This is a genomic window from Pseudomonas sp. OV546 (assembly GCF_900116845.1).
GTDB classification, from domain to species: Bacteria; Pseudomonadota; Gammaproteobacteria; order Pseudomonadales; family Pseudomonadaceae; genus Aquipseudomonas; species Aquipseudomonas petroselini.
Window position 1 is genome coordinate 57,672 of record NZ_FPCE01000009.1, and the last position, 115,343, is coordinate 173,014.

Genomic DNA, 115,343 nt, shown 5'->3' on the forward strand with positions numbered 1-115,343 from the left:
ACATCGCGCGCTTTCGCGAAGCCGACCCCGATCAGGTGGTGCGTGCCGCGCAGCAGGCCGGCGTGCATGAACTGATCCTGCGCTTGCCGCAGGGCTACGACACGGTACTGGGCGACAACGGCGGCGGCCTGTCCGGCGGCCAGAAACAACGGGTAGCTCTGGCACGCGCGCTGTATGGCGGGCCACGCCTGATCGTGCTGGATGAGCCCAATTCCAACCTCGATACGGTCGGTGAAGCCGCCTTGGCCAGCGCCATCGTGCAGATGAAAGCCCAGGGCAGCAGCGTGGTGCTGGTGACCCACCGTTCTTCGGCGTTGGCCCAGGCCGACAAGCTGTTGGTGCTCAACGATGGGCATTTGCAAGCCTTCGGGCCCAGCCAAGACGTGCTGCGCGCGTTGTCCGGTCAGCAGGAAGCGCCGAAGGAGAAACCCGGCGTGAGTTTCAGTCGTCAGTATCAAGCCGGAAGGAATCCAGGCGCATGAGCAGCATCACTGTTGAACCCCGCTTCAAAGAGCGCGACGCCACGTTTTTTACGCGCATGGGCTGGCTGCTGACGCTGGTCGGTGCCGGCGGGTTTTTCCTGTGGGCCAGCCTGGCGCCGCTGGACCAGGGCATTCCGGTACAAGGCACGGTCGTGGTGTCGGGCAAGCGCAAGGCGGTGCAAACTTTAAGCCCCGGCGTGGTCAGCCGGATTCTGGTGAAGGAGGGCGAGCATGTGAAACAGGGCCAGCCGCTGTTTCGCCTCGACAAGACCCAGCACCAGGCCGACGTGCAGTCCCTGCAAGCCCAGTACCGCATGGCCTGGGCCAGCGTGGCGCGCTGGCAGAGCGAGCGTGACAACCACGCCAGCATCCGCTTTCCCGCTGAGCTGAGCGCCAATCCCGACCCGGCCCTGGCGTTGGTGCTGGAAGGCCAGCGCCAACTGTTCAGCAGCCGTCGCGAAGCCTTTGCCCGTGAGCAAGCCGGCATCCGTGCCAACATCGACGGTGCCTCCGCGCAATTGGGCGGCATGCGACGTGCGCGCAGCGATCTGACCGCCCAGGCCCAATCCCTGCGCGACCAACTGAGCAACCTGCAACCCTTGGCCGACAACGGCTACATCCCGCGCAACCGGTTGATGGAGTACCAGCGGCAGTTGTCCCAGGTGCAACAGGACCTGGCGCAGAACAGCGGTGAAAGTGGCCGCGTCGAGCAGGGCATTCTTGAGTCGCGGCTGAAATTGCAGCAGCACAGTGAGGAGTACCAGAAGGAAGTGCGCAGCCAGTTGGCCGACGCGCAACTGCGCAGCCTGACCCTGGAGCAGCAGCTCACCTCGGCCGGGTTTGACCTGCAACACAGCGAGATCAACGCCCCGGCCGATGGCATTGCAGTGAACCTCAGCGTGCACACCGAGGGCGCGGTGGTGCGCGCCGGTGAAACCCTGCTGGAAATCGTGCCCCAGGGCACGCGCCTGGAAGTCGAAGGGCATTTGCCGGTGCACCTGGTGGACAAGGTCGGCACGCACCTGCCGGTCGATATCCTCTTCACCGCCTTCAACCAGAGCCGCACACCCCGCGTGCCGGGGGAGGTCAGCCTGATTTCCGCCGATCAGATGCTCGATGAAAAAACCGGCGCGCCCTATTACGTGCTGCGCACGACGGTCAGCGACGCCGCGCTGGAAAAACTCCACGGCCTGGTGATCAAGCCGGGCATGCCTGCCGAGATGTTCGTGCGCACCGGCGAGCGCTCCTTGCTCAATTACCTGTTCAAGCCGCTGCTCGACCGCGCCGGCTCGGCGTTGACCGAGGAATGAACATGAAGCACGTGTTTATCGCCTTGCTGTTGACCTGCGCCAATGCCCAGGCCGCCATGGGCCCGTTCGATGTGTACGAACAGGCCTTGCGTAACGACCCGGTATTCCTCGGCGCCCTCAAGGAACGCGACGCCGGCCTGGAAAACCGCGCCATCGGCCGCGCCGGCCTGCTGCCCAAGCTGTCCTACAACTACAACAAGGGCCGCAACAACTCCCAGGCCACTCTGCCGGACGGACGTGGCGGTAACTATCACGACGACCGCAACTACAACAGTTACGGCTCGACCTTCAGCCTGCAACAGCCGTTGTTTGATTACGAGGCCTACGCCAACTACCGCAAAGGCGTGGCCCAGGCGCTGTTCGCCGATGAAAGCTTTCGTGACAAGAGCCAGGCGCTGCTGGTGCGCGTGCTGACCTATTACACCCAAGCGTTGTTTGCCCAGGACCAGATCGACATCGCCCGTGCGAAGAAGAAGGCGTTCGAGCAACAGTTCCAGCAGAACCGGCATTTGTTCCAGCAAGGCGAGGGCACCCGCACGGACATTCTGGAAGCCGAATCGCGCTACGAACTGGCCACGGCCGAAGAAATCCAGGCGCTGGATGAGCAGGACGCGTCCTTGCGGGAGCTGGGCGCCTTGATTGGCGTACAGAGCGTCAACATCGACGACCTGGCGCCGCTGAACCAGGGCTTTGCCGCGTTCGCCCTGACCCCGGCCAACTACGACACCTGGCATGAACTGGCGATCAGCAACAACCCCACGCTGGCCTCCCAGCGCCAGGCCCTGGAAGTCGCGCGCTATGAAGTGGAGCGCAACCGCGCCGGGCATCTGCCCAAGGTCACCGCGTATGCCAGCTCGCGCCAGCAGGAGTCCGACAGCGGCAACACTTACAACCAGCGCTACGACACCAACACCATCGGCGTCGAAGTCAGCCTGCCGCTGTATGCCGGTGGCGGCATCTCGGCGTCCACCCGCCAGGCCAGCCGCGCCATGGAGCAGGCCGAGTACGAGCTGGAGGGCAAGACCCGCGAAACCCTGATCGAGCTGCGTCGGCAGTTCAGCGCCTGCCTGTCGGGGGTGAGCAAGTTGCGCGCGTATCAGAAGGCCCTGGCGTCGGCCGAAGCGCTGGTGGTGTCGACCAAGCAGAGCATCCTGGGCGGTGAGCGGGTCAACCTTGATGCGCTGAACGCCGAGCAGCAGCTCTACAGCACCCGGCGCGACCTGGCCCAGGCGCGCTACGACTACCTGATGGCCTGGACCAAATTGCATTACTACGCCGGCAACTTGCGTGACACCGACCTGGCCAAGGTGGATGAGGCGTTTAGACGTTGATTTTTGGGTGTTAAACAACAATAAGAGAGGACTGGCATGGGTATATTTGACTATAAAAACCTCGGCACCGAGGGCTCCAAGGCGTTGTTCGCGGATGCGATGGCGATCACGTTGTACACCTATCACAACCTGGATAACGGCTTTGCCGTGGGTTACCAACACAATGGCCTGGGGTTGGGCCTACCGGCCACGCTGGTCGGTGCATTGCTCGGCAGCACTGATTCCCAGGGCGTTATCCCCGGCTTACCGTGGAATCCGGATTCAGAGAAAGCCGCCCTGGACGCGGTGCAAAAGGCCGGCTGGACGCCGATCAGCGCCAGCACCCTGGGCTACGGCGGCAAGGTCGATGCACGAGGCACGTTCTTCGGCGAGAAGGCAGGCTACACCACGGCCCAGGTCGAGGTGCTGGGCAAGTACGATGACGCCGGCAAACTCCTGGAAATCGGCATCGGCTTTCGCGGCACCTCGGGGCCGCGGGAAACCCTGATCAGCGACTCCATCGGCGACCTGGTCAGCGATCTGCTGGCGGCGCTGGGGCCCAAGGATTACGCGAAGAATTACGCCGGCGAAGCCTTTGGCGGCTTGCTCAAGAACGTCGCCGACTACGCCAGCGCCCATGGCCTGAGTGGCAAGGACGTGCTGGTCAGCGGGCATAGCCTTGGGGGCCTCGCGGTCAACAGCCTGGCGGACCTGAGCGGTAACAAGTGGGGCGGCTTCTACAAGGACGCCCACTACGTGGCCTACGCGTCGCCGACCCAGAGTGCCGGCGACAAGGTGCTCAATATCGGCTACGAGAACGACCCGGTATTCCGTGCGCTGGATGGCTCGTCCTTCAACCTGTCGTCCCTGGGCGTGCACGACAAACCCCATGAGTCGACCACCGATAACATCGTCAGCTTCAACGACCACTACGCCTCGACGCTGTGGAACGTGCTGCCGTTTTCCATCGCCAACCTGCCGACCTGGCTCTCGCACCTGCCCACCGGGTATGGCGATGGCATGACACGGATTCTCGAGTCAGGGTTCTACGAGCAGATGAGCCGCGACTCCACCGTGATTGTCGCCAACCTGTCAGACCCGGCGCGGGCCAACACCTGGGTGCAGGACCTCAACCGCAATGCCGAGCCGCACAAAGGCAATACCTTCATCATCGGCAGTGACGGCGACGACCTGATCCAAGGAGGGAAGGGCGTGGATTTTATCGAGGGCGGGAAGGGCAACGACACCCTCCGTGATAACAGCGGGCATAACACTTTTCTGTTCAGCGGACATTTCGGGCAAGACCGGGTGATTGGCTATCAATCGACGGACAAGCTGGTGTTCAAGGATCTGCAGGGGAGTGTGGATTACCGGGAGCACGGAGGCGATACGGTGATCAGTGTGGGGGGCGATTCGGTGACGTTGGTCGGGGTGAGTGGAGGGTTGGGCGAGGTGGTGATCGGCTAGGACTGAAATGCAGTTGAAAAAGGTGGGAGGGGGCTTGCTCCCGATTGCGGTGGAGCAGCCAACGCATTTATCGACGGGTACACCGCCATCGGGGGCAAGCCCCCTCCCACATTTGATAGGTTTCGGCTTTGGGAATCAGTCTTCCTTGCGCACGGTGGCGACGTCGTCGGCCTTCACCCGTACACGTTTGCCGGCGATATCGGTGAATTCGTAAAAACCGTCGGCGGTCTTGGTTTTTGGGGTGTCCTTGGTCAAATACTGCGTGCCATTTTGCATCGTCACTACGGTTTGCGTCGCGCAACCGGCCAATACCAGAAAAGTGAGTGCAACCAGCGGCAGACCCAAATTCTTCATGTTCATAACCCTTACCTTAACCGTGAAAGTCCCACGCCAGAGGCCGTGGGCGACAAATGTTACGCCATCGACTTCAGCATCTGATCACTTTTATGTAAAAAGTTGCAGGCGCCATTTATCTATTACCGATTGCAACCGGGCCTTTGCGACGGCACTCTGTATGCATAACCAGTATTTGATCGCTGCACGCCATGGCCAATCCCCTCGAAGAACCGCTCTATTACCTGCATAACTTCCGCCAAGTCCTGCATTGGCTGGGGCAACGCTATGCGGATCTGCTCGACCCGGACGAAGAGCATTTCATTCAGCAATTTGACAGGTTGCCGCAAGCGTCCCAGGCCTTATTGGTGCGCATGGTGATGCGCAAGGGCGTGCATTTTCGTGCGGGCAAGCTCAACTATGTGGAGATCGGTTGCACCCAGGCCGCTGCCGGGCCATTGCTGGAGCTGGGCTGGGTTGACGACGAATGCCTGCTGGCCTTTGACGCGTTGTTCGCCTTGCTGCAAAAAGGCGAGATTCTCGCTGCATTCAAGCCTTGGATCGAACAACCCAAAGCCAAGAAAACCGATTGGCTGGAAGGGTTGTCGGCGCATTTCACCGACAATCGCTGCTTTGCCCACTGGTGCCCCGACCTTGCCGACACGTTGTACAGCCTCACCGTGATGGACCTGTGCGATCGTCTGCGCCTGATGTTCTTCGGCAACCTGCATCAGGACTGGTCCGAGTTCGTGCTGGCTGACCTGGGCATCTACACCTACGAAAAAGTCGAGTTCTGCGCCGAATCCCGTGGCTTGCGCAGCCGTGATGACGTGCAGGGTTTTCTGTTCCTGCACCAGTGCCAGCAGGCGTTTGAAACCGGTGCGGCGCTGGAGGAGGTATTGGCCCAGGTCGCCACATTGAACACCGACAATCCCTGGCTGGAAAAACGGCGGGCCAAGCTGTTGTTCCAAGTGGGTCAATATTGCGAGCGCACTGCCGAATTGGCGCTGGCGGAACAGATTTATTGCGCCTGCGCCTACCCCGGCGCCCGCTCACGCTTGATCCGTGTGCTGGAGCGCCAGGAGCACTACGTGCAAGCCATGGCCCTGGCGAACGCCGCCCAACAGGCCCCGGAAAGCGCCGCCGAGCAGCAGCACTTGCTGCGTGTGGTGCCACGCCTGCGGCGCAAACTGGGCGAGCCGGCCTTGCCCAAGGTCAAGCCACGGCCGGTCACGCGCTTGGACTTGGCGCTCGCGCTACCGGACCCGCTGATGTCGGTGGAGTATTGCGTGCAGGCTCACCTCAGCGAGCCCGATGGGCCGGTGCACTATGTTGAAAACGGCCTGATCAACTCGCTGTTCGGCCTGTTGTGCTGGGACGTGATCTTTGCGCCGCTGCCGGGTTCGTTTTTCCACCCGTTCCAGCGTGGGCCGGCGGATCTGCACAGTGAAGACTTCCACCTGCGGCGCGCGCCGCTGTTCGCCGCGTGTTTCGAACAATTGCAGGACGAGCGCTACAAAACCACCATCCGCCAACGCTACAGCGAAAAATGGGGGATCCAGTCGCCCTTCGTGTTCTGGAACCTGCTCAGCGCAGAACTGCTGGAGCAGGCCCTGGCCTGCCTGCCCGCCGAACACCTGCGCTACTGGTTTGAACGGCTGCTACTGGACATCCGCGCCAACCGCGCCGGCATGCCGGACCTGATCCAGTTCTGGCCCGCGCAGAAGACCTACCGCATGATCGAGGTCAAGGGCCCCGGCGATCGCCTGCAAGACAACCAGCTGCGCTGGCTGGAGTTCTGCGGTGAATACCAGATGCCGGTGACGGTCTGCTATGTGCGCTGGGCAGCGTCCGCTTGAGTTACAACGTTGCCGTGCGTGCACTGTGTGAGTTCACCGCCAAGGTCGGTGACCTGGACCTGCGCTTCACGCCGTCGCCCAGCGCCCAGGAAGGCATTGTCGGCCACCGCACCGTCGCCTCGCGGCGCAGCCCGCACTACCAGAATGAAGTGGCGCTCGAAGGTGAGTACCAGCAACTCAAGGTGCGGGGCAGGGCGGACGGCTACGACCCGGACGCCAACCGCCTGGAAGAAGTGAAAACCTATCGCGGCGACCTCGACGCCCAACCCGCCAACCACCGGCAACTGCATTGGGCCCAGGTCAAAGTGTACGGCTGGTTGATGTGCCAGAAACTCGGCCTCTCGCAGATCGACCTGGCGCTGGTGTACTTCGACATCGTCGGCGAGGGCGAGACGGTGCTCAACCAACACTTCCACGCCAGCGAACTGGAGCCGTTCTTCAACCAGCAATGCGCGCTGTTCCTCGGTTGGGCCCAGCAGGAAATGGCGCACCGCGAAGCGCGCAACAGGGCCGCGCAGGCCCTGGCGTTTCCCCATGCCGGTTTTCGTCCTGGCCAGCGCTCGCTTGCTGAATCGGTGTACAAGGCCGTCAGTACCGGCCGCTGCCTGATGGCCCAGGCGCCTACCGGCATCGGCAAGACCATCGGCACGATTTTCCCGTTGCTCAAGGCCCTGGCGCCGCAGCAACTGGACACGCTGTTCTTCCTCACCGCCAAGACCCCCGGCCGCAAGCTCGCCCTGGACGCCGCCCACGTGCTGCACACCAGCAGCCCCGAGCTGCAATTGCGCGTCCTGGAACTGGTGGCGCGGGACAAAGCCTGCGAGCACCTGGACAATGCCTGTCACGGCGACGCCTGCCCCTTGGCCAAGGGTTTCTACGATCGCTTGCCCGCCGCGCGCATCGCCGCGTCCAAGGTGCGCCTGCTGGACCAGCGCAACCTGCGCGACGTGGCCCTGGCCCATGACATCTGTCCCTATTACCTGAGCCAGGAAATGGCGCGCTGGGCCGACCTGGTGGTCGCTGACTACAACTACTACTTCGATTTTGGCGCCATGCTGTTCGGCCTGGCCCAGCTCAACCAGTGGCGCGCGGCAGTGCTGGTGGACGAGGCGCACAACCTGGTGGAACGGGCCCGCTCGATGTACAGCGCGAGCCTCGACCAATACCACCTCAAGACCCTGCGCGACGTCGCGCCCGAGCCCTTGAAAAAACCCTTGCAGCGCCTCAACCGTGAGTGGAACGCACTGCACAAGGACCAGATCGCGCCGTACCAGGCTTATGCCGCCCGCCCGGAAAAACTGTTGCAGGCCCTGAGCCTGTGCGCCAGCAGCATGGGCGAGTATTTCAATGAGCATCCCGAATCGCTCAGCGGCGACCTGCAAGCCTTCTATTTCGAGGTGCTGCAATTTGCCAAAGTCGCCGAGCTGTTCAACGAACACTTCATTTTCGACATCAGCAAACGCCAGCTCAGCGGCAAACGCAGCAGCTCAACCCTGTGCCTGCGCAACGTGGTGCCCGCCGAGTTCATCCGCCCGCGCTTGACCGCGGCCCGCAGCAGCGTGCTGTTTTCCGCGACCCTGAGCCCCCGTCATTACTACGCGGATTTGCTCGGTTTGCCGGCGGACACGGCCTGGGTCGATGTGGAGTCGCCGTTCAAGGCTGAGCAATTGCAGGTGCGCATCGTCGATGCGGTCTCCACGCGTTTCGTGCATCGCCACGCCTCTTTGGAACCTATCGTTGAACTGATCGCCCGCCAATACACCGGGCAGCCTGGCAACTACCTGGCGTTCTTCTCAAGCTTCGATTACCTGCAGCAGGTGGCGCAGTTGCTGGCCGAGCGACACCCGCAGATCACACTCTGGCAACAGTCACGCGGCATGGCCGAGGCCGAGCGCCAGGCGTTCCTCGACCAATTCACCGAACACAGCCAGGGTGTCGGCTTTGCCGTGCTCGGCGGCGCCTTTGGTGAAGGCATCGACCTGCCCGGCGCCCGTTTGATCGGCGCCTTCATCGCCACCCTCGGGTTGCCCCAACTCAACCCGGTCAATGAACAGATGAAACTGCGCATGGGCGCGATCTTCGGTTCAGGCTACGACTACACCTACCTGTACCCCGGCCTTCAGAAAGTGGTGCAGGCAGCGGGCAGGGTCATCCGCAGCCAGCAGGACCGTGGCGTGGTGATGTTGATCGATGACCGCTTCGGCGAAGCGCGGGTACGGCAGTTGTTACCGCGTTGGTGGGCGGTTGCATGAGGCATTCCCGCGATCAATGATGCTGGTGGCGTTGAAAACAATGCCGCACGCTGGGGAAAACCTCGAAAAGGCCATACCAATGAGCGAGCAACTCATCTGCGTCAACGGTATTGAGTTAAGCGTCCACATCGCCGGTCCCGAAGACGGCAAGCCGATCTGGCTGCTTCACGGTTTCCCGGAGTGCTGGCACTCCTGGCGCGAGCAGATTCCCGCGCTGGCGGCCGCGGGCTATCGGGTGTTTGCCCCTGAGATGCGCGGCTACGGCCAGTCAGGTTCGCCGGCCGAGATCGCCGATTATGATCTGCTGACGCTGTGTGGCGATATCCAGCAGGCCATGGACCATTTTGGCCATGCGCAGGTGGTCATGGTCGGCCATGACTGGGGCGCGGTCGTGGCCTGGCACCTGGCGTTGCTCGAACCTGAACGGATCACGCGCTTGATCACGCTGTCGGTGCCGTTTGCCGGGCGCGCACGGCGGCCGGTGATTGAAATCATGCGCGAGCTGTACGCCGACCGCTTCAACTACATCCTGTATTTCCAGGAACCGGGCGTCGCCGAGCAGGAGTTGAACGCCGATATCGAGCGTACCTTGCGCCTGTTCATGCAGGATCAGGATGTGTTTCTGCAAAGCAAACCTGCGAATGCCACGTTGCTTGAGGGTGTTCCGGCACCCGGCGCCTTGCCGCACTGGTGTTCCCAGGCGGATCTGGACGTCTACGTGCACACCTTCGCCGAGCATGGGTTTCGCGGCCCGTTGAACTGGTACCGCAACTTCGAACGCAACTGGCAACGCACCGAAAGCCTGGCCGGCAGGCAGGTGCTGCAACCCACGCTGTTCCTGATCGGCGACCGCGACCCGGTCGGGGTCTTCGAGGCCCACACGCTCAAGCGAATGCCTGAGTCAGTGCCTCACCTTGAGCAGCATGTGCTGCTCAACTGTGGCCACTGGATCCAGAACGAACAAGGGCAGCAGGTCAACGCACTGATGCTCGGGTTTCTAGGGAAAGCGGGGGCTGCTTAGACCACTTCCAGGTATGAGCTGTGTATCGCCCGTGCCAGCTCGCGCACCGTGTCGATGAATTCCGTGAGACGGCTATGCAAACCATCCTCCAGAATCTCATCAATCCCGGTATACCTGAGCCGCGCCTCGAACTCCGCCGCCAACCGCTGCGCCGTGCGCCCATAACTGCCGGGCAGATCCGCCAGGATATGGCTCAATTCCTCGATACACGCATGCAACGAACGCGGCACATCACTGCGCAGCAACAGCAGCTCCGACACCGACCGCGCATTCAATGCATTCGGGTACAGCTCGGTATACGCCTCAAACGACGACAATGCGCGGAGCAGGGCGCTCCACTGGTAATAACCGCGTGCCGACAAGTCGCTGACTTCTTCCGACTCTTCGCCAAACATCTCGTAACGCGCATCCAGTAGGCGCAGGGTGTTGTCCGCGCGCTCGACAAAAGTGCCCAAGCGGATAAACCGATAGGCGTCGTTGCGCATGATTGTCCCGGAGGTCGCCCCACGGAACAGGTGTGAACGCTGCTTGACCCAGTCACAAAAGTGGCTGATGCCATGCCGCGCCAGGCCGCCGGCGGCGATGCTGCGCATCTCCAGCCAGGTAGCGTTGAGGTTTTCCCACATGTCGGCGGTGATGCGCCCGCGTACCGCGTGGGCATTGCCACGTGCAGCGCGCAGGCAGTTGTAGATGCTGGCGGGGTTTTCTTCGTCGAGGGCGAAGAAATGCAACATACGTTCGGCGTCCAGCTGTTTATGACGCTCAAGGTAGCTGTCCAGGGTGCCGCTGCTGAGCAACGACATGGCCAGTTCATCCAGGCCATCGCTGCGCCCGGCCTGGGGCATCAACGACAGCGAGTAACTGACTTCCAGCATGCGCGCCAGGTTCTCGGCACGCTCCAGGTAACGGGACATCCAGTACAGATCTGCGGCGGTTCTACTCAACATACTCAGCCCTCCACCACCCAGGTGTCCTTGGTTCCGCCGCCTTGCGACGAGTTGACGATCAACGAGCCTTCCTTCAGCGCCACGCGGGTGAGACCGCCGGGCACCAGGCGGGTTTCCTTGCCCGAGAGCACAAACGGCCGCAGGTCGATATGCCGTGGGGCGATGCCGTTTTCGACAAAGGTCGGGCAGGTGGACAGGCTCAAGGTCGGTTGGGCGATGTAAGCGTGAGGACGGGCCTTGATGCGCTGGCGGAAGTCCTCGATCTCGGCGGCGGTGGAGGCCGGGCCGACCAGCATGCCGTAGCCGCCGGAGCCCTGGGTTTCCTTGACCACCAGTTCCGGCAAGTGGGCCAGGACGTGAGACAGCTCATCGGGTTTGCGGCACTGGAAAGTGGGTACGTTCTGTAGCACCGGTTCTTCATCCAGGTAGAAACGGATCATTTCCGGCACATAGGGGTAGATCGACTTGTCGTCGGCGACGCCGGTGCCGATGGCATTGGCCAGCACCACATTGCCGGCGCAATAGGCGGCGACCAGGCCGGGCACGCCGAGCATCGATTCGGGGTTGAAGGCCTTGGGGTCAAGGAAGGCGTCGTCGATACGCCGGTAAATCACGTCCACCGGCTTGGGGCCATCGGTGGTGCGCATGAACACCTTGAGGTCGTGCACGAACAGGTCGGCGCCTTCCACCAGCTCCACGCCCATTTCCCGTGCCAGGAACGCATGCTCGAAGAACGCGCTGTTGAAGCGCCCCGGCGTCAGCACCACCACATTGGGGTTGTCCAGGCGGCTTGAGCTTTTAAGGGTCTTGAGCAGCAGGTTGGGGTAGTGGTCCACCGGCGCAATGCGCTGTTTGGCAAACACCTCGGGGAACAGGCGCATCATCATCTTGCGGTCTTCGAGCATGTAGCTCACGCCGCTGGGGGTGCGCAGGTTGTCTTCCAGCACGTAGTAGGTGCCGTCGCCGTCGCGCACCAGGTCCACCCCGGAGATATGCGAGTAGATGTCGCGGTGAAGGTCCAGGCCGACCATCGCCTTCTGGTAGCCCTCGTTGCCCAGCACCTGCTCCGCCGGAATGATCCCGGCCTTGATGATGCGCTGGTCGTGGTAGATGTCGGCGAGGAACATGTTCAGCGCGTTGACGCGCTGGATGCAGCCGCGTTCGATCACGCTCCATTCACTGGCGGGGATGCTGCGCGGGATGATGTCGAAGGGGATCAGGCGCTCGGTGTCTTGTTCGTCGCCATACAGGGTGAAGGTGATCCCGGCGCGGTGAAACAGCAAATCGGCTTCACGGCGACGCTGGGCCAGCAGTTCCGGCGGCGTATTCGCCAGCCAGCGGGAGAAATCCTGATAGTGCGCGCGGCACGCGCCGTTCGCGTCATTCATTTCATCGAAGAAAGATAGAGCCATTCCAGTACCTTGTCAGTGCCGAGGAGAGCTTGGGTGGCACTGCCGCTTAAAAAACCGCATATTTTTATGAGCCCGTGGCCGATGGTGCCAATGGGCCTGGTCCTTACTTTCTTGTGGGGTCGGCTCTGGGTCGGGGGGTAACGAATGCTCCTTTATTCGGGCAGATGAATGGTTTAAGCAATGCCTGTGCCGAAACGCCCAAATTCTGTGTAGTGAGCGGGCTTGCCCCGCGCTGGAGTGCGTAGCGCTCCTGTTTGTTGAGGGCCGCTACGCTGCCCAGCGCGGGGCAAGCCCGCTCACTACAAGAGCCCTGTCTTCCATGGGGCACGCAGTGCTCCGGATTGGTGCGCGAACAAACTTGAACTTCACCTACCCCCGATTCTTCTAATAGGACTCGAACCTGTGTGGAGCACTGTCGTGCCCAGAATCATTCCTTCTCCCAATACGCCGGAAGCGGCGCTGGCCGACCACAGCGAACACAACGCGAAAATCTTCGGCTCACCCAAGGATCGCCTCGATTTCTACCGGCGCGAAATCCAGTACGAAACCACCATTTTGGCCAACCGCACCGACGCCTACCTCACCGCGCAGTCGTTCCTGGTCATCGCCTTTGTGTCCGGCATGGGCAACCTCAACCCGGAATGGGGCAAGCTGTTCACCCTGGTGGTGCCGGTGTTCCTGGTCGCGCTGGGCATTCTCAGCTCCCTTAACGCCTGGCCAGGCATTCGGGCCGCGTACGAGATCATCGACCACTGGCACTACAAGCAAAGCGAACTGCTGCGCAGCGAGCCGGTGATGGGCTTGGCCTACGATGAGTCGCCGCTGTTTTCCGAAATGGAGTCGTCCCACAAGGGCTATCGCAAGTCGTTGCTGTTCTCCATGCGTGCGCCCTGGCTGTTCATGGTGTTCTGGCTGGTGCTGGGGATTTATGCGTTCTATATCCAGGTCGACAATCCGATCCGGTGAGCAATCGGACGGAACTTCGCCGGTCGGCGTAGCGCCTTACCTTCAGGCCCTGCAGATTTCCCTCCGGCCTACCAAGAGGTGACCCATGAGCACGAATAAAGACCCCCAACTCGATAACCGTAATGATCCGGCCATCGACGGCGGCGAACCGGCGCCGGGGACCGCTGCCGACGCGCCCAAGGACCCGGTTCCGGCCAAAGACCCCAAAGCCAAGGAAAACGACTACAGTCCAGACTTCAAGCCCGAGCGCGAGCCTAAGCCTGAAACCGATGCTGATATCGACACCCAAGGCGGTTAGAGGAGACGGTCATGTCAAAAGAACTCGACGAAGAACTCAACGATCCGGGCAATGAAGACCCGGGTTCGTTGATGGACGATGCAGAAGTGCCGCTCAACGATCTGGATGAAGCGGCAAATGTGGGCAATAGCGAGGATCAAGACTGAGGTTTCACCTGGGCACGTCGTTCATACCACGCCAGCATCGGCTGGGTACTCAGGCCATGAACGACGATGCTCAAGGCGATGACGGACAGGGTCAGGTTCACGGCCACCGCGCTGCTGGTGCCGATCAACCCATGATTGAGCGCGTAGAACAGGTAGTAAATGCTGCCGATCCCACGAATCCCGAACCAGCCCATCAGGCCGCGCTGCCTGAGGTCGACCAGACGCCCCCAGGGCATCGCCAGCACGCCTATCGGGCGAATCACACAGAATAATAACGCCGCCACCGGCAACGCGCGCCAATCCCAATGGCTCACCAGCACGATCCCCAGCACCGTCACAAGGAACACCTCCATCGAACGCTCCACCAGGCTGCCGAATGAGAGCATGTCGCCCATCATCACGCCGGCGGCGATCTGGGTCTCTTTCAATTCGCTGACGTCGCCCTGCAGCGCGTGCTCGGGCTCGACTTCCAGGTGACCCACCACCGGCAGCGCAAGGTGCTCGGAGGGTGTCTGCGAACTGCCGGTTGAGCGAAATTCCGCCTGGCGCAGACCAAGCCCTGCCGCGAACACCGACAGGAAGCCATAACCGCCCACCGCTTCGGCCACTACGTAGGCCAGCGCGATCAAGGCGAGCGTCAGGTAGTCATTGGGCGAGAGCGTGCTGTCACTGTGGGTGATGCGCAACCACAGCGTCACCCGGCCAATGCCGCGGCCCATCCAATAGCCGATCAACAAACCGGCCGGTACCGCCCAAACCAGGTTCTTCAGCACCCAACCGCCCAGCCAGTCACCGTCAAAACCGCCGTGCTGCATGAACAGCAGGGCGAAGATCACAAACGGGAAGGCGGTGCCGTCGTTCAAGCCTGCTTCACCGGACAGCCCGAAGCGCAGCGCGTCATAATCCTGGGCGTTATTGACCTGCACCAGTCCCGCCAGCACCGGATCGGTCGGGGCCAGGATCGCCCCCACCAGCAGCGACACGCCCCACGACATTGCAAACAGGTAGTGCAGCGCCAGGCAGAGGCCGAGGATGGTCAGCAGCATCACCGGCCCGGCCATGCCAAATGCGATGCGCCAGAGCCGGTGTTTGAGCGGCAGACGCAGCTTTAAACCGCTGACGAACAGCGAAAACAGCACCGCGACTTCGGTCAGGTGCTCCATCCAGCGCGCGGAATGCTTGATATCCAGGTGCAACAGGTCGACGCCCAGCGGGCCGATCCCTACGCCCAGGAGCAGGCACACCGCCGAGGTCGTGACCGGCATCCAGCGCAGGTAAGAGGAGGTGAGGGCAAGCGTGAGCAATACGGCGCCCAGTACGGCCATCCATAGAATAAAAGTCATCGGACATCTACCGGGCCGTGGTCTGTCCTGGTTTGAGAGCAAGCGTCGCGTGCAGGTTCAATGTGATTGCGCCCACGCCGATTTCACGGCCCCTCTAAGCGCTCCAGCAACAGGCGCTCCAAGGTTTCCACCGGCAACGGCCGGCTGAACAGGTACCCCTGGATCTGATCGCAGCCGGCCTCTTTCAAAAACGCCAACTGCGCCTGGGTTTCCACGCCTTCGGCCACCACCCGCAGGTTGAGACTGTGGGCCAGTTCAATGATGGTGCGGGTGATCGCCGCATCCTGCGGGTTGCTGGTGACTTCGCGGATAAACGCGATGTCGATCTTCAGCGTGTCGATGGGAAACCGCCGCAGGTACGCCAGGCTCGAGTAGCCGGTGCCGAAGTCGTCGATGGAGATTTTCACGCCCATGGTGTGCAAGCGTTGCAGGCTGGCGATGGTGTGCTGGGTGTTTTCCATCAACGACCCTTCCGTCAGTTCCACTTCCAACCAGTGCGGCTCGACCTGGTTTTGCTTGAGCAGGCGCGCGATATCGGCAATCAGGTCGCCTTCGATCAACTGATGACCGGAGACGTTGACCGACACCTCCACCGGGCCAATCGGCCCTTGTTGCCACTCGGCGATCTGTCGGCACACCTGTTCGATCACCCAGCGCCCCACCGGCACGATCAAGCCCAGGCTTTCCAGGATGGGCACGAACACGGCCGGCGACACGGCGCCATAGTCCGGCCGTTCCCAGCGCAGCAACGCCTCGAGGGCGCACAAGCGGCCGCTGGCGAGCTCGACCTTGGGCTGGTAATGCAGGGTGAATTCATGGTGTTCGACGGCCTGGCGCAAGGCATTTTCCAAGTCTTGCCGGGCCAGGTCATGCACGTTCATGCCGGTAGGGCGTTGCGCCAGCTCGCGTGAATGGCTCACCCAGTCGCCGCGCGTCTTGAGCCGTAGCAGGTTACGTACCCGCAACCAGAGCTCGACACGCTCCACGGGTTTGCTGATGAATTCCTCGGCGCCGGCCTCCAGTCCGTTGACCCGTGCACTCGGTTCGCTGAGGGCCGACAACATGATGATCGGAATACCTGCCGTGGTTTCATCACCTTTCAACTGGCTGGCGACTTCGTAGCCGTCCATGCCTGGCATCATGATGTCCAGCAGGATCAGGTCCGGTGGCTGTTGCGCCACCAATTGCAGGGCTTCTTCGCCGCTGCCCGCCGTGAGGGTCTGGTAGCCCTCGTGTTGCAGCAAGGTTTCCAGGAGCTTGCGAACCTGAGGTTCATCATCAACGATCAACAGCGTCGCGGGTTGGCTGGCCATGGAGAGGACTCATATGAGGGGTTTGGTGTGCTGTTGCAGCAAGGTGTCGATCACCTGGTACAGCTCTTTGTAACGCAGCGGCTTGATGATGTAGGCGTCACAGCCGGCCAGCCGGGTTTTTTCACGGTCTTCTTTCATCGCCATGGCCGTCAGGGCGATCACCGGGATATGTGCGGTAAGCGGGTCACCCTTGAGCAGCGCGGTGGCGGCCAGGCCGTCCATGCCCGGCAACTGGATGTCCATCAGGATCAGCGCCGGTTGCTGTTCGCGGGCCAGGGTCAGGCCGGTTTCGGCATCGGGCGCCCACAGCACGGCGTGACCTGCATTCACGAGCAATAAGCGCGCCAGGCGCATATTGGCCTCATTGTCTTCAACGATCAGGATGTTGGCCATGCTGCCTCCGGGGCGCGGTGCAGCGGTAGCCAGGCCACAAAGCGTGCGCCACAGCCTTCGCGGCTGGCCACGGCGACGCTGCCGCCATGCAGGTCCGTCAATTGCTTGACCATCGCCAGCCCCAGGCCGGTGCCTTCGAATTTGCGCGCCAGGCTACTGTCGATCTGGCTGAATGCCTTGAACAACTTGCCCATGTCGTCCTCGGCAATCCCGATGCCCGTGTCGCTGACGCTCAACTCGAGGAACTGTTGGTGGGGGCTATCGGGCAAGGCAAAGCTGTACACCGGCCATTCGCCTGAAATCTGCCCGACCTGTTCGCGGGGCACCTGGCGCACCGTCAGCGTCACTGAGCTGCCGTGCTCGCTGAACTTTACGGCGTTGGCCAGCAGGTTGTAGACGATCTGTTTGGTCTTGCGCAGGTCCAACGCCAGGCAACCGAGGTCTTCGGGGCTTTCGAGTTTCAACTGGATGCGGTGCAGCGCGGCTTTTTCCCGCACGATCAGCAGGCTGTTGGCCAATAACCCCGCCAGCTCGACGGCTTCCAGCTCCAGCTCCATCATCCCGGCCTCGACCTTGGACAGGTCGAGGATGTCATTGATCAGCGACAGCAGGTGCTGGCCGCTGGTGAAAATGTCGCCGATGTATTCGCGTTGGGTGTCGCTCATTTCGCCGACTAGGCCATCCTTGAGCGCTTCGGAAAAACCGATCACCGCATTCAACGGCGTGCGCAGTTCATGGGACATGGTGGCGAGGAACTCGGACTTCATGTGGCTGGCGTGTTCCAGCTCCAGGTTCTTCTCTTCCAGCGCCCGCTCGAAGCCTTTGCGCTCGGCTTCTTCCTGCTTGCGCGCGGTGTTGTCGGTGCCGATCAACAGGTAGCCGATGATGGTGTCGTAGCGGTTGCGCAGGGCGGTCACCGAGACCATGGCCGACAGGCGACTGCCGTCCTTGCGGATATAGGTCAGCTCATAGATGTCTTCGATGCCACGCGAGGCCTTGAACACCAACGCTTCGAAACCCGGCGTGATCGGCGTGTCCAGCTCAAGGCTGAGGGCGGCGGCGCGGGTGATCAGTTCGACGGGGTCGGAGATGTCGGCAGGGGTGATGCGGTTGACCACATCGGCGGCGGCATAGCCGAGCATGCGTTCGGCGCCGACGTTGAAGATCTGGATGACGCCTTTCTCGTCGGTGGCGATGCTGGAAAAGTACGCGCTGTTGAAGATCGCGTCCTGCAGGGCGCCGGTCTTGAGCAGGGTTTTCTGCCGTTTGAACTCGACGATTTTTTCGGCCCGCGATTGGGGTTCGGGCGAGGTGCCAACAGCTGGTTTGTCCACTGCGTTGTTGTCCGTGCAGATAAGGCCCGGACGCGTCGTTGACACGGCCGCAGAGCATGCTCACAGAAAATCGCAGCAACGCGATGAGGAGGAGATGAGGTCCTTGGACGATAGCAGATACCGCACCCCGCGCGGTACGGATACACTCAAACGGATGTATGCCGACAAAGGGCTCGGGGCGCCCGCTCAGTGCTGTTCACCACGTCACGCTACTGGCGACCTGGGTACTTTTACCCAGATAAATGGCGCTGTGGAACCCTGAGGCACGGTTCAGCTCGCGGAGCGGGGCATTGGCTGTCGCGTCGACGGCATGCATTCGTTTGAATGCATTGGCGCGCGCTGTCGTCCTCAAGTGACGCATCAACGTGCCCCCCACAGTCGGTCATGACTGCGGGATTTCCAGCGTTGCTCTCAGCCCTCCGGCCGCCAGGTTTTCCAGGCGTACCTGGCCGCCGAGGCGCTGGGCGATGGTGTGTACGATGGTCAGGCCTAGGCCGGCGCCTTCGGCGTTGCCCCGGCTGTAAAACAGCTCGAAGAGGCGGTCACGCTCACTTTCTTCAATGCCGGGCCCTTGGTCATCCACAGTCAGCACGAAACGCTGTGGGACCTGGCACAACCTCACCGTAATGACCCCGTGTTCCGGAGAGAAATTCGCGGCATTGGTCACCAGGTTGGTCAGGGCGATGTTGATTGCGCCGGCATCGGTCGTCACGCGGTACGGCGCATCGTCCACGTCGAACACCAGCTCAAGGCCTTTGCTCAGCAGCCAGGGTGTCAGCTGGATCAGCGTTTCACGCACTGTCGTTGCCAGGTCGATGGTTTGTACGGATGGCTGTGTGGCGCTGGGTTCAAGGCGCGCCATGGTCAGCAATTGGTTGACCAGGCGGGTGGTGCGGTCGACGCCGGTGATCAGAAAAGCCAGGGACTCGCGGCGTTCGGTGTCTGTGCCGGCTTCCAGTAGGTTTTGCGCGTGCACCCGCAATACCGCCAGGGGCGTACGCATTTCGTGGGCGGCGTCGGCGATAAAGCGGCGCTCACGGCCGAGCATCTCCTGGATCTGCGCCAGCATGCGGTTCAATGCCGCCTGCATGGGCTCCAGCTCCGTGGGCAAGGGGGTCAGTTGCATCGGTTCCAGTGAGCCAGAGTGCCGCGCACGCAACGTGGCAGCCATATCGGCCAGCGGCTTGAGCCCCCAACCGATGGCCAGCCAGACCATCGCGGCCAGGATCAGACTACCCAGCACATTGGGCCACAGGGTATGCCGCACGATGCGTTGCACCAGGTCGGACCGTACATCGTCGCGTTCGCCCACCCAGATGCGCAGGCCATTGTCCTTGTCCTTGAGCACGAAGCCGCGCCATTGCCGACCATTGAGGTCGTTGATGTTGCTGTACCCCGGCTGTGCGGGCGGCTTCGAGAAGGAAGGGGCGCTGGCGGTAAACACCAGCAACTCACCCTGCGGGTTCCACACCTGAAAGGCGATTTTACTTTCATAAGGGTGCCCATCCACCTTGGGCATGGCTTCGCCCAAGGCTTTATTGAAGGCGCGATACAGGTCTGCCTGGTCTTTGCTGGCCAGCGGCATGCTCATGACGCCTTGGAGCAGCCGCGCGTTTTGCGCCAGTTGTGCGTCGTAGACTTCGGCAATTTCGTGATTGCTGTCATGCAGGTTCAGCACGCTGATCACCAGCAGCCCGGTGAGCAGCAGGCCAATAATAAGGGTCAGGGTTCGTCGCCGGATCGAAGTCATCGACGCTCCTCGACCAGGTAGCCCACACCTCGGACGGTGCGAATCAGTTCGCTGGAGAACTTCTTGCGCAGGTGATGGATGTGCACCTCCAGGGTGTTGCTTTCGGCTTCTTCGTTCCAGCCGTAGAGCAATTGCATCAACTGGTCACGGGTCATGACGCGGCCGGGCGGCGATAGCAGCTCGTGCAGCAGTTGATATTCCTTGGGGGTGAGAAGCACGGGGACACCGTGATAACTGACCTGCTGCGTGCTCGGGTCCAGGCAGATACCCGCGTGCTCGATTACCACCCGGGCACGCCCGGCGCTGCGGCGCAACAAGGCGCGCAGACGCGCCTTGAGTTCAGCCAGGTCGAACGGTTTGACCAAGTAGTCATCGGCGCCGGCATCGAGCCCGGCGATGCGGTCTTCGGTGGCGTCGCGCGCCGTGAGGATCAGCACCGGCACGGTCGCGCCACTGTCGCGCAGGCGACGCAGCACTTCCAGTCCGTCCATGCGTGGCAGGCCAAGGTCAAGCACCACGGCGTCAAAAGTTTCGCTGAGCAGGGCATGCAAGGCACTGTTGCCGTCTTGCAGCCAGTCGACGGTATACCCCTCACGCGCCAGTGCCTGGTGAATGCCTCCCCCCAATGCGTCGTCATCCTCGATCAGTAATAGGCGCACGCGGACTCCTGGTCAGTTGAGTTTTTTATGGATGTCGGCCAGTAGGCTTTCGATCTCTTTGCGCCGCCCGGCATCGGCGGTTTCCCGACCGGGTCGTGGCGCGGCCAGCAGGGCTTTTTGCAAAGCCTCACGCGCTTCGCCATAACGCTTTTGCCGGTACAGGTGGTCTCCCCAAAAGTACAGACTATCAATGCCCGCCGGGTTGAGTTGCAAGGCCTGTTTCAGTAACTGTTGCGCCTTGTCGGCATCGCCGAAGCCGATTGGCCAGCCGGGTACGCGGTCGTACAACGCCGCCAGGCTGGTGTAGGCGGAGCCTTGCAGTGCCTTCGGGTCCAGGGCGAGGGCTGTTTCCAGATCGACCTTGGCCCGCTTGACCTTGCTCAACGCACCGAGCCCGCCTTGGGCACCGGCCCAACTGCTGGTGACAATCCCCGACCAGATCCACGCCTCGGCGGTCTGTGGGCGGGCCTGGGTGAAAGCCGTCGTCTGGGCGGCCAGTTGTTCGAACGCTTGGGTACGTTGTTCCTCCGGCAGGTTGTATTGGATCTGTGCCCAGCGTGCCTGGATATCGTTCAGGCGCTGCTGGTCGGCGGTGTCCAGCGCCCAGGTGAAGGGGCTCAAGGCACAGAGCAGCAGCGCGGCAAGCAGTCGTTTCATGGTTTCAGGTCCTTTTTCACGGGTTTATCGATCAAGCGACGTACCAGCGGCAGCTGTTTACGTAACCCTCGGTCGACCAGGTTCGGCCACAGGCTGTTGAGGCGCACAAAGAAGCGCTCCGGCCAGCCCAGGTACAGGTCGCGACGTTCGTTGGCAATCGCCTGGATGACCGCGTGCGCCACCGTGTTCGGGTCGTCGACATTGGCCTTGAGCGCATCGTTCAAGGCCTGTGCCGCCGGGCTGTTCATCGGGGTGCGGGTCGCACGTGGCGCCACGTACAGCACGCCGACACGGGTGTCGGCCAGTTCCCGGCGCAAGGCTTCGGAAAAACCGCGCAAGGCGAACTTGGTGGCGCAGTAGGTGGCGTAGCCGGGGTAACCGATGGAGCCATAGGTCGAGCCGACATTCACGACCATGGCGCTCGGCGCTTGCTTGAGCAGCGGCAGCAGCAGCTTGGTCAGGCAGATGGGCGCGGTAATGTTGAGTGCCAGCATGCCGTTGATTTCGTTGTCGTCCAGCTGTTCCAGCATGGCAAAGTGGTTGATACCGGCGGCGTTGATCAGCAGGTTCACCCCCCCGATGGCTTCGGCGGCGGCCAGCACCTTACGGCGGTCAGCGAGGAAGGTCAGGTCGGCACCGACCCAGCACAGCTGCTGGGGGTAGCGCTCAAGCAAGCCCTCCAGCGGCACCCGATGACGGGCCACGGCCAGCACCCGCGCGCCGCTGGCGCACAGGGCGGTGGCAATTGCCAGGCCGATGCCACCGCTGGCGCCGGTCAACACCACGCGCGCATCAGACAGGCGCATCGGAAGCCTCCCCGAGGCGCGGCAGACTACGGAACATGTCGGTGTACAGGGCGTAGACCACCTTGGATGCGCGGATCACCGCGGCTTGGTCGTCGGGGTCTTCCAGGCTGTTCATCAAGCGTCGGTAGGTTTCCATGTGGCCGATGTCCAGGGCTCCGTGGGAGTTCAGGTAACTGAACGCCGTGTCAGGCAGATGCAAACGCTCACGGATACTGCCGGCCGCATGGGTGGCCAGGGCGATGCTGGTGCCTTCCAGCACATTGACCATGCCGAACAGGCCGACCGGGTTGTCACGGGCGATCAGGTCATAGAGGTAACTGACCATCAGCTCGATGGGCAAGCCAGGGCGCCCGTCACGCACGGCGTCCTGGTCACCGCCACAGGCGGCGATGTCATTGAGCACCCATTGTTCATGGCCATATTCATCCTCGATGTACTCACAGACGGCCTTGCGCAACCACTCCAGGCGCGACGGCAGGCGCGCACCGCAGGCCATCATCAACGGCACGGTATGCCGGACGTGGTAGTAAGCCTGAGTCAGGAACGCGCGATAGCTTTCCAGGCTGACCTTGCCCTCCAGGGCCTCCCGAATAATCGGCAAATTGAACAGTGCCTGGCGTTCCTGCTGGGTGGCTTCTTGAAGCGTGTCGAAAAAATTCACGATGAGGTTTCCTCGTTGAGTCGCGGGGCAAGTTGGGCTTGATACCGGGCGACGATAGCGTCGCGCCGTGGTCGACCATTGGCGGTGAGCAGGCCATTGGTTGCGGTAAAGGGTTCTGCCAGGCGTGTCCAGCGATGTACCTGGGCGTAGTCGGGCAAGCCGACGTTGGCCTGCGCCACGGCGGCGGCCAGTTGGCTGTCGCTGCAGTCGGCGCGATGAGGCCAGAGCAAGGCGTGGTTCTCCGGCAGCGCTTCGCCATAGACGAACGCCTGGGCGATGACGCCGTCCTGCGTCAACTCGGCCTCGACCCAATCGGGGTTGACGTTGCGTCCGTAGCTGGTGACGAATTGATGCTTCTTGCGGCCCTTGAGGTAAAGAAACCCGTCCGCGTCGAAGTCACCGAGATCGCCGGTGGGCCACCATTGTTCGGGCTGACCGGGCTGGCCCAGGTAGCCGAGCAGTGTCGAGCCCTTGATCAGCACCTCATCGTCTTCGGCCAAGCGAATTTCAACATGGGGCAACGGCCGCCCGACACTGCCTGGACGCTGCGCCCCGGGGGCGTTCAGGCATACCACAGAGGCACATTCCGAGAGCCCGTAACCTTCGTAGACCGGCATGCCCAGCCGGTGTGCGCGTTGCAGCAAGGCCTTGGACACACGGGCACCGCCGACGGCGGCAAATCGCAGGCCCTGGGGGCTGAATGCCTTTTGCTCGGCGGCGATCACCAGCATCAACAGCAATTGCGGAACCAGGATCAGGCTGTGGGGCTGGCGCGTCGCCAGGCACCCGAGCAACTGTGCGGCGTCTACCGCGCTGGCGCCCTGGATGCCCAGGCTCTTCTGGCTGGGCACACTCAGCGTGGCGCCGGCATACAGCGCCGCGTAGCAGCCGAGGTTTTCCAGCAAAATCGCAATGGGCAACAGCGCCAGGTGATGGCGCGGATCGGTGATGTGGCTCGCCTGGTGCAACTCGCGGGCGACCCGAAGCAGGCTGTCGGCGCTCAGGCAGACCCCCTTGGGCGTTCCGGTGGTGCCGGACGTGAACGTCACCTTGGCAGTGCCCGAAGGCATGGAAGGTCGGCCTTCAAAGCCGCGGCACCAGAAGTCGCCGGATTGACGGTAACCGCCGGCCAGCAATTCTGCCTCCAGGTAAGGCTCGGCGATCACCCGTTCGGCGTGACTCTGTTCAAGGCAGTGGATGCGCTGGGCCGGACTGAAGAACGGCGGGAGAGTCAGGCAAGTCAACCCTTCGAACAACACCGCCAGGTCCCACAGCATCGCGTCCACGCCGTTGTCCAGGGCCAGGGCCACGACCTTGACGCCCTCATCGCGCAGGCGCTCCTGTCGATACGCCACTTCGGCGAACAATGAGGTGTAGTCCATTTTCATTGCGTCACCCCACAGAGCGATGGCGCCATCGTTGCGTTCGGCATGGCCGCGCAGTACGGCGTGGAAGCGACAGGTTTCAGGCGACATGGCTGGTGTCCTCGATCGTGGTAGGCAACCCCAGGCGCGCGAACAGGCCCATGTTGCGCAAATGGACGAATCCGGCGCGGATATTGCCGACATGCACCCAGGGTTGGCTTTCGTAGTAACTGCCCCAGTGGTGGCGATCATCGCCCAGGCGCTGCGGGTCGGCCGCGCAGAGGGTGACGGGCTTTAAGCCGAGGCGGTGGAAGCTGTTGACCAGGCCGATATTGCCGGTGAACGCCACCCACTCCAGGCCCCCCATGGCGAGCAGCCAGGTAATGGCGATGATGCTCAGGCGCGCACTGCCGGTATCGCTGGCCGCGAGGTTGCCGACTTCGGCAATGGCGCTGCGCTCTACCGGGTGTTCGGCGGCGGCGCTGATCAGCGGCTCGACCGCATGGTCCAGATAACGCTCCAGGAACAACGGCTCAGCGCTCGCCAGGCGTACGCCGGCGACGGCACACAGGTCACCGCTGGCCTGGCTGACGCCGAATAGCTGCGGCATGAAATGGCGGATATCGGCCCCGTGGGCGATGCGAAAACGCTGTTGGATAAACGCTTCGAAGTCAGGGCGCTGAGGGTCTTGGGGCAGGGCGCGAGCCAGGCGCAACGGTGCGCTGTCGGCCTGGCCAAACAGCAGCGGTAATGGCGTGTTCCAATCGATATCGGGCATTGGCGTTACGCCTCCCCAGTGAAGTTGGGAGGAGTATCAAAGGCATTTCTTAACGAAGTCTGAAGGTGGCGAAAATGTGGCGAAAATGACCGTTCTATCGATCTTCAGATTGCCTTAAGACTTGTCGGGCAGGGTGGCGCCGACTCTTCCCGGCCACGTAAGGCCGCCCTCCTGCACAAGGTGTGTTTCCCATGAGCGACCCCCTGATCACGCAACGCTACGCAAGGCTATCGATGACGCTGCACTGGTTGATGCTGGCGCTGTTCGTCGGCGTCTATGGCTGCATTGAAATCAAAGGCCTACTGCCTCGCGGCCATGCGCTCAAGGGCGTGCTCCTGGGCGGGCACGCACTGTTCGGCATCGGAATTTTCCTGCTGGTCTGGCTGCGCCTGTGGGCGCGCCTGGCGCCGCGGCCACCGATTGTGCCGCGCCCACCTGCCTGGCAGACGGGCGTATCGCACTTGATGCACATGGCGTTGTACGGCCTGATGATCGTTACGCCGCTACTGGCCTGGTTGATGCTCAACGCCGCCGGCAAACCGCTGCCTTATCTGGAGTTCCCATTGCCCTCGCTGGTGGCGCCTGACCCGGATCTGGCCAAGCAGTTCAAACACTGGCATGAGTGGCTGGGCAGTGCCGGTTACTGGTTGATCGGCCTGCACGCGGTAGCGGGGCTGTTCCACCATTACTGGGTACGGGACAACACCTTGCTGCGCATGTTGCCAAAACGTTAGAAATGCCGAAATAGCTAAAAAAGCGCTTGATGAAACGTTTCATCTTGCGACAAACGGCGCAAGCAAGCGCTTGCGTAAGCAAATGTATCTGATTAGAGTCGGTGGCAATCGGCTCTGATCCAAGGAGCGCGAATACAAAAATAATAAAATCCAGGAGCTCATAGATGAGCCTTGAACCCTTGCTTGAGATGCAGGGCATCAGCAAAACCTTCAACGGTTTGCGCGTGCTCAAGAATGTCGGCCTGAAGGTCTACCCCGGCGAAATCCACGCCTTGATGGGGGAGAACGGCGCCGGCAAGTCCACCCTGATGAAAATCCTCTCCGGCGCCTACCAAGCCGACCCTGGCGGTGAAATCCGCATTGGCGGTCAAACCATTCCCACCTTCGACCCTGCCACCGCCAAAGCCCTCGGCATCGCCGTGATCTACCAGGAACTGAGCCTGTGCCCCAACCTGAGCGTGGCCGAGAACATCTACCTGGGCCGCGAACTGCGGCGCGGTTGGACCATCGACCGCAAGGGCATGGAGGCCGGTTGCATCGAAGTGCTGCAACGCTTGGGCGCGGAGTTCACCCCGGCAACGCGGGTCAGCAGCCTGTCGATCGCCGAACGCCAACTGGTGGAAATCGCCCGCGCCTTGCACGCCCACGCCAAGATCCTGGTCATGGACGAACCGACCACGCCGTTGTCTTCCCGTGAGACCGACCGCCTGTTCGCGCTGATCAAACAGCTGCGCAGCCAGGGGTTGGCGATCATCTATATCAGCCACCGCATGGCCGAGATCTATGAGTTGTCGGACCGTGTGTCGGTGCTGCGCGACGGCCAATACATCGGCGAACTGACCCGCGAGGCGCTGTCGGCCGAAGTGCTGGTGAAAATGATGGTGGGGCGCGACCTGTCCGGCTTCTACAAGAAGGAACACGCGGCGTACAACCCCGGCAACGTGGTGATGCGTGTGCGCGACATGGCCGACGGCAAGCGTGTGCGCAACTGCAGTTTCGACCTGCATGCCGGGGAAGTGCTGGGCATTGCCGGCTTGGTCGGGGCAGGGCGCACCGAGCTGGCGCGCCTGATCTTCGCGGCCGACCCGCGCACCTCCGGCACGCTGGAAGTGGTCGGCAAGACCGTCACGCAACTGCGCACCCCGGCGGATGCCATTCGCGCAGGCGTCGTTTACCTCACCGAAGACCGCAAGGCCCAAGGCCTGTTCCTGGACATGAGCGTGGCCGACAACATTAACGTCTGCGCCTGCGTGCCGGATGCCCATGCCGGCGTACTGGATCGCGGGCATGCCGCGCAGCGCGCCACGGACGCGATCAAGTCGCTGTCGATCCGCGTGGCGTCGGGCAAGGTCAATGTCGGCGCCTTGTCCGGCGGCAATCAACAAAAGGTGCTGCTGGCGCGACTGCTGGAGGTCAAGCCGCATGTGCTGATCCTCGACGAGCCCACGCGCGGCGTGGACATCGGCTCCAAGTCCGAAATCTACCGCATCATCAATCAACTGGCCCAGGCCGGCGTTGGCATCGTGGTGATCTCCAGCGAACTGCCGGAAATCATCGGCACCTGCGACCGCGTGCTGATCATGCGCGAAGGCCAGTTGGTGGCTGAAGTCGGCGGCGCGTCAGGCCAGGTTATTTCCCAGGAACGTATTATTGACCTCGCCACCGGTGGCGATCAGGTGGTAGCCAATGGCTGAATTGAATGTTGCAACAATCGGTAAAGCTGAGCGCGCACGCGAACTGATGCGCACAGTGGGTATGTTGCCGGTGCTGATCCTGTTGCTGGTGGGCTTTGCCTTGGCCAGTGAGAACTTCCTGACGGTGCAGAACCTGTCGATCATTACCCAGCAGGCCTCGGTGAACGTGGTGCTGGCGGCGGGCATGACCTTTGTGATCCTCACGGCGGGGATCGATCTGTCGGTGGGCGCGATCCTGGCGGCGTCGGCTGTGGTGGCGTTGCAAGCGTCAATGTCGCCGCAGTTCGGCATGTTCGGGATCGCCGCCGGTATCGGCTTCGGGCTGCTACTCGGGTTGGTCAACGGCGGGTTGATCGCCTTCATGCGCTTGCCGCCGTTTATCGTCACCCTCGGTGCGTTGACCGCCATGCGCGGCCTGGCTCGCCTGCTAGCGGACGACAAGACCGTCTTCAACCCGGACCTGCCGTTTGCCTTTATCGGCAATGATTCGATCCTCGGTGTGCCCTGGCTGGTGGTGATCGCCGTGGCGGTGGTGGCGCTGTCGTGGTTCATCCTGCGCCGCACGGTGATGGGCGTGCAGATCTATTCGGTGGGCGGCAACCCTGAAGCGGCGCGGTTGTCGGGGATCAAGGTGTGGAAGGTGCTGCTGTTTGTCTACGCCATGTCCGGCGCCTTGGCCGGGCTGGGCGCGGTGATGAGCGCGTCGCGCCTGTTCGCCGCCAACGGCCTGCAACTGGGGCAATCCTATGAGCTGGATGCGATCGCCGCGGTGATCCTCGGCGGCACCAGCTTTACCGGCGGCGTCGGCACCATCGGCGGCACGCTGATCGGTGCGCTGATCATCGCGGTACTCACCAACGGTTTGGTGTTGCTGGGCGTCTCGGACATCTGGCAGTACATCATCAAGGGCATCGTGATCATTGGCGCCGTGGCGCTGGATCGTTATCGCCAGTCCGGTGCGCGGACCTGATTTCACTCATACAACAATCACAAGAGAGACCCGCATGAACCTTAAACGCATGTTTCCCGTCATTGCCTTGGCTGCCCTGATGTCCCACGTCGTCGAGGCCCGAGAGTTGAAAGCGCTCGGCATCAGCATGGGCTCACTGGGCAACCCGTATTTCGTGACCCTGGCCGACGGCGCGACCGCCAGGGCCAAGGAATTGAACCCCAACGTCAAGGTCACCTCGGTGTCCGCCGACTATGACCTGAGCAAACAGTTTTCGCAGATCGATAACTTCATCTCCTCCAAGGTCGACCTGATCCTGATCAACGCCGTCGACCCGTCCGCAATGGCCTCGGCGATCAAGAAAGCCCGCGACGCCGGCATCGTCGTGGTCGCCGTGGACGTGGACGCCAAGGGCGTGAACGCCACCGTGCAGACCGACAACGTCGAAGCCGGCAAGCTGGCCTGCCAGTACCTGGTGGACAAGCTGGCCGGCAAGGGCAATGTGATTATCCAGAACGGCCCGCAAGTCACCGCCGTGACTGACCGGGTCAAAGGCTGCAAGTCCGCACTGGCGGCCGCGCCGGAGATCAAGGTGCTGTCCGATGACCAGGACGGCAAGGGTTCCCGCGAAGGCGGCCTGAACGTGATGCAGGGCTATCTCACGCGCTTCCCGAAAATCGACGGACTGTTCGCGATCAACGACCCGCAAGCCATCGGCAGCGACCTGGCGGCCAAGCAGCTCAAGCGCAGCGGCATCATCATCACCTCGGTGGACGGTGCGCCGGATATCGAGAACGCGCTGAAGACCGACACGCAGATCCAGGCATCGGCCAGCCAGGACCCCTGGGCCATGGCGCAAACCGCAGTGAACGTGGGCAATGACATTCTCAACGACAAAGCCCCTGCCGAAGCGATTACCCTGCTCACGCCAAAACTGATTACCCGCGACAACGTCGCTACCTACAGTGGTTGGTCGAGCAAACATTGATCCAGTGAGAGGAACTGCACCGTGGTGACCATGGATGACGTGGCAAGCCGGGCAGGGGTGTCGACGTCGACCGTGTCACACGTGTTGAACGGCACCCGCAAAGTCAGCCCGGCCACGGTGCAGGCGGTGCAGCACGCGATCCAGGCGTTGGGGTACATCCCCAACACCCTGGCGCGCTCGCTGGCCCGCTCCAGTACCAACACCATCGGCGTGGCGATTTCTGCACTGTCCAACCATTACTTCAGCGAAACCGTGCACGCGATTGAAACCGAGTGCGCCAAGCACGGCTTCATGATGCTGTTTGTCGATACCCACGACGACCCGGAGCAGGAATTGCGGGTGGTCACGGCGCTGCATCATCGGCGGGTCGACGGGATTGTGCTGGCGCCGTCAAACGGCTCCAAGGCCCTGGCGTACCTGCGAGCCAACGAGATTCCCGCGGTGCTGGTGGACCGCATGATGAGCGAGCACTTCGACCAGGTCGGGGTGGAGAATGCCCAGCCGACCCAGGCCCTGGTTGAGCACCTGATTGCCCATGGTCACCGTCGGATCGGCTTTATCGCCGGACGCGAGGGGTTCAGCACCACCGACGAGCGCGTTGCCGGGTATCGGGCTGCGCTGCAGGCGACGGGGCTGGCGTTTGATCCGCAACTGCTGGTCAACGGCGGCTCCAATACTGAGCCCGCCCGCCAAGCCACGGTGCAGCTGCTCGCCTTGGCGCCACCGCCCACGGCGATCATGGCCGGTAACAACCTGATGACGCTCGGCGCCATGCAGGCCCTGCGTGACGCGCAGATCGACGTGCCGTCACAGATGGCCCTGGTGGGCTTTGATGATTTCGACTGGGCGGATTTTTTCGTGCCGCGCCTGACCTTGATCGCTCAGCCGGTCCAGGCACTTGGCGCCCAGGCGGTAAACCTGCTGTTGCAACGCATGGCGTGTCCCACCGCACCGCCCCACAGCGTGCGCCTGGCGCCGACCTTGCAATGGCGTAATTCATGTGGCTGTGATTGATTGGAAGACCTGCATATGAGCCGTCCTGTTTCCCTCGGCATTGACCTCGGCACCTCGGAACTCAAGGCCATCCTGATGGACCTCGAGGGGCAGGTGCTGGCCCACGCCGGCGTGCGCCTGAGTGTGTCGCGGCGCCATAGCGGCTGGTCCGAGCAGGCGCCGGAAGACTGGTGGCAGGCGTGTTTACAGGCGCTGACCGAGTTGCGTGGGCATGCGGCGTTTGCCCACGTGGCCTGTATCGGCCTGTCCGGGCAGATGCACGGCGCGGTATTGCTGGGGGCTGACAACCGCGTGTTGTACCCGGCGATCCTGTGGGATGACTCCCGCGCCATCGCCGAGGCCGAGCAACTGGGCGCGACGTTCGCGGACGTGACCGGCAGCTTGCCGATGGCCGGGCTGACCGCGCCGAAACTGCTGTGGCTGCAACAGCATGAGCCAGCGGTGTTCAAGGCCATCGACTGCGTGTTGTCACCCAAGGATTACCTGCGTTTGCGCTTGAGTGGCGAGCGTATCAGCGAAATGTCCGACGCTGCAGGTACGTTGTGGCTGGATGTGGCACGGCGTGAGTGGTTCGTCCCGATGCTGCGAGCAACAGGCCTCACGCTTGAGCAGATGCCCAGGTTGGTGGAAGGCGGTGCCGCCAGCGCTGGGTTAAACGTGGACGGACTGGGCTTGCCTGCTTCGGTCGTTATCGCCGGCGGCGGTGGCGATAACCCGGTGGCGGCGGTGGGTATCGGTGCAATCAATGCAGGGGACGGGTTTATCACCCTGGGCACCAGCGCGGCCATCGTCGCCATCACCGACCACGCCGCCGGCAACCCGGCCAGCGCGGTACACAGCTTCTGCCATGCACTGCCGGACCGCTGGTACACCATGGGCGCGATGCTCGCCGGCGCCAGTTGCCTGCGCTGGGTGACGCGCCTGACGGGCATGCCGGATGAACAAACACTGTTGGATCAGGTGCAGGCGCAATTGCCGATGGGGCGCCCGGTGCCCCTGGACACGCCCTTGTTCCTGCCTTACCTCGCCGGTGAACGCACGCCGCATAACGACCCGTTATTGCGCGGTGGCTTTATGAGCCTTGGCCATGACTGCACGCCAGCCATGCTGGGTTATGCGGTGATGGAAGGGGTGGGGTTTGGTTTGCTGGATGCGTTGCACGCGGTGGAGTCCGCCGGGGCCAACTTCGGCGCCTGCGCCCTGGTCGGCGGCGGCGCGCGGAGTGAATATTGGGCGCAGTTGTTGGCCAATATCCTGCAGCGGGAGGTCTTCACCTTGCACGGCAGTGAGTTGAGTGCCTGCATTGGTGCGGCCAAGTTGGGGTTTATGGCGATTGGGCAGGGTGAGCCATTATTAGCGGCAGGGATGTCTGTCAAGGCGCGCTATAAGCCGGACAGCGCGCTAGAAGTGAATCTGCACGCCCGTTATAGCATGTTCCAAGGCTTACTTCCGGCAGCTCAGGGATTGAGCCCCGCGAGCATGGAGGCTACAGGGGCTTCGTCAAGCCAATATTAATCATGGCCAAAACGACGATACAGGTCGCACTGGTGCCCAAGAGGATGAAGTAATGCTTGAAGAACTTTCGGTTGCTACCTATAAGCGGCGCGAATGCCCAGAATGCCGCCATGAATAGCATTTCTGTGGTTGATAGCGTTTGTTGGCTGTTGTTTAGGTAGAACGGGGCAATCAGGAGTACACAGGCGGTGAATGCTATCGCGGCCCTCGTCCCTGCTGCTTCTGCCTTGTTTGTCCAGTCCGTTCCGGCAATCATCGATCTGAACCAACAAGCCAATATAATCAGCATCGACAGTAAAAAGTCCATGGAGCTTTTTGTGAGATGAATATCTGCCAGTGAGAACAGCTCCGTCACCGGATCCCTGATCCACAATTGGTAGACGCTCAGCGTGTCTCTGAATATCCCCCTCCACTTGACGATGCCATCCGACAACGATGCCAGTGAGTTGACCATCGCAATAATCGGAATGACTGAGTAAACCTTAAAAAGTGAATTGCCTGTCTTCATATGACTGAGCATTTCGTCCCAATCTTCTTTTAAACTCATACTACGTCCCTAGAATACCTGTCTCGAAAAGATAGCAAATAGCCACAACTGGATCTATCTGACTGAACCCGCAACGGATCACATCAGGCCCATATGTCGCGATGCTGCGCACTTCAGCGACTAGTCACACAGCGGCGGCAAGCGCCGTTTCACCGGGGTTTTCTTGACGATCGCCGTGTTGGTTTCGGCATACGCGTTGATCCGGTCGAGCAAACTGTCGAGATGGTCCATGGTGCGCACGTGCAACCGCGCGATGAAGCAGTCTTCGCCCGTGACCTTGTCGCACTCGGTGAATTCGGGGATGGCCTGGATCTGGCGCTCCACCTCCTGCAATTTGCCCGGCAACGGGCGGATGCGCACGATGGCTTGCAGCAGGTAGCCAAAGTGCTTGGGGTCGATGTCGACGGTGTAGTGGGTGAGCACGCCGCGCTCTTCCAGGCGGCGCAGGCGTTCGCCAACGCTGGGTGACGACAGCCCGGTGATGCCCGCCAGGGCCTTGAGGGACAGGCGCGAGTCGTCCATCAAGGCGGCGATCAGTTGCTGGTCGATGGTGTCGATCATGGTATTTGCCTAATAAGAAAAGGTGATCTGGCGGTTTTGCCTTTTTTAGTCGCTGGAGCCACTGACCCGCAGATTGCCATACTTGAGCCTCACTTGAGGAGCCTCAATCATGGATACATCCACCCGTCGCGGGTCGTGGGAAATGGTCGCCGCCATGCTGATCTCGGGCACCATTGGCTGGTTTGTCTTGGTCTCCGACGTGTCGGTGATCGAAGTGGTGTTCTGGCGCTGTGTCATCGGCGGCCTGACACTGTTGCTGGTGTGCGCACTGCTGGGCTACTTGCGCCTGGACCTGCTGAGTTGGGCCACGTTGGGCCTGGCGATGCTCAGCGGCGTGGCGATAGTCGGCAACTGGCTGCTGTTGTTCGAATCCTATTCCCGCGCGTCGATTGCCATCAGCACGGCGGTGTACAACGTGCAGCCGTTCTTGTTGGTGATGCTGGCAGCGCTGTTCCTGGGTGAAAAGATCACCGTGCAGAAATTGGCGTGGCTGAGCGTGGCGTTCCTGGGGATGCTGGCGATTGTCACCGCTCATGGCGATCAACAGACCGGCGACGATTACCTGGCAGGCATCGCATTGGCATTGGGCGCGGCCTTCCTGTACGCCATAGCGGCGCTGATCATCAAACGTCTAAAAGAAGTGCCGCCGCATTTGATGGCGTTGATCCAGGTGACCACCGGCGCGCTGTTACTCGCGCCGAGGGTGCCTTGGCATAGCCTGCCGGACTCGACCAACGCCTGGACGGCAGTGGTGACGCTCGGCGTGGTGCACACCGGTTTGATGTATGTATTGCTGTACGGGGCGATCCAGAAGCTGCCCACGGCCATTACCGGCGCACTGTCATTTATCTACCCGATTGCGGCGATCTTCGTTGATTGGATCGCCTTCGGGCATCGCCTGGGCTGGCTGCAATGGCTGGGGGTGGCGGCCATTCTATTGGCGGCTGCAGGGTTGCAGCGGGGCTGGTGGTGGCCCCGCTCCCGCAGGGTTAGTGCGTGCCCTGAAAGATGATATTTTCCGGATTGAAATGCTCCACCACGCTGCCCGGCTGCGGTAGCCCGAGGATGTGCCCCTTGATCTTGCCCACCACGTGCATCTCGCAGGGTTTGCAGTCGAACTTCAGGGTCAGCACTTCGTCGCCGTGGATCAACTGCATCGGCGCGACCTTGGTCTTCACGCCCGTCACGCCCTTGGCCTGTTTAGGGCACAGGTTGAACGAGAAGCGCAGGCAGTGCTTGGTGATCATCACCGGGACTTCGCCGGTTTCTTCGTGGGCTTCGAAGGCGGCGTCGATCAGCTTCACACCGTGCCGGTGGTAGAAATCACGGGCTTTCTGGTTGTAGACGTTAGCCAGGAACGACAGGTGCGCATCCGGGTAGACCGGCGGCGGCGAGGTTTCTGCCTTGCGGCCACCGCGTGGGTGAGCGGCGATGCGAGCGGTGGTCAGCGCCTCGATCACTTCGCGGCGCAAGGCCTTGAGCTGCGAATTGGGGATGAAGAACGCCTGCGGCGCATCCAGCTGAATGTTCGTCGCGTGGTACTCGGTAGTGCCCAGTTGGCCGAGCAGGTCACGCAGGGTGTCCAGCGCCTGTTCCGGCTTGTTGGCCACACCAAACGGGCCGCGCAGGGTGACGCTGGCGCTGATGCCTTCTTCACTGGTGGCGACGACTTCAAGCTGCTCTTCACGCAAACGAGCAACCCAGGACAGGCCGATACGGCGCTCGGACGAGGTCTTCAACAGCGCCTGTTGCCAGTTGTGATCGAGGTTGCGGTTCAGCGGGTGGTTCGGGCGCAGTTGATGCAGGCCGGCCGGCATTTCATTCGGCTCGACGCGGTAGCGGTAGCGCTTCTCGCCGTCTTCCTCGAACTCACCTTTAGGCTCGGCGATGTTGGCGCGGAAACCCACCACTTCGCGTTTGACCAGCACATTCAGGCCGTCGCCATTGGACAGCGGCTCATGGGTGACCACTTGCAGGTCGCGCTTGCCGGCTTTTTCCACCACGCCCACCGGCAGGCCGGTGAAGGTCGGGGTGTCGAAGGCGCCGATGTCGATCTTACGGTCACTGACGAAATAGTCGGTGCTGCCACGGTGGAAGGTTTTTTCCGGGTCGGGCAGGAAGAAGTGCGCGGTGCGGCCGCTGGAAGCACGGGCCAGGTCCGGGCGGTCTTCGAGAATCTCGTCGAGGCGCTGACGGTAATAGGCGGTGATGTTCTTCACATAGCCCATGTCCTTGTAGCGGCCTTCGATCTTGAACGAACGCACGCCGGCTTCGACCAGGGCGCGCAGGTTGGCGCTCTGGTTGTTGTCTTTCATCGACAGCAGGTGCTTTTCAAAGGCCACGACGCGGCCCTGGTCATCTTTCAAGGTGTACGGCAGGCGGCAGGCCTGGGAGCAATCGCCACGGTTGGCGCTGCGGCCGTTCTGCGCGTGCGAGATGTTGCACTGGCCGGAGAATGCCACGCACAGGGCGCCGTGGATGAAGAACTCAACGGCGGCCTCGGTTTCGTCGGCAATGGCGCGGATCTCTTGCAGGTTCAGCTCACGGGCCAATACCAACTGCGAGAAACCGGCCTGGTCGAGAAACTTGGCGCGGGCCAGGGTGCGAATGTCGGTCTGGGTGCTGGCGTGCAGCTCGATGGGCGGAATATCCAGCTCCATCACGCCCAGGTCTTGCACGATCAACGCGTCGACACCGGCGTCGTAGAGCTGATGGATCAGCTTGCGCGCGGGTTCCAGTTCGTTGTCGTGCAGGATGGTGTTGATGGTGGTGAAGACGCGGGCGTGGTAACGGCGGGCGAATTCCACCAAGGAAGCAATGTCGCTCACGTCGTTACAGGCGTTATGGCGGGCGCCGAAGCTAGGCCCGCCAATGTAGATGGCGTCGGCGCCGTGCAAAATGGCCTCGCGTGCGATGGCGACATCGCGGGCAGGGCTGAGCAATTCCAGGTGGTGCTTGGGCAAGGACATAGTTTTTTTAGTCAGGCTTGTCACGGTCGAGGCGGGCATTGTAGCGATGAAAACCCCTACAAGCATCCGCGCATTGTCCGATTGTGACCGCTGGTGGAGCCTGACTCAGGCTTTGGCAGCCATCGCGGTGACTTCCACGCGCATACCCTCTACCGCCAACGCGGCCACGCCAACTGCCGCACGCACCGGCCAGGGCTTGGCGAAGAAGCGTTTGTAGACCTCGTTGAAAGCGGCGCGGTCGGCCATGTCCGTCAGATAAATGGTCAGGTGCATCACCCGGTCCATGCCGCTGCCGGCCTTTTCCAGGGCGACTTTCAGGGCTTGAAGGGTGCATTCGCTCTGCTGGGTGATGTCGCCCAGTTCCAGGCTGCCGTCGGCGCGGGTCGGGATCTGGGTGGACACCAGGATGCCGTTGAAGCCGATCACGTCGGAAGAAATCGAATCGGCATCCGGGTCCGGGGTGTAGTGCAGGTCGTGGTTGGCCATGGGCGCCTCTCGTTGGCAGGTTCAGAAAGGCGCCATGGTCCCCGAAAATGACGGAGGGGGCAAACTACGCCCAGCGGCGGAACAGTACGCTCGCATTCACGCCGCCAAAGCCGAAGCCATTGGACAGCGCGTACTCAATCGGCATTGGCCGGGCTTGACCACGCAGCAGGTCCAGACCGTCAGCAAGGGCGTCGGGGTTTTCCAGGTTGAGCGTCACCGGAGCCACTTGGTCGCGCAGGGCGAGTACGGTGAAGATGGCTTCGATCCCGCCCGCCGCTCCGAGCAGGTGGCCGGTGGCGGATTTGGTCGAACTGATCGCCAGGCTGCCGCCCGTACCGAAGACCGTTCTGATTGCGGCCAACTCACCTTTGTCACCCACTGGGGTCGAGGTGGCGTGGGCGTTCAAGTACTGCACCTGATCCGCATTGATACCGGCCTGACGCAAGGCCTGCACCATCGCGCGTTGCGCACCGTCGCCGTCCTCCGGGCCCGCGGTCATGTGATAGGCATCGGCGCTGGTGCCGTATCCGACCAACTCTGCAATCGGTTGCGCGCCCCGCGCCAGGGCGTGCTCCAGCGCTTCGATGACGAGAATACCGGCGCCTTCACCCATGACGAAACCGTCGCGTGCCTGGTCGAAAGGGCGGGAGGCGCGTTCGGGCGTGTCATTGAAGTCGCTGGACAATGCCCGCGCCGCCGCAAAACCGGCGAGGCTGACCCGATGGATCGCCGCTTCGGCACCGCCACACACCGCCACATCGACTTCACCGGCGCGAATCATGCGCGCGGCGTCGCCGATGGCTTGTACACCGGCAGCACAGGCGGTGACCGGTGCACCCAACGGGCCTTTCAACCCGTAGTTGATCGACACATGCCCGGCGGCCATGTTGCTCAGGAAGGAGGGGATGGTAAACGGTGACAAACGCCGTGGGCCTTTGCTGTCGGTGGTACGCACCGCATCGGCGATCGCTGGGAAACCGCCCACGCCTGAGGCAATGATGGTGGCCGTGCGCGCCTGCTGTTCGGGCGTCTCAGGCGCCCAGCCTGCTTGCTTCAAGGCTTCATCCGCCGCCGCCAGGGCGAACAGGATAAAGCGGTCCATTTTGCGCTGTTCCTTGGCCGCCAGCAGCCGATCGGGGTCAAACCCGGCTTCGGGGTCCTGCAGCACGCTCTGGACTTGGCCACCGATGCTCACGGCCAGGTCTCCGATCAACGCTTGCGGCAAGCGACGAATGCCCGACTGCCCGGCCAACAGGCGTCGCCAGGTTGTCTCCACGTCAGCGCCCAATGGCGTCAACGCGCCCATGCCTGTCACAACGATGCGTTTACTCATGATCAATCGACTCCAGTTGCGTTTAGGGTACAGACTTTATGGACGTCACTATCATCATGAAAGTAACATGGCATCACACACCTTTGCACCGACCGATAGGAACTTCCATGCAACGCAAATCCCTGACTCGCGACGAATGCCCCATCGCCCGTAGCCTTGAGCGGGTAGGGGAGTGGTGGAGCATCTTGATCATGCGCGACGCGCTGCAGGGCTTACGCCGTTTCGATGAGTTCTCACGCAGCCTGGGCATCGCGCCCAATATGTTGACGCGCCGCCTTAATGCGCTGGTGGAGGCCGGCATGCTGGAGCGTCGGCCATACAGCGAGCGGCCGCCGCGCGACGAGTATGTGCCGACGGCCAAGGGTGAGGACTTTCGTATGGTGCTGATGTCGCTGGTGGCCTGGGGTAATCGGCACTACGCCGAGGAGGGCACCAGTGTCGAGTTGGTGGAGCGGGGCACCGGGCGTCCGCTGCAGCCGATATTGGCGAACGAACAGGGGCATATCGTGTCGTTGGAGAACTGCGTTTTGCAGGCCGGCCCGGCCGCCAGCGACGGCATGCGCGAGCGTTTGGCGTCGCTCGCCGCAAAGCCTTGAATCACGCGGTTTCCAGCAATAATTTGGCGCCAGAAAATAAACATTTTTGCCGCATAAAGTCGTGTATTTCTCAGCCGATAGCCAATGAAGAAACCAGTTTTTCCGCACGGCTGAGGGCACGTCATGTTCAACACAACACTCAAGACAGAACTGGCGGCCAGGACGGCCGAAGCCACTGAATACAAAGGACTGATTGCTGCACTGGAACGCTCCATGGCCGTGGTCGAATTCGACCTCAACGGCAAGGTGCTGCGGGCCAACGACAACTTCCTCAAGACCCTCGGTTATCGCGCCGATCAATTGGCCGGCAAGTCCCACCGTGACTTCTGCCTGCCAGAGCTGACCAGCAGCCCGGCCTACAGCCAGTTCTGGACTGACCTGAAGGCTGGCAGGTTTGTGTCAGGCACCTTCAAACGGGTGGACGCCAACGGCAAGACCGTCTGGCTGGAGGCCAGTTACAACCCGGTGCTGGATGAGCGTGGCCAGGTACTGAAAGTGGTCAAGTACGCCTTGGACGTCACCGCCAAAGTCGAGCAAGAGGCAGCGACTCGCAGCAAGCTGGCCGCGCTGGACCGAGCAATGGCAGTGATCGAATTTGATTTGAGCGGCCAAGTGCTGGACGCCAATGCAAACTTCTTGAACGTCATGGGTTATGGGTTGGCAGAAATAAAAGGCAAGCACCATCGCCTGTTTTGCGAACCGGTGCTGATCAACAGCAGCGAATACACAGACTTCTGGCGCCGCTTGAACAACGGCGAGTTCTTCACCGGGCAATTCAAGCGCCTGGGCAAGCATGGCCGGGTGGTGTGGCTGGAGGCGAGCTATAACCCGGTCTACGACGGCGACGGCAAGCTGGTCAAGATCGTCAAGTTCGCCAGCGATATCACCGAACGCGTGGAAAAGTTCGAGGAAGACTCTCGTGGTGCTTCCCGGGCCTACCATATCTCGTCCGAGACCGAGCGGTTTGCCGAACATGGCACTCAGGTGATCCAGGAGACCGCCACTGAAATGCGCCGCATCGCCGACAACATCGGTGCGTCTGCACGGCTGGTGGGACAGTTGGGCGACCGATCCGAGCAGATCACCGCCATCGTCAACACCATTCGCGGCATCGCCGACCAGACCAACCTGTTGGCACTCAACGCAGCCATCGAGGCCGCGCGGGCAGGTGACCAGGGGCGCGGCTTTGCGGTGGTGGCCGACGAAGTGCGGCAACTGGCCGGGCGGACCAGCCGCTCAACGGCGGAAATTGCCGAGATGATCGGGATGATTCTCTCGGAAACCCGCGATGCGGTGAGCAGCATGAGTTCGACCCAGGAAGGCGCACAACGCGGCGTCAACCTGGCCGACCAGGCGGGCTCGGTGATCCTGCAGATTCGCACCAGCACCCGTGATGCGGTGGAGGCGGTCAGCATGTTTGCATCGAAGCTGGATGAGTCAGACGTGATTCCCAAAACCGCAGTCGGCTGGGTGGGCTGATGTAGCGAGGGAGCTAGCTATAAGGGCGCAGCTGTCTTGCTATGAGGTGGCTTTCTGTGGCGAGGGAGCTTGCTCCCGCTGGGGCGCGAAGCGGCCCCGTTCTAAAGGGACTGCTGCGCAGTCCAACGGGAGCAAGCTCCCTCGCCACACGGATAGTCGACGGTCAGCCGCAGCTCATTCAAATCGCCGAGGAGGGCAGTGATGGCTTCAACGTCATGTTCCCGAGGTTACCGGGTGGGCTGGATGACGTTTTCGATGAAGGCGTTATCGGAAAAGGAGGGGCATTGCACCCCTCGTTCCGGTTTGAATCTTACTCTTTGACGTCCATGAACTCTTCAGCCCAAGCCACGTAGTTTTCCGGCAAGGTGTACGTGTGGGTCAGTTCGGTAGCGCTCAGGTTATCGGTGCTATGGGTCAACTGGCGCTGAGCACGCAGGCTGTCGTAGGTCGCCTTGATCGCGGCAAAGTAGGCGCCGTGACCAGCAACCACTACACGCACACCGAGGCTGGCCAGACGTTTGGCGTCATTCAGTTTAGGGTTGCCATACGTCACCAGCATCAGCGGCACCGTCAGGTTCTCCGCGATCTGCTCGAGGTGCTCAAAATCAGCCACACCCACCATACAAATCCCATCGGCACCGGCTTTCTGATAAGCCAGGGTACGCTCGATAACCGCTTCAGTCGGCAACACGCCAGCATTGGTGCGGGCAATGATCGACAGTTCTGGATCAACACGCGCTTCCAGCGCGGCGCGGACCTTGCCGATGCCTTCTTCAATGGAGATCAGGTCAGTGGATTTACGCCCGAACTGCGCAGGCAGCAGCGTGTCCTCAATGGTCAAGGCGGCCACACCGGCACGCTCAAGCTCCTCAACGGTTCGCATCACGTTAAGGGCATTGCCGTAGCCGTGGTCGGCATCGGCAATGAACGGCAGTTGGGCAACGCGACCTATACGGGTGGCTTGTTCGACGAACTCACTCAGCGTGATCAGCGCGAAATCGGGTGCGGCCAATACCTGCAACGAGGCAACGGAGCCACCGAGGATGCCGACTTCGAAACCCAGGTCAGCGGCGATACGCGCCGACATCGGGTCAAAGACGGAAGCGGTTTCAACGCAGGTTGGGGTGGCAAGCAATTCACGGAATGTGCGGCGCAGGGCTGAGTGAGAAATCTTTGGCATGGGCTTTCCTGGTTCTGGTCATCGTCTTGTGACGATCAATGTCTATTCGTGGTGGTGCGAGATTAACATGCGGGCGAATAGGAGATGATGACGTTTCAGCATTAGGCGGGGGCGGAGGTACGGAGTGTGGGTTTACGGTTGGAGGGCGGACAGGATTGGCGGGCAGGGCCCGCCAGTTGATCGGCGCCCGGGTTGGGCGCCTTTCTCTCATTCATGCCTGCTCTTGATACCCTTTGCGAAGTTTCTCCGCGATCAGCTTTTCTGCTTCACGCAAAGCACGTTCAGGGCTGTCGAGGGACTTGATCAGGGTCTGACCCTTGGTGCCGATACGGCCAAAATTCACCGTCACCTCGGCCTCCGCCACGCCAATACGCCAGAACTTGTTGGCGTTGCCGTCTCCAAAGGTGAATTCGCGCATCAAGGGTAGCGCTTCAGGGGTGATTGGCGCTTCGACCTCGATCTCGACAGTTTCCTCTGCCTGTTCCGGTTCTGGCAGCGCAGAGGCTTCCTCACCCCGTAGGAGCGTTTCGATGCGATTGAGCACGTCTTCCGGATCGCGCAGCCAGTCATGGCTGGGCACGTCGATGATCTTCCAACCGAAACTGCGCAGTACCGTCGGGCGGAAGATGTAACGCTCACGCACGTCAGCGGCAGCCGCGGTGTCGCCGTCCAGCAGCACGCCGAGGCTGAAGTGTTCGCCGCTGGCGTCACTGATCGCCAAGTCACAGCGGAACTGTGAACGCCCAACATATTCCTGGACCGAATGCCCGCGTTTGCGCAACGCGGCGGCGAGGGCACTGCGCAGGTGGTCCTTGGGCAGGCTGACGGCAAAGGACTGCTTGGCGCCGGGATTGAGGTTGGCGAGGATACCTTGGGAGCGCGGCGCATCCCCAGTGGCACTGGCCTGGGCAAACTGCAGGAACGCACGCAGTGCAGCGGCGCCGTCGTTGTGGGTGTTGGTGATGGCCTCGGATTCGATGCTGGAGACGATCGCCATGCGCTTACGGGCGCGACTGAAGATCACGTTAAGGCGTTTTTCCCCACCTCGCTGGTTGATCGGGCCGAAATTCATCAGCATCTTGCCGTTTGGTCCTGGCGCGTAGCAGATGCTCAGAATAATCACATCACGCTCGTCCCCCTGGACGTTCTCCAGGTTCTTGACGAACAGGCCATTGAATTGCCCGGCATCTTCACGCACGTACTCGCGCTCAAGACGTGTGGCAAAGGCCGAGTCGCTGCTGGCCAAGTCTTCCAGGGCCTGCTCAATGGCACCTTGCTGGGCCTCGGAAAACGCCACGATGCCCAGGCTCAGGCCGGTCTCGCGTTGCAGCAGCTCACGCACCAGATTGGCGATATAGCGTGCTTCGGCCAGATTGCTGCGGCTGAGGTAGACACCGTCGCTCATCTTCAAGAAGCTGATCGGACTTTCCAGCAGCGTGTCGGCGCCCTGGACCACCGCCTGGGCGTCCGTGGAGTCAAGGGCCGCGTGAGCCGGGGCAGGGCGCTCGATACGACGGTCAGGAATGGTGATCAGCCGCCCTTCGTAGAACGCTGCATTGGAGAAGCTGATCAAGGCTTCGTGGCGACTGCGGTAGTGCCAAGCCAGGAGGGTCGCCGGCAAGTTACGTGCGGCTTGGCTCAGCAGGCTGTCGGCATCAAGGTTGATTGCGATCTGTTCTCCATCCTCCATGGCAATCAGTTCGTTATCGTCCTGGTCGCCGGCGCTGGAGAAGAAGTTGGTCGGTGGCAACTGCATCTCGTCACCCACCACAATCACCTGCTGCGCACGGCTCAGGGCCGGCACGGCTTCTTCGCTGGGGATCTGGCTGGCTTCGTCGAAAATCACCACGTCAAACAGGTCCGGCGTCAATGGCAGGGTGTCGGACACCGACAGCGGGCTCATCAACCAGATGGGCTTGAGGTCGTTGATCACCCGGCCACTGTCGCCACTCGCCATTTCACGAATAGAGCGATAGCGCATGGTCTTGCCCAACTCATGCTCCAGTTCACGACGGCCCTTGGCGTAGGCTTTCTTGAACTCACGGGCTTGGGCGTCCAGTTGAGTCACCGACATCGCCGATTGCTTCACATGCTCCAGAAAACGCTGGTGCAACGTAGCGCTGAGCACGTGAGCATTACTTTTGAGCAGGCTGCTTTCAGCCTGGCTGACCTGACGTGCAGCCAAACTTAACGCCGGGCCATCGAAGCGCGCCAGCTGCGGGTTGGCGCGGTACAGGCGAGTCAGGTTTTCCTGGGCAATCAAACCGTCCAGTGCGCGGTGCGCCAAGGCGTACTGTTGCACGACCGCCAAGCAGACAGGATCGGCCTGGTGCAACTCATTGAGCAGGGGCAGGGTGTCGGGCAGTTCGTCGAGTTCTTCGCGCAGATCGCGCAGGTATTCCGCCAACTCGCTCAAGCTCGGCGCCGGGTCGAACACACAATGTTGCGCGACCAGTTCGGCCAAGCGGGCCACCGGCTGGCGCAGGTTGGCTTCCTGGCGCACACCAGGCAGGGAATCCGGATTACCCCGCAGGCCTTCGACCCACTGACGCAACAGCGGTGATGTGCTCAGTTGCTGGAGCAGGGCTTGCAGGTTGCTCACGAACAGGTCGATATCCGGGATGCCATAGCGACCTTGCAGGCGTTGCTGCTCGACGTGCAGCTCGGCAGTGGCGCGGTGCTCGCCGGCCAGGCCGTCGAGCACACTGCGGAAACTGGGGCGAATCGCGTGTTGACTGAAGTCGTAGCGTCGTTGCACTTCACTGCGCAGCCGCCACCAGGCGGGTTGCAGCCAACGCAGCAGCGAGCCTTCTAACCGCTGTGCTAGGTCGAGGGCAGCCTGGGTATCCTGGGGCGCGAGTTTTTCACGCCAGTAGTGGGTCGATTCACGGGCGTTGTGTTGCTGTACGGTCAATGCCTGCAACGCCAGCTGTTCGGCGTGCAACGCTTGGGAGCCCGGCGAGCCTGGCTCCAGCAGGTCGAGGTGCGTTGCCAGGTTGGCGCTGGTCAGTTGTTCCGCGGCCTGGGTCAGTAAGCACGCATCCGCCAGGCGGGTGTCCCCAGACAGCAGGCCCGACGATGACTCCAGGAACGGCTCGACACTGTCCATCAGCCCACTGGCTTCATCAAGGAACGCCTTGAGTTGACCATATGCATGTTCGTGGGTAATCAGGCTTGAGGCCAAGTGGCTGAAAGGATGCCGTGCAAAACTGTCGAGGCCGAAACGTTCTTTGATCGTTTGATACACACGGCCGGTCAGCTCGCTTTGGGCCTGCCAATGACACCATTCGGGCAAGCGCTCCAAGGCTTCGGGTGGCAGCTTTGCAGCAACGGGCGGCAGTTCAATCAGATGACGTACCAACTCGCGTACCGAGCATGCCAAGGACTCCGGCACCCCAGCCATTGCCTGTTCAAAACACTCTATCAAGCCCAGTTGTTGGCTCAGGCCAGCCAGCAGGGTGTCGCGCCGGGCTTGCAACTGCGGCGACTGCGCATCGCCGGCGATCCAACGCTCATAGCACTCGCGCAGGTTGCCCACGAAGGCCTTCTTGTCGGTCTGAGAGTCGTGGATCAGGCAGCACAAGTTGCCCAGTTCACTTTGTTGCAGGCGATGGAACACCACGTCCAGCGCCGCACGTTTTTCACAGACGAACAGCACCCGCAGGCCGCGACCTGCGTAGTCGGCGATCAGGTTGGTGATGGTCTGGGACTTGCCGGTGCCCGGCGGCCCCTGAATGATGAAGTTACGCCCGGTACGGGCCAGGCTGACGGCGGCATTCTGCGTAGCGTCACCGGCGACCACGTTCCACTGTTCGGGCAACGGGATGGGGTCAGGGGACTGGACCTCGACGTCCCGAGGTTCGATGGAAAACATCCGGTCAAACGCTTCGTTCTGCGCTGGTTCGTCGATCAGCTGCGCATAGTCCCGCACCAGCGACATCTTGCGATAGTTGAAGTTGGCCAGGGTCACCTGCGTCAGGTCGATGTCCCAGGCGTAGCGATGCCCCTGGTTCTCGGGCAGGGCGAAGGTACTGTTTTCGGCGCTGCTGGCGACCATCTGAGGGTGTTGATTGCGCAGCACGGGTTTGGCGCCTACGGCCAGGCGCAGCGGCAACTCACTGGGCAGTACCTTCTGCTGGAACAGTTGCAGGCCCAGCGGACGGAAATCTTCGCGGTCGTAGCTGAAATCCGGCTTGACCAAAGGCATCGCCGAACGCTGGCGAGCACGACGGCGCTGGAAGTGGTGCAGATGCTGCACGGCCTTCTGGTGGATCAGCTCGATTTGCGGTTTGCTTTGCAGGCGTAACTCGACGCCGGGCTCGGTCAGTTTGATCTGGCGCGCAATATCAGCATGGATGTCTTCCAGAGACGTCTTTTGCAGGTCGACGGTTTCCGGCAACTGGATATCGTAGAGCTGACGCAACTGATGACGCAGTACCGGGTTGAATTGCGCCTCGGTTTCGTCGCATTGCAACACGAACTGGTCACGCACACCTTTTTTGCGACTCAACTCCACTGGAAGCCAGAGCAGCGGGGTAACAATACGTTCTTCCGGCGTGTCCTTGAGGTTGTGCCAGCGCATGAAGGCCACCACCAGGCGCAAGTTGCTGAAGCCGAACTCGGCACGATCACGTCGAGTTTCTTGGATGATGCGCTCCAGCGACGCCTGCAACCAGGTCTGGTCTTCAAACCGCAGCCATTGCTGCAGTCCAACAGGCTTGCCGCTCAGCACTTGTTCGGAGAACCCGCCGAAGGTGGGTTGCCAGGTGCACAGCGCTTCGGGCCGGATACTTTCAATGCGCATCACCAACGGAACGCTGGCCACGGTCAAGTTGACGTTGGCCTGGGTTGGCCGGAAGTACAGCAGGCGATTGCGGCGCGAAAGGTCAAACAACCGGTTGCGCAGATGATCCAGCACCACCGTGCGCCGCGACGCCGGGCCTTCGGCCTGGGCCAACACACGCTCGACATCCAGGCTGGCTGGCTGTTCGCGCCAAGACTCCAGGCGCCGCGCCAGCGAGCCCACATCCGTGGCGCGCTCATGGCGGTTCAGCTCAGTCATCTCAACGATCAGATTGGCCAACACCGGGTTGAGCCGACCATTAAGCTGGAACAGGTTGCGGCGGTGCCGGGCAAACGTCTTGAGGTCATTGATATCGGCGAAATCCAATCCGCATGCCAGGCACGCCAGCAATTGACCGAGCTGGAATATGTCGGTGATCTCATCGTGGTGCCCGAGGCGATGCTCCCAACTGTGCAGGTCCGGGAGGAATACCGGGTGGTCGATGGCTTGATGCAGGTCCTCCTGGACTTGCAGGTCGGTAATGGCCACGCCGCTTTCCGAGTCCCGGGTCAGGCGGACTTTGCCGACGACATTCAGCGCCGATTCCGGATTGGGCTGCACCTGCTTGATCGCTTCCAGCGCCAGCCGCGGCGGGACACCTTCAGGATTACGCAGTTGCAACGCGCGTTCCGGCCCTTGCAGCACATCGAGATAGCTGAGCTGGGCGACACGTCCCAGTTCATGCAGCTGTGCCACCTGACGCAGCAGTGGCAGCGCCAGGAACAACACATCGTCGATGGGTACGGCGGCGCCATCGTGGCTTTGCAGCAATTGAGTGAACGTGACGGGTTGGCTTACTGGGTCCATGTGTCGACCTCCGCTTTGAGCGCGCGAACGATCGGGTCGAGCTCACGTTTGGGTAGTTTGATATCGCGCTTGAGCACGCTGATAAAGTCATCGGCGCTGCCGAGTTTCTTGGCGGTGCGCGCGGCGTGCAGCAGGGCTTCATCCCGCAAGTCGCGGTCCACCAGACTCAGGTCGAGCATGATGAAGTGCAGGTATTCATGGATACTGGTGTCGATACGCTCGGCATTCAACGTCGTTAGGTCGAGTGGCGTTTCGTTGTCCTTCCAATCGGGAAAGAAACCGCGCACCTGATTGAGCACAACCTCTGATTGCAACACGGGGGAGCCAGTGAAATGGGCAATAAAGCTGCGGGTGAGGGCGGTCAACTCGACCTGGTCGATCACGTCCAGACGATTGAGCGACAACGGCCCGCGCAACCGCCGATCCAGCCAGCTATCCGTATCCGGGAGTTGCCGCCACCAGCTGTCCACCGCCTGGGAGCGCAAAAACGTCTCCGGATGGGAAATGCCCTGGGACAGCTGCGCGTCCTTGCCATCCAGCTCTCGGGCCTGCTTCAAGTAGCTGGCGGCATCCACGCTGACAATCCCGGTGTGAATCTTGACCAGCGAGGTAATCGACGCTTCTGGCCCATTAGCCACGAGTGCCGCTCCGCGGTCGGCATAGATTTCGGTGTGCAAGCTATATAGACGTGCCGTCTGTTCCAGGCTGGACGGCGTATTCACATCGGCCATGGCGTGATTGAGAATTCGCTCTGCGGTGAGAAAGTCGCCACCGTGCTCCGACCATAACCGGTAATGAGCCAGCTCATGTCCCAGCAGCGCCAGCAACTCCTGGGCGTCCAGCCGCTCAAGAATCGGGCCGTAGAACACCACATGCACTTCACCGGCCAGGTAATACAGGCTCGCATTCATCGCGCCGTCGCCAGCCTGGTAAAGGGTGGCGGGTGCCTTGATCTGCAAACACTGTAATGCCGTTTCACAGGCCTGATAGGCCAGCGGATGGGTCTCGGGACTTAAGCGATAGGTGTCACGCAGCAATTGCGCACGTACATCCTGGGCGTGTTCCTGCTGAACGCCCAAGGACGAGGCCCAATCCCACACGACAGGTTCATGGGCTTTCAGGTAGTCGACCACGCGCTGGTGGTAAGGCAATGGCGTCAGGCTGCTGATATCCAGCGCGGGGGTACTCATCGTTCAAACGTCCTTGAGAGGATACGGCTCCATGCACCGCGTGGGCAGCAGAGACTGGGCTGGCATCCCGGTATCAGTGATCGGCAATAAACGCGGAGCATATCCGTTTCGCATGACTGCTGCACGGCGCAAGGGATTAATCCCATTCTGCAGGGTGTCTATAGTTGATGCACCCGCGCAGCGTCCCTTGGAGCCGTGCGCAACCCAGCCGAAGATTGAGGTGACCCGAATGAACAGCGAATCCACACCGCACAGGATCCGTACCGACCCAATCGACGCCGAGTACTTTGAATACAGCAAAGCGGCCAATCCGATCAGCGCGAACTTGATCTCACGGATTCCCTATCAGAGCTTCCCAGCCTCGCTGTATGACAGCGGCCCCTCCAGGGTGGTGCCACTGGACCTCAGCGAAGCCTTGGGCTGCGAAGGCCCGGCGACTGGCCCTGGGCTGTGCGCGAACTTCATTCGGCTCAACGCCGGCGATACCCTCTACCTGCAGCCCAACGCGACGTCACAAGTGTTCTATGTGATCGCAGGGGAGGGCCGCGTGGTTCAGGGCGAGCATGCCATTCAATGGTCTAAAGGCTGCTTTATTGCGCTGCCGGGCCTGCAGGAGGCATGTCTCAGTGCAACGCAGGATGCTCGGTTTTACTATGTGCACGATGAGCCGCTATTGCGCTACCTGGGTGTGACGCGCAGCAGTGATCGCTTTGCGCCGACGCTCTACCCCGCAGACGTGGCGAACGCGAAACTGCGTGAAGCAGCCGACGACCCGCGTGCGCAGGACCGCAGTCGCATCAGTATCCTGCTGGGCAATCGCAACTTTCCACAGACGCGCACGGTGACGCATGTGCTGTGGGCGATGTATGGGATTCTGCCAGCGGGTTCGGTGCAAAAGCCCCATCGACATCAATCGATTGCCTTGGATTTCATTATCGATTGCCCGGTAGGGTGTTACTCGTTGGTGGGTACTGAGCTGGATGTGGATGGGCAGATCCACAACCCGGTACGAGTTGACTGGTCACCTGGCCTGGCGTTTGTGACCCCGCCCGGTTACTGGCATGCGCACTTCAATGAGGCAGACACGGAGGCATTCCTGATCCCGATTCAAGATGCGGGGCTGCAAACGTACCTGCGGTCGTTGGATATTCGGTTCAGTTGAGTGGCTTAGGGTCAACGCGAATGAAACACTGCGCCGCTATCGAGAGGTTCAGGGTTTCCCAGGTCAGTGACTGGCTCCCGAGATTAAACAGCGCGCGGGGCTAGCTGCCTGCCGGGTGGTTCTTTTTGGTCTCCTGAATAAACTGCCCCAACTCCTTGCTAGAGTGGCTGAATGAAAAATACCGCGACAGACAATGCCGACTGGGAACTGCTGAACCTTGAATGGCATCAAGGCTTCGCGTTTATGGACGGCACGTTACTGGGTGATGGGCAGGTACCCGATGTGTACATCATGCTCACGCCTCAAGGCCTGCCGCCCGGCGAGACGGTGCAACGCGCCCTTGCCGGGCACTACCCGCCGTCCCCATTGTTTGCCGAACAGCCGGTGTGGCGGCATCGCAAAAACCCTGCGCTCCTGCGCGATGCGCGGCGCGATTACTATCTGCTTCCAGGCTACCAGGCGCGCTATGGCTACCATGCGCTTCATCGCCTGGCGTTTCGTTTCAACCACGGGCTGGAAAACCTGGGCCACCAATACTGGCGGGATGAAACCCGCGCCTATTGGTTTGACCATTACACGGTCGTGACAATTGCTGATGCGCGACACAAGCACCTTGCGCTACTGGAGCCGTCACCCGCATCGGTGCCCGCTGCCTCGGCGCTTTTCAGCGATGGGGTGACCGTCTTTCTGCAGGGGCAATTCATCGCCAACGCCACTGCCCAAGTGAGTTACTGCAATCATCCTGATTATCGAGTGATCGACAACAACGTGTATCGGGGTTTCAAGCCCTTGCACCAAAAGGACGGCACGCCGCTGCCAATTGCCAATCCAGGCAACTTCCAAATGCTCGCGCGTCGATGGGGCTCGGATGGCCAATCGATCATTGTGCAAGCGCAGCAAGGCTCAAGCATTGCCTACGAATACTTCTACCGTATCGACAATGCCGACCTTGCAACCTTCACCGTGCTCAACGAGCGTTATGCAAAAGACCGCCACCGCGCCTATTACCTGACCGGAAAAAACCTGCGTTATGTGGGTGAGTTCAATCTGCTCAGGTGCTGGCAACCGACGTTTGATGAGTGCGGCCGCGTAGTCAGCGCCATCGAACACGAAGACGAGTATTTCGCTGTAGACGACCAATTCGTCTACGCCGCCGGTACCCGCCTGCGCGGCGCTCACGGCCCGAGCTTTCGGCATTTGGGGTTGGGTTACTACCGCGATCAGCAGCACGCTTATTTGCGCAACAAACGCCTGGAGGTAGACGTAGAGAGTTTCGTGGTGGCCCAGCTCTATAAAGGGCCGCAGGATTACTCGCCTGTATTGGTAGGCGACAAGCATGGCCCACTGGGCTCCGGCGGCGTCGTCGATGCGGCCATGCGACAAGCATGGGCTGTGTTCTTCATCGCGCATCCGCACCTGCAAGACTATTGGTGGCACCGCCTGCAAGACAAAGCACAGTCCCAGGAAGAAACCGCGCCCTTGCATGCCATCGGCCTCAATTTCGAGCTGGGCCGGCACGTGTATTTTCACGGGAGGCCAATCAGCGGGCTGGACGCGGCGAGTTTCAAGTTGCTCGATCGTCACCTGTGCGGCGATGCAAATGGCTTGTACCTGATCCCGTTTCATAACGCCGACACTCAAGTGCCCGAACGCTTCTCAATGGAGCCCGCTGAGCATTTTCGCGCATTGGGTTCGCCATACCTGACTGATGGTAAAACAGTGTTCTGCCAGCGGGTTTTCTATCATCCCCCCGAGCCCATTCGTAAGGCCGATGCGGCGACGTTCGAGTCATGCGGTCATGGCTGGGCCAAGGATAAACACGCGGTTTATTACTACGGCGAGGCCAAAAAACACCTGAGCCCTGCGGATACGCAAGTCATCGGTACTTATGCCTTCAGCCCTACGGCGATACTGTCGGAGGGCAAGTTGCTGGATGTGACGTTCACCCCAGACGAAGTGCGCGTGCCGCATCCCGACTTTTTACAACTGGGCACGCGCAAACTGTTCTGCCACCGACGCCCCCTCAGCGCGAAGCGCATAGACCTGGCCACGCTGGAGTTTCTGAGTGACCGCCATGCCCGCGACAAGCATCGGTTCTACCACTACGACGGTTATGCAACGCTGAGTGAAGTTGATGAGGCGCACTATCAGAAAGCGGGCAGCGGGGACTGACAAAGAGGATGGATGAACGGCAATTTGAACATGGTCAGACACCCATCAGATTGCCAAGGCCGCCATGGCCATGGCGGTGGTGATCATCGAGCAGTGCGCGGTGCGTACACTGCAGATGTCCGGAGGTGCGGTCAGTGGCGTGGTCACGGAAAAAGGTGAAATTCGCTGTGATCACGTCTTGCTCGCGGGGGGCATGTGGTCACGGCGCTTTCTGGGCAACCTCGGCGTCTCGTTGCCGACCTTGCCGTTGACCTGCTCGGTACTGCGTACCCACCCCATGGACGGGCCGACAGAGATTGCTGTCGGCGCGCCGGACTTTTCGTTTCGCAAGCACAAGGACGGCGGTTTCATCATCACGCAGCGCGGCAAGCTGGATGCGTTCCTGACCCTCGATCACCTCTTGCTCGCCAAGCAGTATATGCCGCAGTTCCGTGCGCAACGCAGTGTGCTGAACGTGTCGCTGGGCAAGCCGTTTATCAATGACTTGGCGCTGGCGCGGCGTTGGCGGGCAGACAGTGTGAGCCCGTTCGAGCGCGTCAGGGTGCAGGACCCGGAGGCCAACCTACGGCTCAACAACGACGCGATGAACAACCTGATTGCCGCCTGGCCGGTGTTCCAACAGGCGCGGATCGCGCATGCCTGGGCGGGCACTATCGACGTGACACCGGATTCCAACCCGGTCATCGGCCCGGTTGCGCAGATCCCGGGGCTGACCGTGGCCACCGGCTTCTCGGGGCACGGGTTCGGTACGTCGCCGGCGGCGGGCCATCTCGCGGCGGACCTGGTCAGTGGGCATACGCCGATCATTGACCCAAGCCCTTACCGCTTCGACCGTTTCTAAAGGAGCAAGGCCATGCCTGCTGACAGCTGTTTCTTCACCAATCGTTCGGGCTTGCGCCTGCACTATTTGCGCTGGGGCGCGTCGACCGGCGTGCCGTTGGTGCTACTGCACGGTTTGCGCGCCTATGCACAGACCTGGGAGTCGTTGGTGCAGGCCCTGGGGGAGGGCTACTGTATCTTTGCCCTGGACCAGCGCGGCCGTGGGTTGAGCGACTGGGCTGAACCTTCCAGTTATCACACTCAATCGTATGTCGAGGACCTTGAGGATTTGACCGCCCATGTCGGCCTGCAGCGTTTTGTCTTGCTCGGGCACTCATTGGGTGGCGCCAACGCGCTCGAGTATGCACGGCAACACCCGGGACGCTTGATGGGCTTGCTGATCGAGGATATCGGCCCCGGGTCTTCAACCCAAGGCGATGGCGCGGCGCGTATTCGTCGCGAGATGGGCCAGACGCCGTTGCAGTTCGAAAGCTGGGACGCAGCCCGCGCGTTCTGGAAAGCCTCACGCCCAGGTTTATCGGAGCAGGGCCTGGCATCCAGGCTGGCGCATTCGATGCAAGAGCGCGACGGCGTGATTGGCTGGCGTCATGATCAACAGGGGATTGCCGAGGCACGGCTGAGTATCGAACCTACCGATTTGTGGCCTGCGGTGCGCTCCCTGGACTGCCCAAGCCTGTTCATTCGCGGCGGCCGCTCGGACTTTCTACCACCTGCCATGCTGCAGGCCATGTGCGCCAGCAACCCGAAGGTCCAAGCCGTGGAAGTGGCAGATGCCAGTCACTATGTTCATGATGATCAAGGCGAAGTATTCAATCGCTTGGTCGCAGACTTTCTAAGCAGTCTGACGCAGGCAGTTTAGTGACAATCAAAGCGCTTCCTGAAGGTGTTGTGGCCCACCATTTATTACTTCTCAAACACGACGAGGCTCGCCCTCGGCCATTTCGCGCATCAGACTCAAGTAACGACGCGCTCCCAGCCCCAGCGGTCGGTTCTTTACCCAGATGATATCGACCCATAACCGCATCTGACTCGGCATGTTGTCAAACACAACCTCCGTCAATGCGCCCGAAGTGATTAGAGGTTGTACCAGCGGTTGTGGAAGATAAGCCCAGCCCAATCCTTGCTGCACCAGATCGAGAGTTGCCAGATAATTGTCGCTGTGCCAAATCCGCCGTGACAGTACAACACGCGGGTCAGAGTCTGTAGGTCCGCCAGTAGCAACGATGATCTGTCGAACATTGACCAGTTGCTCTTCACCTAAGGGGCTTTTCTTGCCGGCGGCCGCAGGATGATCTGGAGAGGCAACTGCTACTAACAATTGGCTCCCCGCTTCAAGAAACGTCTCCCGCTCGTCAAGCCCTGGTCGTTCAAATCCAAGTGCCAATTGCACACGCCCCTCATGGAGCATGCGCATCGCCTCCGGATGGGACGCGGAGCGAATCTCGATTTCAAGCGTGGGAAACTCCCTGGCGATAATGGACAGCGGACGATTCCATATGCCTGTCTGCAACTCCGGCGCCATTGCAAGGACCAAGCGTCCCTCCAACCCCTGATGAAGCTGGAGCGCATGGGCGTCCAGCAGGTTTAACTGGCTGGCGACTTGTCGTGCCTGGGGTTCCAGTGCTTTGGCGGCTGCCGTAGGAATAGCTTTGCGGGTTGATCGGTCAAAAAGCAATAAATCCAGCTCTGCTTCAAGCTGCGACACGGCCATGTTGATTGCCGAGGGTACCCGGCCTAATTTTCGAGCGGCGGCCGAAAAGGACCCGCTGTCGACGACCGAGAGGAAAACTTTAAGTGACTCACTGGTAAACGCCATGGTGATTGTCAAATTTTCTGATGATGATCGTCTTTGTTTATCAGGTTTATTGGCCTAATTTCTACTCTCTTTCAAATTAAATACGTGGGGCACACCATGTTGGGTGCGGAATTGAGAGGGCATGTGGCACTTGTCAGTGGTGCCGGGAGCGAATCTGGGATTGGTATGGCTATTGCTCGCAGGCTAGGTACATCCGGGGCGAAATTGATTATCACTGCCAGCAGTAACCGCATCGCCGATCGTATTGAAGAGCTACGCCTTGAAGGGTTTGAAGTTGAAGGACGGCCAACTGACCTCACTGATGAAAGTCAGGTACGTGAATTCAGCCTATGGGCAGAATCAGTCTGGGGACGGGTCGATATTCTGGTGAATAATGCCGGCATGGCCATGCAAGGAAGCCCTGAGATTTTCTCGGAGTTGGCAACGATGGAACTGCATGACTGGAATCTTTCACTGGCCAGAAACTTAACGACCGCTTTTCTCCTGACTCGGGCCGTTTTGCCCGGTATGAGGACGCGAAGTTACGGGCGCATTGTCAATGTTAGTTCCACCACGGGCACTAGGGGGGGCAATCCGGGCGAAGCCGCTTATGGCGCCGCCAAGGCCGCGATGGTTGGCATGAACATGGGACTTTCACTTGAAGTCGCCAAGCAGGGCATTACCGTAAACAGCGTGGCTCCTGGATGGATCTCCACTGGGTCAACCACGCCCGTTGAAGCAGAGGCGGGGCGCTTTACCCCGATCGGGCGGGCAGGCACCCCTCGCGAAGTGGCAGCAGCGGTTGCATTTCTGGCATCGCCCGACGCCAGTTACATCACAGGTGAAGTCCTCGTGGTGGATGGCGGGAACTGTCTGATCGAGAACAAAGCACCTCACGGCTGATGCCAGGACGCAGATGATTTATTTTCTTTTGACCGGAAGTAAAAAAGAGCCTTTTAAGTAATCCAGCCGCTATTAAGTTTGAATACTCTCCAGAGTGATCAACGATTGATCCTGTGGGTGGGGGCTATAACCGCGTTTTATAAAAGCACGACATATCAAAGAATAGGAGATTTCTTTGAGCCGTATTCGGCTGTCATTAAGAAACGGACTTTTAATTAATTTGATAATTAACACAGGGTTTTGATTATGTCGAAAAGTGGAATTAGTGAATCAGCGATTGCTGCTTTTACCGCCTCCGAGCGTGCCCGATTTATAGAAAACAACCCCACCTCACTGGCCCTGGCCAAGCGCGCCAAGGCGAATCTGTTCAACGGTGTTCCCATGCACTGGATGAGCGATTGGTCGATGCCGTCGCCGCTTTTCGTCCAGCGTGCCAAAGGGGCACGCTTCACCGATGTTGACGGTCATGAATATATTGACTTTTGCCTTGGCGACACCGGCACGATGTTTGGCCATTCACCTGATTCTATTGCCCGCGCCATCGCAGAGCAGGCGAATAACGGTTTGACCACGATGCTTCCTGGCGAAGACGCAGTGGTCTGTGGAGAGTTGCTGGCTCAGCGATTCGAGCTGCCTTATTGGCAGGTGACCGCCAATGCAACTGACGCCAATCGGTATGTGTTGCGCTGGGCGCGCGCTATCACCAAACGCAATGTATTGCTGGTGTTCGACGGCTGTTATCACGGCACTGTGGATGACGTGATGGTGCGGTACCGCGAAGGTAAAACAGTGCACCGTGCAGGTCTTGTGGGCCAAGCCTACGACTTGACCCAATACAGTCGATCCATCCCCTTCAACGATGTCGACGCGCTGGAGGCTGCGTTAGCGCAAGGCGATGTGTGCGCGCTGATTTGCGAGCCCGCGATGACGAACATAGGCATGGTCCTGCCCGATCCGGGTTTCATGCAAAAGTGCCGAGAATTGACCCTTAAATATGGCAGCCTGTTGGTCATTGATGAGACCCACACTATTTCTACCGGCATCGGTGGATGCACTCGCCAGTGGGATTTGAAACCCGACTTTTTCGTGGTAGGTAAACCTATCGCCGGTGGCGTGCCTTGCGCGGTGTTTGGTGTGACCGAGCAAGTCGCCTTGGCCATGCGCGACGTGCAGAAGACCCTCAGCGAAGAGAGCGGCGGGCATGGCCATAGCGGTATGGGAACGACACTGTCCGCCAATGCACTGGCGATGCGTTGCATGCGCGTCAGTCTTGAAGAGGTTATGACAGACTCTGCCTACCAGCACATGCTGCCTCTGGCCTCAAGACTGGCGCAGGGATTTCGAGCGTTGTTCAAGCGGCACCAATTGAACTGGTCTGTAACAGAGTTGGGCGCGCGTTGTGAGTTTCAATTCTGTGCTACCTCGCCAAGAACAGGCGCGCAGGCCGAGGCGGCTTTTCATGACAGCCTTCAAATGGCTCTGCACCTGTACCTCATCAACCGCGGAATCCTGATCACGCCCTTTCACAACATGACCCTGTGCTGTCCACAGACCAGTCAGGCGGATATCGACAGGCTGATCGGTGAGTTGGATAACGCGCTGACTCAGCTGCTTGCCATACCTGGAGCTCGGGTCATCTCTTAATAACTGGACGGTTGACGCCCCCATTTTTATCAAATACTGCCAAGTCGCTTGAATGAGCGCTAAGAGGTTTGACATGCAATTTGCTGACAAAAAAGAGGCCAAGGATTATCTGGCCGCGCACCCTGAAGTGCTGAGTATCGAGTTGTTCCTTATCGACGCGAATGGTGTTCCACGGGGCAAACTGTTGCATCGCGACGAGCTGCTGGCGATCTACGAAAATGGTAGGCCACTGCCAAGTTCCATTCTTGCCTTGACCGTGCAGGGTGAGGACGTAGAAGACACAGGGTTGGTCTGGGATGTCGCTGACGCTGATTGCTGGACCTATCCCTTATCGGGAAGCCTGACCCTGCAACCCTGGCGCACCAATCCCACAGGCCAAGTGCAGGTCAGCATGCACCCGACCCACGGTATCCCCGCCGCGCCGGCCGACCCGCGCCATGTACTGGTGCACACCATCGAGCGGCTTAAAGCCGATGGTTTCCATCCGGTCATGGCCGTTGAGTTGGAATTTTATCTGCTGGATCGGCAACGCGACGTCAACGGTCGGCCGCAGCCAGCGTTGCAGACCAATGGCGTACGTCCAGTTGCTCCGCAGGTTTATGGCGTATACGAACTGGAGCAGCTTCAACCGTTTCTTGATGACCTCTACGCGGCTTGCGCGCTACAGGGATTACCCGTGCGTACAGCGATCTCTGAGTATGCTCCAGGCCAGCTCGAGTTGACGCTGGAGCATCGTTTCGACGCACTCCAGGCCATTGATGAAGGCGTACGTTACAAACGCCTGGTCAAAGGGGTAGCCAACAAACATGGGCTGCAAGCGTGTTTCATGGCCAAGCCATTCAGCGACCAGGCGGGTAGCGGTATGCATTTGCACGTCAGCCTGGCCGACGAGCAGGGTCACAACCTGTATGCGAGCGAAGACCCGCAGGGCACGCCACTGTTGCGTCATTCCATTGGAGGGATGATGGCAACCCTGTTTGACTCGCTGGCGATATTTTGCCCCCATGCGAACTCATATCGCCGGTTCCAGACCGGCAGTTACGCGCCGCTGGCCAAAAGTTGGGGCGTCAACAATCGGACTGTGTCGTTCCGTGTGCCCGGCGGCCCAGCAATCAGTCGGCATATCGAACACCGCATTTGCGGTGCCGATGCCAACCCCTATCTCGCCGCCGCCGCAGTACTCGCAGGCATTCACTACGGCATCACGCATCAAAGCAATCCCGGCGCGGCGATTGAAGGCAATGGCTATGAACAGGCGACCGATTTTCTACCCACCGACTGGCTTACAGCATTGCAGGCACTGCAACGTTCAACGTGGGCACATGAGGCGCTGGGAGCTGAGTTCCTAAAGGTTTTTCTGGCGATCAAGTGGCGCGAGTTCCGTAAATTCAATGCTGAAGTCGGAGAGCAGGACTGGCGCTGGTACCTCACTCACGCATGAGTTTTGGTCCGTCAGCAAACCCTGAAATGGACCGCTGACGGAGCGACACCAGCGGCTTAAAGTGATGCCACCAAGTATCTGGTCTGATTCCTCACAACCCGTTGTCTGTGCGGGGTTTGTGCTGATGCGGCGGTGCAGACCAGCGTCGCCAGGTACTTGGACGCGCCGGATGTTAAAACCACGATGGACTTGACCAAGGCTGATCCGCGGATCCTGCTAAAGAAGAGTTGGGTCATTTCTCCCACTGTTCCAGCAGTATTGACACGAATTTTTCCGCTGCCGGAGAAAGTGAGGCGCCTCGCCGGTAAACCAGCCCCAACGATCGGTTAACTATGGGCTCTATTAAAGGGACACTCACCAACGTGGGATGATCCACCGCAGGCATCGCCAAACTGGGCATCGCCGATACCCCTAACCCAGCCTCTACTAAGCCCAGTGAAGTAGAAAGGTGTTGTACCTCATAGAACCATTGCGGACGCCAGCTCAAGCCCGACAACGCGTGGTCGAGCAACATGCGGTTACCGCTTAGGCGACCGACCCCGATAAGGCGGTAATTGCTGAGTTCAGACCAGGTTACCGAGCTACGCTCCGCCAACTCATGATCGCGTCGACACGCTAAAACAAAAGGCTCGTTAACCAATGGCACGAACTCTATGTCTGGGTGCTGGCCGCTCATCATGTTGATGCCAAAGTCCGCTTCGCCGCGTAGAACAGCCTCCAGCCCTTCGTTCGCACTGAGATCAAGCAAGCGAATGCGTATTTGTGGATAGCGCTCGTTGTAGAGCCGAATTACCGAAGGAAGGAAGTAGAAGGCGGCGGTAGGAATACAGGCGAGGGTTACACGGCCGCTCTGCCGCTCCGCCAGTTCTCGGATGTTAAGTACTGAGTCGTCGAAGTCATCCAGTAAGCGTCGTGCCTTGGGCAGGAAGTCTCTCCCAACGCTAGTAAGACTTACCCTCCTTGTCGTGCGATCGAGGAGGGCGGTCCCCAATCCCTCTTCAAGCTTTTTCATTCTCCGACTGAGCGCTGGTTGGGAGAGGTGCAATGCATCAGCCGCTTCGTGGAAGCTTCCAAGTTCTGCGATCTTCACGAAAGATCGAATGTCATTGAGCTCATAATTCATTTTTTATCTCAGCAGATGAGAGAAATTCAGCCAGATCATCCTAAATTTATCATTCGCTAAACGCAATAATCAGGCTGATATTTGCATTGGAAACATTTTTTAAAGCCTGCGACTCTTGCTTACAGGACATCAATTACTCCTATTGATCAACAAGAGTCAGTATTCATGCAGCGAATTCCCTGTGTACTAATGCGTGGTGGTACTTCCAAGGGCCCGGTATTTCTCGCCTGGGATCTACCTGTTGCAATCGAAGAACGTGATGAGCTGCTGCTCAACCTTATGGGTTCTGGCCATGAGCTGGAAATTGACGGTATCGGTGGCGGTAACCCGCAAACCAGCAAGGTAGCGATCGTCAGCCCGTCGCTGCATCCTGACGCGGATGTCGACTATCTGTTCGTTCAAGTCATGGTCTCCCAGCGTCGAGTCGACACAGCGCCTAATTGCGGCAACATGCTTTGCGCCGTAGGCCCGTTCGCCATCGAGGAGGGCTTGGTCAAGGCCTCCAAAGACCTGACCCGCGTGCGTATTCGCAACCTCAACACCGGGACTTTTGTAAATGCTGAGGTTCAGACCCCCGGTGGCAGTGTCAGCTATGAAGGCGACACCGCTATCGATGGAGTACCGGGTACCGCGGCTCCTGTGCAACTGACCTTTCTGGATGCTGCGGGCAGCAAGACCGGTAAACTTTTCCCGACGGGTCGAACGCAGGATCTGATCGATGGTATTGCCGTGACCTGCATCGATATGGCAATGCCAATGGTGATTGTCGAGGCCGGCAAGCTAGGTAAACGCGGTGATGAAAGTCCTGCTGAACTGGATGCTGACAAAGAGTTCCTGCGTCGCCTGGAATCCTTGCGATTGCAAGCTGGCTTGGCAATGGGCCTAGGTGATGTCAGTGATAAAGTGATTCCCAAGCCCGTACTGGTGTCTCCGGCCAAATCTGGCGGCACAATCCAGGTGCGCTACTTCATGCCACACAACTGTCACCGTGCGTTGGCTATTACGGGTTCTATTGGCTTGGCCACGGCTTGTGTGACTGAAGGCAGTGTGGTCGCGCAATTGCTTGGCGGGGTGAGCGAGCCGCGCTTGAAACAAGTACGCATTGAACATCCAAGTGGTGGAATAGATGTCGTATTGTCCTACACCGGTACTCGGGGTGAGACAATTCGTGCCTCGGTGGTGCGTACATCGCGCAGGCTTTTCTCCGGTTTTGTCTACGCCGCAGCTTCCCAACGACTCGCCGGATAATTTCCTCTAGTCATTGCCGTATTTGCATCAGAACAATTCTAAAAATGGGTGATGCCATGAAAGTTGTAAAATCGCTCTACTTCCAGATTCTCTTCGCCGTGCTGTTGGGCGTGCTGGTTGGGCATTTTTGGTCGCAACAGGCCATTGCCTTTAAGCCTCTGGGTGATGCCTTCATCAAGCTGATCAAGATGATGATCGCTCCGGTGGTGTTCTGCACCATCGTCACCGGCATCGCCGGCATGAGCGACAAACGCTCCCTAGGGCGTCTGTTGAGCAAGACCATGTTGCTGTTCCTGGCGTTGACCGTGATCAGTTTGATCATCGGCCTAGTGTCGGTCTACGTGTTTAAGCCCGGTGTGGGCATGAACATTGACCCCACCCAGTTGAGCACCAAGGGCTTGTCGCAGTACACCGATTCAGCCGCGAAGCTGGGAGTGGTCGAGTTTTTCATGCACATCATTCCCGACACGTTCATCGGTGCTTTCAATAAAGGCGAAGTGCTGCCGGTGTTGTTCATCGCGGTGCTGTGCGGTTTTGCGCTTTCGGCCATAGGCGAGCGTGGTAAGCCGGTACTGGATGTACTGGAATCTGCCTCGCAGATGGTGTTCAAGATCTTTTCCTACTTGATGCGCTTCGCTCCGATCGGTGCCTTTGGCGCTTTGGCATTCACCGTGGGCCAGTACGGTATTACTTCGTTGGGCTCGTTGGCCAAGCTGATCATGACCTTGTACATCGCCTGTGCCTTCTTCGTCTTTGCGGTGTTGGGGAGCATTTGCCGGGCGAATGGCTTCAGTTTGTGGAAGTTGTTGCGATACTTCCGCGAAGAATTTCTGGTGGTGCTGGGGACTTCCTCCACCGAGCCGGTGATGCCTCGGATGCTGGAAAAGCTGCAAGCGCTTGGTTGCAAAAAAGGCGTGGTAGGGCTGGTACTGCCAACGGGTTACTCGTTCAACCTCGACGGTACGGCGATCTACCTCTCGCTGGCAGCGGTGTTCATTGCTCAAGCCTGCAACATCGAGCTGAGCCTATCCCAGACCGTGACCATGCTGGCGATCATGCTGTTGTCCTCGAAGGGCGCGGCAGGCGTCACCGGTGCCGGTTTTGTCGCGCTGGCATCGACACTGACCGTTATCCATGACATTCCCTTAGCCGGCCTTGCCCTGCTGATCGGTATCGACCGCTTCATGTCGGAAGCGCGGGCTTTGACCAGTCTTGCCAGCAACGCCGTGGCTACCGTGGTGATGTCCATTTCGGAGAATGCCTGCGATCGCGAAACACTGATGCGGACGTTGGACGGCAAACCTTCGCCCGCCGCGCCTCCAACCCAAGTCCAGAACGCGGACTGGGATGGCCTGAAGGTCACGGAACAGGCCTAACCGGCCGCAGCTGAATAACTCAATAAACACCCCCGCCAGGCACCTTTGATCGTGCCATCTGGCGGGCACGGGGTCGTGCGCCTGCGCATCGGCCACGCTACTGATAAGAACAAGAGAACTGAACTATGCTCGCATTTCTTGGTTTGGCCATGGTGGTGGTTTTCACCTACCTGATAATGTCGAAACGCCTATCGCCAATTGTCGCCCTGACTGTGGTGCCGATTGTGTTTGCGGTGATTGGCGGTTTTGGTGGCACTACGGGCAAGATGATGCTCGACGGCCTGAAGATGGTTGCACCTTCGGCTGCGCTCCTGCTGTTCGCCATCCTCTTCTTCGGCCTGATGATTGATGCCGGGTTGTTCGACCCGTTGATTCGCAAGATTCTTAAGCGCGTAAACGGCGATCCGATGAAAATTGCTATCGGCACCGCGCTGCTGTCACTGGTGGTCGCGCTCGACGGCGACGGCACAACCACCTACATGATCACCTGCGCGGCAATGCTGCCGTTGTACAAGCGTGTCGGTATGAATCCGATGATTCTGGCGACCATCGCCATGCTGTCATTGAGTATCATGAGCGGCATGACCCCATGGGGTGGGCCCGCTACAAGGGCGATCGCGGCACTGGGCCTGGATGCCGGCGAATACTTCGTGCCCTTGCTGCCGACCATGATCGGCGGCGCGATATGGGTGGTGTTCACCGCTTTCCTCCTCGGCCGTGCCGAGCGTAAGCGCATCGGTAATGTGCAGCTTCAGAGCGGTGGCGGTGATTGCTACATCGACGCGATTCTGGGCGATACCCCACACAAGCGGCCTAAACTTGCCTACGTGAATCTGGTGCTGGTGATCGCTGTCATGGTCGCCTTGGTAATGGGGATCATGCACTCGGCGATCCTGTTCCTGATCGGTTTTGTCCTGGCACTGATGATCAACTATCCGCAACTGGATATTCAGAAAGAGCGCATTCTCGCCCATTCCGGAAACGCAATGACGGTGGTATTGCTGGTGTTTGCCGCCGGGATCTTTGCCGGGATCTTCTCGGGCACCAAGATGGTCGACTCCCTCGCGCAAACGCTGGTGGACTGGATTCCGCCATCCTGGGGTCACCTGTTCCCACTAGTAGTGGCGATCACCAGCATGCCGCTGACCTTTGTTCTTTCCAACGATGCTTACTACTTCGGGGTTGTACCTATCCTGGCCAATGCGGCCGCTGCCTATGGCATCGACCCGGTTGAAATCGCTCGGGCCTCGATACTCGGACAGCCGGTGCATCTGATGAGCCCTCTCGTGGCTTCGACCCTGTTGCTGGTGGGGATGGTTGATCGCGATATCGGCGACTTCCAGAAAGCCACCGTCAAATGGGCAGTTCTCACTTCGCTGGTGATCACGGCTATAGCCCTGTTGACCGGTGCGATTAGTCTCTTCACCTGATTCAACTCCACCGTTTGTTTTTTCCCGACGTGCCTCATCAGCGAGGCGCGCGACGTCCTGCACTCTAAATAACAACAATGAGAAGTTTGACAATGACCACTTTGCATACCCGACAGGCGCTGTTTTCACTGCTTGGTTTGTTGCCGCTGGCAAGTGCCAGTGCAGAAGGATTTATCGATGACAGCAAGCTCAAGCTGCAATTACGCAATGTCTATTTCAATGAAAACTTCCGCGACGAGCATGGCTTGAGTGCCAAAGCGGCCAGGACGGCCAAGAGCGAACGAACTGAGTGGGCTCAGGGATTCCTGCTGGATTATCAGTCAGGATTTACCCCCGGCACGATAGGGTTTGGTGTTGATGCGCTTGGCCTGCTCGGGGTCAAGCTCGACTCCGGCCGTGGGCGCAGCGGTACCGGCTTATTGCCCGTCCATGATGACGGTCGTGCGGCCAACGAATTCGCAAGTATGGGGATGACCGCCAAAGCCCAACTGGCCAAGACAACGGTCAAATACGGCACCTTGCTCCCCAAGACTCCGGTGCTGATCTACAACGATGCGCGTTTATTGCCGCAAACCTACCAAGGCACTCAAATTAGTAGCCTCGACATCCAGAACCTCACCCTCACCGGGGGCTATCTGGATCGATTCAAACTGCGTGATTCCAGCGACAGTGTGCCGATTGTTCCTGACGGCTACAGTGGTGATAAATCCGGAGATTTCAGCTATGCCGGTGCCGAATATAAGCTCGGGAAAACCATTCGGTTGAGTTACTTCTACGGGGAGTTGGAAAACTTTTACCGTCAGAATTTTGCAGGTATCCAGCACGACCTACCCTTGGGCGGCGGTGTGCTGACCAGTGATTTACGCTACTTCAACAGTGTGGACACTGGCTCTGCCTACACCGGCAAGATCGATAACAACATGCTGAGCGGGCAACTTTCCTACGCCATCTCCGGCCACACCTTCGGTGGCGGATACCAGACCCTGAGCGGTGATGCCGGTTTGCCCTTCATTAGTGGCGCGACTGTGTACTCATTCAGCAACGCCGGGATAGGTAAGTTTATCGAGGAAGATGAGAAGACCTGGATGCTTAACTACGGTTACAACTTCGCCGCCGCGGGTGTACCCGGTCTGACATTTTCCACCCGCTACCTGAGCGGAAACGACGGTAAGTCCAACACCTCGGTGAAGGAGTGGGAACGTGACGCCGAACTCGCTTACGTCGTGCAACAAGGGACCTTCAAAGGTTTGGGGGTACGACTGCGTAACTACGTTTACCGCTCTGATTATTCCCGTGGCCGGGATAGTAACCGGTTGTACTTCACCTACGACATCGCACTCTGGTGATCCCCGATCGCGGCTCCGCGATGTTCGCGGGCCGCCTTTTCAGCGACGGATTTAAGGAAATGGGTCAAGGAATTCAATGATGTCGTTCAAAACCAAAATACTGTTGCTGACCTTATTGCCGGTGATGTTATTTGCTCTGGTTTTAGGTTTGAGCGCCCGTGGCACCTTACAGTCACAGGCCGAGCAGGAGATCGCGCAAACTCGCGAACGATTGCTTGAGGAGAGCCGCACCCGGCTCAAGGATTACGCAAGCATCGCGCGCACTTCCATCGCTGAACTTTATGATCGAGCGGCACCTGGAGATAGCTCCAGCCGAGTCTTGGCGATTAGCCGTTTATCCAAGGTGAAGTATGGTGATGACGGTTATTTTATTGGTTATGACAGCCAGGTTGTACGCCTGTTTCGCGGTGAAAGCAGTGAAGGCGTCGGCATCAATATGAATGACCGCAAAGACGTCAACGGGAAGTACTTGAACCGCGAAATGGTCGAAGCGGCAAAAAATGAAACTCACTTCGTTACTTACTCAGGCGGGGTGGTCAACACCGATAAGGTCGTGCCGAAGCTGGCTTACAGTTTCTTTTTGCCCAAGTGGGACATGGTAGTGATCACTGCGATCAATCTGGACAGCATTGAACTTCAGGTCGCCAAGGTGCGGTCAGATGTAGATCGGCGGGTTCGCAACTTGATGTTCAGCATTGCCCTCATCGCTACCGCATTAATTGGCATTATCGGGGCACTGTCTCTTGTGCTCGTCAAACGCAGTTTACGTCCCTTGACCTTGATTCGAGCTCATCTTGACGAAATCGCTGCGGGCGAGGGTGATCTGACGCGGCGGCTGCCGCTGGTCAGTCGAGACGAGCTGGGACAACTGGCCGGTTCGTTCAATGCGTTTATCGAAAAGATTCACAGCCTTGTCAGCCAGACTGTTGCCATGAGCGAGCAGTTGAATGGGTCCGTCAGTCGTGTGGCCGATCAGAGCCGACAAATTGATCGCGCCATGGACAAGCAGCGTCAGGAAACAGACCTGGTGGCGGCGGCGATCAACCAGATGTCGGCGGCGGCGCAGGAGGTGTCAGTCAGCGCACAAAATGCTGCAGAGGCAGCCGCTGAGACCGACAAGCAGTCCCGACACGCCAGGCAAATTGTCGATGGCAGCATTACTCGAATTCAGGCGCTGACCGTTGAGCTTGATGAGAGCGGTATCTCCATGAAGCATCTTCAAAGCGATGTAACGTCTATCGTCTCCGTGCTCGATGTCATTCGCTCAATTGCTGAACAGACCAATCTTCTCGCTCTCAATGCGGCAATTGAAGCCGCCCGTGCAGGCGCTGCCGGGCGCGGTTTTGCCGTGGTTGCTGATGAAGTGCGAGCGTTGGCTAGCCGTACCCAGCGGAGTACGGAGGAAATCCAGGCGATGGTTGAGCGCCTCAAGAGCGCTACCGGGGGGGTGGTCAATGCAATGCACCAATCCACCGAAGCCGCTCAAGGCGCTAATGCTCAGGCCGACCAGGCGGGCGAATTCCTGGGCAACACTGTCGAGCTGATCGCGACTATCAATGCAATGAACGCACAGATCGCCAGTGCTGCCGAGGAACAGACCTCGGTGGCGGAAGAGATCAATCGCGGGGTACATCAGATCGCGCGCGCAATTGACGCCGTTGCCACCCAGACTCAGCTCGGAGTCAAGACAATCGACGAGATGGATATGATCGGTAATCGCCTGCGAAGCTTACTGGGGCAATTCAAAATTTGATGCCGCGCGGCTCGGCGCTTATCAGGACGATGGGGGCAGGGTGCTGGACAGGACAGACGCCTGGTAGGCCTGCATTGATACGAAAGTTGAACGTAGATGAACGGAACGAGTATGGGCAACGGCGTAGCATTGTACATGATTTAACATAATATACATTATGCGCAATACGATACTATGTAATCAGGGGCAGTGCCCGTCAGATTTCAACAGACAAAACCCCTATCTGACTCAAACCTGAGCAAAGCCCCCATCAACAAACATTTCACTGCCTGTCATGAAGCTGCTCTCATCCGATGCCAGGAACAACGCTGCTGCTGCAACTTCTTCAGGCTTGCCGATACGACCTAATGGAAGCTGCGCAGTCATGTCGTCGATGATTGCTTCCTTTTGTCCCGTGCCTGAAAGCGCCAGGTCAAGACCCGGTGTCGAGATCGGCCCGGGTGAAAGTACGTTGACGCGAATCCCCGTGCCTTTCAGATCCAGTGCCCAGCTCCTGGCGAAATTACGCAGCGCCGCCTTGGTGGCGCTGTATACGCTGAACGCCGGTGTGCCCATGGTGCCTGTGGTCGAACCGGTCAGGATCACTGAGCTGCCGGCGTGCATGAGTGGCAACGCCGCCTGCACGGTAAACAGCGTGCCTTTGACGTTGATGCCGAATGTACGGTCAAACGACTCCTCAGTGATCGATCCGATCGGCTGGAAATCTCCCAGGCCCGCGTTGGCGAACAGTACGTCAACTCGGCCTTTATCGGCTTTGACTTGAGTGAAAATGCGCTCGAGGTCGTCCAGTCTTGAAATGTCACCTTGTATGGCGATGGCGTCAGCGCCGATCAGGTGTAGCGCCTTGTCCAGTTCTTCCTGCCGGCGACCGACGATCACCACCTGTGCGCCTTCAGCCGCAAAGCGAATGGCGGTTGCCAGGCCGATGCCGCTGTTGCCGCCGGTAACCACTGCAATTTTGCCGTTGAGCCTGTTCATGATGAACTCCAAAGAATGTTGAGGCCCAACTGTAGATCTACGCTATTCTTTTGAATAGTATGCACCTTTTAGTAAGTACCCCTCTGGAGCCTGTATCCTGATGGCCAATAACTCATTCAACTGTGGTCTCGAAGCCGCCCTGGCGATGATTGGTGGTAAATGGAAGCCACTGGTTCTGTTCAATCTGGCCCAGAACGTTCATCGATATGGCGAATTAAGACGCGCGATTGGCGGCGTGACCGATAAGGTACTGATCCAGCAACTCAAGGAGTTGGAGCGCGATGAGATCATTGCCCGTGTGGATTTCCAGGAAATACCGCCTAAAGTCGAATATTCCCTGACGCCCTTCGGGCAGTCCCTGGCCACGGCGCTGGGCGCGCTGTGCCAATGGGGTACGGAACATATGCAAACAGTTGAGCGCATCGCCGAACGACGTACGTCTGCCCTCGCCCAACCGTGAGCCCCCTGCCCCGACAGCTAACTCAACTAAATGACTATTTAGTTGAGTTAAATCAATAAGTTATAACCTGAATCGATCAACAGACTGCGACAGCTTGCCTGCCAGGTTGGACAACTCGTCCGTGGTCGACGCCGTCGTGGCGATCACCCGGCTATTGTTCTGCGACATGCCCGCAATCATCTCCACCTGATGGGCAATTTCATTGCTGGCCAGGCTCTGCTCACCGATAGTGCGGGAGATATCGTTGACCATTTCCGTGGTATTCAAGGTGGCCTGGAGGATCTCGCGGATCGCCCGCTCCACCTCGGCGGTCACCGCCATACCCTTATCCACTTGAGCAACGCCCTCCTCCATGCTGGTGACGGCTTCCCGCGTGCTTTGCTGGATGCGGCCGACCATGCTGGCAATTTCCTGGGTCGAGGCGCTGGTACGCCCGGCGAGGCTGCGTACTTCATCAGCGACCACGGCGAACCCGCGGCCCTGCTCACCGGCGCGTGCAGCTTCGATCGCGGCATTCAAGGCCAACAGGTTGGTTTGGTCGGCGATCCCTTTGATCACCTGGATAATGCTGAAGATCGCCTCGGACTCCTTGTCCAGCGTGCGGATCACCTGGGCGGATTGCTGAGCGGAGCGCGCAATGCCGTCCATGTCACTGACCACCTGATGAATCACCCGCCCGCCGTCCTTGGCCAAGGTTTCGGCCTGGTTCGCCATCTCGAGTGCGCGTCCGGCATGCCGGGTGATTTCCTCGATACTCGCCGTCATTTCACTCGCAGCGGCGGCCATGGTCGTGGCTGCTGAGCTTTGCTGCTGGCTGCTGCCGGCCACTTCATGGCAGCCGTGGCTGAGTTGCTCGCTCATGCCATTGACCCCTTGCGCGTTGCTGCGCACCACTTCGATCATGCCGCGCAGATCCCGCTGCATCGTGGCGAGGCTGCGAATCAATGCGCTGGCTTCGTCCTTGCGGCGGGGCTCGACAATCGGCTCACTCAAGTTGCCATGGGCGATGCTGTCGGCAATGCGGCTGGCCATTTGCAGCGGCCCCATGATGCTGAGCATGACCCAGCGGCCTTGGGCCAACAGCAGCAAAAGACTGGCGATCAACACCGCACCCAGGGTGAGATTGGCGTTGCTGATGGTCTGCCGGGTGCCCACACTGGTTTGCTGGGTGTTGTTTTCGATCAGCTCGCTCAGCGTCGCCATTTGATCTTCCAGGCGGGTGAACGCGGTATTGAACGTATCCAGTTCAGCACGCGCGGCCTCGGGATTGTCCAGCGCGAGGGTGACGATACGCTCACCCGCGGCGATGTAGCTTTCCAAGCTGGGTTTGATTTTTTCCAGGTTGGCCTTAAGCGTATCGTCCAGCGGCAGCTTGAGGTTGTCCGCCAACACCTGGCGAAAATGCTCGGCGTGTTCCTTGAGCGAGCTGTTGACTTCGGCCTTGGTGCTGGTGCTTTTACCCAGGCCGACCAGCATCGCCGACAGCACGTCGGCGCGCAGCGCATCGTGCATCATGTCGGCTTCCATATGGTTGCGCAGCACGGTCATGCTGACCTCGCTGTCCTGCACGGCGTCGCCCATCCGGTTATTCCCCAGGTAACCGGTCAAGCTCATGATCAAGGCCGTGAGCAACCCGGTCGTAATCAACAGCATCAAGCGTAGTTTGATCGTCATGCATATATCCCCATGCCTGGTCAGCCGGTTGGGATGCCAACCGTAGAAGCCCCGCTGGTCATGTTATCGGCCACGCGTGCAGCTTATTGAAGCCTAAGTTTGCGGATCTGCGCGGATCCCTTAAGCTGACCGACCCTTGCTCCACCCGGAACTGCCCATGTCTCGAAGTATCGCCCACCTCGCCCTGCTGCTGGGCTTGATCACCGCCGTCGGCCCCTTTGCCATCGACATCTACCTGCCGGCCCTGCCGACGCTGGGCGCGAGCCTGCAGGCCTCGCCGGCATTGGTACAAATGAGCCTCACCGTGTTCTTTGTCATCATCGGTGTGTGCCAGCTGTTCTACGGGCCGATCAGTGATGTATTCGGGCGTAAACCGCCGATCTATGCCGGCCTGGTGATTTTTGCCGTAGCCAGCGTCGGATGTGCCTTGGCGCCGACCATCGAATCACTGATCGCCTTTCGTGCGCTGCAAGCGTTCGGTGCGTGCGCAGGCATGGTGATTCCCCGGGCTATCGTGCGGGACCTGTACACCGGGCATGAAGCGGCAAAATTGATGGCCTTGTTGATGCTGGTGATGAGTGTCTCGCCGATCCTTGCGCCGCTCGCCGGCAGCCTGGTGATCGCGCTGTGGAGCTGGCGTGAAGTATTTGCCGTGCTGGCGGTCGTCGCGGTGGCGTGCCTGGTGATGACCATCGTGCAATTGCCCGAAACCCACCCGGCCGAACGTCGGCTGGGCAAGACCTTGGGCAACGCCTTCAGCAGCTATGGCGCGTTGCTGCGTGATCCGGTATTCATTGGCTTGTCGGTGGTGTGCGGTTTTGGCCTGGCGACCTTCTTCGTGTTTATCGGCAGCGCGCCGTTCGTGTACATCGAGCATTACGGCCTGACACCCACTCAATTCAGCCTGGGGTTTGCCCTGAATGCCGCCTCGTTCTTCGCCATGAGCCAACTCACTGCCCGCCTCAGCGCGCGCTTTGGCCTGGCGCCGCTGATTCGTGGGTCGGTGGTAGCGGTGGCGGCGGTGATGGCCGTGCTCGCGACCACCACGCTATGGGTCGATAGCTTGGCCTTGATGATGACGATGCTGTTTATCGGCTTCGGTTTTCTCGGTTTACTGCTGCCGGCGGCCGGGGTGTTGTCGTTGGAGGATCACGGCGCAGTGGCCGGTTCTGCCTCGGCCTTGCTGGGGGCGATCCAGATGATTACCGCCGCAGTGTCCATGACCCTGGTCGGCGTGTTCGCCGATCACACACCCGCGCCGATGTTGATCGGCATCGCACTGTGTGGCATCGCGGCGATGCTCACTACACTGTGGACGCTGCGTCGTCTACCGGCTCACTTGGCGAGTGCCCCGCCCTCCTCCTGATCGCTGCCCAATTGCGCCAGGTACGCCCACGGATAAATCCCGCGCGGGTGACCATCGTTGGGCAGTGGAAATACCGTTTTTGCAAAAGCTTAAAGCTAACCACTCGTCGGGCTTCGGCGGCATCCGTTACAACTATCGACCGGCGGGTAACTACTAATCCCATAGCCCCTTTGCAAACTATGGAGATTGATATGACTGATTACCCTCGCCCACCCTTCGCCCCTCAAGCTCAAGCTGTTCCGGGTGCGCAGAAGAAAATGGACCCGTATCCCGATTGCGGCGAGAAAAGCTACAGGGGCTCCGGCCGACTCGCCAATAAGATCGCCCTGATCACCGGGGCCGACAGCGGCATCGGGCGCGCCGTGGCCATCGCCTTTGCCCGTGAAGGCGCCGACGTGGCCATCGCTTATCTGGATGAACATGAGGATGCCCAGGAAACCGCACGCTGGGTCGAAGAAGCCGGTCGCCAATGCCTGTTGCTACCCGGTGATATTGCGCAGAAAAGCGTGTGTCAGTCGTTGGTGGACAAAACAGTCGAGCAGTTCGGCCGCATCGACGTGCTGGTGAACAACGCCGCGTTCCAGATGAGCCACGAAACCCTCGAGGAAATCGAGGACGAGGAATGGGTGAAAACCTTCGATATCAACATCACGGCGATGTTTCGCCTCTGCAAGGCAGCGTTGCCACATATGAAGGCTGGCAGTTCGATCATCAACACTAGCTCGGTCAACTCCGACATGCCCAAGCCGACGCTGCTGGCCTATGCTGCCACCAAAGGCGCGATTGCCAACTTCACCGGTGGCTTGGCGCAGTTGCTCGGTAGTAAAGGTATTCGGGTCAACAGTGTGGCACCGGGGCCGATCTGGACGCCGCTGATTGTGGCGACGATGCCGGATGAGGACGTGAAGAGCTTTGGCAGCGAAACCCCGCTGGGGCGTCCGGGCCAACCGGTGGAAGTCGCGCCGATTTATGTGCTGTTGGCGTCGGATGAGGCCAGCTACATTTCGGGTTCGCGTTATGCGGTGACTGGCGGTAAGCCGATCCTCTAATGCCTCACTGTGGGGCTGGCTTGTCTGCGAAGGCGGCCTCACAGCTGACCGGGATGTTGGATTAGACGGAATACATATCCGTTATTTAGGTAGCGGCCACTTAGGGTTCCGCCCTTACGGCGGGTCACTTTCGAAAAGCGCGAAAGTAACCAAAGCGCTCTTGCCCCAACACTCGGCACCTCGCCTAGGCTCGGTGTGCCCTCACTCCGGCTTGAATCCGTGGGCCGCCGCCACGCGCCATCCATGGCGCGGGGCGGCTAACCCGGCGTCCTGCCGGGTTACCCACGGATTCAAGCCTGCGTTCGGCCAGCGTGTTTGACGGGGCGCCTGAGATCAAGATCAAGATCAAAAGCAAGAGCACGGCGGCCTAGTAGCCGACCTGAGTGGTTGAAGCAAGAGCAGGTACGTGTGGGAGCTGAAATCCTATAGGTCGAACCGATCCACCGCCCTCCGCCGCTCATTGTCGTCGCGCACGTCGTAGCTGGCGGTGGTCTGGATGTTGGTGTGGTGCGCCAGTTTCTGCGCAATCGACAGGTCATGCTCCTCGATAACCCGCGTGATGAACGAGCGGCGGAAGTCATGGGGCATGATTTTCACGCCTACTTGCTCGCCGCGTTGGCGGGCAATGTAGTAAATCGCATGTTTGGTGATGCGTTCACGGGTGATGTGGCTGCCCCGGCGGATGCGGTTGAACAGGAAGTTGTCATCCTGCTCACCGTCCTTGAGTTGCTCACGCCGAAAGGTAAGCCACGCCTGCAGCTTGGCGAATGCCCAGTCCGGTGCGTATTTGATCAGCTCTTTGTTACCCTTGCCGATTACCCGCAGGCTGCGTTCTTCGAAATTGATCTGCGCCAGGTCAAGGTTGACCGACTCCGACTTGCGCATGCCCGAGCCGTACAGAATGCCGATCACCGCTGCATCCCGCAGGCCCTGGGGGCGTGGGTCGGCGGCGCAGACTTCCATCATTTCGCGGATCAGGCTGCGCCGCAGGTTGCGGCCCTGGCCCAGGCGCGAGCCCGGCGTGGCCTTGACGGTGCGCATGCGTAACAGGTGTTCCTGGCTGATCAGGTTCAGGCGCCAGGCTTCGTTCATCACCCCGCGCACGGCATTCACGTACAACGACGAGGTATTGGGCGCATAGCCGTCTTCGCGCAAGGCGGCGACCAGGGCGATCACGTGTTCGGGTTGCAGCAGGTGCCAGTCGATGTCTTCGAGGTTGATGTCTTCGAAGCCCAGGCGGTCGGCCGCATCTTGCAGCACGTAGCGCATGGTCAGTTGGCTTGAGGGTGCCAGGCGGGTGAGGTAAAGGGTCAGCGGGTTGCGGATAGACTCAGTCAAGGTAGATCAGCCTTTGGATTAAATAACTCGAACAAGCCTTTGTTTAATCGAGCTATTTAGTGAATTGGCGAAGGCCGAGTCTAACCCAGTGACAGCCTTCGCACAAAATCATGGGGCCGTGTCGTCTTCCTCAGTAGGCTCCTGGGGCTGGACCTGGGTCTGGCTCCATTCGCTGTCCTGCTTCTGCATCAGCGCGAACCAGTGCTGGCGCATGAACGTCAGGTACGCCTCAGGCGCCTTGGCGAAGTCTTTCTCGTCGCCATAACACCCTGGCAACGGCAACTCGGTGCCTTGTTCCTTGTACTGGCTGACCAGCGCCTGCTGCCCGGCGACGCTGCAATCCTTGGGCAGCGGCATGCCACGCAAGGCGCCGGCCTCTTCGTCCCACCAGGCCGCGCCGACCCGGTCGACACCGCGCAGACGGTATTTCTGCGACTTGCCGACATGCATGATCAGCTTGAACTCATTGGGGCTGACATCGCTGGTGCAGGTGCGCGAATAGCCCACCGTGGCCTGGGTGATGCCATCGCCGGTGAGGTCGGTGACCTTGGTCGCGGCCCTGTCAAAGCGCAGCGAGGCGTCGAATTCGCAATGCTGCACATCGTCGTAGAGCATCCACACGCGCTTGGGGCGGTTGCCGTCGATCAGGTACTGGGCCGCATACACGAACGCCGACTGGGTGCCGTCGTCGTCGCGCTCGCTGATTTGCTCGGCGAGCACCAGCAGGTTCTTGCCTTGTTTATCGTCCCAGGTATAGGCGGCGATCTGCTTGCCGCGTACTTCAACACCGTCCGGCACCTGGTCAATGCTGGTGAGCGCCACCCCGTCATCGGCCTGGACTGTCGTGACCCACGCCACGCTCATCAACAACCCGATCAACGATCCTATCAAAGCAGGCCGCAACTGGCCGCGTAAAAGCTGCACGCTATTCATCCGATCACCCTGGCAAGAGACGGCTTACTTTACCGGCACTTGGGACGCATTGCAGAGAAGATTCTTCACTTAAATTTCCTGGCCGAGCGTGCGCGTCCACATCAAACCAAACGTCCTACAAACAGTTCCCATTTCGCCAGCCAACTAAAGCCTACAGGCCCCTAGTTGTTTAGCTGAACCCTAGCTGTCTACCTGTCAAATAAACGAGTTTTTCATCTGCCTTTCATATCTGTTCCACATTTTTACGCTTAATCTTTAGCGCAGTACTTCATAGCAAACCGCGCTATATCGTCTAACCTCTTGATTACGCTTCACCTTTGGCGCCGTTTTCTTAATCTGCGGTCTGGACTTTCGCCCAATGATTGCTGCTGTTTTCACGCTCCAAGTTGCTCTAACCCCGAGGTCATGAATCTTTGAAACCCTACCCTATTCATTGCGTGTCGATCGTAATCCCGGTCTACAACGAACAAGAGAGCCTGCCTGAATTGCTGCGCCGTACCACCGCAGCCTGCAAGCAACTGGCCTACGAATACGAAATCATCCTGGTCGATGACGGTAGCCGCGACAATTCAGCCCAACTGCTGGAGGACGCCGCCGCTGAAGACGGCAGCAACGTGGTGGCGGTGATCCTCAACCGTAACTACGGCCAGCATGCAGCGATCATGGCCGGTTTCGAGCAATGCCGAGGCGAAGTGGTGATCACCCTCGACGCGGACCTGCAAAACCCGCCCGAAGAGATCCCGCGCCTGGTCGAACAAGCCGCCCTGGGCTATGACGTGGTCGCCACCGTGCGCAACAATCGCCAGGACTCGGCCTTTCGCCGCTGGCCGTCGCGCCTGATCAACCTGGCCGTGCAGCGCTCCACCGGCGTGGCCATGACCGACTACGGCTGCATGCTGCGCGCCTACCGCCGCACCATCGTCGACGCGATGCTCGCCTGCCGCGAACGCAGCACCTTTATCCCGATCCTGGCCAACGGCTTTGCCCGTCACACCACCGAGATCCTGGTGCACCACGCCGAGCGTGAGCACGGCGAATCCAAATACAGCGCCATGCGCCTTATCAGCCTGATGTTCGACCTGCTGACGTGCATGACCACCACCCCGCTGCGCCTGCTGTCCATCGTCGGCTTCAGCCTGGCGGCGCTGGGCATGCTGTTTGCCTTCGCGTTGATCGTCATGCGCCTGGCTTTCGGTGCCGACTGGGCCGGCGACGGCTTGTTCGTGCTGTTCGCCGTGCTGTTCGTCTTTACCGGCGGCCAGTTCATCGGCATGGGCCTGCTGGGTGAATACCTGGGCCGCATGTACAGCGACGTGCGTGCCCGCCCGCGCTTCTTTATCGAAAAAGTGCTGCGCAACCAACCGGCAGCACCGGCTCCCGTGGTCGTCGTTGACGGCCTGGTGTCCTCCCATACCTCTACTTCTGCTGATCAGGTCTAAACATGAGTTTAAAAGCTGTTGTATTCGCGTATCACGATATTGGTTGTGCAGGCATCGAAGCGCTGCTCAATACCGGTTACGACATTGCCGCTGTGTTCACCCATGCCGATGACCCGAAGGAAAACAACTTCTACGGTTCCGTCGCCCAGTTGTGCGCGCGCAATGGTATCCCGGTGCACGCTCCGGAAGACGCCAACCACCCGCTGTGGATCGAGCGCATCGCCAAGCTGAACCCGGACTACCTCTTCTCGTTCTACTACCGCAACCTGCTGAGCGAGCCGCTGCTGGCCACGGCGCGCAAAGGCGCGTTCAACCTGCACGGCTCGTTGCTGCCTAAATACCGTGGCCGCGCCCCGGCCAACTGGGTGCTGGTCAACGGTGAAACCGAAACCGGCGTGACCTTGCACCGCATGGTCAAGCGTGCCGATGCCGGCGCGATCCTGGCCCAGCAGAAAGTCATCATCGAGCGCAGCGACACCGGCCTGACCCTGCACGCCAAACTGCGCGACGCCGCCAGCAACCTGCTGCGCGACGCCCTGCCGCAACTGGCCCAAGGCAAACTGGCGGAAACCGCCCAGGATGAAAGCCAGGCCACGTACTTCGGTCGCCGCACCGCTGCCGATGGCAAGTTGGAGTGGAAAAAACCGGCTGAGGAACTGTTCAACCTGGTGCGCGCCGTGACCCAACCTTACCCAGGTGCCTTCTGCGCCGTGGGCGAGCACAAGCTAATCGTGTGGCAGGCCGACGTGGTCAAGGGCAATGAAGGCCTGGCGCCGGGCCGTGTGATCAGCGTCAACCCGCTGCGTATCGCGTGCGGTGAAGACTCCCTGGTAATCAAGTTCGGCCAGCGCAACGACAACGGCCTGTACCTGGCCGGCCCGTCCCTGGCCAACGAATTGGGCCTGGTCGACGGTTCCGTGCTGCGCGGCGCCGAGTCCGGCCGCAAACCGCGCCGTACCCGCGTGCTGATCCTGGGCGTGAACGGCTTTATCGGTAACCACCTGTCCGAGCGCCTGTTGCGTGACGACCGCTACGAAGTCTACGGCCTGGACATCGGCTCCGACGCCATCGAGCGCCTGCGCAGCCACCCGAACTTTCATTACGTCGAAGGCGACATCAGCATCCACACCGAGTGGATCGAGTACCACATCAAGAAATGCGACGTGGTCCTGCCGCTCGTGGCCATCGCCACACCCATCGAATACACCCGCAACCCGCTGCGCGTGTTCGAACTGGACTTCGAAGAAAACCTCAAGCTGGTGCGCTACTGCGTCAAGTACAACAAGCGCGTGATCTTCCCGTCGACCTCCGAAGTCTATGGCATGTGCCAGGACCAGTACTTCGACGAAGACACCTCCAACCTGGTGGTTGGCCCGGTCAACAAGCAGCGCTGGATCTACTCGGTTTCCAAGCAACTGCTGGACCGCGTGATCTGGGCCTACGGCGCCAAGGGCCTGAACTTCACCCTGTTCCGTCCCTTCAACTGGATGGGCCCGCGCCTGGACCGCCTGGACTCGGCACGCATCGGCAGCTCCCGCGCCATCACCCAGCTGATCCTCAACCTGGTGGAAGGCACGCCGATCCGCCTGTTCGACGGTGGTGAGCAGAAGCGTTGCTTCACCGACATCGCCGACGGCATCGAAGCCCTGGCGCGCATCATTGATAACGACAATGACGCGTGCAATGGCCAGATCATCAACATCGGCAACCCGGAAAACGAAGCCAGCATCCGCCAGTTGGGCGAAGAGTTGCTGCGTCAGTTCGAAGCGCACCCGCTGCGTGGCAACTTCCCGCCGTTCGCCGGTTTCCGCGATGTAGAAAGCAAAGCGTTCTACGGCACCGGTTACCAGGACGTGGCGCACCGCAAGCCAAGCATCGAAAACGCCAAACGCCTGCTGAACTGGGAGCCGACCGTGGAGATGAGCGAAACCATCGGCAACACGCTGGACTTCTTCCTGCGTGAAGCCATGCTTGAAATCGCGGACAAAAAGTAATGGAGGCAGGTCTTCGCATCGACGTCGACACCTACCGTGGCACCCGTGAAGGTGTGCCGCGGTTGCTCGAAACCCTGGATGAAGCTGGGGTAAAAGCGACGTTCTTCTTCAGTGTCGGGCCGGACAACATGGGGCGCCACCTGTGGCGCCTGATCCGCCCGCAGTTCCTGTGGAAGATGCTGCGTTCCAACGCCGTGGGCTTGTATGGCCTGGACATTTTGCTGGCCGGCACCGCCTGGCCGGGTAAGCCGATCGGCCGCGACCTGGGGCACTTGATGCGCCAGGCCAAGGCGGCCGGGCATGAAGTCGGCCTGCACGCCTGGGATCACCATGGCTGGCAAGCCAACACCGGGCGTTGGAGCGAAGCGCAGCTGGTCGAGCAGATTCGACGCGGCGTGGAGACCCTGAGCGACATCCTCGGCGAACGCATCGACTGTTCAGCGGCCGCCGGTTGGCGCGCCAATGAACGCGTCGTGCAAGCCAAGCAAGGGTTCAACTTTCGCTACAACAGCGATTGCCGGGGCACCAGCCTGTTTCGTCCAACCCTGGCCGATGGCAGCGCGGGCACCCCACAAATTCCGGTGGACCTGCCGACCTTCGACGAAGTCGTCGGGCCGGTGGTGGCTGCCAAAGACTTCAACACCTTCATCCTCGACCGCTTTGGCGCGTCGAAGCTCAACGTCTACACGATCCACGCAGAAGTAGAAGGGATTCTGATGGCCAATGATTTTCGCCAGTTGCTCGCCCAGGCAGGGCAGCGCGGCATCGACTTCAAACCCCTGGGCGACCTGTTGCCTGCCGACCTGACCTCCCTGCCCCAGCAACAGCTGGTGCGCGGCGCCTTGCCCGGCCGCGAGGGCTGGCTCGGAGTGCAGCAGGCATGATCCGCCGTTGGGCCCTGCCCCTGCTCCTGTTGGCGTTTGGCGTGATTTACCTGCTGCCATTGGCCACCCACGGCCTGTGGATCCCGGATGAAACCCGCTACGCACAGATCAGCCAGGAAATGCTGCTGACCGGCAAGTGGGCGTCGCCGCACTTCATGGGCATCCGCTACTTCGAGAAACCGGCGGCGGGCTACTGGATGATCGCGCTGGGCCAGGCAATCTTCGGGCAGAACCTGTTCGGTGTGCGGTTTGCGTCCGCCTTGAGCACCGGCTTGAGCATCCTGCTGGTGTACCTGGTATCGCGTCGGCTGTGGAATGACCCGCAGAAAAGCCTGGTCAGCACCGTGCTCTACATGAGTTTTGTCAGTGTCGCGGCGCTGGGCGGCTACGCCAACCTCGATCCGCAGTTCACCTTCTGGGTCAACCTGACCGGCGTGGCCTTGTGGTTTTGCTTCGACAGCACCACGCGCAGCGGGCGGCTGGGGGCCTGGGCGCTGCTGGGCCTGGCCTGTGGCATGGGCTTCATGACCAAGGGTTTCCTGGCCTGGTTGCTGCCGGTGTTGATCGCCCTGCCCTACGCGATCTGGCAGAAGCGTTTTCGTGAGCTGCTGGGCTACGGCGTGGTCGCCGTGGTGGTGGCGATTGTCGTCAGCCTGCCATGGGCGCTGGCCGTTCACCTGCAAGAGCCCGACTACTGGAATTTCTTCTTCTGGCACGAGCATATCCAACGTTTTGCCGGCGACGACGCCCAGCACGCCGAGCCGTTCTGGTATTACCTGCCGCTGCTGGTTGCGTTCTGCCTGCCGTGGGTGGCGTTGTTGCCGTCCACGCTCAAACAGGCTTGGCTGGACAAACGCAGTGCAAAAATCGGCTTTGTGTTGCTGTGGCTGTTGATGCCGCTGGCATTCTTCAGCCTGGCCAAGGGCAAGTTGCCTTCCTACATCATGCCATGCCTGCTGCCGCTGGCGTTGCTGATGGGCAACACCCTGGCCGACAAACTGGCCCAGGGCCGTTACCGTGCATTGCGTATCAACGGCTGGCTGAACCTGGTCATTGGCGTGGTGGTGCTGCTGGCGTTGAGCTGGTTCCAATTGAAAAAACCGGTGTACGAACACGGGCAGGAAACCCTCAGCCTGGTGCTGGTGTTCACCTTCCTGTTCGGCTGGATCCTGGTCAACCTGCTGCAGGCCGCCCAGCCATTGCGCCTGTGGGCGGCGCCGATTCTCGGCAGCTGGCTGATGGTCGCCCTGTTGCCGGCCGCGTTGCCGCACTCGGTGGTGTACAACAAGACCCCTGATCAATTCATCATCGACCACCTGCAGGAACTGCAACCTGCCACCGCCTTGCTGAGCAATGACCTGGGCGCGGCGTCCGCGCTGTCGTGGCGCCTGGCACGCCCGGACGTGACGCTCTACAACACCGTCGGCGAAGTCAAGTACGGCCTCGCCTACCCGGATGCCGGCCATCACAAGGTGGATGTCACCCAGGTCCAGCAGTGGATGACCGAGGCGCGCAAACAAGGTGCGGTCGGCGTGGTGATGCGCGTCAAAGGCGACGACGAAGTGGCCGAAGTGGCATTGCTGCCCACCGACGGCAAGCGCTATGAACAAGGCAATATCGTGATTCTGATCTTCCCGCAGGTGACGCCTTGATCACCCTGCTGCTGTTATTGGCTGCATGCCTGCTGACCTGCATGGGCCAGGTATCGCAGAAGTTCGCCGTGGAAAGCTGGCGCGACCTGCCGGAGGGCTGGGCACTGAAACTGCGTTCGCCGTGGTTGTGGTCGGCGCTGGTATGCCTGGGCCTGGGCCTGCTGGTGTGGCTGCTGGTGTTGCAGCGCCTGGAAGTGGGTATTGCCTACCCGATGCTCAGCCTCAATTTTGTGCTGGTCACGCTGGTGGCGCGGTTTGTCTTTCATGAACCCATCGATGCCCGCCACTGGCTGGGTGTGGCGTTGGTGATCAGCGGTGTCGTGCTGCTGGGGCGTCACGTATGAGCCGGGTCCAAGGGTTTGCCCTGGCCCTGGGCAGCGTCGGCCTGGTCAGTGCCGCCCAGCTGGGGATGCGCTGGAGCATGACGCGCTTGCCGCTGCCCAGCGAATGGCTGGACGCGTTCACCCACAACAGCATCGACCTGGGTGCGCTCGGCATGGTGATCCTGGCGATCCTGGCCTACGCGCTGTCGATGCTTTGCTGGCTCGGCGCGCTCAAACACCTGCCGCTGGGCCGTGCCTATTCACTGTTGAGCATCAGCTACGCCCTGGTCTATCTGCTGGCGGCCAGCCTGCCGGTGTTCAACGAAGATTTTTCGGTTTCAAAAACCCTGGGGGTGGCGCTTGTCATCCTCGGTGTGCTGGTTATCAACTCTCGCCGTGCTAGCGCTACAAGTCCCAGGAATGCCCCATGAAAATCAGTGTATTTGGTAGTGGTTACGTCGGTCTGGTGCAGGCCACCGTATTAGCCGAAGTCGGTCACGATGTCATCTGCATGGACGTTGACAAAAACAAGGTCGAGTCTTTACAGAAAGGCCATGTGACGATCTTCGAGCCGGGGCTGGCAGCGATGGTCAAGGAAAACCTGGAAAGCGGGCGACTGCACTTTACCCATGACGAGAAACTCGCGGTCGAACACGGCGAAGTGCTGTTTATCGCCGTGGGCACGCCGTCGGACGAAGACGGTTCGGCGGACCTGAAGTACGTGCTGTCGGTGGGCGATGCGGTCGCCCGTCACCGCCAGGAGCCGGTGATCCTGGTGGAAAAATCCACCGTGCCCGTCGGCACCGGCGACACCCTGCGCGCACATATCGAAAAAGCCTTGCACCTGGCCGGCCGGCACTTGGACTTCGATATCGTCTCCAACCCGGAATTCCTCAAGGAAGGCTCGGCGGTTGCCGACTGCCGCCGCCCGGACCGCATCATCATCGGCTGTGAGCGCGAAGAAGTGCGCGACGTGATGCGCGACCTGTACGCACCGTTCAACCGCAACCATGACCGCATCATCTTCATGGACCTGCGCAGCGCCGAGCTGACCAAATACGCCGCCAACTGCATGCTGGCGACCAAGATCAGCTTTATCAACCAGATCGCAGAACTCGCCGAACACCTGGGGGCGGACATCGAAGCCGTGCGCCTGGGCATCGGTGCCGACTCGCGCATCGGCTACCACTTTATCTACCCCGGCTGCGGCTACGGCGGTTCGTGCTTCCCCAAGGACATGCGCGCCCTGATCCACAGCGCCAAGCAGGCCAACTGCTCCAGCGACCTGCTTGAAGCCGTGGAAGCCATCAACCAACGCCAGAAGAGCAAGCTGTTCGAGCGGATCAATGCGTTCTTCAAGGGCGACCTGCGCGGCAAGACCTTCGCCTTGTGGGGCCTGGCGTTCAAGCCCAACACCGACGACATGCGCGATGCACCCAGCCGTGTGCTGATGGAAGCGTTGTGGGCCGCCGGCGCCCATGTACGTGCGTTCGACCCGGAAGCCATGCAGGAAACCCAGCGTATCTACGGCGATGACCCACGCCTGATGCTGATGGGTACGCCGGAATCCACCTTGGGCGGCGCCGATGCGCTGATCGTCTGCACCGAATGGCAACAGTTCAAGGCGCCGGACTTCGACCTGATCCACCAGCGCCTGAAAACCCCGGTGATCTTTGACGGCCGTAACCTCTACGACGGCGAACGCCTGGCGCGCAAAGGGTTCCAGTATTACCCGATCGGCCGTGGCGACTCCTGCCAGTTGCCGATTCCCCAGCAGCAGTGGGTGGCTCAAGTGGCAAAACAGGTCGTGGAAGCCTGATACGTGAACAAAGACCGACCGCCCCTGTTAAGCCCAGCGATCCGCCGCCAATCCCTCGGTTTGGGATTGCTGGCGCTGCTGCTGTTTATCGCCGGCAGCTGGCACCAGGCGATCATTGGCTTCGACTCACGCTTCGTGCTGTTCGCCCAGGAGATGCTGCGCCATGGTCCAGGCTTTTTCCCCACCACCTATGGGCAGCCTTATGCGGATTACCTGGCCACCTCGACGCTGCTGACGTGGCTGCTGTCAGTGCCGCTGGGCCAGGTCACCAGCCTTACCGCCTGGCTGCCCACGGCGATGGCGTCGGCAGTCATCGTCATGCTGGTGTATCGCCTGACGGCGCCCTACTCCCAGCGTTGGGGCTTGCTGAGCATTGCGATGCTGTTGCTGAGCAGCAGCTTTATCAGCGAAACCCGCGCGGTTTCCCTCGACCAGATGCTGGCCGCCATCGCCCTGGCGGTGTTTTACCTGGGTTATGCCCACGATCACTTTGGGGCGGGTAAACGTCTGCACTGGATTTACCTGTTGCTGATCGTCGGTTTTGCGATCCGTGGGCCGATCGGCCTGGTGATTCCGACCGGCGTGCTGTGCAGCTATTACCTGATCAACCGGCAATGGCGGCAACTGTTCAGCTTCGGCTTATTGGCACTGGCATTGCTGGTGGCGTGCGTTGGCCTGCTGTTGCTGATGGCCAAGCTCAGCGGCGGCGAGCGCTTCATGCAGGACGTGATTCGCATGCAGTTCCTCGGCCGTATGGATGGCAGCGAAGGCTCCAGCGGCGTGCTGTATTACTTCACCAGTTCCTTGGGCAACTACGCCATGGCCTATCCCATGGCCGTGTTGGTGCTGCTGGCAATGGTGATCAGCGGGCGCCGTGCGCCGGGGCCGGCGTTGCAGTTGGTGTGGTATTGCGCGGCGGCGGCCTTGCTGGTGATGCTTGGCCTGTCGATTCCCCAGGCGAAAAAGGCGCGTTATGTGCTGCCGATGTTGCCGATGGCGGCGATCATCGCGGCGTATCCGTTCCAAGTTGCGCACGGGCGGCTCTTTGCCTGGCTGCGTGTTCTGATGCTGGGTATCTGGACGTTGCTGCCGACACTGTTGATCGCCGGCTTGCTGTTGGCGCGACCGCGCTATCCGGAGCAGTTGAGCCACCTCGGGTGGGTGTTCGGCGTGCTGGGGGCGCTGCAGGTGTTGGCGCTGTTGACGTTATTCAAGATCCGCTGGCGCCCAGTCGGGCCAGCCTTTGCAGCAGTGCTGGCGGTGTGGGCCACGTATATTCTGGTGGTCGAACCGCTGGAGCGCAGTGTCTACGACACACGCACGTTTACCCTGCAGGTGCATGAACAGGTGATGCAGCAACGCGCGCCAGTGGTGTTGCACGGTCTGGGCAAAGACGCCAAGGCGATCAAATACATGGTCAACCTCGACTGCGACCAGGTGCCTTTGTTTACCCAGCAAACGGCCGACCTGAAGCCGATCCAAGGTCCCGCCTGGGTAGTGATGAGCGAAGCGGATTACGAAGGCATGACGGACCCGCGTTTTCGCTCCATCACCCCGACCTTGGCCGGTGAATTTGACCGCAACCCTTACGTGCTGCTGCACCTGGTCAAAACCCCGCAACCTTGAGCCCTGCGCCGGCGCTCCCCGGCGCAGAGAACTCCTACGTAGCTTTACGTAATGGCTGATGCCATTTCACTTTCCTGCGTCCAAAACCCGACTGTAAACTCGCCTGCGTGCGGTATTCATTTACCGCCACAGGTCATGGATTACAACAAGGACGTTGGAGGAGAGCACCGTGCCAGATAAAGTTTCGCTTGATCCCGCTGCTTCCTGGACCCGTGATGGGATGCCTTCGGGCTACCTACCCGTGCCGTCGTTGGATCGATTGATGGGTTTGCGTGATGCCCTGGTGGCGCTGAACGGGCCGCTGGCCAGTGAGCCAGGGCTACGGGAAAACCTGCAAAGACGCTTTTTGGATGAAGACTTCAATAATCGCGTGCTGGGTAAAATGTGCAGCTCGCTGATCGGATAGCCCCTACAACTCAATATTCTTGCATTCAACCCTCATTAATATGCATTGGCGCCCTGCTTCCCAGCCCGGCACACTGCAGCTGTTCCTTCCCCCAAATGTTGGAACGTCCAAAGGGCTTCTCCGGGCGACCAGACAAGCCTTTTTTTTGCCCGCTGTTTATGGACGCCCTTTCAATGCTCGCTCGCTGGTTCCCTGCTGCTATCAACACCCGTCCCACCGAATGGAGCCGTGCCGCGATCGGCATGGCGCTGGGCACCCTGTCCAGTGTCTGGCTATGCGCCCAAGTATTTGGCATGGACGTGGCCCTGCATCTGCTCGGCCCTCTCGGCGCGTCGGCCGTGTTGTTGTTTGCGGTGTCATCAGGCGCTTTGGCGCAGCCGTGGTCGATCATCGGCAGCTACCTGTGCGCGGGTGTCCTGGCGCTGCTGGTGGCTCGCGTCCTCGGGCCTTCCCTGGGCGGCGCCTGCCTGGCGGCGGGCATGACGGTGGTGCTGATGTGCTGGTTGCGCTGCCTGCATCCGCCGGCCGGGGGCCTGGCCATGACGCTGGTGCTGGCCGACCCGGCCTCCGCCGCCTTGGGCTGGTATGAGTTGGGCGCGGTATTGCTGGGCGCCGGGGCCTTGCTGACGTGTGCACTGGCTTACAACAATGCCACGCGCACGCGCTACCCCAAGGGTGCCATCGAGTCCTCGCCGGTTATCTTGAACGATCCCAAGGCCGGTCACGACCCTGCGATCACCGCTGCCGACCTGAAACTGGCGCTGGCTGAAATGGAGCAGTTCTACGATGTGGAGCCTACGGCGCTGGAGCAGTTGATCCACGCGGCGGAGACCCACGCCAGGCGCCGCAGTATTGGTGAGGTGCTGGCCAGTCGGGTGCCTTGAGGCCACCATTCTTTCCCTGCATAAATGCAAAAACGACCTGCATGATTGAGGGTTGTACTGTGCAAATTTGCACTGGTACGATCACACGATGGTTCGTGCGCGAACATCTTGATAAAGAATAATAAAAGCAGGGAGTTATCGATGACTGCTCAGGTTTCAACCGAGGCAAGCCACGCAGCAATACTTCAGGACGAAGTCCTCGCCGAAGTCCGCAACCACATCGGGCACCTTACCCTCAATCGCCCCGCCGGCTTGAATGCCCTTACCCTGCAGATGGTCCGCAGCCTGACGTCCCAGTTGCAGGCATGGGCGGATGATCCGCAGGTGTATGCCGTGGTCCTGCGCGGCGCCGGCGAAAAAGCCTTTTGTGCCGGCGGCGATATTCGTTCGCTGTACGACAGCTTCAAGAATGGCGACACGCTGCACCAGGACTTCTTCGTCGAGGAATACGCGTTGGACCTGGCCATCCACCACTGCCCTAAACCGGTGCTGGCGCTGATGGACGGCTTTGTCCTGGGCGGCGGCATGGGCCTGGTGCAAGGTGCGGATTTGCGCGTGGTCACCGAGCGCAGTCGCCTGGCGATGCCGGAAGTGGCCATCGGTTACTTCCCCGACGTAGGCGGCAGCTACTTCCTGCCGCGTATTCCCGGCGAGCTGGGGATTTACCTGGGCGTGACCGGGGTGCAGATCCGCGCGGCCGATGCGCTCTATTGCGGGCTGGCAGACTGGTACCTGGACAGCCACAAACTGGCCGACCTTGACCAGAAGCTCGACAACTTGAGATGGCACGACTCGCCGCTCAAGGACCTGCAAGGCGCGCTTGCCAGGCTGGCGGTGCAGCAACTGCCAGATGCACCCCTGGCCGCTTTGCGCCCCGCCATCGACCACTTCTTCGCGCTGCCGGATGTGCCGAGCATCGTCGAGCAATTGCAGCAAGTCACCGTTGCCGACAGCCACGAATGGGCACTCAACACCGTCAGCCTGATGCAGACGCGCTCGCCCCTGGCCATGGCCGTTACCCTGGAGATGCTGCGCCGTGGCCGGCGCCTGTCGCTGGAGCAGTGTTTTGCCCTGGAACTGCACCTGGACCGCCAATGGTTCGAACGCGGCGACCTGATCGAAGGCGTACGCGCGTTGATTATCGACAAAGACAAAAGCCCACGCTGGAACCCGCCCACCCTGCATGGGCTGGCGCTCAGCCATGTAGAGAGCTTCTTCCATCACTTCGAGAAGGTTGTGAAATAAGCCATGCAAGACCTTGAATATACAGAAGAACAAGTGATGATCCGCGACATGGCGCGTGACTTTGCCCGTGGTGAAATCGCACCCTACGCCCAAGCCTGGGAAAAAGCTGGCTGGATCGACGACGCCCTCGTGGCGAAGATGGGGGAGCTGGGCCTGCTGGGCATGGTGGTGCCGGAAGAATGGGGGGGTACCTACGTCGATTACGTTGCCTACGCCCTGGCCGTCGAAGAGATTTCTGCCGGTGACGGTGCGACGGGCGCACTGATGAGTATCCATAATTCAGTGGGTTGCGGGCCAATCCTCAACTACGGCTCAGATGCGCAAAAGCAAACCTGGCTGGCAGACCTCGCCAGCGGCCAGGCGATTGGCTGCTTCTGCCTGACCGAACCCCAGGCCGGTTCAGAAGCCCACAACCTGCGCACCCGCGCCGAGCTGCGTGACGGCCAGTGGGTGATCAATGGCGCCAAACAGTTCGTCAGCAACGGCAAGCGTGCCAAGCTGGCCATTGTGTTTGCCGTGACAGACCCTGATCTGGGCAAGAAAGGGATATCGGCGTTCCTGGTGCCTACGCACACTCCGGGGTTCGTGGTGGACCGCACCGAACACAAGATGGGCATCCGCGCCTCCGACACCTGCGCCGTGACGTTGAACCAGTGCACGGTGCCCGAGGCCAACCTGCTGGGTGAGCGTGGCAAGGGCCTGGCGATTGCCCTGTCCAACCTGGAAGGCGGGCGCATTGGCATTGCCGCCCAGGCACTGGGCATCGCCCGTGCAGCGTTTGAGGCCGCCTTGGCGTATGCGCGTGATCGTGTGCAGTTCAACAAGGCGATCATCGAGCACCAGAGCGTGGCGAATCTGCTGGCAGACATGCAAACCCAACTGAATGCTGCACGCTTGCTGATCCTGCACGCCGCACGCCTGCGCAGCGCCGGCAAGCCATGCCTGTCGGAAGCCTCCCAGGCCAAGCTGTTTGCCTCGGAAATGGCCGAGAAGGTCTGCTCCTCCGCGATGCAGATTCACGGTGGGTACGGGTATTTGGAAGATTATCCGGTGGAGCGTTACTACCGGGACGCGCGGATCACGCAGATTTACGAAGGGACCAGCGAGATTCAGCGGATGGTCATTGCGCGGGAACTGAAGAATTACTCATAAAAAAACGGTTTACTCTAACTGTCACACCGCATAAACCCTGTGGGAGGGGGCTTGCCCCCTCCCACATTTGACATCCAGTGTTTGTCAGGCCGGGTTACTTATCCTTGAACTCGGGTGCACGCTTGGCCACAAACGCCGCCATGCCTTCCTTCTGATCCTGCGTCGCAAACGCTGCATGGAACACCCGGCGCTCAAAACGCACGCCTTCGGACAGGCTCACTTCAAACGCGCGGTTCACGCTTTCCTTGACCATCATGCTGATCGGCACCGATTTGCCGGCAATCAGCGTGGCAACTTTCAAGGCTTCCTCCAGCAGCTCATCAGCCGGCACGATACGCGCGACAATCCCGCAGCGCTCCGCTTCTACCGCGTCGATAAAACGCCCGGTCAGGCACATTTCCATGGCCTTGGCCTTGCCCACCGCGCGGGTCAGCCGTTGGGTGCCGCCCATGCCGGGCAGGACGCCGAGGTTGATTTCCGGCTGGCCGAACTTGGCGCCGTCACCGGCCAGGATGAAGTCGCACATCAACGCCAGTTCACAGCCGCCGCCCAGGGCGAAGCCGTTCACCGCTGCGATGATCGGTTTGCGGCGGTTGGCCACGCGGTCGCTGTCGCTGAACAGGTCATCGAGGTAGATCTGCGGGTAGGTCAGCTCGGCCATTTCCTTGATGTCGGCGCCGGCGGCAAAGGCTTTTTTCGAGCCGGTCAACACGATGCAGCCGATGTCAGGGTTGGCTTCCAGGCCGTCCAATGCCTGGTTCAATTCGCTGACCAGTTGCGCATTCAGGGCGTTCAAGGCGTTTGGACGATTGAGGGTAATCAGCCCGACGCGGCCTTGGACGTCGAGCAAAATGGTTTCGTAACTCATGTATCGGCTCCTTAGAGATTGCGTGAGATGACCATGCGTTGGATGTCGCTGGTGCCTTCGTAAATCTGGCAGACCCGCACGTCGCGGTAGATCCGCTCCAACGGGAAGTCGCTCAGGTAACCGTAACCGCCCAGGGTTTGCAAGGCGGCCGAACAGACTTTCTCGGCCATTTCCGAGGCAAACAGCTTGGCCATGGAGGCTTCCACCAGCGCCGGCTTTCCGCTGTCGCGCAGGGCGGCGGCGTAATGCACCATCTGCCGAGCGACCGCGATTTGCGTGGCCATGTCCGCCAGGCGGAAGGCCACGGCCTGGTGCTCGATGATGGGCTTGCCAAAGCTTTCGCGCTCGCGGGCATAGTCACGGGCCGCCTCAAAGGCGGCGCGGGCCATGCCGACCGATTGCGAGGCGATGCCCACGCGGCCGCCTTCGAGGTTGGCCAGGGCAATCTTGTAGCCTTCGCCCTCCTCCCCAAGCCGATTGGCCACCGGCACTTTCACGTCTTCAAACAGGATCTGGCACGTATCAGACGCATGCTGGCCGAGCTTGTCTTCGACGCGGGCCACGGTGTAGCCCGGCGAGTCGGTCGGTACGATAAAAGCGCTGATTCCGCGCTTGCCCGCCGCCGGGTCGGTCACGGCAAACACAATCACGACCCCGGCGTTCTGCCCGGAGGTGATGAACTGTTTGCAGCCGTTCAGCACGTAGTGGTCGCCTTCCAGGCGCGCACGGGTTTTCAGGCTGCTGGCGTCGGAACCGGCCTGGGGCTCAGTGAGCGCAAAGGCACCCAGCATGGCGCCACTGGCCAGCGGCTTGAGGAAGTGCTCTTTCTGTTGGTCGTTACCGAATGTGAGAATCGGCACGCAACCGACCGAGTTGTGCACGCTCATGATGGTGGAGCAAGCGCCATCACCCGCCGCGATTTCTTCCAGGGCCATGGCGTAGGCCAGGTAACCGGTGTCGCAACCGCCCCACTGTTCCGGCACCAACATGCCGAAAAAGCCCAGTTCGGCCATCTCACCGATGGCTTCCTTGGGGAAACGGTGCTCGCGGTCCCATTCGGCGGCAAAGGGTTTCAGGCGTTCCTGGGCAAAGTGCCGGGCCGCGTCGCTGATCTGCAGTTGTTCGTCATTGGGCAGCATCTGGGCTCCTTAATACAGGCATTCGACGGCCATGGCCGTGGCTTCACCACCACCGATGCAAATCGCGGCGACGCCGCGCTTGAGGCCTCTCTGGCGCAGGGCCGAGAGCAAGGTCACCAGGATCCGCGCACCCGATGCGCCGATCGGATGGCCCAGGGCGCAGGCACCACCATGGACATTGACCTTGGCGTGGGGGATTTCCAGCTTGCTCATGGTCACGAGGCTGACCACGGCAAAGGCTTCGTTGATCTCGAACAGATCAACCTCATCCAGGTTCCAGCCGGTCTTGGTCATCAGTTTGCGAATCGCCCCGACCGGCGCCACCGGGAACAGACCCGGCTCATCGGCAAACGCGGCATGCCCATGGATCACCGCCAAGGGCTTGAGGCCACGTTGCTGCGCCTCGGACTGGCGCATCAGCACCAACGCCGCCGCGCCATCGGAAATCGAGCTGGAGTTGGCCGCTGTCACGGTGCCGCCTTCGCGGAAGGCCGGTTTCAGGCTGCCGATCTTGTCCAGTTTGGCCTTGGGCGGCTGCTCATCATGCTGGATGGTTTTCTGTTCTTTGCCCACGGTGACCTGAACCGGGACAATCTCGGCGGCGAAGCTGCCATGGGTAATGGCCTCTTGTGCACGGGTCAACGAAGCAATGGCGAACGCGTCCTGGGCTTCACGGCTGAAACCGTTGTGCAGGGCGCAGTCTTCGGCAAAGGTGCCCATCAGGCGGCCTTTGTCATAGGCGTCTTCCAGGCCGTCGAGGAACATATGGTCCAGCACCTTGCCGTGACCCATGCGGTAGCCGCTGCGCGCACGGTCCAGCAGGTAGGGTGCGTTGGACATGCTTTCCATGCCCCCGGCAATCACCACGTCGACACTGCCGGCCAGCAGTGAATCGTGAGCCAGGATCGCCGCCTCCATGCCCGAGCCGCACATTTTGTTGAGGGTCGTGCAGCGCGTGGCCTTGTCCAGCCCGGCGCCCAGGGCAGCCTGGCGCGCCGGTGCCTGGCCGAGGCCGGCGGGCAGTACGCAGCCGAACAGCACTTCATCCACGGCATCGGTGGCGATACCGGCGCGCTCGACGGCGGCACGAATCGCGGCGGAACCCAGCTGCGGCGCAGTCAGGCTCTTGAGATCGCCCTGGAACCCGCCCATGGGCGTGCGCACGGCGCTGACAATAACGATAGGATCAGTCATGCGGGTTGCTCCTTACTTCGCAGCCATGCGCAGGGCGCCGTCGAGACGGATCACCTCACCATTGAGCATGCTGTTTTCGATGATGTGCCGCACCAGCGCGGCGTATTCGTCGGGTTTGCCCAGGCGTGGCGGGAACGGCACACCCGCCGCCAGGGAGTCGCGGACTTCCGGGGTCATGCCAGCCATCATCGGCGTTTCGAAGATGCCGGGGGCGATGGTCATCACGCGAATGCCAAAACGCGCCAGTTCACGTGCGGCAGGCAGGGTAAGGCTGGCGATGGCGCCCTTGGACGCGGCATACGCCGCCTGGCCGATCTGCCCGTCAAACGCCGCCACCGAGGCGGTGTTGATGATCACGCCGCGCTCGCCGTCGGTATTCGCCTCGGTTTCAGCGATAACGGCGGCCGCCAGGCGCAACAGGTTGAAGCTGCCGATCAGGTTGACGTTGATCACCTGGGCAAAGCTCGCCAGGCCGTGGGGGCCGTTCTTGCCGAGGATTTTCTCGCCACGCACCACGCCGGCACAGTTGACCAGCCCATGCAGGCCGCCAAAGGCTGCGACGGTGGCCTGCACGGCGGCTTCGGCCGCCGCTTCCTGGCTGATGTCCGCGACGCAGCTGCGGGCATTGTCGCCCAGCTGCTTGGCCTTGGCGGCCACGGCATCGGCATTCAGGTCTACCAGCATCACCTTGGCACCCGCAGCGATCAGCATCTCGGCAGTCGCCGCACCGAGGCCCGAAGCACCGCCGCTGACCAGGAAGATCTTGTTTTCAATCTGCATTGTTGTTTCCTTGAACGGTCCGAATCGTCGAAATAGTCGCCCCGCAGCGCTGTAGCGGCAATGGTCAAAGCCCTCAACCTGGCTGACTGTTTTGGCCAGTCATCGAGCTCGCCGATCAACCGGTCGGCCCAAGCGATTGGACGGCTGGGGTGCTTGCTTCTAACCTGATGGCCTGCGCCACTCACGAAGCCCGCCCCTGAATGATAGTCCGCCCCAAACCCAACCTGCTGGGCATCCTGTTTTCCCTCAAGGGCTCGATCGCCAAGCGCATCGCCCTGCGCAGCCTGCTGGTCACCTTGCTGGCCTCGGTGATCGTGCTGGTGGAAACCCTGCACCCGGCGTATTTCTCCAAGGTCAATGCCACGCCGTTCACGTTGCTGGGGTTGTCGCTGTCGATCTTCATGAGCTTTCGCAACAACGCCTGCTATGACCGCTGGTGGGAAGGTCGCAAGCAACTGGGGCAGATGATCATCGATGTGCGCTCGTTGATTCGCGAAACCCAAGTGCTCAGTGACCCGGCCGAACGTGCGGGGTTGCTGCGCAGCCTGTGTGGCTTCGCGCATGGCCTGATCGCGCGGTTGCGCCACGAGGATGAAGCCCAGGCAATACAGCCTTGGAGCACGTTCCAGCCGAACCACCCCAACCTCCCCGACAATGTCCTGCAACAGGTGGGGGCCCGGTTTTCCGCGTTGGCCGCGAAAGGTGCGATCAGTGAATGGCGCTACACCCAGCTGGAAGCGCGACTGGTCAGCCTCAGTCAGGTGCAGGCATCCTGCGAGCGGATCAAAAGCACGCCACTGCCCTTCCCCTACACCCTGCTGCTGCATCGCACCATCTACCTGTTCTGCATCCTGCTGCCATTCGCCATGGCTGAGCCGCTGGGCTGGTTGACGCCGGTGTTCACCGCCATCGTCAGCTACACGTTTTTCGGGCTGGATGAAATCGGTGATGACCTTGAGGACCCGTTCGGCTTTGATGAGAACGACCTGCCCTGCAATGCCATCCTGCGCACCCTTGAGCGCGAAGTACTCGCGGCCCTCGGTGAAACCGAGCTGCCGCCGACGCTGGAACCGGTGGAATACGTGCTCACCTGAGAGGGGTTTGACACTCGCCGTGGTCTGACCGAAGCTGGTGGCTTTGTATTAGCTGCCTTAGCTTTCGGACGCCTGCATGTCAAAGTCACGCCGTTACTCCATCATCGGCCTGTGCGCCCTGTTGTTGATTGTGCTGTTCACTTGGTATTTCTCTCGGTCCACCCCAGTGGCCGTGCCTCCCGCCATTGCCCACTGTTACGCCAAAGCCTTGAAACAGGCGCATAACGGTGAGCCTGGGGCGGCGCGCGTGTTGTATCAGCAGTTAGGCCGCCCAGACCTGACGCCCGAGCGCCGGGTGGCGCTGCATGCCGAGCTGCCCAACTACCCCAGCCCCCAAGCCTTGAAGCTGGCCGACAAAGACTTGAGCAGCGATTCACCCCAGGTACGCGAGGCCGCCATCCACAGTATTGTCGGCCTGGTGCCGACCGGTCAGCGCACACTGTTGCTCGGCCCGGTGCTGGATGATCCTGAACAGGAAGTACGGTTTGCCGCCGCCAATGCGTTGCTGGGCTTGTCGCCCGACACCTTGGGCCTGTATTTCGGGCCCTTGCAGCAAGTGCTGGATGAGTTTGTGAAAAAGCTCAAGGCCCAGCCCGAAACCGCCGAAGGCTGGATTCAGCTGGCGCGTCTCTACATCCACAGCGCCCTGTTGCCGGACGCGCAACATGCGCTTGAGCAGGCCATGCGCTTGCAACCGGACAACCTGCAAGCCGTGGTAGCGCAGATCGAACTCCTCGACAAACAGGGCAAGTCCGAAGAGTCCCGCCAATTGCTGGCGCGCCAACTGGCGGCGCACCCTGAATCAGCCTACCTGCAACACGCCCTTGGCCTGTGGCTGTTGCACCATGGCGAACGCCCTTACGCACTGCTGGGCCTGTCGAAAGCGGTGGAGCTGGAGCCGGACAATCAGGACTACCGCTACGACCTGGCCACCACCCTGCACGCCCAGCAGGAATTGGAAGCGGCCCAGCGCCAGTTGGAAGAAATCATCCAGCGCCACCCGGCCAATCGCAAGGCGCGGGTGCTGCTGGTCAATTACTGGAAGGAAAGCGGCCAGTTGCAAAATGTCCAAGTGTTGCTCGCGCAACTTGAGCAACAGAACCCGGACGACCCGGCATTGCAGCAGGGCTTATAGCGTGGCCACCATTTTTGTAAAACGTGGCCTCGCGCTCATTTCCCCAGTAAAAGGTTGAACCGCCGCAAAGCACTACGGTCAAGAGAATATGGCGCGTCCACATGGCCGCGCATCCTCTACTCGTATGTGACCTGAGGGCACTTCTTGTCTACATCCAAAGCGCAACTATCCGAAAAAGCGGCCATTGGCATTGAAGGTCTCGATGACATTCTTGCCGGTGGACTCTCGCGCAGCCACCTGTTCCTGCTGGAAGGTGAGCCCGGTACCGGTAAAACCACGGTCGCCCTGCACTTCCTGCAGGCGGGGGCGAAAAGCGGCGAGCGATCGCTGTACATCACCCTATCGGAAACCGAGCGCGAGTTGCGTCAAGGTGCCACGTCTCACGGTTGGGACCTGGATGACAACATTCATATCTTCGAACTGACGCCGCCGGAAAGCCTGCTCAACGCCGACCACCAGCAAAGCCTGCTGTACTCCTCCGACCTGGAACTGGGCGAGGCCACCCGGCAGATCTTCGAGGTGGTGGAACGGGTGAAGCCGACCCGCGTGGTCATCGACAGCCTTTCGGAAATCCGCCTGCTGGCGCAAAGCTCCCTGCGCTATCGCCGGCAGATCCTGGCGATCAAGCACTACTTTGTGCGTTACGACGCCACCGTCCTGTTGCTGGACGACCTCACCACCGAATCCCTCGACAAGACCGTGCACAGCGTTGCGCATGGCGTCATCCGCCTGGAAGAGCTGACCCCCAACTATGGCGCCGAGCGGCGCCGGGTGCGTGTGGTGAAGTACCGCGGCCAGAAATACCGGGGCGGCTTTCATGACTTCACCATCATGCAGGATGGCGTCCATGTGTTCCCACGCCTGGTGGCCGCCGAGCATCGCGGGGGCTATAAACGCGAGACCTTGAGCAGCGGCATTGCCGCGCTGGATGCGTTGATGGGCGGCGGGGTCGAGACCGGCTCCAGCAGCCTGATTCTCGGCCCGGCCGGTACCGGCAAGTCGCTGATCTCGATGATCTTCGCCGCCGCTGCCGTGGAGCGCGGCGAAAAAGCTGCACTGTTTATTTTCGATGAAGAGCTGGGATTGTTGTTCGAACGCATGAAAAACATGGGTATCGACCTCGCCGCCCTGCAGGAAACCGGCAACTTGCTGATCGAACAGGTCGATGCCGCCGAGTTGTCGCCGGGCGAGTTCTCGCACCGGGTGCGGCGTTGCGTCGACGAACGCGGAATCAAAACCGTGGTCATCGACAGCATCAACGGCTATCAGGCGGCAATGCCCGAAGAAAATGCGCTGATCCTGCATATGCACGAACTGCTGCTGTACCTCAATCGCCGGGGCGCGGCGACCTTTATGACGGTCGCGCAACACGGGCTGGTCGGTGATATGCAGGCCCCCGTCGACATCACCTATCTGGCGGACACGGTGATCCTGCTGCGCTACTTCGAAGCCTTGGGCAAGGTGCGTCGAGCCATCTCGATCATCAAGAAACGCACCGGCACCCATGAAGCCACCATTCGCGAATACCGAATCGGCAGACAGGGCATGACCGTTGGCGAGCCCCTTGATAACTTCCAAGGCGTGTTGCGCGGCATACCGACCTACATGGGCGCAGGCTCCCCTTTGCTCAAGGATGAGGGGGTGTGACGGCGCTCTCTCCCGTCTCCGAGCGTGCGATCGTCCTTGCGCCAATGGGCCGTGACGGGTCGCTGGCGTTGATGATGCTCAACGAGGCTGGCTACGCCGGCGTCACTGTCGGCAGCCTGGTGCAACTGTGCGAAGCGCTGGAGCAAGGTGCAGGCTTACTGATCATTGCAGCTGAAGCCTTGCGCGGGGTTGATCTGGAACCCTTGCTGGAGTACTTGCATCAGCAGCCGGCCTGGTCGGATTTGCCGATTGTGCTGATGACCCATCACGGCGGCAGCGAACAGAATGGCTCATCCCACTTGAGCGGCTTGTTGGGCAACGTGACGTTTCTGGAGCGGCCGTTCCACCCTGTGACGTTGATCAGCCTGGTGAGTACCGCCCTGCGCGGTCGGCGCCGTCAGTACGAAGCACGTGACCGCCTGATTGACTTGAGCGAGAGCGAACTGCGCTTGCAGCGCACGCTGGAGACCCTCGAACAGCAAGTCGAAGAACGTACGGCGCAATTGCGCAGCAATGAAGAAGCCTTGCGCCAATCGCAGAAAATGGAAGCCGTCGGCCAATTGACCGGCGGCATCGCCCACGACTTCAACAACATGCTCACCGGCATCATCGGCAGCCTGGAATTGCTGCGCAGGCGTGTATCCCGGGGCAAGTTGGACGATCTGGACAGCCTTATCGACCTCGGTGTGACCTCGGCCAACCGGGCGGCGGGCCTCACCCATCGACTCCTGGCGTTTTCCCGTCGCCAATCACTGGATTCAAAACCCGTGGGGATCAACCAACTGGTGTTCTCCATGGGCGAGTTGTTGCAGCGCAGCATCAACGAGAGCATTACGCTGGACATGCGCCTGGACGACCAGCTCTGGACCGCCGAAGCCGACCCGAACCAGTTGGAAAGCGCCCTGCTCAACCTGGTTATCAATGCGCGAGACGCGATGCCCGGTGGCGGCAAGCTCACGGTCGAGACCGCCAATCGCCATCTCGACAATGTGTTCACGGCGGCCTATGGCACCCTGAAACCCGGTGACTACGTGGAATTGAGCGTCAGCGACAACGGCTGCGGCATTCCGGAAAGCGTGATGGGCCGCGTGTTCGATCCGTTTTTCACCACCAAACCGATTGGCCAGGGTACCGGCCTGGGGTTGTCGATGATCTACGGGTTTGCGCGCCAATCCCGTGGCCACGTGACGATCCACAGTGAAGTGGGAAAAGGCACCACGGTCAGCCTGTTTTTGCCACGGTTTGTCGGTGAAATGGCAACGCATGAAGCGGTCAACCCGACGTTATTGCCATTCGCCAACGCGGGCGAAACGGTGCTCATCGTCGAAGATGACCCCGCCGTGCGTGTATTGGTCAGTGCGGTGCTCAAGGAACTGGGCTACGCCTTTGTCGAGGCTGGGGATGCCGATACGGCGCTGCCGATCATCGAATCCGAGCAGCGTATCGACTTGATGATCAGCGACGTTGGCTTGCCCGGCATGAACGGCCGACAGCTGGCGGAAATCGGCCGGCAGATCCGACCGGAACTCAAGGTGCTGTTCATTACCGGGTATGCCGAGCACGCCGCCGTACGGGGAGGTTTTCTGGACCCTGGCATGCAATTGATCACCAAGCCGTTTACCTTTGACCTGTTGACGGCGAAGGTCAGGGAGATGATTCAGGCGTGATGTAGGTTGTGTGACGTCAACCACCAGGCGGGCAATTTTCGAGCGTGACCTGAAGGAGGTAAAAGACAGAAACAAAAATACGGTTCAGAACTGGAATCATAGGGGCGCTTGAGGCACGTAAAGTTACCGCTGGGAGTTAGAATTTTTCCCGGCAGACTTTAATCCTGACGATTGAGCCGCCGCCCTATGAGCATTTCCAGCAGTTCTGTACGTGCATTCCCTTCCCCCGTTCGCCTCGAAGCCCCCGCCACCGAGGTTTCGGCCATAGTAGGCGTGGTATCGGAACCTGCCGGCCCCCCATTACCCACCGCTACTGATTCCCTACGCACCAAGAGCGACGCTGAACTGGCGCAAAACTACGCTAAAGCGTTGTTGGGGTTTACGGGGGCTAAGGTCAACGACAACGCCATCATGGTTGATGTCCCTCCGGGCTCGACGTTCGGCCAATGGTGGACTCAGTTGGGCAATGCTGCTCAATCTCGGGATTTTGTTGAATGGCGGCGATATGTCAGAGCCCTTCCAGGATCGATTGAAATTCTGCCGAAAACCGGTCAGATCAGCTACAAGGTAGCGCCGGATGTCTCGCTCACGGCGTCTATGCAGAAGCGCGGTAGCGAGGACCCGCGATGGTCTGCTGCCAGGGCGTCGTTAGTGGATGCAGGTCTGGTCATATCCGACAAAAACATGCCTTTCCCGCTGCCATCGCCTGATTCCCCCGACCGTGCGCCCGCTTGGCTGGTTGGGCGCTTCTACTTTGAGCAACAACAAAACACAGCCTTGGAATTTCAACAACGTTCGGCTGAACTTGAACAGGAAAAGACTTTTGGTTTACTGGACCCGGCTCATTTCCCTGGCGTTCAGGAGCAGCGTAGCGAGGATGCCTTAGACAATCAGAAAGTTGCACTTGGCAACATCAACAACCGGCACGACGTGGCGGTGTCGCTCAAGCACCTGGTTTCAGTTTTGGAGACTGGCAACCTGGAGGTTTCGGAGATTCCCAAGTATTTGCGTGATACCACCTTCACTGTTCATCCCGACTCGTCATATGAACGGGACAGGGGGCTGTCGGAAGGGGAAGCCGTCAGCCTGCAGGACTTTCTTGAGTACCACGGCTTTGATAGTCCAGTCACCGCAGAGGATGCGCAGAACCTCAGGTCGTTGCTCCTCGCGCCGGCACCCCGCAGCCCGATATACGGCAACTACGGAGGTGCAACGTCCTGGCCTCGACCGCTTGACGAGGGGGCGCAACGGCAACTGTCTGCGTTCTTGCTTTACGGTGATGTCGGCAACCTGAACCTGGCGTCCACCCGCTGTGTGCTGGAGTCGTTGATGCGGGGTATTGCGTTTGAACCGTCCGAGCTGCGTAACCCGCAGCAAGTGCTCGACCGAATCATCCAATCGCCGAAGGGGCAAGCGTTGGGCGAGGCGATCAAAGCCAGGTTTGACGCGCTGTCGGTCTCCGGCAGCGCCAATGACTGGTTGATGGCCGCCTTGAACCTGCAGTGGCATGACGCGCCCGAAGCCGCCCGCTCAGCACTGCCGGCAAAGCATGTCGACGGCTTTGACTTGGCCGGGCAGCAGCTCAAAGGCCAACCGTTATCCAAAACCGCCCAGAGCGTGGCCGATTACCTTTATTTCCAAACGCGCCGAGCCTCAACCCCCGAAAAAGCATTGATCCAGGCCCACTTGCTGTTGGCCTCAAGGGCGCCGGAGTTACTGGTGAAGGATATTCCTCCGACGGTCACCCATGGCTCCATCGTCCACGTCAACTTCAGTATTGCGGTGGCGCGCATTGAGGCTGAGGCGCCTGGTCGCGCCGCGACGATGACATACGGGGAGATCATGTTGAATGCGCAGATCCAGCCAGTCTCGGCGGCTCAACGCCAGATCGAATACATCGCGCATCATGAAGCGCTCAAGGAATGGGGCATTACCAATAGCATCGTCCCCCAGGTGACCTCGCCGGAAGACATGAACACAGTGGCTCAGGCCTACAACGAGCAACTCATCGAATTGAGACACGCATCCGAGGCACAAAGCGCGCCTGTGCCGGCTTCCCGCAGGGAAATCGCCTTGGCGGAGTTGCGCAAGGTTTTGGGCGATGATGTGCGCCTGGAGCTCAAATGCATAGTGCTCGCCACTTACGATAAAGATCGGCCGGGGCCCTACTCGATACTGGACCTATATATCGAAGGCATGCTGCAAAACCCTCCGATGCGGCCCTATCATCCTCGTCTCCCCGACAGATCCAAAACGCCTAACAGCTGGGTGCTTGAGCCTTATACGCCCCCAAGCAGAAGCCCAGGCCGCTCTGAAGCAAACACACCCAATTTCACGATTGACGGTGTATTGAGCAAGACTCAATCGCTGAGGGATGTCAATCAACAGTTCCATGTTGAATTTGCACAATTCGGCCAGGCCCTTGATAAAAGCGTCGCCACGCAAGTCAAGAACCTGATATCGCAGTTGCCCCTGGAAGACCGCAAAAATATTGAATACGGGAGTCTATCGCTCTTCCGGGAATTTAAAGGCACGACGCGTGTTGGCCAGGGTCAGATGATCTTCCGGGCGATGTCGGCAGGCAACCCTGTCCTGTTGAAAGTGGTGCGTGACGGGGTTTCGCACACCTACGAAGTGAACGTGCAAAAGAACACGCTCGAAAAGCGCCGGGACCTGGGTGACTTCCAACCGGGTTATCAACCTGGGCTGGGTATTGAAGGGGGCGAGCGGCGAAACATCAACACGCCCTACACGGACATGGTACCGGTCACGCTTTCCATCCGCGATGAAAGCAAGCCCAATCAGCGAGAGCAGCTCGCACACGCGAAAACGGATACGGGCGGCCCGCTGAATAGCTTTTCCAGCCCCAGAACGTCAGCCATCGGTGCCACGGTGGCCAAGGTCACCAGCTTCTGGCAAGCGCTGGAAACCGAGGCGCGAGGGGTTACCACCGTTGAATCCGAAGTGCCCTTTTACAAGAAATTCAATGAATTCGTTCTTAACCTGATTCCGCTCAGATCAGCCATCAAAAACTTTACCGATGGCAATATCGGTGAAGGCATCGTCGACTTGTCGCTCGACATATTCGGCATTCTGACGGCAGGTGCAAACGTCGTTGGTAAAGCCGCGAAAGTTGCAAATGGCACCCTGTCAGCCGGTGGTAAGGCGCTGCGCATTACAAAGACCCTGGGGCGTGGAACGCTCAGCTTGATCAACCCCTTGGACGGCGCAACCGACTTACTGCGAGGCGCTGGGCGCGGCGCGCGAAACGTGGCGAGGCACATCATTGCTGACGTGGGCCAGGATATCCGGCAGTTACGAGGCGCGAGGGCGAGCTATGACATGGTGAGCGCGAGTAAACAGTTCGATCGCGCTTCAATCGGCACATTCAAACTTGACAGCGATTTTGCAGAGGGGGCCGCGGTCTTTAAAAATAACAACTGGTACGCCTACAACCCCATTACCCGGCAACCCTATGGTCCCGCGTTAAACGATTTCCTGCCTTCAGCACGCTTAGAGGCGGGTTCTTTCGCAACGTGGGCGACCGCGAGCGATGGTCGCCGGAAGATTGAGGACTCCCTGATTGAAAACTGGGGGAAAAAAGTGGCGAAACATCGCAATGGTCCAGAAAGCGCTGATTTTGATGAAGGCTATAACACTGGAACATTACAGAGTGTGAAAGGTTTATCCAGCGCTAAAAGTATCAAGGATCTGATGGAACTGGCCAACAAACAAACGTTGACGGCAAAGCAGCTGGGGACTCTGGTCAGGAAATACGATGATATTGCCTATGCGTTCGGCCGAAAAGCGTCGGCGCGTTTCATCAGCGTTATAGAACCTGGCTTCGGCAAGGTCGTCCCTATCCCACAAGTTATCTACCTTTCCCAAACCGCTCAACTGTCTGACGGACAGTGCGCCGCTCTTTCACGGGCCATGGCGAGCGCTATCGAGCAAGGGAAGGAAAAAGTGCTGATAAGAAATATGTACACCGCTGCCGCTTTCCCCAAAGCTCCCGCCTCCAGGCAGTTTATGAAAACGCTGAATAAGCTTCAAATCCAAGTGGGCCCGAAGACTGCTTTCCATGCGGGGAAATCTACCCGGCAGCTCTCCTATCAAGACATGGTAAATGAACTCGCCAACTCTACCGTTTCAAAATCAATCATGATTGATTCTCCCCGCCATGCAATGGCCGCCGGTATCAAAATAGAGGGCACGGAGAAGTCATTTTATTTTTATGACCCCAACTTGGGTATCGCGACCTTTTCGAGTGCCGATGCCATGGAGGCAGGCCTGAAAAAACTCTTTCACGATAAAAAGTTGGGGGCGAGCTATAGAACCCACAGCAATGATCGTAACAAGCTGGAATTTAAGGTCTTCGATCATGATGACGAATGGCAGGTGAAAAACAGTGTCTTCAGTCCAGAGCTCAAAAAACTGTATGACGCCCCTATCACATCGTCCTAAGCATCACGGACGCTTTGGAACACGGCGCTGGAAGGAAATCCGGACAGTCTGAACCCACTCGGTTCCCGAGAAATGAGCGGAGCCCTGGTTGGCTCCGCCATGTTTAAGACAACAATCGCTGGATATGCTCTTGCAGCGTATCCAGATCAAACGGCTTGGCCAGGATAGGCGCATTGCGCGTGATCGGGCTGTTACACTCGAGGATTTCCTGCGGGTAGCCGCTGATGAAGATCACTTTCAGTTCAGGCCGTAACATGATCGCAGGCTCGGCGATCTGCACCCCGGAAATCCCACCCGGCAGGCGGTAGTCGGTGACCATCAAGTCCAGGTGCGGCTTGGTCGCCAGGATTTCGAAGGCCTGCTCCCCATCAATCGCCTTCAACACCCGATAGCCCAGGCCGGCCAGGTACTCACCCAGCACAAACATAATGGATTCGTCGTCCTCGACGATCAGAACGACATCTTGCGCATCTTCACTCATGGGAAGCCTTTGTTCGGTCAATTGCTGCAATTACGACCATGGGGTCACGCAGAAGGTTGCGTCGAAATGACGATTGATTTCATGCCGACGGTTCAAGGGGCAGGCACACCCGAAACAGGGCGCCCTCGCCTATCTGGCTTTCGACCTCGATGGTGCCGCCATGGGCTGCAACGATCTGCTCGGAAATAAACAGTCCCAGGCCCAGGCCTGCGGCCACCTGACTGGCGGACACACGCTCGAACTGTTGGAAAATACGTTTCTGGTTGTCTTCGCTGATGCCGATCCCGTGGTCGCGCACTTCCACGCGAGCTTCGCCATGTTCGCTGTACACGCGCACCTCCACCGGGCTCTTGGCCCCGTAGCGCAGGGCGTTGGTCAGCAGGTTCGTGACCACCTGCTCAATGCGGAACTCGTCCCAGTTACCTTCCACAGGGCCGTCCACAATCAGCTGCATGGACGATTCCGCAGCCGCCACTTGCGGCGCAAAGTTCTCTACCAAGTTGCTCACCAACTGCGCCAGGTCGAAGCGCGCCGGGCGAATGGACAGCTTGCCGGTGCGAATGCGCGACACATCCAGCATGTCTTCGATCAGGCGGATCAGGCTCTGGATCTGCCGCTCATCGCGGTCGACCATAGCGTGCATCTTGTCGAGGGCGAACGCCGCGGCGTTGTCCCGCGCCAGGTGCATCTTGCGCAGTTGGGTCTCGAGAATCAGGCCATTCAGGGGCGTACGCACTTCGTGGGCGACGATCGACATGAAGTCGTCGCGCATACGTACCGCCTGTTCCAACTCGGCCTGGGTGGCCTGCAGGCGCGTGAGCAGCAGTTCCTGCTCGCGACGGCTGCGCTCCAAGGCTTCGACTTGTTGCTTCATCGCCTTGCTCTGGCGATACAGGTCGACGAACACGTTGACCTTGCTCTTCACCGCATGGATATCCAGCGGTTTGTGCAGGAAGTCGACGGCGCCGCTTTCGTAGCCTTTGAAGGCGTAATTGAGTTCGCGGCCGGCGGCGCTGACGAACACAATCGGGATGTTCTTGGTTTTCTCGGTACCGCGCATCAATTCGGCCAGCTCGAACCCGTTCATGCCGGGCATCTGCACGTCGAGGATCGCCATGGCGAACTCGTGCTCCAGCAACAGGGACAAGGCCTCGTCGGCGCTCAATGCCTTGAACACCTGGCGGTCCTCGCGCTTGATCAGCGCTTCGAGGGCCAGCAGGTTTTCCGGCAGATCGTCGACGATCAGCAGTTTGGCCTGGACAGTACTTAACATGGGGAATATTCCAGGGAAGCCAGCAATGAGCCAATGCGGCTCAACGTCAGAATGTGGTCGGGTGTGTGCAGCGCCAGCGCAGCCCGGGGCATGACGTCGACACGTGCTTCAGTGGGGTCTTGCACCACGGTGGTTCCACCCTGTCGCTTGACGTAGGCCAGGCCCCGGGCGCCATCGTGGTTGGCGCCGGTCAACAGGATGGCCATCAGGCCTTTGCCGTAGGCTTCGGCGGCGGACTCGAACAGGAAATCAATGGCCGGTCGCGAATGGTGCACGCGGTCTTCCTGGCTCAGCGACAAGCTGCGATCCTGCTCCACCGACAAGTGATAGCCGGGACCGGCAAAGTACAGGGTGCCCGGCTTGAGCGTTTCCTTGTCGCGCGCCTCCACCACCGGTATGGCGACGCGCCGGTCAAATACCTCGGCTAATTGACTACGGCGCTCGTCCGGCAGGTGCAATACGGCGACGATAGGCAAGCCGAAATCTGCCGGCAATTGGCCAAATACAATCAGCAACGCCTCTACGCCACCGGCGGAGGCGCCGATGACTATAGCCTCTATACCCCGGACCTTTGCCGGGCTGGCAGCCGCTTGATTCATAGTTTTCGGTAGATCCGTTCCTGTTTGACCAAGGGTTCGAACTGCTTGCCGTACGCGGAGAAGTCCAGGGTTTCCTTGCTGCCCAGCACCAAGAAGCCGCGATGACACAGCGACTCATGAAACAAACCAAATGCGCGATCTTGCAATTTTTTATTAAAGTAAATCAATACGTTACGGCATGAAATTAATTGAGTTTCTGAGAATACGCTATCGGTCGCCAGGCTGTGGTCGGCGAAGGTGACATTCTCGCGCAACGTTTTATCGAAGATCGCGTAATCGTAGGCCGCTGTGTAGTAGTCGGCAAATGAACGTTGGCCGCCGGCCTGCTGATAGTTGGCGGTGTAGGCGCGGACGTTCTCCAAGGAAAAGATGCCCTGCTTGGCCTTGTCCAGCGACGCCGGGTTGATATCGGTGGCGTAGATGATCGTACGCTCCAGCAACCCCTCTTCGCGCAACAGGATGGCCATGGAGTACACCTCCTCGCCCGTGCTGCAGCCGGCGATCCAGATCTTGATCGACGGATAGGTCTTGAGCAGCGGCACCACCTCCTGGCGGATCGCAAGGAAGTGCGACGGGTCGCGAAACATCTCGCTCACCGGAATCGTCAAGAACTGCAGCAACTGCATGAACGCCGCCGGGTCGTGCAGCACGCGCTCCTGCAAGGCGGAAATCGTCGCGCAATCGAACTGGCGCAACGCATGAGCCACACGGCGCTTGACCGACGCCCCGGAGTAATCCCGGAAGTCATAGCTGTACTTGAGGTAAATCGCCTCGATCAACAGGCGCAGCTCAATGTCGCTGCTTTTTTCCAAAAAACTTCGCTCCACTTAAATGCGTTCCATCTTCGGTAGCCATACGCGAATGAGTGAGAACAGACGATCCAGATCAATCGGCTTGGCCAGGTAATCGTTGGAACCGGCCGCCAGGCAACGTTCCTGGTCGTCCTTCATGGCCTTGGCCGTCACCGCGATGATCGGCAGCTTTTTCCAGCGCGGGTCCTGGCGGATCAAGGCGGTGGCCTCGTAACCGTCCATTTCCGGCATCATCACGTCCATCAGCACCAAGTCGATATCGTCGACTTCATTGAGTTTGTCGATGGCTTCACGGCCGTTACGGCCGATCACCACCACCGCGCCCTTGTGCTCCAGGGCGCTGGTCAGGGCAAAGATATTGCGCACATCATCGTCCACCAGCAGGATTTTTCGCCCCTCGAACACCTTGTCGCGGCTGCGGGCGGTCTTGAGCATCTTCTGGCGGTCATGGGACAGCTGGGATTCGACTTTGTGCAGAAAGAGTGTGACTTCGTCCAACAGGCGCTCCGGCGAGCGGGCACCCTTGATGATGATCGAGCGCGAATACTTGCGCAGTTCGGCCTCTTCATCGCGAGTCAGGTTGCGCCCGGTGTAGACGATCACGGGCGGGAACGAACAGATGTCCTCGGTGGCCATGCGCTTGAGCAGCTCGTTGCCGAGCATGTCCGGCAACTTGAGGTCGATGATCATGCAGTCGTAGGCATTGGTACGCAGCAGGTCTAGGGCTTCCTGGGCAAAACCGACGGCGGTGATCTCGATGTCATCGTCGCCGATCAGGCGGGCAATACTGTCGCGCTGCAGGTCATCGTCTTCCACCAGCAGCACGCGCTTGACCTTCTGGGTCAGCTTGGCCTCCAGGCGCGCAAACACGTCCTTGAGCTCTTCGCGGGTGGTGGGCTTGACCGCATAGCCAATGGCGCCCATGTGCATGGCGGCTTCGACGCGGTCTTCCACGGAAATCACATGCACCGGGATATGACGGGTGTTGGCGTGCTCTTTCAGGCGCTGCAGAACAGTGAGCCCGGAATGGTCCGGCAAGCGCATGTCCAACAGGATGGCGTCGGGAATGTATTCCTCGGCCAGGCTGTAGCCTTCGTCCGCGCCGTGGGCCACCAGGCAGTGGTAGCCCAGTTCATGGGCCAGGTCGAAGAGGATACGGGCGAAATTCGGCTCGTCTTCCACCACCAGAATGCAGCGCGTGGTAAACGGGGTCTTGTCGCGGTCGTCGGCGAAGCGCGGAATCAGCTTGGCGTCGGCCACCGGCAACGGTGACACCTTGACGGGGACCGGTGCGGGTGCCATCACCACTTGGCGCGGCGGTTCGACAGGGGCGGCGTCTGCCTCGCGCTCGACATACTGCTCCGGCAACACCAGGGTAAAGATACTGCCCTTGCCTGGCTCGCTGGCCACACTGATGTAGCCGCCCAACAGCGCCGCCAGGTCGCGGGAAATCGACAGGCCCAGGCCGGTGCCGCCATAACGGCGATTGGTGGTGCCGTCGGCCTGGCGGAAGGCTTCGAAGATGCTTTCCTGCTGGTCCGGGGCAATGCCGATGCCGGAGTCGCGAACCGTGAAGGCAATGCCCTCCCCCGGTGCACGCGACACAGAGAGGCTTACGTCGCCCTGCTCGGTGAACTTGATCGCGTTGGACAGCAGGTTCTTGAGGATCTGTTCCAAGCGCTGGCGGTCGGTAAACAGCATGGTCGGCGAACCTTCCTGCACGTCCACTTGGAAGCCCAGCTTGCGATCGGCCGCCAGCGGTTCGAACATGCCGCGCAGGCCGTCTACCAGACGCGCCACACTGGAGTTTTCCGGGCGTACTTCGAGCTTGCCGGCTTCCACCTTGGAAATGTCCAGGATGTCGTTGATCAGGTTGAGCAAGTCATTGCCGGCGGAATAGATCGATTCGGCAAACTTGACCTGCTCGGCGCTGAGATTTTCCTGGGGGTTCTCGGCCAGCAACTTGGCCAGGATCAACGAACTGTTCAGCGGCGTGCGCAGCTCGTGGGACATGTTGGCGAGGAATTCGGATTTGTACTTGCTGGAGCGCTGCAACTCTTCGGCACGGTCTTCCAGCTCGAGTTGGGCCTGGTTGAGTTCGACGTTCTTGCGGTCCATGGCGTCGCGCTGCTCGGCCAGGGTCTGCGTCTGTTCGGCGAGTTGCTCGTTGGTCTGCTCAAGCTCCGCTTGCTGGGTTTCCAGGTGAGCCTGGGACTCCTTGAGGATGCGCGACTGTTCCTCCAGCTCTTCGTTGGCGGTCTTGAGCTCTTCCTGCTGCACTTGCAGCTCTTCGTTGAGCTGCTGGGTCTCGGCCAGCACTTCCTGCAGGCGCTGGCGATAACGGGCGGCCTCGATGGAGGTGCCGATATTGCCGGCGATCAGTTCCAGCAGCTCCTCGTCGCGTTCTTGCAGCGGCCGCAGGAAACCCAGCTCGAGCACGCCATTGACGCGATCATCATCGCTGGTGGGCATGACCAGCACACTGCGTGCAGCACCCTCACCCAGGCCGGAGCTGACCTTGAAGTAGTCCACCGGCACATCGTCCAGGCGAATCAGGCGATCCAGCTGGGCCGCTTGGCCAACGATGCCTTCATCACTGTAGATCGCTTGCTCACGCTGTTCCTGCTCGCGGGAGAAACCGTAGGTGGCCACGCGCTTGAGGCCGCCGTGCTCTTCGCGCACATACAGCGCGGCGACGACCGAGCCCATGTATTGGGCAAAGAATTGCAGGATATTGCGGCCCAGCATGTTCAGGGTCAGCTGGCCGAGCACCTGTTCAGCCAATTCAGTCTGGCCATTGCGCAACCAAGCCTGTTGCTCCAGCCGCCGCGCGATCTTCTGTTGGGACGCGAGGTTTGCGCTGTAACTATCTGATAAAGAAACTAAATTCTTACGACCAATGTAAGCCAGAAAGCCACTCAAACCGAGTACAAAGGCCAGGTACAGGGTGACGCTGATCACGGTGGTGCGGGTGACTTCTTCATTGCGGGCGATGCGGAACTGCTGTTCCATCGCCACCGCATCGTCATATTCCTTGCGGATCTCATCGGTCAGGCGCTTGCCGCGGCCGGCCTTGACCGCACTGCGGTAGTCGCCACTGCTGCGCTGCATATCAATCATCGACTGGGCGTAGTTGTTCCACTCGGCCTGCATGGCCTCCAGGCGTTTGAGACGGTCCACTTGCTGCGGGTTGTCCGCCACCAGTTCCTGCAAATTGCGCAGGTCGGCAATGATTCGCGGCTTGGCCACTTCGTAAGGGTCGAGGAAATGCTCGTCACCGGTGATCAGGAAGCCGCGCATGCCGGTTTCCAGGTCCACCGTCAGCTTGGACGACTCATTGAGGTTATTGATAACCCGGTCGGTGTGTTCCACCCACTGGATGACCGACAGCAGGTAGGTGATCAATACGACGAAAAATACAGCACTGAGCACGCCCACACCCAGGGGCAACGCCACGTTTCGGCTCAGTAGTGTACGGAAGCTCTTTTCATCGACGGACGAAGCGGGAGTCATGGGCATGCCTTGGCCAAAGGTGGAAAAACCGGGAGTTTGCCCCAAACGGGCGGGCAAGACTATTTTTCTAGAACGGGTTTGTACAGATTCCTACATGGGAACAGGCTATTCTCTATGGTCTTTTCTAACGCATTGTTTTTACGGCCTGCGGGAACTTGTCACGAGTGCGCGCTTACTCAAGGAAGAGGCCTGTCAGAACGGCCGCGTGTAAACCCTCGCCTTTTTTGGGAATTTCATATTATGTCCGCAGTCACTTCCACCATCCTTGTCGTTGAAGACGATGCCATCGTGCGCATGCTCATCGTCGATGTTCTGGAGGAGTTGGCGTTCAGTGTGCTGGAGGCTGCCGACGCGGCAGAAGCGCTGGCAATCGTGGAAAACACCGAACATGTCATCGACCTGATGATGACCGACGTCGGCCTGCCGGACATGGACGGCAAGCAGCTGGCCACCAAGGTGCGTGAACTGCGCCCTACCCTGCCTATCCTGTTCGCCAGCGGCTATGCGGAGAATATCGACGTGCCCGCCGGCATGCAGGTGATCGCCAAACCGTTTTCCATTGATCAATTGCGCGACAAGGTCAAATCGATGCTGCCCGCCGCCTGAGACCCCCTCTTGGCGTGTGCGCCGTCCCGCCAGGGCAACGATTTGTGCACAGTTGGCGTTTGTTTGCAGGGATTAACGTGACGTTCGGCCAATAAACCGGTTAACTCGGCGGTTTAATCCCATGCCCTCAAAAAAGATCTCTGGAAGGACGCAACAACATGATTGGAAAACCGACGCGCCTGCTGTTGGCGAGCCTCTCGATATTCATGAGTACCGGCGCCTGGGCCGACTTCACCGCAACGCCCAGCGAAGCCCGGGCCATTGCCAAGGAAGCCTACCTGTATGGCTTCCCGGTGGTGGAGATGTACAAGACGCTCTACACCCAAGCCGTTGACAAGGGCGGTGCCAATTTCAAGGCGCCGATCAACCGTATCGGCCACTCCGCCCAGGTATTTACGCCTAAGGACACCGGGGTCGTCACACCGAACCCGGACACGCCCTACTCCTTCGTGTGGATGGACCTGCGCAGCGAACCGCTCGTACTGACCCTGCCCAAAATCGAAGACGACCGTTACTACTCGGTGCAGTTGATCGACCTTTACACGCAGAACTTTGCCTACCTGGGCACTCGCAGCACCGGTAACAACGGCGGCCACTACATGATCGCCGGCCCGGACTGGAAGGGCCAGCAACCGGTGGATGTGGACCGCGTGATCTACAGCGAAAGCAATATCGCCTACGCCCTGTACCGCACGCAGCTGTTTGATGAAAAAGACCTGAACAAGGTCAAGCAGATCCAGAGTGGCTACAAAGTGCAGTCGCTGAGCAGCTATGTGAAGCTCGCCGCACCGGCCAAGGCGCCGAAAATCGAATGGCCGAAGCCGACGGCAACCATGAGCGACAGCCCACAATTGTTCCGCTACCTGAACTTCATGCTGGCGTTCGCCGCGCCCCAGGACAGTGAAAAAGACCTGCTGGCACGCTTTGCCAAGATCGGTGTCGCGCCAGGTGCACCGTTCAAGGTCAACCAGTTGACCGCCGAACAGCGCAAGGCCCTCGAAGACGGCATCGCTGATGGCAAGGCCGAGTTTGCCGCGTTCAAGAAAGACAAACTGGACACGCAACAAGTCCCCAGCGGGGAGCTGTTCGGTAGCCGCGACCACCTTAAAAACAACTACCTGTACCGCTATGCCGGTGCCGACACGGAGCTTTTCGGCAACTCCACCGACGAGGCGGCTTACTTGACTTACGTCGTCGACAGCGAGGGTAAACCGGCCAACGGCGCACGCCATAGCTACACCGTGCACTTCGCCAAAGACCAGTTACCGCCAGCCGATGCGTTCTGGTCGCTGACCATGTACGACGCCAAGACCAAGCTGCTGGTGCCCAACCACAAGAAACGCTACCTGATCAACTCGCGGATGCTCTCCAGCCTCAAGCGCGACGCGGATGGCGGCCTGACCCTGGCGCTGCAGCACCACGAGCCGCCAAAAGCGGAACAGAGCAACTGGTTGCCGGCCCCGCCGGGCCCGTTCTATGCGGTGTTGCGCATTTACCTGCCCAAGCCTGAGGTCGGTAGCGGTCAATGGAAGCTGCCTCCCCTGACCCCGCTCAAGTAACACCCATGCCCGGCCGCAACAGCGTCAGGCCGGGCATGTCCTAATGCCAGTCAGTTAAGGGTGAGCACCGTACCTGTGGCGAGGGAGCTTGCTCCCGCTGGGTCGCGAAGCGGCCCCAGCTCTTTGTTTCAAAAGACTGGGACTGCTGCGCAGTCCAGCGGGAGCAAGCTCCCTCGCCACGGGTTACTTTTCGCTCTTGCTGCTCCTTAACTGACGGGCATTAGGGCATGTCCCTGCGATACAAAGCCAATCCCTGCGGATTTAGAGGCGTTTGAGCTTGAGGTACGACTGATGCAAGTCGGACGCCCACCCATCAATCACGCCTTTCACATCCTCAGCTTTCATCACCTGCGAGTCATTGGCCAATGGCTTGCCGGTGCCTTTGCGCACCACCTGGGCAAGTACCTTGCCACTCGATCCATCGAGAAACTGCGCCTCGGTGCCCAAGGTGGTTTCCTGATCACGGATGCCGGTGCCGGTACTCACCGCCGCGGCAACCAGAGCCACGGGGATGAACTCATAAGGCTTGAGGCCTTCGGTCTTGCTGCTGACGGCGGTGATCGCCGCACGTACCACCATCACGCCGGGGCCAGGACCATTGGCCAGGGGCAGGGATTTTTCCAGCTCCCGCCTAAGCGCCTGGCTGTAGTAGGCGTTGATACCCGTGAGGGTACTGTCGGGGATTTTCGCGGTCGCCTGCGGTTTGGGATAGAACTGGGTCGGTTCGATGTACACCGCGGTGTAGCGGCTCAGGTCCAGTTTGGGGTCGACCCAGCGCATCACTTCGGCACCCGAAGGGGATTTGGCTTCCTTGAGCTGGCTGTAGTCCGAGAGGAAGCCGGAATACTCATCCGGTTGAGTGACCTTGCTGGCACAGCCTGCCATCGCGATTGACGCAACGCACAGCGTGCTGATCAGTAGCCTTAGTTTCATCATTGAACTCCCTGGCAGTCATCATCGAAATGTTGAGCTGTAGGTATAGCCAATCCTGAAAAATTAGCGTTATTGCACGAGTCGGTTTGACCGGCCGGCGATGCTCCAGCAGCCCAGCGGTCGTGGCGACCCCGCGCTGACACTCAGCCGCGTTCGCGTGGAATCAGGCTTTGCAACTGCGAGGCCAGGAAGTTGGCGTCGAAGCCAAAGGTGTCGGGGTCTTTCAGGCCATTGGTTTTCTTCCATAGCCAGTCGTTCTTGTCCGCGGGCAGCACCAAGGAAACGCTGCCGTGCCGCGCAGCGGTCAAGCCCATGACGGACACGGAGATCAAGCCACCCACACCCATCACATCGGGCACGAACTCGACCGGCTTGCCGGTGATCTGTACGGTCAGTTTTTCGGTCTTGAAGGTCGATGTCTCCACCGGCACGCTCGGGCCGCTGGCAACGTAGGCCTCGCGATGCACCTCCAGCAGTCCCACGGTCTTTACCGGTTCCAGCCACTGCTCGATCTGCCCGAACAGCTCTGCGAGCTTTTGCGCCCAGCGGGCCGATTGCACATCGAATTGCTGTTTCTTGTGCGCTTCGCTATCGGCGTAGTGACGAAGCATCTCGCCCAGTTGCTGTACATCGTCCATTGCGGATTTCCTTGGGTGGGCCAGGTAACTAGCGTCGATCATGGCAGATGCAGCCACTGGCCGTACGATTAACGGCTTTTTTGTAATGAGCCCGGCGGCTCCAAGCAAGCTGATCCGCCGTAATGAGGTATTTCTGAGTCTGTTTTGTTTTGCCCACACTTCCTAAAGTGCCGCCACTTGGAACCGTGGGAGGACAAGCATGAGCACCGCAACCATCGGGCAGGCCTATAACTATAAAGTCGTGCGTCAATTTGTAATCGCCACCCTCGTCTGGGGCGTGGTCGGCATGGCGATGGGCGTGTGGATCGCCTCGCAACTGGTCTGGCCGGAAATGAACCTGGATCTGCCCTGGACCACTTTTGGCCGGTTACGGCCCTTGCACACCAGCCTGGTGATCTTCGGCTTTGCCGGCAGCGCACAGTTTGCCGCCAGCTATTACGCGGTGCAGCGCACCTGCCAGGTTCGGCTATTTTCCGACCGCCTCGCTGCGTTTACGTTTTGGGGCTGGCAGTCGGTGATCGTGATCATGCTGATCAGCTTGCCGCTGGGCTATACCACCACCAAGGAATACGCCGAGATCGAATTCTCCGGCGCGGTGTGGATGGCGGTGGTGTGGGTGGCCTATGCCGTGGTGTTCTTTACCACGGTGGTGCGGCGCAAAACCCAGCACATCTACGTGGGCAACTGGTTTTTCGGCGCGTTTATCCTGGTGATCGCCATGCTGCACGTGGTCAACCACCTGGCAATCCCGGTGGACGGGTTCAAGTCGTACCCGGTGTATTCCGGGGCCACCGATGCCATGGTGCAGTGGTGGTATGGGCATAACGCGGTAGGGTTTTTCCTGACGACCGGCTTTCTGGGGATGATGTATTACTTCGTGCCCAAACAAGTCGGCCGGCCGGTGTATTCGTATCGCTTGTCCATCGTGCATTTCTGGGCGTTGATCACCCTGTATATCTGGGCCGGCCCGCACCATTTGCACTACACCGCGCTGCCGGACTGGGCGCAGTCACTGGGCATGGCAATGTCGCTGATCCTGCTGGCGCCGAGCTGGGGCGGGATGATCAACGGCATGATGACGTTGTCCGGAGGCTGGCATCAGTTGCGCACCGATCCGATCCTGCGTTTTCTGGTGCTGTCGCTGGCGTTCTACGGTATGTCGACATTTGAAGGCCCGATGATGGCGATCAAGACCGTCAACGCCCTCTCCCACTACACCGACTGGACCATTGGCCACGTCCACGCCGGGGCGTTGGGCTGGGTGGCGATGATCACCTTTGGCTCGCTGTACCACATGATCCCCAAGGTATTCGGGCGCGAGCAGATGCACAGCGTGCCGCTGATCAACCTGCACTTTTGGCTGGCGACCATCGGCACCGTGCTGTACATCGCCTCGATGTGGGTCAATGGCATAACCCAGGGCCTGATGTGGCGGGCAGTCAACGATGACGGCACCCTCACCTACTCGTTTGTCGAAGCCTTGCAGGCCAGTCATCCGGGGTTCGTGGTGCGTTTTGCCGGGGGCGTGTTCTTTCTGACCGGGATGGTGCTGATGGCCTACAACACGTGGCGCACGGTGCGGGTCGCCGACCTGAGCGTGGCTCAACTTGACGCGCGGATTGCCTGATATGGGCGGCTTACTGATGGTGGTGTGCCTGTATGGCGCGGTGGAATACTGCTTGCGCGGTCAGTCTGAGCAGAGCCTGGACGACGCCAGCCTGATACCTTTTGCCGATGACCCGCAAGTGGCGCGGCGCGTAGAGCGGGCGACCGGCAAGCAGATCAACGCCGTGGCACCGGAAGAGGCCAAGCCGGGCTGGATCAACCTCGACCTGTAGAACTGCACCGGTCATTTCGCCGGCAACTGCGTATGACTAATCCGCGGCTGATGCGTAAGGTGAAGCGACTTTCCTTGCCAGGAGCACCGCATGCGCACCATCGGCCTTATCGGCGGCATGAGCTGGGAGTCCAGCGCCGAGTATTACCGCATCATCAACCAACGCGTGCGCGACCAACTCGGCCCGCTGCGTTCGGCGCAACTGCTGATGTACAGCGTAGATTTCGGCCCAGTGGAGCAGGCTCAACACGCCGGCCGCTGGGACGATACCGCGCTGATCCTCGAAGATGCCGCGCGCCGCCTGCAGGCCGGCGGTGCGGAGTGCGTGGTGCTGTGTACCAACACCATGCACCTCGTGGCGCCGCGTATTGAAGCGGCCGTCTCGATTCCGTTCCTGCATATCGCCGACGCAGCCGGCGCGGCGGCCGTGGACGCCGGCACGCTCACAGTCGGCCTGCTCGGCACCGCGTTCACCATGGAGCAGGATTTCCTCATATCCCGCCTGGCGGCCCAAGGCCTGACCGTGCTGGTGCCCGAGGCGGACGCACGCCAGGCGGTGCACCGGATCATCTATGAAGAATTGTGCGTCGGGGTGATCAGCGACACATCACGCCAGGTCTACCAACGGGTGATCGAGTCCCTGGCCGCACGCGGTGCCCAGGCGATCATCCTCGGCTGCACGGAAATCAGCCTGCTGATCAAACCCGAACACAGCCGCCTGCCGCTGCTGGATACCACCGAGCTGCATGCGCAGGCTGCGGTGGCGTTCGCCTTGCAGGATTAAGCCGACGTGCGCAGGCGCGCCATGCTCACGGTGTCGACAAACCGACCGTCACGCAGGGCGTAATCGCGCAACACGCCTTCAACTTCAAAGCCGAATTTGCGGTACAGCGCCTGCGCCGCTTCGTTGTCGGCGTACACCGTGAGTTCCACCCGGCGCAGGTTCATCCAGTTGTCGGCCACGTCCAGCGCTGCCGTCAACAACCGCGAGCCGACGCCCTTGCCCTGCCACGCCGTCGCCACGCCCATGCCGAACGAGCCGACGTGGGCCTGGCGCACGCGCAGGTACTGCTCCAGGCCAAGCTGGCCGATCACCTCGCCGCCGTGCACCGCCACCAGTTGTAGCCGCCGCTCGTTGTCCATCACCAAGCGCTTGCGCCACGCCTCGACCGACTGGAAAGGCATCTGCAGCACCTGACGGCACACGGCCGGTTCGTTATAGAGCGCGGCGACCCCCTCAAGGTGGGCCTCGGTAAAGCGCTGGATCACGATATGAGGTTCAGGCGTGTGCATTGTGTTTCATCCTTTGAAAGACAAGTGACCGGCCAGTGTAGGGGGAAAACCGGAAGCGGGAAAAGCGCCGTGGCACCTCCCGAAAGATCCCACACACCCATCGGCCGCATCCTGCATCTGAACGATAGCGATCGTACTCGGCTGCACCGATACTTGGCCCAGGCCCTGCCACGTCATTTCACCGTACCGGCCTTCACCCTGTGACCAGAACAATAAAAAGTCGCACAGAGGAACACTCATGAGCCGTCCTGACCCTTCGGGCCTGTTGCAGGCCTTCAGCACCCTGATCCTGGATCTGCAGCGATTGGCCCAACACCAGGACATCGAGCACTTCCAGCACCACGCATTGGCGCGCGTCAGTCAGTTGTTGCACTTCGACAGTGCCTGGTGGGGCCGCGCGGCGCTGATCGGGGATTTGCCGGAAGAACACAGCAGCTGCCTGTACCACTTGCCGCCGGCTTACTTGACCGACTGGCAGTCCATCCGTCATCTGGATGTGACCGTCGGGCGCGTGCATGCTCAGCCCGGCGAGGCGGTGATCATCGATATGTCGGACCCGGCGAGCGGCACTGGCTTGAACTGGCTGGCCGACCGGTACGGCATCGGCGAA

95 protein-coding genes and 4 pseudogenes (2 of these 99 cut by a window edge) are annotated in these 115,343 nt (G+C 60.2%); 58 read left to right on the forward strand and 41 right to left on the reverse strand.

What is annotated here, in order from left to right:
• The 4 genes in view from BM403_RS20360 to BM403_RS20375 are tightly spaced (at most 36 nt apart) and all read left to right on the forward strand, a layout consistent with a single transcriptional unit that may run on beyond the window.
• Positions 1-482 carry the end of a type I secretion system permease/ATPase gene (locus BM403_RS20360; RefSeq protein WP_093544412.1) on the forward strand. The gene continues 1,270 nt to the left of window position 1, outside the view, so only the last 482 of its 1,752 coding nucleotides appear in the window; the start codon falls outside the window, past its left edge; its stop codon occupies positions 480-482.
• Positions 479-1,792 carry an HlyD family type I secretion periplasmic adaptor subunit gene (locus BM403_RS20365; protein WP_093544415.1) on the forward strand — a complete coding sequence of 438 codons (1,314 nt, stop codon included), beginning with the start codon at positions 479-481 and terminating at the stop codon, positions 1,790-1,792. Before BM403_RS20360 ends, BM403_RS20365 begins: the two co-directional genes overlap by 4 nt.
• Positions 1,793-1,794: 2 nt before the next feature.
• On the forward strand, positions 1,795-3,123 hold the full coding sequence (locus tag BM403_RS20370) for a TolC family outer membrane protein (RefSeq protein ID WP_093544418.1): 1,329 nt from the start codon (positions 1,795-1,797) through the stop codon (positions 3,121-3,123).
• A 36-nt stretch (positions 3,124-3,159) separates the two neighbouring features.
• Positions 3,160-4,569: a polyurethane esterase gene (locus BM403_RS20375; RefSeq protein ID WP_093544421.1), complete on the forward strand. Its 1,410-nt coding sequence runs from the start codon at positions 3,160-3,162 to the stop codon at positions 4,567-4,569.
• Positions 4,570-4,704: 135 nt separating this feature from the next.
• Here the strand turns inward: BM403_RS20375 and BM403_RS20380 are convergent, their stop codons facing one another.
• The gene (locus tag BM403_RS20380; RefSeq protein ID WP_046036312.1) at positions 4,705-4,929 is read right to left on the reverse strand and encodes a YgdI/YgdR family lipoprotein; all 225 of its coding nucleotides are present in this window, start codon (positions 4,927-4,929) and stop codon (positions 4,705-4,707) included.
• 185 nt (positions 4,930-5,114) lie between these two features.
• Between BM403_RS20380 and BM403_RS20385 the strand changes: the two genes are divergently transcribed.
• The 3 genes from BM403_RS20385 to BM403_RS20395 all read left to right on the forward strand — a co-directional run bounded on the left by BM403_RS20385 (position 5,115) and on the right by BM403_RS20395 (position 10,034).
• A complete protein-coding gene (locus tag BM403_RS20385; protein WP_093544424.1) occupies positions 5,115-6,761 on the forward strand; it encodes a VRR-NUC domain-containing protein in 1,647 nt (548 codons plus the stop codon).
• Positions 6,758-9,013 (forward strand): ATP-dependent DNA helicase, encoded by a 2,256-nt coding sequence (locus BM403_RS20390; protein ID WP_093544427.1) that lies wholly within the window; start codon positions 6,758-6,760, stop codon positions 9,011-9,013. Before BM403_RS20385 ends, BM403_RS20390 begins: the two co-directional genes overlap by 4 nt.
• 79 nt (positions 9,014-9,092) lie before the next feature.
• Positions 9,093-10,034, forward strand: coding sequence for an alpha/beta fold hydrolase (locus tag BM403_RS20395; protein ID WP_093544662.1), 942 nt, complete (start codon positions 9,093-9,095; stop codon positions 10,032-10,034).
• Here the strand turns inward: BM403_RS20395 and BM403_RS20400 are convergent.
• Positions 10,031-10,981 carry an alpha-E domain-containing protein gene (locus BM403_RS20400; protein WP_012724311.1) on the reverse strand — a complete coding sequence of 317 codons (951 nt, stop codon included), beginning with the start codon at positions 10,979-10,981 and terminating at the stop codon, positions 10,031-10,033. The two genes, BM403_RS20395 and BM403_RS20400, sit on opposite strands and share 4 nt — an antisense overlap.
• Before the next feature lie 2 nt (positions 10,982-10,983).
• Positions 10,984-12,393, reverse strand: coding sequence for a circularly permuted type 2 ATP-grasp protein (locus tag BM403_RS20405; protein ID WP_046036314.1), 1,410 nt, complete (start codon positions 12,391-12,393; stop codon positions 10,984-10,986).
• A gap of 417 nt (positions 12,394-12,810) precedes the next feature.
• Here BM403_RS20405 and BM403_RS20410 point away from each other — a divergent pair, with 417 nt between their 5' ends.
• The 3 genes from BM403_RS20410 (at position 12,811) to BM403_RS32240 (ending at position 13,803) form a co-directional block, all read left to right on the forward strand.
• The gene (locus BM403_RS20410; protein WP_064054645.1) at positions 12,811-13,359 is read left to right on the forward strand and encodes a hypothetical protein; all 549 of its coding nucleotides are present in this window, start codon (positions 12,811-12,813) and stop codon (positions 13,357-13,359) included.
• 85 nt (positions 13,360-13,444) lie between these two features.
• Positions 13,445-13,657, forward strand: a complete 213-nt coding sequence (locus BM403_RS20415) for a hypothetical protein (RefSeq protein WP_046036315.1) — start codon at positions 13,445-13,447, stop codon at positions 13,655-13,657.
• 11 nt (positions 13,658-13,668) lie between these two features.
• Positions 13,669-13,803 (forward strand): hypothetical protein, encoded by a 135-nt coding sequence (locus BM403_RS32240; protein ID WP_256577190.1) that lies wholly within the window; start codon positions 13,669-13,671, stop codon positions 13,801-13,803.
• Here the strand turns inward: BM403_RS32240 and BM403_RS20420 are convergent.
• The 11 genes from BM403_RS20420 to BM403_RS20470 all read right to left on the reverse strand — a co-directional run bounded on the left by BM403_RS20420 (position 13,794) and on the right by BM403_RS20470 (position 24,861).
• A complete protein-coding gene (locus BM403_RS20420) occupies positions 13,794-15,146 on the reverse strand; it encodes a cation:proton antiporter (RefSeq protein WP_093544430.1) in 1,353 nt (450 codons plus the stop codon). The genes BM403_RS32240 and BM403_RS20420 overlap by 10 nt on opposite strands.
• 83 nt (positions 15,147-15,229) lie before the next feature.
• Positions 15,230-16,459 carry an EAL domain-containing response regulator gene (locus BM403_RS20425; RefSeq protein ID WP_093544433.1) on the reverse strand — a complete coding sequence of 410 codons (1,230 nt, stop codon included), beginning with the start codon at positions 16,457-16,459 and terminating at the stop codon, positions 15,230-15,232.
• Between the two features lie 9 nt (positions 16,460-16,468).
• The gene (locus BM403_RS20430) at positions 16,469-16,852 is read right to left on the reverse strand and encodes a response regulator (RefSeq protein ID WP_046036318.1); all 384 of its coding nucleotides are present in this window, start codon (positions 16,850-16,852) and stop codon (positions 16,469-16,471) included.
• Complete coding sequence (locus BM403_RS20435; protein WP_093544436.1) at positions 16,837-18,186, reverse strand: sensor histidine kinase; 1,350 nt, start codon at positions 18,184-18,186, stop codon at positions 16,837-16,839. The genes BM403_RS20430 and BM403_RS20435 overlap by 16 nt, the downstream gene beginning before the upstream one ends.
• Positions 18,187-18,568: 382 nt before the next feature.
• Positions 18,569-19,936 carry a sensor histidine kinase gene (locus BM403_RS20440; protein WP_093544439.1) on the reverse strand — a complete coding sequence of 456 codons (1,368 nt, stop codon included), beginning with the start codon at positions 19,934-19,936 and terminating at the stop codon, positions 18,569-18,571.
• On the reverse strand, positions 19,933-20,595 hold the full coding sequence (locus tag BM403_RS20445) for a response regulator (RefSeq protein ID WP_012724301.1): 663 nt from the start codon (positions 20,593-20,595) through the stop codon (positions 19,933-19,935). The genes BM403_RS20440 and BM403_RS20445 overlap by 4 nt, the downstream gene beginning before the upstream one ends.
• A gap of 12 nt (positions 20,596-20,607) precedes the next feature.
• A complete protein-coding gene (locus BM403_RS20450) occupies positions 20,608-21,252 on the reverse strand; it encodes a tetratricopeptide repeat protein (protein WP_012724300.1) in 645 nt (214 codons plus the stop codon).
• The gene (locus BM403_RS20455; protein WP_093544442.1) at positions 21,249-22,058 is read right to left on the reverse strand and encodes an SDR family oxidoreductase; all 810 of its coding nucleotides are present in this window, start codon (positions 22,056-22,058) and stop codon (positions 21,249-21,251) included. Before BM403_RS20455 ends, BM403_RS20450 begins: the two co-directional genes overlap by 4 nt.
• Complete coding sequence (locus BM403_RS20460; RefSeq protein WP_012724298.1) at positions 22,045-22,719, reverse strand: iron-containing redox enzyme family protein; 675 nt, start codon at positions 22,717-22,719, stop codon at positions 22,045-22,047. Before BM403_RS20460 ends, BM403_RS20455 begins: the two co-directional genes overlap by 14 nt.
• On the reverse strand, positions 22,716-24,194 hold the full coding sequence (locus tag BM403_RS20465; RefSeq protein WP_093544445.1) for an AMP-binding protein: 1,479 nt from the start codon (positions 24,192-24,194) through the stop codon (positions 22,716-22,718). Before BM403_RS20465 ends, BM403_RS20460 begins: the two co-directional genes overlap by 4 nt.
• On the reverse strand, positions 24,184-24,861 hold the full coding sequence (locus tag BM403_RS20470; RefSeq protein ID WP_012724296.1) for a thermostable hemolysin: 678 nt from the start codon (positions 24,859-24,861) through the stop codon (positions 24,184-24,186). The genes BM403_RS20465 and BM403_RS20470 overlap by 11 nt, the downstream gene beginning before the upstream one ends.
• 191 nt (positions 24,862-25,052) lie before the next feature.
• Between BM403_RS20470 and BM403_RS20475 the strand changes: the two genes are divergently transcribed.
• The 6 genes from BM403_RS20475 (at position 25,053) to xylB (ending at position 31,755) form a co-directional block, all read left to right on the forward strand.
• Entirely contained in the window at positions 25,053-25,595 is a 543-nt protein-coding gene (locus tag BM403_RS20475) for a cytochrome b (protein ID WP_043205360.1), read from the forward strand.
• Positions 25,596-25,759: 164 nt separating this feature from the next.
• The gene (locus BM403_RS20480; RefSeq protein WP_012724294.1) at positions 25,760-27,289 is read left to right on the forward strand and encodes a sugar ABC transporter ATP-binding protein; all 1,530 of its coding nucleotides are present in this window, start codon (positions 25,760-25,762) and stop codon (positions 27,287-27,289) included.
• Positions 27,282-28,259 (forward strand): ABC transporter permease subunit, encoded by a 978-nt coding sequence (locus BM403_RS20485; protein WP_012724293.1) that lies wholly within the window; start codon positions 27,282-27,284, stop codon positions 28,257-28,259. The genes BM403_RS20480 and BM403_RS20485 overlap by 8 nt, the downstream gene beginning before the upstream one ends.
• A gap of 34 nt (positions 28,260-28,293) precedes the next feature.
• On the forward strand, positions 28,294-29,226 hold the full coding sequence (locus BM403_RS20490) for an ABC transporter substrate-binding protein (RefSeq protein ID WP_012724292.1): 933 nt from the start codon (positions 28,294-28,296) through the stop codon (positions 29,224-29,226).
• Positions 29,227-29,247: 21 nt separating this feature from the next.
• Positions 29,248-30,240 (forward strand): LacI family DNA-binding transcriptional regulator, encoded by a 993-nt coding sequence (locus BM403_RS20495; protein WP_093544448.1) that lies wholly within the window; start codon positions 29,248-29,250, stop codon positions 30,238-30,240.
• Positions 30,241-30,255: 15 nt separating this feature from the next.
• A complete protein-coding gene (gene xylB, locus BM403_RS20500; RefSeq protein WP_093544451.1) occupies positions 30,256-31,755 on the forward strand; it encodes a xylulokinase in 1,500 nt (499 codons plus the stop codon).
• On the opposite strand, the gene BM403_RS20505 is transcribed toward xylB, so the two are convergent.
• Positions 31,727-32,302, reverse strand: coding sequence for a hypothetical protein (locus BM403_RS20505; protein ID WP_012724289.1), 576 nt, complete (start codon positions 32,300-32,302; stop codon positions 31,727-31,729). The genes xylB and BM403_RS20505 overlap by 29 nt on opposite strands.
• Before the next feature lie 120 nt (positions 32,303-32,422).
• Entirely contained in the window at positions 32,423-32,863 is a 441-nt protein-coding gene (locus BM403_RS20510; protein WP_012724288.1) for an Lrp/AsnC family transcriptional regulator, read from the reverse strand.
• A 109-nt stretch (positions 32,864-32,972) separates the two neighbouring features.
• Between BM403_RS20510 and BM403_RS20515 the strand changes: the two genes are divergently transcribed.
• Entirely contained in the window at positions 32,973-33,875 is a 903-nt protein-coding gene (locus BM403_RS20515) for a DMT family transporter (protein WP_093544454.1), read from the forward strand.
• Here the strand turns inward: BM403_RS20515 and BM403_RS20520 are convergent.
• The 3 genes from BM403_RS20520 to fabF all read right to left on the reverse strand — a co-directional run bounded on the left by BM403_RS20520 (position 33,853) and on the right by fabF (position 37,651).
• Positions 33,853-35,832: a peptidase U32 family protein gene (locus tag BM403_RS20520; protein ID WP_012724286.1), complete on the reverse strand. Its 1,980-nt coding sequence runs from the start codon at positions 35,830-35,832 to the stop codon at positions 33,853-33,855. The genes BM403_RS20515 and BM403_RS20520 overlap by 23 nt on opposite strands.
• A 105-nt stretch (positions 35,833-35,937) precedes the next feature.
• On the reverse strand, positions 35,938-36,318 hold the full coding sequence (locus BM403_RS20525; protein WP_012724285.1) for a RidA family protein: 381 nt from the start codon (positions 36,316-36,318) through the stop codon (positions 35,938-35,940).
• Positions 36,319-36,382: 64 nt separating this feature from the next.
• Positions 36,383-37,651, reverse strand: a complete 1,269-nt coding sequence (gene fabF, locus BM403_RS20530; protein WP_046036328.1) for a beta-ketoacyl-ACP synthase II — start codon at positions 37,649-37,651, stop codon at positions 36,383-36,385.
• A gap of 107 nt (positions 37,652-37,758) precedes the next feature.
• On the opposite strand from fabF, the gene BM403_RS20535 reads away from it, so the two are divergent.
• The 3 genes and pseudogenes from BM403_RS20535 to BM403_RS32585 form a co-directional block, all read left to right on the forward strand.
• Complete coding sequence (locus BM403_RS20535) at positions 37,759-38,247, forward strand: winged helix-turn-helix transcriptional regulator (RefSeq protein ID WP_093544456.1); 489 nt, start codon at positions 37,759-37,761, stop codon at positions 38,245-38,247.
• A gap of 123 nt (positions 38,248-38,370) precedes the next feature.
• Positions 38,371-39,138: pseudogene (locus BM403_RS32580) on the forward strand (PAS domain-containing protein); the annotation flags it as partial.
• Between the two features lie 111 nt (positions 39,139-39,249).
• A pseudogene (locus tag BM403_RS32585) lies at positions 39,250-39,726 on the forward strand (methyl-accepting chemotaxis protein); the annotation flags it as partial.
• A 310-nt stretch (positions 39,727-40,036) separates the two neighbouring features.
• On the opposite strand, the gene BM403_RS20550 reads toward BM403_RS32585, so the two are convergent.
• The 3 genes from BM403_RS20550 to BM403_RS20560 form a co-directional block, all read right to left on the reverse strand.
• Positions 40,037-40,906, reverse strand: coding sequence for an isocitrate lyase/PEP mutase family protein (locus BM403_RS20550; RefSeq protein ID WP_012724281.1), 870 nt, complete (start codon positions 40,904-40,906; stop codon positions 40,037-40,039).
• A 211-nt stretch (positions 40,907-41,117) separates the two neighbouring features.
• A complete protein-coding gene (locus BM403_RS20555; protein ID WP_093544465.1) occupies positions 41,118-46,556 on the reverse strand; it encodes a WGR domain-containing protein in 5,439 nt (1,812 codons plus the stop codon).
• The gene (locus BM403_RS20560; RefSeq protein ID WP_093544468.1) at positions 46,544-47,746 is read right to left on the reverse strand and encodes a M48 family metalloprotease; all 1,203 of its coding nucleotides are present in this window, start codon (positions 47,744-47,746) and stop codon (positions 46,544-46,546) included. The genes BM403_RS20555 and BM403_RS20560 overlap by 13 nt, the downstream gene beginning before the upstream one ends.
• 229 nt (positions 47,747-47,975) lie before the next feature.
• Here BM403_RS20560 and BM403_RS20565 point away from each other — a divergent pair, with 229 nt between their 5' ends.
• From BM403_RS20565 to BM403_RS20580, 4 genes and pseudogenes are all read left to right on the forward strand, one after another.
• Positions 47,976-48,908, forward strand: coding sequence for a cupin domain-containing protein (locus tag BM403_RS20565; RefSeq protein ID WP_093544471.1), 933 nt, complete (start codon positions 47,976-47,978; stop codon positions 48,906-48,908).
• Between the two features lie 171 nt (positions 48,909-49,079).
• Positions 49,080-51,080 (forward strand): DKNYY domain-containing protein, encoded by a 2,001-nt coding sequence (locus BM403_RS20570; RefSeq protein WP_093544474.1) that lies wholly within the window; start codon positions 49,080-49,082, stop codon positions 51,078-51,080.
• 49 nt (positions 51,081-51,129) lie between these two features.
• A pseudogene (locus BM403_RS20575) lies at positions 51,130-51,921 on the forward strand (NAD(P)/FAD-dependent oxidoreductase); the annotation flags it as partial.
• Positions 51,922-51,933: 12 nt separating this feature from the next.
• Positions 51,934-52,779, forward strand: coding sequence for an alpha/beta fold hydrolase (locus BM403_RS20580; protein ID WP_093544477.1), 846 nt, complete (start codon positions 51,934-51,936; stop codon positions 52,777-52,779).
• A gap of 51 nt (positions 52,780-52,830) precedes the next feature.
• Here the strand turns inward: BM403_RS20580 and BM403_RS20585 are convergent, their stop codons facing one another.
• Positions 52,831-53,736: a LysR family transcriptional regulator gene (locus BM403_RS20585; RefSeq protein ID WP_012724246.1), complete on the reverse strand. Its 906-nt coding sequence runs from the start codon at positions 53,734-53,736 to the stop codon at positions 52,831-52,833.
• 96 nt (positions 53,737-53,832) lie between these two features.
• On the opposite strand from BM403_RS20585, the gene BM403_RS20590 reads away from it, so the two are divergent.
• The 3 genes from BM403_RS20590 to BM403_RS20600 all read left to right on the forward strand — a co-directional run bounded on the left by BM403_RS20590 (position 53,833) and on the right by BM403_RS20600 (position 57,703).
• Positions 53,833-54,618, forward strand: a complete 786-nt coding sequence (locus tag BM403_RS20590) for an SDR family NAD(P)-dependent oxidoreductase (protein WP_012724245.1) — start codon at positions 53,833-53,835, stop codon at positions 54,616-54,618.
• Between the two features lie 246 nt (positions 54,619-54,864).
• Complete coding sequence (locus BM403_RS20595) at positions 54,865-56,262, forward strand: aspartate aminotransferase family protein (protein ID WP_012724244.1); 1,398 nt, start codon at positions 54,865-54,867, stop codon at positions 56,260-56,262.
• A gap of 73 nt (positions 56,263-56,335) precedes the next feature.
• The gene (locus tag BM403_RS20600; RefSeq protein ID WP_012724243.1) at positions 56,336-57,703 is read left to right on the forward strand and encodes a glutamine synthetase family protein; all 1,368 of its coding nucleotides are present in this window, start codon (positions 56,336-56,338) and stop codon (positions 57,701-57,703) included.
• Positions 57,704-57,935: 232 nt separating this feature from the next.
• On the opposite strand, the gene BM403_RS20605 is transcribed toward BM403_RS20600, so the two are convergent.
• Positions 57,936-58,826 carry a LysR family transcriptional regulator gene (locus BM403_RS20605; RefSeq protein WP_012724242.1) on the reverse strand — a complete coding sequence of 297 codons (891 nt, stop codon included), beginning with the start codon at positions 58,824-58,826 and terminating at the stop codon, positions 57,936-57,938.
• 165 nt (positions 58,827-58,991) lie between these two features.
• Between BM403_RS20605 and BM403_RS20610 the strand changes: the two genes are divergently transcribed.
• From BM403_RS20610 to BM403_RS20630, 5 genes are all read left to right on the forward strand, one after another.
• Positions 58,992-60,074 (forward strand): 4-oxalomesaconate tautomerase, encoded by a 1,083-nt coding sequence (locus BM403_RS20610; RefSeq protein WP_012724241.1) that lies wholly within the window; start codon positions 58,992-58,994, stop codon positions 60,072-60,074.
• Between the two features lie 44 nt (positions 60,075-60,118).
• A complete protein-coding gene (locus tag BM403_RS20615; RefSeq protein ID WP_093544480.1) occupies positions 60,119-61,450 on the forward strand; it encodes a dicarboxylate/amino acid:cation symporter in 1,332 nt (443 codons plus the stop codon).
• A 125-nt stretch (positions 61,451-61,575) separates the two neighbouring features.
• Entirely contained in the window at positions 61,576-62,880 is a 1,305-nt protein-coding gene (locus BM403_RS20620; RefSeq protein ID WP_012724239.1) for a CitMHS family transporter, read from the forward strand.
• A gap of 92 nt (positions 62,881-62,972) precedes the next feature.
• Entirely contained in the window at positions 62,973-64,226 is a 1,254-nt protein-coding gene (locus BM403_RS20625) for an OprD family porin (RefSeq protein WP_046036365.1), read from the forward strand.
• 79 nt (positions 64,227-64,305) lie between these two features.
• Positions 64,306-65,979: a methyl-accepting chemotaxis protein gene (locus BM403_RS20630; RefSeq protein WP_093544483.1), complete on the forward strand. Its 1,674-nt coding sequence runs from the start codon at positions 64,306-64,308 to the stop codon at positions 65,977-65,979.
• Between the two features lie 228 nt (positions 65,980-66,207).
• Here BM403_RS20630 and BM403_RS20635 read toward each other — a convergent pair whose 3' ends face one another.
• Positions 66,208-66,957, reverse strand: a complete 750-nt coding sequence (locus BM403_RS20635; protein WP_012724229.1) for an SDR family NAD(P)-dependent oxidoreductase — start codon at positions 66,955-66,957, stop codon at positions 66,208-66,210.
• Positions 66,958-67,057: 100 nt separating this feature from the next.
• Between BM403_RS20635 and BM403_RS20640 the strand changes: the two genes are divergently transcribed.
• A complete protein-coding gene (locus BM403_RS20640; RefSeq protein ID WP_012724228.1) occupies positions 67,058-67,417 on the forward strand; it encodes a winged helix-turn-helix transcriptional regulator in 360 nt (119 codons plus the stop codon).
• Positions 67,418-67,477: 60 nt separating this feature from the next.
• Here the strand turns inward: BM403_RS20640 and BM403_RS32590 are convergent, their stop codons facing one another.
• Together BM403_RS32590 and BM403_RS32595 are read right to left on the reverse strand one after the other, a co-directional pair.
• The gene (locus BM403_RS32590) at positions 67,478-68,341 is read right to left on the reverse strand and encodes a methyl-accepting chemotaxis protein (protein WP_371914029.1); all 864 of its coding nucleotides are present in this window, start codon (positions 68,339-68,341) and stop codon (positions 67,478-67,480) included.
• Positions 68,336-69,091, reverse strand: a pseudogene (locus BM403_RS32595) (MCP four helix bundle domain-containing protein); the annotation flags it as partial. The gene BM403_RS32590 and the pseudogene BM403_RS32595, both read right to left, overlap by 6 nt.
• Positions 69,092-69,248: 157 nt before the next feature.
• Here BM403_RS32595 and BM403_RS20650 point away from each other — a divergent pair.
• Complete coding sequence (locus BM403_RS20650) at positions 69,249-70,457, forward strand: multidrug effflux MFS transporter (protein ID WP_012724226.1); 1,209 nt, start codon at positions 69,249-69,251, stop codon at positions 70,455-70,457.
• A gap of 191 nt (positions 70,458-70,648) precedes the next feature.
• Positions 70,649-71,506, forward strand: coding sequence for a glucose 1-dehydrogenase (locus tag BM403_RS20655; protein WP_046036383.1), 858 nt, complete (start codon positions 70,649-70,651; stop codon positions 71,504-71,506).
• Positions 71,507-71,929: 423 nt separating this feature from the next.
• Here BM403_RS20655 and xerC read toward each other — a convergent pair whose 3' ends face one another.
• Complete coding sequence (xerC, locus tag BM403_RS20660; protein ID WP_012724224.1) at positions 71,930-72,844, reverse strand: site-specific integrase; 915 nt, start codon at positions 72,842-72,844, stop codon at positions 71,930-71,932.
• A gap of 108 nt (positions 72,845-72,952) precedes the next feature.
• Positions 72,953-73,777, reverse strand: coding sequence for a M949_RS01915 family surface polysaccharide biosynthesis protein (locus tag BM403_RS20665; RefSeq protein WP_012724223.1), 825 nt, complete (start codon positions 73,775-73,777; stop codon positions 72,953-72,955).
• A gap of 413 nt (positions 73,778-74,190) precedes the next feature.
• Here BM403_RS20665 and arnC point away from each other — a divergent pair, with 413 nt between their 5' ends.
• The 12 genes from arnC (at position 74,191) to BM403_RS20720 (ending at position 87,201) form a co-directional block, all read left to right on the forward strand.
• The gene (arnC, locus tag BM403_RS20670) at positions 74,191-75,216 is read left to right on the forward strand and encodes an undecaprenyl-phosphate 4-deoxy-4-formamido-L-arabinose transferase (RefSeq protein ID WP_093544486.1); all 1,026 of its coding nucleotides are present in this window, start codon (positions 74,191-74,193) and stop codon (positions 75,214-75,216) included.
• A gap of 2 nt (positions 75,217-75,218) precedes the next feature.
• Entirely contained in the window at positions 75,219-77,210 is a 1,992-nt protein-coding gene (arnA, locus tag BM403_RS20675; RefSeq protein ID WP_093544488.1) for a bifunctional UDP-4-amino-4-deoxy-L-arabinose formyltransferase/UDP-glucuronic acid oxidase ArnA, read from the forward strand.
• The gene (gene arnD / locus BM403_RS20680; RefSeq protein ID WP_093544491.1) at positions 77,210-78,094 is read left to right on the forward strand and encodes a 4-deoxy-4-formamido-L-arabinose-phosphoundecaprenol deformylase; all 885 of its coding nucleotides are present in this window, start codon (positions 77,210-77,212) and stop codon (positions 78,092-78,094) included. Before arnA ends, arnD begins: the two co-directional genes overlap by 1 nt.
• Positions 78,091-79,746 (forward strand): lipid IV(A) 4-amino-4-deoxy-L-arabinosyltransferase, encoded by a 1,656-nt coding sequence (gene arnT / locus BM403_RS20685; protein WP_093544493.1) that lies wholly within the window; start codon positions 78,091-78,093, stop codon positions 79,744-79,746. Before arnD ends, arnT begins: the two co-directional genes overlap by 4 nt.
• Complete coding sequence (arnE, locus tag BM403_RS20690) at positions 79,743-80,090, forward strand: 4-amino-4-deoxy-L-arabinose-phosphoundecaprenol flippase subunit ArnE (protein ID WP_012724218.1); 348 nt, start codon at positions 79,743-79,745, stop codon at positions 80,088-80,090. Before arnT ends, arnE begins: the two co-directional genes overlap by 4 nt.
• Positions 80,087-80,500, forward strand: coding sequence for a 4-amino-4-deoxy-L-arabinose-phosphoundecaprenol flippase subunit ArnF (gene arnF / locus BM403_RS20695; protein WP_093544495.1), 414 nt, complete (start codon positions 80,087-80,089; stop codon positions 80,498-80,500). The genes arnE and arnF overlap by 4 nt, the downstream gene beginning before the upstream one ends.
• The gene (locus BM403_RS20700) at positions 80,497-81,888 is read left to right on the forward strand and encodes a UDP-glucose dehydrogenase family protein (RefSeq protein ID WP_046034161.1); all 1,392 of its coding nucleotides are present in this window, start codon (positions 80,497-80,499) and stop codon (positions 81,886-81,888) included. The genes arnF and BM403_RS20700 overlap by 4 nt, the downstream gene beginning before the upstream one ends.
• A 3-nt stretch (positions 81,889-81,891) precedes the next feature.
• Positions 81,892-83,514: an ArnT family glycosyltransferase gene (locus BM403_RS20705; protein ID WP_093544498.1), complete on the forward strand. Its 1,623-nt coding sequence runs from the start codon at positions 81,892-81,894 to the stop codon at positions 83,512-83,514.
• A 169-nt stretch (positions 83,515-83,683) separates the two neighbouring features.
• Complete coding sequence (locus BM403_RS31625) at positions 83,684-83,920, forward strand: type VI secretion system contractile sheath small subunit (protein WP_139237994.1); 237 nt, start codon at positions 83,684-83,686, stop codon at positions 83,918-83,920.
• 173 nt (positions 83,921-84,093) lie between these two features.
• A complete protein-coding gene (locus BM403_RS20710; protein ID WP_093544501.1) occupies positions 84,094-84,804 on the forward strand; it encodes an HPP family protein in 711 nt (236 codons plus the stop codon).
• A 141-nt stretch (positions 84,805-84,945) separates the two neighbouring features.
• Positions 84,946-86,049, forward strand: coding sequence for an enoyl-CoA hydratase/isomerase family protein (locus BM403_RS20715; RefSeq protein ID WP_093544504.1), 1,104 nt, complete (start codon positions 84,946-84,948; stop codon positions 86,047-86,049).
• A 3-nt stretch (positions 86,050-86,052) separates the two neighbouring features.
• Positions 86,053-87,201, forward strand: a complete 1,149-nt coding sequence (locus tag BM403_RS20720; protein ID WP_012724211.1) for an acyl-CoA dehydrogenase family protein — start codon at positions 86,053-86,055, stop codon at positions 87,199-87,201.
• A 94-nt stretch (positions 87,202-87,295) separates the two neighbouring features.
• Here BM403_RS20720 and BM403_RS20725 read toward each other — a convergent pair whose 3' ends face one another.
• The 4 genes from BM403_RS20725 to BM403_RS20740 are packed head-to-tail and all read right to left on the reverse strand — an operon-like array spanning position 87,296 to position 91,182.
• A complete protein-coding gene (locus tag BM403_RS20725; RefSeq protein WP_012724210.1) occupies positions 87,296-88,069 on the reverse strand; it encodes an enoyl-CoA hydratase in 774 nt (257 codons plus the stop codon).
• Positions 88,070-88,080: 11 nt separating this feature from the next.
• Positions 88,081-89,208 (reverse strand): acyl-CoA dehydrogenase, encoded by a 1,128-nt coding sequence (locus tag BM403_RS20730; RefSeq protein ID WP_093544507.1) that lies wholly within the window; start codon positions 89,206-89,208, stop codon positions 88,081-88,083.
• 9 nt (positions 89,209-89,217) lie between these two features.
• Positions 89,218-90,402 carry an acetyl-CoA C-acyltransferase gene (locus BM403_RS20735; RefSeq protein WP_093544509.1) on the reverse strand — a complete coding sequence of 395 codons (1,185 nt, stop codon included), beginning with the start codon at positions 90,400-90,402 and terminating at the stop codon, positions 89,218-89,220.
• 12 nt (positions 90,403-90,414) lie between these two features.
• Positions 90,415-91,182, reverse strand: a complete 768-nt coding sequence (locus tag BM403_RS20740) for an SDR family NAD(P)-dependent oxidoreductase (protein WP_046034170.1) — start codon at positions 91,180-91,182, stop codon at positions 90,415-90,417.
• Between the two features lie 200 nt (positions 91,183-91,382).
• Between BM403_RS20740 and BM403_RS20745 the strand changes: the two genes are divergently transcribed.
• The 5 genes from BM403_RS20745 (at position 91,383) to BM403_RS20765 (ending at position 101,189) form a co-directional block, all read left to right on the forward strand.
• On the forward strand, positions 91,383-92,276 hold the full coding sequence (locus tag BM403_RS20745; protein ID WP_093544512.1) for a bestrophin family protein: 894 nt from the start codon (positions 91,383-91,385) through the stop codon (positions 92,274-92,276).
• 76 nt (positions 92,277-92,352) lie between these two features.
• Positions 92,353-93,411, forward strand: coding sequence for a tetratricopeptide repeat protein (locus tag BM403_RS20750; protein ID WP_093544514.1), 1,059 nt, complete (start codon positions 92,353-92,355; stop codon positions 93,409-93,411).
• 144 nt (positions 93,412-93,555) lie between these two features.
• Positions 93,556-95,058 carry an ATPase domain-containing protein gene (locus tag BM403_RS20755; protein ID WP_093544517.1) on the forward strand — a complete coding sequence of 501 codons (1,503 nt, stop codon included), beginning with the start codon at positions 93,556-93,558 and terminating at the stop codon, positions 95,056-95,058.
• Positions 95,055-96,725 (forward strand): ATP-binding protein, encoded by a 1,671-nt coding sequence (locus BM403_RS20760; RefSeq protein WP_093544520.1) that lies wholly within the window; start codon positions 95,055-95,057, stop codon positions 96,723-96,725. Before BM403_RS20755 ends, BM403_RS20760 begins: the two co-directional genes overlap by 4 nt.
• 186 nt (positions 96,726-96,911) lie before the next feature.
• A complete protein-coding gene (locus BM403_RS20765) occupies positions 96,912-101,189 on the forward strand; it encodes a hypothetical protein (protein WP_256577192.1) in 4,278 nt (1,425 codons plus the stop codon).
• A gap of 103 nt (positions 101,190-101,292) precedes the next feature.
• Here BM403_RS20765 and BM403_RS20770 read toward each other — a convergent pair whose 3' ends face one another.
• From BM403_RS20770 to BM403_RS20790, 5 genes are all read right to left on the reverse strand, one after another.
• The gene (locus tag BM403_RS20770; RefSeq protein ID WP_046034173.1) at positions 101,293-101,670 is read right to left on the reverse strand and encodes a response regulator; all 378 of its coding nucleotides are present in this window, start codon (positions 101,668-101,670) and stop codon (positions 101,293-101,295) included.
• Positions 101,671-101,749: 79 nt separating this feature from the next.
• On the reverse strand, positions 101,750-102,943 hold the full coding sequence (locus BM403_RS20775) for a hybrid sensor histidine kinase/response regulator (RefSeq protein ID WP_093544526.1): 1,194 nt from the start codon (positions 102,941-102,943) through the stop codon (positions 101,750-101,752).
• The gene (locus BM403_RS20780) at positions 102,937-103,542 is read right to left on the reverse strand and encodes a chemotaxis protein CheB (protein ID WP_012724199.1); all 606 of its coding nucleotides are present in this window, start codon (positions 103,540-103,542) and stop codon (positions 102,937-102,939) included. The genes BM403_RS20775 and BM403_RS20780 overlap by 7 nt, the downstream gene beginning before the upstream one ends.
• The gene (locus BM403_RS20785; protein ID WP_012724198.1) at positions 103,539-104,369 is read right to left on the reverse strand and encodes a CheR family methyltransferase; all 831 of its coding nucleotides are present in this window, start codon (positions 104,367-104,369) and stop codon (positions 103,539-103,541) included. The genes BM403_RS20780 and BM403_RS20785 overlap by 4 nt, the downstream gene beginning before the upstream one ends.
• A complete protein-coding gene (locus tag BM403_RS20790; protein ID WP_043205341.1) occupies positions 104,370-107,867 on the reverse strand; it encodes a response regulator in 3,498 nt (1,165 codons plus the stop codon).
• Between the two features lie 240 nt (positions 107,868-108,107).
• Between BM403_RS20790 and BM403_RS20795 the strand changes: the two genes are divergently transcribed.
• Together BM403_RS20795 and BM403_RS20800 are read left to right on the forward strand one after the other, a co-directional pair.
• Positions 108,108-108,473, forward strand: coding sequence for a response regulator (locus BM403_RS20795; protein ID WP_046034176.1), 366 nt, complete (start codon positions 108,108-108,110; stop codon positions 108,471-108,473).
• A 158-nt stretch (positions 108,474-108,631) separates the two neighbouring features.
• Positions 108,632-110,032, forward strand: a complete 1,401-nt coding sequence (locus tag BM403_RS20800; protein WP_064055130.1) for a DUF1254 domain-containing protein — start codon at positions 108,632-108,634, stop codon at positions 110,030-110,032.
• A gap of 261 nt (positions 110,033-110,293) precedes the next feature.
• Here the strand turns inward: BM403_RS20800 and BM403_RS20805 are convergent, their stop codons facing one another.
• Both BM403_RS20805 and BM403_RS20810 read right to left on the reverse strand, forming a co-directional pair.
• A complete protein-coding gene (locus BM403_RS20805; protein ID WP_093544529.1) occupies positions 110,294-110,965 on the reverse strand; it encodes a DUF3313 domain-containing protein in 672 nt (223 codons plus the stop codon).
• Between the two features lie 143 nt (positions 110,966-111,108).
• Positions 111,109-111,603 (reverse strand): hypothetical protein, encoded by a 495-nt coding sequence (locus tag BM403_RS20810; RefSeq protein WP_043205339.1) that lies wholly within the window; start codon positions 111,601-111,603, stop codon positions 111,109-111,111.
• Between the two features lie 199 nt (positions 111,604-111,802).
• Between BM403_RS20810 and ccoN the strand changes: the two genes are divergently transcribed.
• From ccoN to BM403_RS20825, 3 genes are all read left to right on the forward strand, one after another.
• A complete protein-coding gene (gene ccoN, locus BM403_RS20815) occupies positions 111,803-113,230 on the forward strand; it encodes a cytochrome-c oxidase, cbb3-type subunit I (protein WP_046034180.1) in 1,428 nt (475 codons plus the stop codon).
• 1 nt (position 113,231) lies between these two features.
• Positions 113,232-113,441: a cbb3-type cytochrome c oxidase subunit 3 gene (locus tag BM403_RS20820; protein WP_012724191.1), complete on the forward strand. Its 210-nt coding sequence runs from the start codon at positions 113,232-113,234 to the stop codon at positions 113,439-113,441.
• 90 nt (positions 113,442-113,531) lie between these two features.
• Positions 113,532-114,224 carry an aspartate/glutamate racemase family protein gene (locus tag BM403_RS20825; RefSeq protein ID WP_012724190.1) on the forward strand — a complete coding sequence of 231 codons (693 nt, stop codon included), beginning with the start codon at positions 113,532-113,534 and terminating at the stop codon, positions 114,222-114,224.
• On the opposite strand, the gene BM403_RS20830 is transcribed toward BM403_RS20825, so the two are convergent.
• The gene (locus tag BM403_RS20830; RefSeq protein WP_046034181.1) at positions 114,221-114,733 is read right to left on the reverse strand and encodes a GNAT family N-acetyltransferase; all 513 of its coding nucleotides are present in this window, start codon (positions 114,731-114,733) and stop codon (positions 114,221-114,223) included. The two genes, BM403_RS20825 and BM403_RS20830, sit on opposite strands and share 4 nt — an antisense overlap.
• A gap of 238 nt (positions 114,734-114,971) precedes the next feature.
• Here BM403_RS20830 and BM403_RS20835 point away from each other — a divergent pair, with 238 nt between their 5' ends.
• Positions 114,972-115,343: the 5' end (the start) of a helix-turn-helix transcriptional regulator gene (locus tag BM403_RS20835; RefSeq protein WP_093544532.1), read on the forward strand. Its footprint extends 600 nt past the window's final position; the window shows 372 of its 972 coding nt (coding positions 1-372); it begins with the start codon at positions 114,972-114,974; its stop codon lies off the right edge, out of view.

Excerpts from the sequence above, each read along its gene's own strand:
- BM403_RS20550 (WP_012724281.1), bottom strand. The coding sequence starts at position 40,906 with ATGCCAAAGATTTCTCACTCAGCCCTGCGCCGCACATTCCGTGAATTG.
- arnF (WP_093544495.1), top strand. The coding sequence starts at position 80,087 with ATGAGCCGGGTCCAAGGGTTTGCCCTGGCCCTGGGCAGCGTCGGCCTG.
- BM403_RS20370 (WP_093544418.1), top strand. The coding sequence starts at position 1,795 with ATGAAGCACGTGTTTATCGCCTTGCTGTTGACCTGCGCCAATGCCCAG.
- BM403_RS20400 (WP_012724311.1), bottom strand. The coding sequence starts at position 10,981 with ATGTTGAGTAGAACCGCCGCAGATCTGTACTGGATGTCCCGTTACCTG.
- BM403_RS20730 (WP_093544507.1), bottom strand. The coding sequence starts at position 89,208 with ATGCTGCCCAATGACGAACAACTGCAGATCAGCGACGCGGCCCGGCAC.
- BM403_RS20820 (WP_012724191.1), top strand. The coding sequence starts at position 113,232 with ATGGGCGGCTTACTGATGGTGGTGTGCCTGTATGGCGCGGTGGAATAC.
- BM403_RS20520 (WP_012724286.1), bottom strand. The coding sequence starts at position 35,832 with ATGTCCTTGCCCAAGCACCACCTGGAATTGCTCAGCCCTGCCCGCGAT.
- BM403_RS20655 (WP_046036383.1), top strand. The coding sequence starts at position 70,649 with ATGACTGATTACCCTCGCCCACCCTTCGCCCCTCAAGCTCAAGCTGTT.
- BM403_RS20625 (WP_046036365.1), top strand. The coding sequence starts at position 62,973 with ATGACCACTTTGCATACCCGACAGGCGCTGTTTTCACTGCTTGGTTTG.
- xylB (WP_093544451.1), top strand. The coding sequence starts at position 30,256 with ATGAGCCGTCCTGTTTCCCTCGGCATTGACCTCGGCACCTCGGAACTC.
- BM403_RS20640 (WP_012724228.1), top strand. The coding sequence starts at position 67,058 with ATGGCCAATAACTCATTCAACTGTGGTCTCGAAGCCGCCCTGGCGATG.
- BM403_RS20380 (WP_046036312.1), bottom strand. The coding sequence starts at position 4,929 with ATGAACATGAAGAATTTGGGTCTGCCGCTGGTTGCACTCACTTTTCTG.
- BM403_RS20385 (WP_093544424.1), top strand. The coding sequence starts at position 5,115 with ATGGCCAATCCCCTCGAAGAACCGCTCTATTACCTGCATAACTTCCGC.
- BM403_RS20765 (WP_256577192.1), top strand. The coding sequence starts at position 96,912 with ATGAGCATTTCCAGCAGTTCTGTACGTGCATTCCCTTCCCCCGTTCGC.
- BM403_RS20415 (WP_046036315.1), top strand. The coding sequence starts at position 13,445 with ATGAGCACGAATAAAGACCCCCAACTCGATAACCGTAATGATCCGGCC.
- BM403_RS20465 (WP_093544445.1), bottom strand. The coding sequence starts at position 24,194 with ATGTCGCCTGAAACCTGTCGCTTCCACGCCGTACTGCGCGGCCATGCC.
- BM403_RS20750 (WP_093544514.1), top strand. The coding sequence starts at position 92,353 with ATGTCAAAGTCACGCCGTTACTCCATCATCGGCCTGTGCGCCCTGTTG.
- BM403_RS20555 (WP_093544465.1), bottom strand. The coding sequence starts at position 46,556 with ATGGACCCAGTAAGCCAACCCGTCACGTTCACTCAATTGCTGCAAAGC.
- BM403_RS20525 (WP_012724285.1), bottom strand. The coding sequence starts at position 36,318 with ATGGCCAACCACGACCTGCACTACACCCCGGACCCGGATGCCGATTCG.
- BM403_RS20425 (WP_093544433.1), bottom strand. The coding sequence starts at position 16,459 with ATGGCCAGCCAACCCGCGACGCTGTTGATCGTTGATGATGAACCTCAG.
- BM403_RS20395 (WP_093544662.1), top strand. The coding sequence starts at position 9,093 with ATGAGCGAGCAACTCATCTGCGTCAACGGTATTGAGTTAAGCGTCCAC.
- BM403_RS20605 (WP_012724242.1), bottom strand. The coding sequence starts at position 58,826 with ATGAATTATGAGCTCAATGACATTCGATCTTTCGTGAAGATCGCAGAA.
- arnD (WP_093544491.1), top strand. The coding sequence starts at position 77,210 with ATGGAGGCAGGTCTTCGCATCGACGTCGACACCTACCGTGGCACCCGT.
- BM403_RS20800 (WP_064055130.1), top strand. The coding sequence starts at position 108,632 with ATGATTGGAAAACCGACGCGCCTGCTGTTGGCGAGCCTCTCGATATTC.
- BM403_RS20635 (WP_012724229.1), bottom strand. The coding sequence starts at position 66,957 with ATGAACAGGCTCAACGGCAAAATTGCAGTGGTTACCGGCGGCAACAGC.
- BM403_RS20510 (WP_012724288.1), bottom strand. The coding sequence starts at position 32,863 with ATGATCGACACCATCGACCAGCAACTGATCGCCGCCTTGATGGACGAC.
- BM403_RS20790 (WP_043205341.1), bottom strand. The coding sequence starts at position 107,867 with ATGACTCCCGCTTCGTCCGTCGATGAAAAGAGCTTCCGTACACTACTG.
- BM403_RS20450 (WP_012724300.1), bottom strand. The coding sequence starts at position 21,252 with ATGAAACGACTGCTTGCCGCGCTGCTGCTCTGTGCCTTGAGCCCCTTC.
- BM403_RS20485 (WP_012724293.1), top strand. The coding sequence starts at position 27,282 with ATGGCTGAATTGAATGTTGCAACAATCGGTAAAGCTGAGCGCGCACGC.
- BM403_RS20805 (WP_093544529.1), bottom strand. The coding sequence starts at position 110,965 with ATGAAACTAAGGCTACTGATCAGCACGCTGTGCGTTGCGTCAATCGCG.
- BM403_RS20700 (WP_046034161.1), top strand. The coding sequence starts at position 80,497 with ATGAAAATCAGTGTATTTGGTAGTGGTTACGTCGGTCTGGTGCAGGCC.
- BM403_RS20595 (WP_012724244.1), top strand. The coding sequence starts at position 54,865 with ATGTCGAAAAGTGGAATTAGTGAATCAGCGATTGCTGCTTTTACCGCC.
- BM403_RS20810 (WP_043205339.1), bottom strand. The coding sequence starts at position 111,603 with ATGGACGATGTACAGCAACTGGGCGAGATGCTTCGTCACTACGCCGAT.
- BM403_RS20620 (WP_012724239.1), top strand. The coding sequence starts at position 61,576 with ATGCTCGCATTTCTTGGTTTGGCCATGGTGGTGGTTTTCACCTACCTG.
- BM403_RS20440 (WP_093544439.1), bottom strand. The coding sequence starts at position 19,936 with ATGACTTCGATCCGGCGACGAACCCTGACCCTTATTATTGGCCTGCTG.
- BM403_RS20600 (WP_012724243.1), top strand. The coding sequence starts at position 56,336 with ATGCAATTTGCTGACAAAAAAGAGGCCAAGGATTATCTGGCCGCGCAC.
- BM403_RS20720 (WP_012724211.1), top strand. The coding sequence starts at position 86,053 with ATGCAAGACCTTGAATATACAGAAGAACAAGTGATGATCCGCGACATG.
- BM403_RS20560 (WP_093544468.1), bottom strand. The coding sequence starts at position 47,746 with ATGAGTACCCCCGCGCTGGATATCAGCAGCCTGACGCCATTGCCTTAC.
- BM403_RS20710 (WP_093544501.1), top strand. The coding sequence starts at position 84,094 with ATGCTCGCTCGCTGGTTCCCTGCTGCTATCAACACCCGTCCCACCGAA.
- BM403_RS20365 (WP_093544415.1), top strand. The coding sequence starts at position 479 with ATGAGCAGCATCACTGTTGAACCCCGCTTCAAAGAGCGCGACGCCACG.
- BM403_RS20715 (WP_093544504.1), top strand. The coding sequence starts at position 84,946 with ATGACTGCTCAGGTTTCAACCGAGGCAAGCCACGCAGCAATACTTCAG.
- BM403_RS20740 (WP_046034170.1), bottom strand. The coding sequence starts at position 91,182 with ATGCAGATTGAAAACAAGATCTTCCTGGTCAGCGGCGGTGCTTCGGGC.
- BM403_RS20475 (WP_043205360.1), top strand. The coding sequence starts at position 25,053 with ATGAGCGACCCCCTGATCACGCAACGCTACGCAAGGCTATCGATGACG.
- BM403_RS20455 (WP_093544442.1), bottom strand. The coding sequence starts at position 22,058 with ATGCGCCTGTCTGATGCGCGCGTGGTGTTGACCGGCGCCAGCGGTGGC.
- BM403_RS20580 (WP_093544477.1), top strand. The coding sequence starts at position 51,934 with ATGCCTGCTGACAGCTGTTTCTTCACCAATCGTTCGGGCTTGCGCCTG.
- BM403_RS20665 (WP_012724223.1), bottom strand. The coding sequence starts at position 73,777 with ATGAATAGCGTGCAGCTTTTACGCGGCCAGTTGCGGCCTGCTTTGATA.
- BM403_RS32240 (WP_256577190.1), top strand. The coding sequence starts at position 13,669 with ATGTCAAAAGAACTCGACGAAGAACTCAACGATCCGGGCAATGAAGAC.
- BM403_RS20610 (WP_012724241.1), top strand. The coding sequence starts at position 58,992 with ATGCAGCGAATTCCCTGTGTACTAATGCGTGGTGGTACTTCCAAGGGC.
- BM403_RS20650 (WP_012724226.1), top strand. The coding sequence starts at position 69,249 with ATGTCTCGAAGTATCGCCCACCTCGCCCTGCTGCTGGGCTTGATCACC.
- ccoN (WP_046034180.1), top strand. The coding sequence starts at position 111,803 with ATGAGCACCGCAACCATCGGGCAGGCCTATAACTATAAAGTCGTGCGT.
- BM403_RS20830 (WP_046034181.1), bottom strand. The coding sequence starts at position 114,733 with ATGCACACGCCTGAACCTCATATCGTGATCCAGCGCTTTACCGAGGCC.
- BM403_RS20615 (WP_093544480.1), top strand. The coding sequence starts at position 60,119 with ATGGGTGATGCCATGAAAGTTGTAAAATCGCTCTACTTCCAGATTCTC.
- BM403_RS20565 (WP_093544471.1), top strand. The coding sequence starts at position 47,976 with ATGAACAGCGAATCCACACCGCACAGGATCCGTACCGACCCAATCGAC.
- BM403_RS20795 (WP_046034176.1), top strand. The coding sequence starts at position 108,108 with ATGTCCGCAGTCACTTCCACCATCCTTGTCGTTGAAGACGATGCCATC.
- BM403_RS20745 (WP_093544512.1), top strand. The coding sequence starts at position 91,383 with ATGATAGTCCGCCCCAAACCCAACCTGCTGGGCATCCTGTTTTCCCTC.
- arnA (WP_093544488.1), top strand. The coding sequence starts at position 75,219 with ATGAGTTTAAAAGCTGTTGTATTCGCGTATCACGATATTGGTTGTGCA.
- BM403_RS20630 (WP_093544483.1), top strand. The coding sequence starts at position 64,306 with ATGTCGTTCAAAACCAAAATACTGTTGCTGACCTTATTGCCGGTGATG.
- BM403_RS20770 (WP_046034173.1), bottom strand. The coding sequence starts at position 101,670 with ATGAGTGAAGATGCGCAAGATGTCGTTCTGATCGTCGAGGACGACGAA.
- BM403_RS20480 (WP_012724294.1), top strand. The coding sequence starts at position 25,760 with ATGAGCCTTGAACCCTTGCTTGAGATGCAGGGCATCAGCAAAACCTTC.
- BM403_RS20590 (WP_012724245.1), top strand. The coding sequence starts at position 53,833 with ATGTTGGGTGCGGAATTGAGAGGGCATGTGGCACTTGTCAGTGGTGCC.
- BM403_RS20535 (WP_093544456.1), top strand. The coding sequence starts at position 37,759 with ATGCAACGCAAATCCCTGACTCGCGACGAATGCCCCATCGCCCGTAGC.
- BM403_RS20375 (WP_093544421.1), top strand. The coding sequence starts at position 3,160 with ATGGGTATATTTGACTATAAAAACCTCGGCACCGAGGGCTCCAAGGCG.
- fabF (WP_046036328.1), bottom strand. The coding sequence starts at position 37,651 with ATGAGTAAACGCATCGTTGTGACAGGCATGGGCGCGTTGACGCCATTG.
- arnT (WP_093544493.1), top strand. The coding sequence starts at position 78,091 with ATGATCCGCCGTTGGGCCCTGCCCCTGCTCCTGTTGGCGTTTGGCGTG.
- BM403_RS20735 (WP_093544509.1), bottom strand. The coding sequence starts at position 90,402 with ATGACTGATCCTATCGTTATTGTCAGCGCCGTGCGCACGCCCATGGGC.
- BM403_RS20780 (WP_012724199.1), bottom strand. The coding sequence starts at position 103,542 with ATGAATCAAGCGGCTGCCAGCCCGGCAAAGGTCCGGGGTATAGAGGCT.
- BM403_RS20585 (WP_012724246.1), bottom strand. The coding sequence starts at position 53,736 with ATGGCGTTTACCAGTGAGTCACTTAAAGTTTTCCTCTCGGTCGTCGAC.
- BM403_RS20490 (WP_012724292.1), top strand. The coding sequence starts at position 28,294 with ATGAACCTTAAACGCATGTTTCCCGTCATTGCCTTGGCTGCCCTGATG.
- BM403_RS20515 (WP_093544454.1), top strand. The coding sequence starts at position 32,973 with ATGGATACATCCACCCGTCGCGGGTCGTGGGAAATGGTCGCCGCCATG.
- BM403_RS20505 (WP_012724289.1), bottom strand. The coding sequence starts at position 32,302 with ATGAGTTTAAAAGAAGATTGGGACGAAATGCTCAGTCATATGAAGACA.
- BM403_RS32590 (WP_371914029.1), bottom strand. The coding sequence starts at position 68,341 with ATGCAGCGGGATCTGCGCGGCATGATCGAAGTGGTGCGCAGCAACGCG.
- BM403_RS20420 (WP_093544430.1), bottom strand. The coding sequence starts at position 15,146 with ATGACTTTTATTCTATGGATGGCCGTACTGGGCGCCGTATTGCTCACG.
- BM403_RS20470 (WP_012724296.1), bottom strand. The coding sequence starts at position 24,861 with ATGCCCGATATCGATTGGAACACGCCATTACCGCTGCTGTTTGGCCAG.
- BM403_RS20725 (WP_012724210.1), bottom strand. The coding sequence starts at position 88,069 with ATGAGTTACGAAACCATTTTGCTCGACGTCCAAGGCCGCGTCGGGCTG.
- BM403_RS20405 (WP_046036314.1), bottom strand. The coding sequence starts at position 12,393 with ATGGCTCTATCTTTCTTCGATGAAATGAATGACGCGAACGGCGCGTGC.
- BM403_RS20775 (WP_093544526.1), bottom strand. The coding sequence starts at position 102,943 with ATGTTAAGTACTGTCCAGGCCAAACTGCTGATCGTCGACGATCTGCCG.
- BM403_RS20430 (WP_046036318.1), bottom strand. The coding sequence starts at position 16,852 with ATGGCCAACATCCTGATCGTTGAAGACAATGAGGCCAATATGCGCCTG.
- BM403_RS20825 (WP_012724190.1), top strand. The coding sequence starts at position 113,532 with ATGCGCACCATCGGCCTTATCGGCGGCATGAGCTGGGAGTCCAGCGCC.
- BM403_RS20570 (WP_093544474.1), top strand. The coding sequence starts at position 49,080 with ATGAAAAATACCGCGACAGACAATGCCGACTGGGAACTGCTGAACCTT.